General features: G+C 51.8%; 95 protein-coding genes and 6 pseudogenes. 38 read left to right on the top strand and 63 right to left on the bottom strand.

Annotation, left to right across the window (positions count from 1 at the left end):
- Positions 1-104 precede the first annotated feature (104 nt).
- The 10 genes and pseudogenes from FTE26_RS17010 (at position 105) to FTE26_RS17055 (ending at position 6,781) form a co-directional block, all read left to right on the top strand.
- Positions 105-1,349: an integrase domain-containing protein gene (locus FTE26_RS17010; protein ID WP_000101294.1), complete on the top strand. Its 1,245-nt coding sequence runs from the start codon at positions 105-107 to the stop codon at positions 1,347-1,349.
- A 253-nt stretch (positions 1,350-1,602) separates the two neighbouring features.
- Complete coding sequence (locus tag FTE26_RS17015) at positions 1,603-1,794, top strand: helix-turn-helix transcriptional regulator (RefSeq protein ID WP_001201666.1); 192 nt, start codon at positions 1,603-1,605, stop codon at positions 1,792-1,794.
- A gap of 374 nt (positions 1,795-2,168) precedes the next feature.
- Positions 2,169-2,390 (top strand): annotated as a pseudogene (locus tag FTE26_RS17020) (ash family protein); the annotation flags it as partial.
- A 50-nt stretch (positions 2,391-2,440) separates the two neighbouring features.
- Positions 2,441-2,629 carry a host cell division inhibitor Icd-like protein gene (locus tag FTE26_RS17025; RefSeq protein WP_085674647.1) on the top strand — a complete coding sequence of 63 codons (189 nt, stop codon included), beginning with the start codon at positions 2,441-2,443 and terminating at the stop codon, positions 2,627-2,629.
- Positions 2,622-2,807 carry a hypothetical protein gene (locus tag FTE26_RS17030; RefSeq protein ID WP_000919328.1) on the top strand — a complete coding sequence of 62 codons (186 nt, stop codon included), beginning with the start codon at positions 2,622-2,624 and terminating at the stop codon, positions 2,805-2,807. The genes FTE26_RS17025 and FTE26_RS17030 overlap by 8 nt, the downstream gene beginning before the upstream one ends.
- A 39-nt stretch (positions 2,808-2,846) precedes the next feature.
- On the top strand, positions 2,847-3,134 hold the full coding sequence (locus tag FTE26_RS17035; RefSeq protein WP_021543734.1) for a DUF4222 domain-containing protein: 288 nt from the start codon (positions 2,847-2,849) through the stop codon (positions 3,132-3,134).
- Positions 3,131-5,266 (top strand): DUF927 domain-containing protein, encoded by a 2,136-nt coding sequence (locus FTE26_RS17040; RefSeq protein WP_000817019.1) that lies wholly within the window; start codon positions 3,131-3,133, stop codon positions 5,264-5,266. Before FTE26_RS17035 ends, FTE26_RS17040 begins: the two co-directional genes overlap by 4 nt.
- Before the next feature lie 236 nt (positions 5,267-5,502).
- Positions 5,503-5,928, top strand: a complete 426-nt coding sequence (locus FTE26_RS17045) for a single-stranded DNA-binding protein (RefSeq protein WP_000126710.1) — start codon at positions 5,503-5,505, stop codon at positions 5,926-5,928.
- 35 nt (positions 5,929-5,963) lie between these two features.
- Positions 5,964-6,500, top strand: coding sequence for a ProQ/FINO family protein (locus FTE26_RS17050; protein ID WP_046081798.1), 537 nt, complete (start codon positions 5,964-5,966; stop codon positions 6,498-6,500).
- A gap of 2 nt (positions 6,501-6,502) precedes the next feature.
- A complete protein-coding gene (locus FTE26_RS17055; RefSeq protein WP_024169836.1) occupies positions 6,503-6,781 on the top strand; it encodes a PerC family transcriptional regulator in 279 nt (92 codons plus the stop codon).
- 1,402 nt (positions 6,782-8,183) lie between these two features.
- Here the strand turns inward: FTE26_RS17055 and yejO are convergent.
- Positions 8,184-10,775 (bottom strand): annotated as a pseudogene (gene yejO, locus FTE26_RS17060) (autotransporter YejO).
- 319 nt (positions 10,776-11,094) lie between these two features.
- Between yejO and narP the strand changes: the two are divergent.
- The gene (gene narP / locus FTE26_RS17065; protein WP_001113637.1) at positions 11,095-11,742 is read left to right on the top strand and encodes a nitrate/nitrite response regulator protein NarP; all 648 of its coding nucleotides are present in this window, start codon (positions 11,095-11,097) and stop codon (positions 11,740-11,742) included.
- A 34-nt stretch (positions 11,743-11,776) separates the two neighbouring features.
- Here narP and ccmH read toward each other — a convergent pair whose 3' ends face one another.
- Genes ccmH through napF form a run of 15 tightly spaced genes read right to left on the bottom strand, consistent with a single transcriptional unit; the run spans position 11,777 to position 23,916 of the window.
- Entirely contained in the window at positions 11,777-12,829 is a 1,053-nt protein-coding gene (ccmH, locus tag FTE26_RS17070) for a cytochrome c-type biogenesis thiol:disulfide oxidoreductase CcmH (RefSeq protein ID WP_001211566.1), read from the bottom strand.
- Positions 12,826-13,383 carry a thiol:disulfide interchange protein DsbE gene (gene dsbE / locus FTE26_RS17075; RefSeq protein WP_000824455.1) on the bottom strand — a complete coding sequence of 186 codons (558 nt, stop codon included), beginning with the start codon at positions 13,381-13,383 and terminating at the stop codon, positions 12,826-12,828. Before dsbE ends, ccmH begins: the two co-directional genes overlap by 4 nt.
- A complete protein-coding gene (ccmF, locus tag FTE26_RS17080) occupies positions 13,380-15,323 on the bottom strand; it encodes a cytochrome c-type biogenesis heme lyase CcmF (protein ID WP_000982426.1) in 1,944 nt (647 codons plus the stop codon). Before ccmF ends, dsbE begins: the two co-directional genes overlap by 4 nt.
- Positions 15,320-15,799 (bottom strand): cytochrome c maturation protein CcmE, encoded by a 480-nt coding sequence (gene ccmE, locus FTE26_RS17085; RefSeq protein ID WP_001026422.1) that lies wholly within the window; start codon positions 15,797-15,799, stop codon positions 15,320-15,322. The genes ccmF and ccmE overlap by 4 nt, the downstream gene beginning before the upstream one ends.
- Positions 15,796-16,005, bottom strand: a complete 210-nt coding sequence (ccmD, locus tag FTE26_RS17090) for a heme exporter protein CcmD (protein ID WP_000186540.1) — start codon at positions 16,003-16,005, stop codon at positions 15,796-15,798. The genes ccmE and ccmD overlap by 4 nt, the downstream gene beginning before the upstream one ends.
- Positions 16,002-16,739: a heme exporter protein CcmC gene (gene ccmC, locus FTE26_RS17095; protein ID WP_001295447.1), complete on the bottom strand. Its 738-nt coding sequence runs from the start codon at positions 16,737-16,739 to the stop codon at positions 16,002-16,004. The genes ccmD and ccmC overlap by 4 nt, the downstream gene beginning before the upstream one ends.
- 41 nt (positions 16,740-16,780) lie before the next feature.
- Entirely contained in the window at positions 16,781-17,443 is a 663-nt protein-coding gene (gene ccmB / locus FTE26_RS17100; protein WP_000971730.1) for a heme exporter protein CcmB, read from the bottom strand.
- Entirely contained in the window at positions 17,440-18,063 is a 624-nt protein-coding gene (gene ccmA / locus FTE26_RS17105) for a cytochrome c biogenesis heme-transporting ATPase CcmA (RefSeq protein WP_000525576.1), read from the bottom strand. The genes ccmB and ccmA overlap by 4 nt, the downstream gene beginning before the upstream one ends.
- A gap of 12 nt (positions 18,064-18,075) precedes the next feature.
- Positions 18,076-18,678: a cytochrome c-type protein NapC gene (napC, locus tag FTE26_RS17110; RefSeq protein WP_000528376.1), complete on the bottom strand. Its 603-nt coding sequence runs from the start codon at positions 18,676-18,678 to the stop codon at positions 18,076-18,078.
- Between the two features lie 9 nt (positions 18,679-18,687).
- Positions 18,688-19,137: a nitrate reductase cytochrome c-type subunit gene (gene napB / locus FTE26_RS17115; protein WP_000835177.1), complete on the bottom strand. Its 450-nt coding sequence runs from the start codon at positions 19,135-19,137 to the stop codon at positions 18,688-18,690.
- The gene (gene napH / locus FTE26_RS17120; protein ID WP_000013506.1) at positions 19,134-19,997 is read right to left on the bottom strand and encodes a quinol dehydrogenase ferredoxin subunit NapH; all 864 of its coding nucleotides are present in this window, start codon (positions 19,995-19,997) and stop codon (positions 19,134-19,136) included. Before napH ends, napB begins: the two co-directional genes overlap by 4 nt.
- Complete coding sequence (napG, locus tag FTE26_RS17125; RefSeq protein ID WP_000091291.1) at positions 19,984-20,679, bottom strand: ferredoxin-type protein NapG; 696 nt, start codon at positions 20,677-20,679, stop codon at positions 19,984-19,986. The genes napH and napG overlap by 14 nt, the downstream gene beginning before the upstream one ends.
- Before the next feature lie 6 nt (positions 20,680-20,685).
- Positions 20,686-23,172 carry a periplasmic nitrate reductase subunit alpha gene (napA, locus tag FTE26_RS17130; RefSeq protein WP_000778067.1) on the bottom strand — a complete coding sequence of 829 codons (2,487 nt, stop codon included), beginning with the start codon at positions 23,170-23,172 and terminating at the stop codon, positions 20,686-20,688.
- A complete protein-coding gene (napD, locus tag FTE26_RS17135; RefSeq protein WP_000557378.1) occupies positions 23,169-23,432 on the bottom strand; it encodes a chaperone NapD in 264 nt (87 codons plus the stop codon). The genes napA and napD overlap by 4 nt, the downstream gene beginning before the upstream one ends.
- The gene (gene napF / locus FTE26_RS17140; RefSeq protein ID WP_000686723.1) at positions 23,422-23,916 is read right to left on the bottom strand and encodes a ferredoxin-type protein NapF; all 495 of its coding nucleotides are present in this window, start codon (positions 23,914-23,916) and stop codon (positions 23,422-23,424) included. The genes napD and napF overlap by 11 nt, the downstream gene beginning before the upstream one ends.
- Positions 23,917-24,024: 108 nt before the next feature.
- On the opposite strand from napF, the gene yojO reads away from it, so the two are divergent.
- Entirely contained in the window at positions 24,025-24,189 is a 165-nt protein-coding gene (gene yojO / locus FTE26_RS17145; protein WP_001296837.1) for a protein YojO, read from the top strand.
- A gap of 113 nt (positions 24,190-24,302) precedes the next feature.
- Positions 24,303-24,812 carry a serine protease inhibitor ecotin gene (eco, locus tag FTE26_RS17150; RefSeq protein ID WP_000712252.1) on the top strand — a complete coding sequence of 170 codons (510 nt, stop codon included), beginning with the start codon at positions 24,303-24,305 and terminating at the stop codon, positions 24,810-24,812.
- Between the two features lie 148 nt (positions 24,813-24,960).
- On the opposite strand, the gene mqo is transcribed toward eco, so the two are convergent.
- The 6 genes from mqo to ompC all read right to left on the bottom strand — a co-directional run bounded on the left by mqo (position 24,961) and on the right by ompC (position 32,590).
- Positions 24,961-26,607, bottom strand: coding sequence for a malate dehydrogenase (quinone) (mqo, locus tag FTE26_RS17155; RefSeq protein ID WP_000758074.1), 1,647 nt, complete (start codon positions 26,605-26,607; stop codon positions 24,961-24,963).
- A gap of 217 nt (positions 26,608-26,824) precedes the next feature.
- The gene (gene yojI / locus FTE26_RS17160; RefSeq protein WP_000422188.1) at positions 26,825-28,468 is read right to left on the bottom strand and encodes a microcin J25 efflux ABC transporter YojI; all 1,644 of its coding nucleotides are present in this window, start codon (positions 28,466-28,468) and stop codon (positions 26,825-26,827) included.
- 75 nt (positions 28,469-28,543) lie between these two features.
- A complete protein-coding gene (alkB, locus tag FTE26_RS17165) occupies positions 28,544-29,194 on the bottom strand; it encodes a DNA oxidative demethylase AlkB (protein ID WP_000884942.1) in 651 nt (216 codons plus the stop codon).
- Positions 29,194-30,258: a bifunctional DNA-binding transcriptional regulator/O6-methylguanine-DNA methyltransferase Ada gene (ada, locus tag FTE26_RS17170; protein ID WP_000786385.1), complete on the bottom strand. Its 1,065-nt coding sequence runs from the start codon at positions 30,256-30,258 to the stop codon at positions 29,194-29,196. Before ada ends, alkB begins: the two co-directional genes overlap by 1 nt.
- Before the next feature lie 73 nt (positions 30,259-30,331).
- Positions 30,332-31,387: an FAD:protein FMN transferase ApbE gene (gene apbE / locus FTE26_RS17175; protein WP_000406116.1), complete on the bottom strand. Its 1,056-nt coding sequence runs from the start codon at positions 31,385-31,387 to the stop codon at positions 30,332-30,334.
- A gap of 111 nt (positions 31,388-31,498) precedes the next feature.
- Positions 31,499-32,590 carry a porin OmpC gene (gene ompC, locus FTE26_RS17180; protein ID WP_000865576.1) on the bottom strand — a complete coding sequence of 364 codons (1,092 nt, stop codon included), beginning with the start codon at positions 32,588-32,590 and terminating at the stop codon, positions 31,499-31,501.
- 738 nt (positions 32,591-33,328) lie between these two features.
- Here ompC and rcsD point away from each other — a divergent pair.
- Together rcsD and rcsB are read left to right on the top strand one after the other, a co-directional pair.
- Positions 33,329-36,001 carry a phosphotransferase RcsD gene (rcsD, locus tag FTE26_RS17185; RefSeq protein WP_001249085.1) on the top strand — a complete coding sequence of 891 codons (2,673 nt, stop codon included), beginning with the start codon at positions 33,329-33,331 and terminating at the stop codon, positions 35,999-36,001.
- A gap of 16 nt (positions 36,002-36,017) precedes the next feature.
- Entirely contained in the window at positions 36,018-36,668 is a 651-nt protein-coding gene (rcsB, locus tag FTE26_RS17190; protein WP_001061917.1) for a response regulator transcription factor RcsB, read from the top strand.
- A 199-nt stretch (positions 36,669-36,867) separates the two neighbouring features.
- Here rcsB and rcsC read toward each other — a convergent pair whose 3' ends face one another.
- From rcsC to gyrA, 7 genes are all read right to left on the bottom strand, one after another.
- Complete coding sequence (rcsC, locus tag FTE26_RS17195) at positions 36,868-39,717, bottom strand: two-component system sensor histidine kinase RcsC (protein ID WP_000876014.1); 2,850 nt, start codon at positions 39,715-39,717, stop codon at positions 36,868-36,870.
- A gap of 274 nt (positions 39,718-39,991) precedes the next feature.
- Positions 39,992-40,768, bottom strand: coding sequence for a YfaP family protein (locus FTE26_RS17200; RefSeq protein WP_001225866.1), 777 nt, complete (start codon positions 40,766-40,768; stop codon positions 39,992-39,994).
- A gap of 4 nt (positions 40,769-40,772) precedes the next feature.
- Positions 40,773-42,422, bottom strand: a complete 1,650-nt coding sequence (locus FTE26_RS17205; protein ID WP_001104535.1) for a YfaQ family protein — start codon at positions 42,420-42,422, stop codon at positions 40,773-40,775.
- Positions 42,423-46,937, bottom strand: a complete 4,515-nt coding sequence (locus FTE26_RS17210; protein ID WP_000536513.1) for an alpha-2-macroglobulin family protein — start codon at positions 46,935-46,937, stop codon at positions 42,423-42,425. It abuts the gene before it with no gap.
- 23 nt (positions 46,938-46,960) lie between these two features.
- Positions 46,961-47,584, bottom strand: coding sequence for a DUF1175 domain-containing protein (locus tag FTE26_RS17215; RefSeq protein ID WP_001298790.1), 624 nt, complete (start codon positions 47,582-47,584; stop codon positions 46,961-46,963).
- Positions 47,581-49,269 carry a DUF2138 domain-containing protein gene (locus FTE26_RS17220; protein ID WP_000012311.1) on the bottom strand — a complete coding sequence of 563 codons (1,689 nt, stop codon included), beginning with the start codon at positions 49,267-49,269 and terminating at the stop codon, positions 47,581-47,583. Before FTE26_RS17220 ends, FTE26_RS17215 begins: the two co-directional genes overlap by 4 nt.
- A 148-nt stretch (positions 49,270-49,417) precedes the next feature.
- Positions 49,418-52,045 (bottom strand): DNA topoisomerase (ATP-hydrolyzing) subunit A, encoded by a 2,628-nt coding sequence (gyrA, locus tag FTE26_RS17225; RefSeq protein WP_001281225.1) that lies wholly within the window; start codon positions 52,043-52,045, stop codon positions 49,418-49,420.
- A 146-nt stretch (positions 52,046-52,191) separates the two neighbouring features.
- Between gyrA and ubiG the strand changes: the two genes are divergently transcribed.
- Positions 52,192-52,914 carry a bifunctional 2-polyprenyl-6-hydroxyphenol methylase/3-demethylubiquinol 3-O-methyltransferase UbiG gene (ubiG, locus tag FTE26_RS17230; protein WP_000990765.1) on the top strand — a complete coding sequence of 241 codons (723 nt, stop codon included), beginning with the start codon at positions 52,192-52,194 and terminating at the stop codon, positions 52,912-52,914.
- Positions 52,915-52,974: 60 nt separating this feature from the next.
- Here the strand turns inward: ubiG and yfaL are convergent, their stop codons facing one another.
- Both yfaL and ypaB read right to left on the bottom strand, forming a co-directional pair.
- A complete protein-coding gene (yfaL, locus tag FTE26_RS17235) occupies positions 52,975-56,709 on the bottom strand; it encodes an AIDA-I family autotransporter adhesin YfaL/EhaC (protein ID WP_085674650.1) in 3,735 nt (1,244 codons plus the stop codon).
- A 424-nt stretch (positions 56,710-57,133) separates the two neighbouring features.
- Positions 57,134-57,277: a protein YpaB gene (gene ypaB, locus FTE26_RS17240; RefSeq protein WP_001300064.1), complete on the bottom strand. Its 144-nt coding sequence runs from the start codon at positions 57,275-57,277 to the stop codon at positions 57,134-57,136.
- Between the two features lie 127 nt (positions 57,278-57,404).
- On the opposite strand from ypaB, the gene nrdA reads away from it, so the two are divergent.
- The 3 genes from nrdA to yfaE all read left to right on the top strand — a co-directional run bounded on the left by nrdA (position 57,405) and on the right by yfaE (position 61,163).
- On the top strand, positions 57,405-59,690 hold the full coding sequence (gene nrdA / locus FTE26_RS17245; protein ID WP_001075177.1) for a class 1a ribonucleoside-diphosphate reductase subunit alpha: 2,286 nt from the start codon (positions 57,405-57,407) through the stop codon (positions 59,688-59,690).
- A gap of 88 nt (positions 59,691-59,778) precedes the next feature.
- Positions 59,779-60,909 (top strand): class Ia ribonucleoside-diphosphate reductase subunit beta, encoded by a 1,131-nt coding sequence (nrdB, locus tag FTE26_RS17250; RefSeq protein ID WP_000332036.1) that lies wholly within the window; start codon positions 59,779-59,781, stop codon positions 60,907-60,909.
- Positions 60,909-61,163 (top strand): ferredoxin-like diferric-tyrosyl radical cofactor maintenance protein YfaE, encoded by a 255-nt coding sequence (gene yfaE / locus FTE26_RS17255; RefSeq protein WP_000135040.1) that lies wholly within the window; start codon positions 60,909-60,911, stop codon positions 61,161-61,163. The genes nrdB and yfaE overlap by 1 nt, the downstream gene beginning before the upstream one ends.
- A 53-nt stretch (positions 61,164-61,216) precedes the next feature.
- On the opposite strand, the gene inaA is transcribed toward yfaE, so the two are convergent.
- Entirely contained in the window at positions 61,217-61,867 is a 651-nt protein-coding gene (inaA, locus tag FTE26_RS17260) for a lipopolysaccharide kinase InaA (RefSeq protein WP_000301045.1), read from the bottom strand.
- Positions 61,868-61,946: 79 nt separating this feature from the next.
- Positions 61,947-62,051, bottom strand: a pseudogene (locus FTE26_RS17265) (hypothetical protein); the annotation flags it as partial.
- On the opposite strand from FTE26_RS17265, the pseudogene FTE26_RS17270 reads away from it, so the two are divergent.
- Positions 62,049-62,288 (top strand): annotated as a pseudogene (locus FTE26_RS17270) (LysR family transcriptional regulator); the annotation flags it as partial. The pseudogenes FTE26_RS17265 and FTE26_RS17270 sit on opposite strands and share 3 nt — an antisense overlap.
- Before the next feature lie 41 nt (positions 62,289-62,329).
- Here FTE26_RS17270 and glpQ read toward each other — a convergent pair.
- Positions 62,330-63,406, bottom strand: coding sequence for a glycerophosphodiester phosphodiesterase (gene glpQ / locus FTE26_RS17275; protein WP_000768973.1), 1,077 nt, complete (start codon positions 63,404-63,406; stop codon positions 62,330-62,332).
- Positions 63,407-63,410: 4 nt separating this feature from the next.
- A complete protein-coding gene (gene glpT / locus FTE26_RS17280) occupies positions 63,411-64,769 on the bottom strand; it encodes a glycerol-3-phosphate transporter (protein WP_000948723.1) in 1,359 nt (452 codons plus the stop codon).
- Positions 64,770-65,041: 272 nt separating this feature from the next.
- Between glpT and glpA the strand changes: the two genes are divergently transcribed.
- From glpA to FTE26_RS17300, 4 genes are all read left to right on the top strand, one after another.
- Positions 65,042-66,670, top strand: coding sequence for an anaerobic glycerol-3-phosphate dehydrogenase subunit A (gene glpA / locus FTE26_RS17285; RefSeq protein ID WP_000857257.1), 1,629 nt, complete (start codon positions 65,042-65,044; stop codon positions 66,668-66,670).
- Entirely contained in the window at positions 66,660-67,919 is a 1,260-nt protein-coding gene (gene glpB, locus FTE26_RS17290) for a glycerol-3-phosphate dehydrogenase subunit GlpB (RefSeq protein ID WP_001209921.1), read from the top strand. Before glpA ends, glpB begins: the two co-directional genes overlap by 11 nt.
- Complete coding sequence (gene glpC / locus FTE26_RS17295; RefSeq protein WP_001000358.1) at positions 67,916-69,106, top strand: anaerobic glycerol-3-phosphate dehydrogenase subunit GlpC; 1,191 nt, start codon at positions 67,916-67,918, stop codon at positions 69,104-69,106. Before glpB ends, glpC begins: the two co-directional genes overlap by 4 nt.
- 193 nt (positions 69,107-69,299) lie before the next feature.
- Positions 69,300-70,202 carry an ISNCY family transposase gene (locus FTE26_RS17300; protein WP_000140553.1) on the top strand — a complete coding sequence of 301 codons (903 nt, stop codon included), beginning with the start codon at positions 69,300-69,302 and terminating at the stop codon, positions 70,200-70,202.
- Between the two features lie 40 nt (positions 70,203-70,242).
- On the opposite strand, the pseudogene FTE26_RS17305 reads toward FTE26_RS17300, so the two are convergent.
- The 3 genes and pseudogenes from FTE26_RS17305 to FTE26_RS17315 form a co-directional block, all read right to left on the bottom strand.
- Positions 70,243-70,704, bottom strand: a pseudogene (locus tag FTE26_RS17305) (aldolase/citrate lyase family protein); the annotation flags it as partial.
- 63 nt (positions 70,705-70,767) lie between these two features.
- Positions 70,768-71,970: a nicotinamide mononucleotide deamidase-related protein YfaY gene (locus FTE26_RS17310; RefSeq protein ID WP_000921642.1), complete on the bottom strand. Its 1,203-nt coding sequence runs from the start codon at positions 71,968-71,970 to the stop codon at positions 70,768-70,770.
- A 99-nt stretch (positions 71,971-72,069) separates the two neighbouring features.
- Positions 72,070-72,612 (bottom strand): YfaZ family outer membrane protein, encoded by a 543-nt coding sequence (locus FTE26_RS17315; protein ID WP_000717009.1) that lies wholly within the window; start codon positions 72,610-72,612, stop codon positions 72,070-72,072.
- A gap of 278 nt (positions 72,613-72,890) precedes the next feature.
- Between FTE26_RS17315 and nudI the strand changes: the two genes are divergently transcribed.
- Positions 72,891-73,316 (top strand): nucleoside triphosphatase NudI, encoded by a 426-nt coding sequence (gene nudI, locus FTE26_RS17320; RefSeq protein WP_001249890.1) that lies wholly within the window; start codon positions 72,891-72,893, stop codon positions 73,314-73,316.
- Between the two features lie 38 nt (positions 73,317-73,354).
- On the opposite strand, the gene ais is transcribed toward nudI, so the two are convergent.
- On the bottom strand, positions 73,355-73,957 hold the full coding sequence (gene ais / locus FTE26_RS17325) for a lipopolysaccharide core heptose(II)-phosphate phosphatase Ais (protein WP_001297077.1): 603 nt from the start codon (positions 73,955-73,957) through the stop codon (positions 73,355-73,357).
- 307 nt (positions 73,958-74,264) lie between these two features.
- Here ais and arnB point away from each other — a divergent pair, with 307 nt between their 5' ends.
- The 7 genes from arnB to arnF are packed head-to-tail and all read left to right on the top strand — an operon-like array spanning position 74,265 to position 81,615.
- Positions 74,265-75,404, top strand: a complete 1,140-nt coding sequence (gene arnB / locus FTE26_RS17330) for a UDP-4-amino-4-deoxy-L-arabinose aminotransferase (RefSeq protein WP_001342601.1) — start codon at positions 74,265-74,267, stop codon at positions 75,402-75,404.
- Positions 75,405-75,407: 3 nt separating this feature from the next.
- Positions 75,408-76,376, top strand: a complete 969-nt coding sequence (gene arnC, locus FTE26_RS17335; protein ID WP_000461657.1) for an undecaprenyl-phosphate 4-deoxy-4-formamido-L-arabinose transferase — start codon at positions 75,408-75,410, stop codon at positions 76,374-76,376.
- Entirely contained in the window at positions 76,376-78,358 is a 1,983-nt protein-coding gene (arnA, locus tag FTE26_RS17340) for a bifunctional UDP-4-amino-4-deoxy-L-arabinose formyltransferase/UDP-glucuronic acid oxidase ArnA (RefSeq protein ID WP_000860301.1), read from the top strand. Before arnC ends, arnA begins: the two co-directional genes overlap by 1 nt.
- On the top strand, positions 78,355-79,245 hold the full coding sequence (arnD, locus tag FTE26_RS17345; RefSeq protein WP_000169728.1) for a 4-deoxy-4-formamido-L-arabinose-phosphoundecaprenol deformylase: 891 nt from the start codon (positions 78,355-78,357) through the stop codon (positions 79,243-79,245). The genes arnA and arnD overlap by 4 nt, the downstream gene beginning before the upstream one ends.
- Positions 79,245-80,897 carry a lipid IV(A) 4-amino-4-deoxy-L-arabinosyltransferase gene (arnT, locus tag FTE26_RS17350; protein ID WP_272457587.1) on the top strand — a complete coding sequence of 551 codons (1,653 nt, stop codon included), beginning with the start codon at positions 79,245-79,247 and terminating at the stop codon, positions 80,895-80,897. Before arnD ends, arnT begins: the two co-directional genes overlap by 1 nt.
- Positions 80,894-81,229, top strand: a complete 336-nt coding sequence (gene arnE, locus FTE26_RS17355) for a 4-amino-4-deoxy-L-arabinose-phosphoundecaprenol flippase subunit ArnE (RefSeq protein WP_000638031.1) — start codon at positions 80,894-80,896, stop codon at positions 81,227-81,229. The genes arnT and arnE overlap by 4 nt, the downstream gene beginning before the upstream one ends.
- The gene (gene arnF / locus FTE26_RS17360) at positions 81,229-81,615 is read left to right on the top strand and encodes a 4-amino-4-deoxy-L-arabinose-phosphoundecaprenol flippase subunit ArnF (RefSeq protein ID WP_000523005.1); all 387 of its coding nucleotides are present in this window, start codon (positions 81,229-81,231) and stop codon (positions 81,613-81,615) included. Before arnE ends, arnF begins: the two co-directional genes overlap by 1 nt.
- Here arnF and pmrD read toward each other — a convergent pair.
- From pmrD to FTE26_RS17405, 9 genes are all read right to left on the bottom strand, one after another.
- Positions 81,609-81,875: a signal transduction protein PmrD gene (pmrD, locus tag FTE26_RS17365; protein WP_001297080.1), complete on the bottom strand. Its 267-nt coding sequence runs from the start codon at positions 81,873-81,875 to the stop codon at positions 81,609-81,611. The genes arnF and pmrD overlap by 7 nt on opposite strands.
- 109 nt (positions 81,876-81,984) lie before the next feature.
- Positions 81,985-83,340, bottom strand: a complete 1,356-nt coding sequence (menE, locus tag FTE26_RS17370; RefSeq protein WP_000577556.1) for an o-succinylbenzoate--CoA ligase — start codon at positions 83,338-83,340, stop codon at positions 81,985-81,987.
- Positions 83,337-84,299, bottom strand: coding sequence for an o-succinylbenzoate synthase (gene menC, locus FTE26_RS17375; protein WP_001255614.1), 963 nt, complete (start codon positions 84,297-84,299; stop codon positions 83,337-83,339). The genes menE and menC overlap by 4 nt, the downstream gene beginning before the upstream one ends.
- Positions 84,299-85,156, bottom strand: coding sequence for a 1,4-dihydroxy-2-naphthoyl-CoA synthase (gene menB, locus FTE26_RS17380; RefSeq protein WP_000640002.1), 858 nt, complete (start codon positions 85,154-85,156; stop codon positions 84,299-84,301). The genes menC and menB overlap by 1 nt, the downstream gene beginning before the upstream one ends.
- A gap of 14 nt (positions 85,157-85,170) precedes the next feature.
- On the bottom strand, positions 85,171-85,929 hold the full coding sequence (gene menH, locus FTE26_RS17385) for a 2-succinyl-6-hydroxy-2,4-cyclohexadiene-1-carboxylate synthase (protein WP_000600494.1): 759 nt from the start codon (positions 85,927-85,929) through the stop codon (positions 85,171-85,173).
- Positions 85,926-87,596, bottom strand: coding sequence for a 2-succinyl-5-enolpyruvyl-6-hydroxy-3-cyclohexene-1-carboxylic-acid synthase (gene menD / locus FTE26_RS17390; protein WP_001297082.1), 1,671 nt, complete (start codon positions 87,594-87,596; stop codon positions 85,926-85,928). The genes menH and menD overlap by 4 nt, the downstream gene beginning before the upstream one ends.
- Before the next feature lie 88 nt (positions 87,597-87,684).
- The gene (menF, locus tag FTE26_RS17395; RefSeq protein WP_001191404.1) at positions 87,685-88,980 is read right to left on the bottom strand and encodes an isochorismate synthase MenF; all 1,296 of its coding nucleotides are present in this window, start codon (positions 88,978-88,980) and stop codon (positions 87,685-87,687) included.
- A 78-nt stretch (positions 88,981-89,058) separates the two neighbouring features.
- A complete protein-coding gene (elaB, locus tag FTE26_RS17400) occupies positions 89,059-89,364 on the bottom strand; it encodes a stress response protein ElaB (protein ID WP_000070621.1) in 306 nt (101 codons plus the stop codon).
- A gap of 54 nt (positions 89,365-89,418) precedes the next feature.
- Positions 89,419-89,880: a GNAT family N-acetyltransferase gene (locus FTE26_RS17405; protein WP_000574101.1), complete on the bottom strand. Its 462-nt coding sequence runs from the start codon at positions 89,878-89,880 to the stop codon at positions 89,419-89,421.
- A 64-nt stretch (positions 89,881-89,944) separates the two neighbouring features.
- Here FTE26_RS17405 and rbn point away from each other — a divergent pair, with 64 nt between their 5' ends.
- The 4 genes and pseudogenes from rbn to FTE26_RS17425 all read left to right on the top strand — a co-directional run bounded on the left by rbn (position 89,945) and on the right by FTE26_RS17425 (position 93,894).
- Positions 89,945-90,862, top strand: coding sequence for a ribonuclease BN (gene rbn / locus FTE26_RS17410; RefSeq protein ID WP_001300687.1), 918 nt, complete (start codon positions 89,945-89,947; stop codon positions 90,860-90,862).
- 187 nt (positions 90,863-91,049) lie between these two features.
- Complete coding sequence (gene elaD, locus FTE26_RS17415) at positions 91,050-92,270, top strand: deubiquitinase ElaD (protein WP_072132563.1); 1,221 nt, start codon at positions 91,050-91,052, stop codon at positions 92,268-92,270.
- Positions 92,271-92,658: 388 nt separating this feature from the next.
- A pseudogene (locus tag FTE26_RS17420) lies at positions 92,659-93,288 on the top strand (hypothetical protein).
- 102 nt (positions 93,289-93,390) lie between these two features.
- Positions 93,391-93,894 carry a YfbM family protein gene (locus tag FTE26_RS17425; protein ID WP_000525365.1) on the top strand — a complete coding sequence of 168 codons (504 nt, stop codon included), beginning with the start codon at positions 93,391-93,393 and terminating at the stop codon, positions 93,892-93,894.
- Between the two features lie 66 nt (positions 93,895-93,960).
- Here the strand turns inward: FTE26_RS17425 and nuoN are convergent, their stop codons facing one another.
- The 14 genes from nuoN to lrhA form a co-directional block, all read right to left on the bottom strand.
- Positions 93,961-95,418 carry an NADH-quinone oxidoreductase subunit NuoN gene (gene nuoN / locus FTE26_RS17430; RefSeq protein ID WP_000156701.1) on the bottom strand — a complete coding sequence of 486 codons (1,458 nt, stop codon included), beginning with the start codon at positions 95,416-95,418 and terminating at the stop codon, positions 93,961-93,963.
- A gap of 6 nt (positions 95,419-95,424) precedes the next feature.
- Positions 95,425-96,954 (bottom strand): NADH-quinone oxidoreductase subunit M, encoded by a 1,530-nt coding sequence (gene nuoM, locus FTE26_RS17435; protein ID WP_000926441.1) that lies wholly within the window; start codon positions 96,952-96,954, stop codon positions 95,425-95,427.
- Between the two features lie 163 nt (positions 96,955-97,117).
- Positions 97,118-98,959 carry an NADH-quinone oxidoreductase subunit L gene (gene nuoL / locus FTE26_RS17440; RefSeq protein ID WP_001056622.1) on the bottom strand — a complete coding sequence of 614 codons (1,842 nt, stop codon included), beginning with the start codon at positions 98,957-98,959 and terminating at the stop codon, positions 97,118-97,120.
- A complete protein-coding gene (gene nuoK / locus FTE26_RS17445; RefSeq protein WP_000612644.1) occupies positions 98,956-99,258 on the bottom strand; it encodes an NADH-quinone oxidoreductase subunit NuoK in 303 nt (100 codons plus the stop codon). The genes nuoL and nuoK overlap by 4 nt, the downstream gene beginning before the upstream one ends.
- Positions 99,255-99,809, bottom strand: a complete 555-nt coding sequence (gene nuoJ, locus FTE26_RS17450; protein ID WP_000393511.1) for an NADH-quinone oxidoreductase subunit J — start codon at positions 99,807-99,809, stop codon at positions 99,255-99,257. Before nuoJ ends, nuoK begins: the two co-directional genes overlap by 4 nt.
- Positions 99,810-99,820: 11 nt before the next feature.
- The gene (gene nuoI, locus FTE26_RS17455; RefSeq protein ID WP_000172749.1) at positions 99,821-100,363 is read right to left on the bottom strand and encodes an NADH-quinone oxidoreductase subunit NuoI; all 543 of its coding nucleotides are present in this window, start codon (positions 100,361-100,363) and stop codon (positions 99,821-99,823) included.
- 14 nt (positions 100,364-100,377) lie between these two features.
- On the bottom strand, positions 100,378-101,355 hold the full coding sequence (nuoH, locus tag FTE26_RS17460) for an NADH-quinone oxidoreductase subunit NuoH (RefSeq protein ID WP_000118507.1): 978 nt from the start codon (positions 101,353-101,355) through the stop codon (positions 100,378-100,380).
- A complete protein-coding gene (gene nuoG, locus FTE26_RS17465) occupies positions 101,352-104,078 on the bottom strand; it encodes an NADH-quinone oxidoreductase subunit NuoG (protein WP_001297084.1) in 2,727 nt (908 codons plus the stop codon). Before nuoG ends, nuoH begins: the two co-directional genes overlap by 4 nt.
- Positions 104,079-104,130: 52 nt before the next feature.
- Positions 104,131-105,468, bottom strand: coding sequence for an NADH-quinone oxidoreductase subunit NuoF (nuoF, locus tag FTE26_RS17470; protein ID WP_000789502.1), 1,338 nt, complete (start codon positions 105,466-105,468; stop codon positions 104,131-104,133).
- Positions 105,465-105,965, bottom strand: coding sequence for an NADH-quinone oxidoreductase subunit NuoE (gene nuoE / locus FTE26_RS17475; protein ID WP_000545042.1), 501 nt, complete (start codon positions 105,963-105,965; stop codon positions 105,465-105,467). The genes nuoF and nuoE overlap by 4 nt, the downstream gene beginning before the upstream one ends.
- 2 nt (positions 105,966-105,967) lie before the next feature.
- Positions 105,968-107,770, bottom strand: coding sequence for an NADH-quinone oxidoreductase subunit C/D (gene nuoC / locus FTE26_RS17480; protein WP_000247878.1), 1,803 nt, complete (start codon positions 107,768-107,770; stop codon positions 105,968-105,970).
- A 93-nt stretch (positions 107,771-107,863) separates the two neighbouring features.
- Positions 107,864-108,526, bottom strand: a complete 663-nt coding sequence (gene nuoB / locus FTE26_RS17485; protein ID WP_000386733.1) for an NADH-quinone oxidoreductase subunit NuoB — start codon at positions 108,524-108,526, stop codon at positions 107,864-107,866.
- Positions 108,527-108,541: 15 nt separating this feature from the next.
- The gene (gene nuoA / locus FTE26_RS17490) at positions 108,542-108,985 is read right to left on the bottom strand and encodes an NADH-quinone oxidoreductase subunit NuoA (RefSeq protein WP_000062997.1); all 444 of its coding nucleotides are present in this window, start codon (positions 108,983-108,985) and stop codon (positions 108,542-108,544) included.
- Between the two features lie 630 nt (positions 108,986-109,615).
- On the bottom strand, positions 109,616-110,554 hold the full coding sequence (gene lrhA, locus FTE26_RS17495; RefSeq protein ID WP_000626991.1) for a transcriptional regulator LrhA: 939 nt from the start codon (positions 110,552-110,554) through the stop codon (positions 109,616-109,618).
- 919 nt (positions 110,555-111,473) lie between these two features.
- Between lrhA and alaA the strand changes: the two genes are divergently transcribed.
- On the top strand, positions 111,474-112,691 hold the full coding sequence (alaA, locus tag FTE26_RS17500; protein ID WP_000074527.1) for an alanine transaminase AlaA: 1,218 nt from the start codon (positions 111,474-111,476) through the stop codon (positions 112,689-112,691).
- An 83-nt stretch (positions 112,692-112,774) separates the two neighbouring features.
- Entirely contained in the window at positions 112,775-113,374 is a 600-nt protein-coding gene (yfbR, locus tag FTE26_RS17505) for a 5'-deoxynucleotidase (RefSeq protein ID WP_000813848.1), read from the top strand.
- Between the two features lie 58 nt (positions 113,375-113,432).
- On the opposite strand, the gene FTE26_RS17510 is transcribed toward yfbR, so the two are convergent.
- Positions 113,433-115,265 (bottom strand): SLC13 family permease, encoded by a 1,833-nt coding sequence (locus FTE26_RS17510; RefSeq protein ID WP_001012899.1) that lies wholly within the window; start codon positions 115,263-115,265, stop codon positions 113,433-113,435.
- Between the last annotated feature and the right edge of the window lie 78 nt (positions 115,266-115,343).

Below are 115,343 nucleotides of genomic sequence, written 5' to 3' on the forward strand. Positions count from 1 at the left end.
TGGTTTTCAGCCGTTTTTTTTAGTTATATGTTTAGTTATACGGGCTGGCGCATAGCTAAATCCGTATAACTAGAACCTGTTTTTTCCCGTGGATTCATAAACGTATGGCAAGAAAGGCGACCCCACTCACCACCACACAGATCAAAGCAGCTAAACCAGCGGAAAAAGAATACACCCTACAGGATGGCGGCGGGCTTTTTCTCGTTATTAAGCCGTCTGGTTCGAAACTATGGCGATTCAACTACTATCGACCATCGAACAAAAAACGAACAATCATTAGTTTGGGCTCGCTTGATGAAGTCTCCCTGGCTGATGCCAGAAAACGCCGTAGCGAGTACAGGACGTTAATTGCGGCAGGAACCGACCCGCAGGAATACGAACGGCAAAAACTCGAAGCAGAGGCTCGACGACAGGGCAACACGTTCGAAAATGTGGCCGCATTGTGGTACGAAATGAAAAAAAACCAGAATCTCGCCCACAATACGATCAAGGACATCTGGCGCTCGCTAGAGAAATATGTATTCCCGTATATCGGAAACACACCGATAGATACTCTCACCGCTCGCCGCTTTGTTGAGATACTCACGCCCATCAAGGCACGTGGCAACCTGGAAACACTGAAACGCGTTTTACAGCGCATCAATGAAGTGATGGATTTTGCTGCCAACAGTGGACTGATTGACATCAACACCGCCGCGAACGTTCGCAAGGCATTCCCTTCCCCCACCAAAAAGCACATGCCAACCATCCGACCGGAACAACTACCGCAGCTAATGCACGATTTATCGATCGCCAGCATAGAACGGCAAACCAGATTGCTGATTGAGTGGCAGTTGTTAACCGCAACCCGCCCAGCCGAAGCCTCCGCCGCACGGTGGGAAGAAATCAACCTTGAGGCGGCAACCTGGACGATACCAGCCGGACGCATGAAGATGCGCCGTGATCATGTGATCCCCCTTTGCGCTCAGGCGATGGCAGTGCTTGAAGCCATGAAGCCGATTAGCGCACGAAGGGAGCATGTTTTCCCAAGTCTTAAAAATCCAGTGCAATCAATGAGCAGCCAGACAGCAAACGCAGCATTACGACGAATGGGTTACGCTGGTGTGCTGGTATCTCACGGACTACGCGCAATATTCAGCACGGCGGCGAATGAAGAAGGATTTGAACCTGACGTGATCGAAGCCGCACTAGCCCACGTGGACACAAACGAAGTTAGACGGGCATACAACCGAAGCAACTACCTGGAAAAACGTAAAGTGTTAATGTGCTGGTGGGGTGATTTTGTGGAAGCAGCCGCAACCGGAACAACCATCGCCAGCGGGCACAGAGGATTACGCGGAATAAAATAAAATATTTAAAAAATTATTAGCTCCTAATTGGTATCAGTTAGGAGCTAATTTGTGTCTCATTACTTTCTCAATACTGTCTCATTTTGAGAAACATTTAAATTCTTTTTATGTTAGAAAATTAAAAAATAACCAATCACATAGCTCTTATTAAATAATTCTTGACTGTCTTTTTTATAGATTTGTATGCTTATTACATTACTTACCGTTATTTTCATTCAAAAAGCGATATTTTGCTGTCCAGAGGAGAAATAGGATGAGGGCTATTCTTTTACGACCAGAGGTAAAGGCCTTGCTACGCATTAAATCTGATTCGACCCTAACGGAGATGGTTAACAAAGGCGGGTTCCCCAAAGGATTCCGTATCGGGCTGCGTCGCATTGGCTGGTATGAAGATGAGGTACTCGCCTGGTTGAAAGAACGTGAGAGAGAAACTCGTGAAGCATAAGTGTGATTAACGCTGGCCTGATTACTATCAAGCAACAAAACAATTAAGAGAGAACATTATGAATACTGGCAAAAATGCCCAAACAGGGGCAGGTTTTCGTTCAACCATAAAAAATTATGGCTGATGTTATTATTCAGTTCAAACCGTACGAACGAATTAATTGAACTAATAGCACTTCCGTTTTAAACGGAAACGTACAATCGCATAGCTTAAACAACAAAAGAAATATGTTGCTTACGAATAAAACAAAGGCGACCGCAGAGGGTCGCCAGAAGGCATATATTAAACTTGAATGCATCGCCAACAATGCCATATTTCCGGCTGGTGAGCAATGTGATTTGTGTGGTGGGCACACCTTCAACACATCCGACCACATGAGCAAGAAAACGGGATATACTCCCTGCGCACCTCATAAAACGGGTGTCGGGATTACCACCCCGCTGGAGTTACAGGCGATACAGACGCGCCAGGCGTCTTTTTTTGTATCGGCGCACGCGCACGCCTTATCAATGGTGGGCTGTATGGGGCTGACTTCGGTCAGGCTGGTTTCCTGTAACACCAGTTGTGGTAACCCTGTACAGTCCACCGCCATCGAGCTTACCACCTCCGGCGGTGGGTATATCCCAACGTTACAGGAGGCTGCCAAATGGCTACTACCCCTACCCTCGAACATTCTCAAAACACATTTATCTGGCGCTTTGTCATCTTTAATCCGACTGATTCCCGTGTTGTTCACGTCGAGGAATCAACCGAACGAGAAGCGCGTAACTGTTGCCCGTCCGGCTGTGTTGCTGTATTCGCTGCCCGTATTCGTCAGGGGGTGAGGCATGCTTAAGCGATTTCAGATAACCGCACGCGCTGTAAATCATCAAGGCCACGTTATTGATAATCAGCAAAACGTGAACGCCACCAGCGTTAATGCAGCTATCGCAATATTGAAAGAAGAGTTAATCGGCTGTGGGTTCACGCAGGTGATGATCCGTGCCGTAATTGAAGTGGCGACAGTTCATTAATCTCATTAATACAGCTTTAACAAAAACGTAATTCGATAAATGAAAGCAAAAAATTCTGGCTTTACTGCCAGCGGTAAAACTCGTCCTGAATTCATGCACGGCGATATTTACCGCGATAAATACGGCAGCACGGTAATGATTAAGGGCGTGAGTGAACGACGCATGACCTACCGCCGTGAAGGATACGAATATGACTGCGTGATGCCTGTTTATCAGTTCCAGCGTGATTTTACGCTGGTGGATCATCGTGAAACCGTAAATCAGAACCGTGCAGCAAGATATATCCGCAAAATCCGCGAAATGCTGGTTACTGGGGGCAAGAAATGAAACGCGCACCGAACTTAAAGCACCAGCCAGCCGACAAAATGACGGAGGTTATCATTTTTGCGGGTAGTGATGCGTGGAGCCATGCGAAAGAGTGGCAGGAATGGGCAGGTAAGCATATTGCCGCCGACAATGTGCCGCCTGTCGTTCTGTCAGATGAACACCTGAAAGATATTACCGGTTATCAGATTATTGATGATAGCCGTCAGTGTGTGCGTGTTTACCGCGCAGGGCACATCACTGAACGTAGCCTTACACAGATCGTCACATTGCTGGCTGTGGCTGGCGTGAAGACCGTATACGAATATGCGGGGATAACTGACACCAGCCCGGCGGATTTATCCGACCAGTTGCCTCGCCTCAAAGACGAATACGAGCGCGGGGAAAGTCTGGTGTTGCCCTTAAAGAAAAAAATCACAGAAAGCCAGGGCGATGATGAATTAAAACCCCGCGTTGAAAGTCGCGCCGATGGTGTTTTCTGGGTAACGCCCAAAGTTGACAAACAGTCAGGCGAAATTATCCGGCCTGAGGCGTGGTTATGTTCCCCGCTTGAACTACTGGGAACGGGAACGATCGGTAAAGAGCATTACCGCGTGATGCGCTGGAAAAAATTAGCAAATCATGAAGTCATCACAATGGCGATCCCGTGCGGTGGCATTGGCGACCGTGACGGCTGGCGGCTGCTGAAAGACCACGGACTCAATGTGACAACCAACGGCAAATACAGGGCTATCCTGGCTGACTGGATGCAGTTAAACGGAAACCATGAGGAATGGCAGTTAAGCACAACAACGGGGTGGCATTTTGGCGCGTACATCATGCCGGACGGTTCAGTCATTGGTGAGTCTGAAAAACCGATCCTGTTTACCGGAAAAACGGCTGCCGTTAATGGTTATTCCGTAGCAGGAACGACAGAGGGCTGGCGCGATACAGTGGCGCGACTGGCTGGTGGTAATCCGTCCATGATGCTGGGTGTGGCGGTATCGTTATCAGCACCATTAATCGGGCTGGTGGGCGCTGACGGCTTCGGGGTACATCTTTTCGAACAATCATCGGCAGGGAAAACCACCACACAGAACATCGCATCAAGTTTATGGGGAGAGCCGGACGCGCAACGGCTGACCTGGTACGGCACAGCGTTAGGTATCGCTAACGAGGCAGAGGCGCACAACGACGGGCTGTTACCCCTGGATGAAATAGGCCAGGCCGGAAACGCGCGGGAGGTGTCCACGTCAGCCTATACGCTGTTTAACGGTTCCGGGAAATTACAGGGGGCGAAGGACGGCGGCAACCGGGAGATAAAACACTGGCGCACGGTGGCGATCAGTACCGGAGAAATGGATGTTGAAACATTCCTCAAAAGTGAGGGGATAAAAGTCAAGGCGGGGCAGCTTGTCAGGTTGCTTAACGTGCCGATGGAGAAGTCTACGCAGTTTCACGAATACAGCACAGGAAAGGCGCACGCAGACGCGTTAAAAGCCGCCTGGACAGAAAACCACGGGGCGGCGGGTCGTGAATGGGTTAAATGGCTGGCAGCCCACCAGCAGGAGGCTAAGGACACGGTAAGGGCGTGCCGTGAACGGTGGCGCAACCTAATACCGGAGAGCTACGGCGAACAGGTTCATCGCGTAGGGGAACGATTCGCCATACTGGAGGCCGCGCTTGTGCTGTCCGGTCATGTTACGGGCTGGAATGTTCAGACGTGCTGTGATGCCATTCAGCATAACTTTAATGCCTGGGTGAAGGAGTTCGGCACGGGTAACAAGGAACACAGGCAGATTATTGAACAGGCAGAGGCATTTCTTACTGCCTACGGCATGAGCAGGTTTGCGCCTGTCAATTATGACCCTGCAAGCCTGCCGATTTCAGAACTGTACGGCTACAGGGAAAGCGAGGGGCGTTACGGTGAGCCTGTTTTGTTTTACGTCCTGCCGGAGCCATTTAAATCGCATGTGGCGAAGGGATTTAACAAGGATGCCGTAGCAAGAGCCCTTCACGAAGCCGGAATGCTGAAAAAGCCAGCCAGCGGGGAAGGATGGCAAATCAGAACACCACGTCTTAAGCACATGAAGGGGGCACGACTAAGGGTGTACGGCCTTTTACTTGCACAGGATCATGATGATGAAGGTGGTTAATCTCTCGCGTGTAGGTTTAAAGACTCTTGTCCCACCTGTCCCAACCTGTGAGAAACACACATAACATACTGAATTATATTGGGTAATATCAGAAAAAGTGGGACAAGAGCGGGACAAGTTAAGGTGATTTTGGGACAAGTTAGGAGCATTTTGGGACAAGTCAGCAGGCGTTATTTTTTGCCTGGCTGGTGGACATTAAAAATCCAACCAACATTTAAAACCGGAGAGCAGACAATATGACGGCACAAATATCAGCTTACGGGCGGTTGGTGGCTGACCCGCAGTTAAAAACCACCAGCAAGGGAACACCAATGGCGCTGGTGAGTATGGCTGTTCCCCTTCCGTGCAGTCAGGCATATGACGGAACAGCGACGATGTGGTTATCCGTCCTGGCGTTTGGCAGACAGGCCGATGCACTGGCAAAACACCAGAAAGGCGAACTGGTGAGCGTGGCGGGTAACATGCAGATAAGCCAGTGGACAGACCAGAACGGGGAAATGCGGCAGGGCTGGCAGGTCATCGCAGACAGCGTAATCAGTGCGCGAACCGTGCGACCAGGAGGCAGGAAAGGACAGCAAGGGCAGGCTACTGACGCACTGAACAGAACAAAGCAGCAGACGGGCCAGCAGGATGACCCGTATGAGGACGAAATACCATTTTAACTGCCAGTGGATTCACTAACAGAGGTTAACAAATAATGACTACACTGACTATTAGCAGAAAACCGAAAGGCATTTACGGCATACCACAGAAAAAGACACAGACGACACAGCAGCTGGATAAAACCACATCAGCGCATAAAGTGATACCCGGCAATCAGAACGCACAGCAGAGCCGCAAACAGAAGCCCACAGGGGCGACACCGTGGCGGCATATGACCAAACGCCAGGGCAAAAACCGCAGGCGCGTTAACCGTCTTATTGAACTATGGCCTGAATTATTCAGCCTGGAATCACCGAAGCCGCTTAAGGTAGGAATATTTGAAGACCTGATACAGGATATTGCCGTCAGGGCGCTGGCTTTTGGGTCAGGGGCATTACGTGCGGCGCTAGCATCTTATGCTCATTCTCCGCGTTATTACCGTGCCTTAATGGCTGGTGGCGTGCGTTACGATCTGAATAGCCAGCCATGCGGCGAGGTGACACAACAGGAACAGCAGGACGCGGAAGCACGACTGATGGCACTGAAAGAGAAGCGCAAACGTAAGTCGAACAAGGAGCAAGCTGGCGTATGAGTATGATTCACGACAGCAAAGCGGAAGATCTGGAGGCTAAAGGCCTGTACCGGAGAGCGGCGGCCCGATGGGCTGAGGTCATGCAACAGGTGAACACCGATAAGGAGCGCGAACAGGCAGTAAAGCGTCGCGCGAAATGTATCCACAAGGCAGCACGTTCGCCCGTCATGCTGGATAATTTCGGGAGCTTGAGAGAGGCAGCACACCGCACACAGGCGGATATGGGGATAGAAATCGCAAAATCTGTCTGGCGGAACTACCAGACAGACAAGGTTTTATAGTGGCAGTTCTGCATTATTTTTTGTGTTATTGAGTTGTAGAGCGTTTCAGGAGTTTTTTGAATCACATGAACGTTTCGCTGGTGGATATTCTCGACAAGTTGCATCCAGGCCGACGCGTGCCAGCTCGCCGCAGTGCCTGGCATCTTCCGTACATCGTCTTTCTCGAACGGCGCGGAAACGATTTGATTGCGTTGAATCCCGTCACAGAGGATAGCGTTACGCTATCTCCTGAGAGCCTACTAGCCACAGACTGGGAGTACTGCTAAAAACAAACGCATCGAGGGTGCTGGCGTGTTGCCAGCCCCACCCCTCCGAAATGATCCCCCAAAAAGTGCAAAATGATCCCCCATCAACGAACAGAAAACAAACAAACAAAGAACAATAAATGAGCATTATTTGCAATTCTTGACAAAAGCGTCCCCTATTTATAACCCTATCAAGTTTAAAATTACATCTATAAAACAATAAGTTACAAAATCACCAACGGATCATTTCGGAAAAAACGGTTAGTGCCTTTTTCGAAAGGGGATCATTTTGTTGCTTAAACTCATATGCGGATTACATATCAATACACTAGTGATAGCCGTTCTTGAATGCCACAGAAACGCGCTGTAATCGATTCTGGCGCAATTAGCTGTGCTAGGTAATGATTTCCTATCTGGGGATGTTGCGCACGTCTGGATTGCGTTACCACCGAAGATTGTGCGCGTATGGTGGCTGTTACGGTGGCCTCCCGACAACGCAAAATTGCGGCGGCACTGTCGCTTTACCGCGCTAACACGGCTTGATTCACTCGCTCGACTTGTCCCACCTCCCCCCCCAACTTGTCCCAAAACAGCCTGGACTTGTCCCACCTTACCTAATTTATTTCTAACAAAATCAATTTGTTAGGTGCCAGTGGGACAGGCGGGACAGGTGGGACGGGTGGTTTTGTATATATATACGAAAAATTGCATTCAGGAGGGGGGGCGAAATTCCTGCAATCCATTACTTATGGAACTGTCCGCCCCGTCAAATTTTTACGCCCGCGCAATTAAAAAAATGCGTCACGCTGGTGGGCATGATGCCGATATGCTTGTCGGGTTCAGCTTTTAAGGCGGCTGTAGATGTCAGGTTATCCGTGCTTATCCACCAGCCAGCTTCATAGCGAATAGCCGGAAAATGATAACGGTTAAAGCTGTACATTTTTGCAGCAAATCATTTTAGTTATACGTTTGGATATACGATTTCAAAACTCAATTAATCTACATCTTTAAAATCATACAGTTGCAGGCTCAATTAAACTACTCTCGTGGACCAAAAATCCCAAGAAAAAATCAACCTTTACGGTTGGTTTTTTTTATATCTGCAATTAATTCGATAAACAGACCGTGACACATCACAGCCTGTTTATTTTTTGTTATCAGAACGTCCAGACCACACCCGCCTGAGTATTCCACGGCGATTCTACCCCTGCGCCATTGCCATAGCTGACTGACAAATGACCGCTTAACGTCGGGGTAAACGATGACCTTATCCCAGCCTGATAAACGCCACGGGTTCCAGCCACATCATTATTAAATTTGCCATCGTCATTAACTTTCACCTGGTTAGAATCGGCGTATTCCTGACGCACGGCGGCTTTCAGTCAGGGTTCCAGCGTCGTACCGTTTTGCAGGTCCATGTGATAGCTTACCGCCGTTCCCGCTTCAGCGCGTAATATCCGGGTATTTCCCACATCCGCGCGCATGCCGTTTGATAACGTGTAGTCCTGACCATCTGTGGTAAAGCCGGTAAAGGCCAGATAGGGTCTAACACTCCACAATCCGTCAACCCAACGGAACCCGCTCTCGACATGAGCACCCGCGCCGTTACTATTGTAATCGCCAAACGCTGTTGCCCCATTACTCATCTTGCAATGGATGGTGTTGGCAAAACGGTCAACTTTCACCACTCCATCAACATAGGCACCGTTCTGATGCTCCCAACCGGCATAAGCCCCCAGGGTATAGCTATCGACATTGCCTTTGCCGCCGCGATCAAAACCAATATCAGAATGAGAGTAACCAAAGAACAAGCCGCGAATTGTGCTGGTTTCTTCACGGGAGAAACGGCTATCGATACCGAGCGTCAGCCCGGTCAATGTTTGCTCAAAGCCAGCGCCCGCATCAGTGGTCACGTTGTTGCGGGTGTTAATTGCCGAACTCCACATCGCCGTATCGTAATTAACGCCTTTTACGCTACCAAGACGCTCACGCACGGTGTCCAGTTCTGCATCAAATACCAGCGGTTGTGCTGCCGCCATATTCAGCACATCAGTGGTTGAAGGGGTAATTTGCGCGCGATTCTCTGCCAAACTCCAGCTATGGTTGCCATTATCCAGCAAGGTATATTCATACGTACCGATATCAACAACGCCTCCGGCATTGCCCAACGTAAATGCAGCATCACCGCCGCCCGTTGTTACCAGTGTAAGGCTATCTCCTGCTGCCGGGCTGGCACCGGTGTCCGTCACGAATATTTTGAAATCACCTGTTGCCTGACCGGTGACGTTGAGCTGATCGCTCTGATGATTAGCCATATCGGTACGCATATAAAAATTGCCGTTTCCCGACAGGGTATTGGTGGTCAACGTAATGAAATTTTCCGCACTTGCCGTCACTGATGAACGAGTCACTGGCTCATCCATCATAATCACATTTGCGTCAGACATCGCAAGGTTGGCTAAGTTGAGGAGGGTGTTTTGGTTCGTCGTAGTGATATCGGCAATGATGGTCCATACGCTATTTTCGAGCGAAACGTCCGCTTTGCTGGTATCCACGGCACCATGCGTTCTAAAAGAAGCGCCCTCAGAAACCACTACCTTACCCACCAACATTGCGGGTGCATAATTTATTTGCGGCTTCATGACCTCAAGAATGCCATCATTCCCTCTGACTGAAACGTTAACCATTGTGCCAGCCCAGACGTTAGCGCGGCCATTGTTGATAACCATATTTTCAGAAATGGCTTTTGAGGAATACGTGATACTTCCATTCTGATCTGATCGACCGAGATCATATACCGCATTTGCCTGCACTTTCGTACCAGTATCCTTTCCCAGCGATTGCATAGTGGCATGCTCATCAAGGATAGTATCAATGGCCTGCGTGTCCTCCATAACAATGAGCCCGGAACCATCATCCAGTTCATAATTTTTTGACACACCATCTTTTATACTAAATTGGCCTTTACTGTTTGTACCACTCACTTCCAGCGCATTCGTTGAGACAATTAATTTTCCGCCTGCTTTTTTATCAACGCCAGTTACAGTCCCGCCATCCATAACCTCCAGTAAGCCGCCACTATCTACAGTAGTATTATAAGCGAAGTCATTTTCTTCAACTCGCAAACTTCCGCCGTTTTCCAACAGCATATTGTTAGCAATACCATTCTTGATTTCGAACTGACCGAGACGGTTTGTTCCGAATGCCTCCATGACCCGCGTGCTTGCTTTAATAGCACCGCCTGCTTTCTGATCTACCGCAATCGCTAATCCCCCCTCTTTAACCTCCAGTAATCCTCCCTTTTCGATAGCGGCAAGGACGGTAATCCCATCTTTTTCAACGATTAAGCGCCCGCCTTTAATCGTGGGATCATTCGCTGCGCCATAAACCTGTAGCACACCATTATTGAGGGTAGTCTGGTTTGCCGCGCCACCCATTTGAACAATTTGATAACCGTCATTTAATACTGAGTATTCTGCGGTACCATTCATTTCAATGTACTGATACCCTCCTTTAATTTCAGTATTACTACTTACACCAAATTCTTTTATATGCTGTTCTCCGCCAGGATTGATTTTCGTATTATTGGCGGTCCCATAAACCAGCTGGATATCTTTTTCCAGGACAACACCATCAACTGTCTCACCATACTCAACTGTTGATGCCAATGCTATGGGTGAATATAACGCTGTAGCCACCAGAACAGATATTGCGGAACGACAAAGAGAAACAGAACCAGATTGATGAATTGAGCTTTCATCCTATGAAATTAATTGCTGTTAAAAGCATTGGGTACGGAAAATACCCATAGCTCCATACCCGGAGTCAGTTTTTAAAAACTGTTTAAAGAAATGCACAAGTATTGTGATTGATTTTTTAGTTGTTTTTCTTGATGAGAAGCTGATGCAAAATTCCGTCTTTATAATGAAAATGATGCCAAAGCGAACGACAAGGTTGTAGTTTTCACTACATGTCCATACATAAAATGGGGTAACATTCACGCGCCTGGTAGCGTTACCAACGCTACGCTCAAACATAATGATTCTAATAAAACCTCAGGAGACTACTATGCCTGAAGCAACGCCTTTTCAGGTGATGATTGTGGATGATCATCCACTTATGCGACGCGGTGTTCGTCAGTTACTGGAGCTTGATCCTGGCTTTGAAGTGGTCGCCGAAGCGGGCGACGGCGCGAGCGCGATCGATCTGGCGAATAGACTGGATATCGACGTGATCTTGCTGGATCTCAATATGAAAGGTATGAGTGGCCTGGATACCCTCAATGCCTTGCGCAGGGATGGCGTTACCGCGCAAATTATTATCCTGACCGTATCCGATGCCTCCAGCGATGTCTTTGCGCTGATAGACGCAGGCGCAGACGGTTATCTGTTGAAAGACAGCGACCCGGAAGTATTGCTGGAAGCGATTCGTGCCGGAGCGAAAGGCAGCAAAGTCTTTAGCGAACGCGTCAATCAGTACTTACGTGAACGTGAAATGTTTGGCGCGGAAGAAGATCCCTTCAGCGTGCTGACGGAGCGCGAGCTGGATGTTCTGCACGAGCTGGCACAGGGGCTGTCAAATAAACAGATTGCCTCGGTATTGAATATTTCCGAGCAGACAGTAAAAGTACATATTCGCAATCTGCTGCGTAAACTCAATGTCCGCTCACGCGTGGCGGCCACCATTCTGTTCCTGCAACAACGCGGGGCACAATAAAAATAGCCCGATGGCATCACCATCGGGCCTCTTTTTATTTACTCTCCTGCAGCGACAAATGTTGCATCGCCTGCGCGATACTACGTTCAATCACCGCACGGCGAGTATCGTTGGCAGGTAAGAGTTTCAACATCATCTCCCACGCGGCAACGGCTTCGCCAAATCGCTGCTGCTCAAAGGCATTAAACGCATACATGCTTAGCACACGGATATTGCTATGGTCCGTTCTCACCAACTGGCGCAGCAGTTCGCCGCCGAGGCGGTTGTCGTTGGGATCAGATGAACGTGTCAACGCTTCAGCATAACCCAGTGCGGCATCACTGTTTTTCGGATCGAGGCGATACGCAGTAGCGTATGCATCGGTGGCGATACTGGCGTTACCCAGCGCCATGCCAACGCGGCCCAACATAATCCAGCCGTCTATATCTCCCGGATTTTTTTGCAGTTGAGTACGCATCCCCAGCGCAAGGCGCGACATCTCTTCTTCGTTGAGCGGATCGGCTTTCGGATCCAGCGCCCTGTCCAGCAACGCCGGAGCCTGTGCCGTGGCCTGCTGCCAGATTTTCACCTGTTGATAATTTCCGGTCTGGTAGTAGCTGACGCCAGCCACAATTAACGCCACCACAATGCCCGGCAAATAAGCGACATATCCGGCACGCTTACCTTCCGGCACGCTTTGTTCAGGAAACGCTTCCGGCACCACGCGTACCCGACGCCGCGAGCGGGCGTAAATGACCCAACCGCCAATGCCAATAGCCACTACTGGCAGCACCCACAGCAGCACGGTCAGCGGCGTTAACGGCGGATCGTAAGTGACGAAGTTGCCGTAACGCGCCACCATATAATCGACAATCTCTTTCTTACTTTTACCTTCCTGCATCAGTTCATACACTTTCTGGCGCAGGTCGGTGGCAATCATCGAGTTGGAATCGGCAATGCTGTTATTCTGGCATTTCGGGCAGCGCAGTTCTTCAGTGAGCTGACGGAACTGTTGTTCCTGTGCTTCATCTTTAAACTGCAACACGTCGATGGTCGCCAGCGCTGAGCCGGAGATCATCAGCATCAGCACGCCCAATAAAAACCTCATTGTGCGGCCTCCTTACTGTATTTCTCCCACAGCGGCTTGATCTCTTCTTCCCAGACGCGAGGATTGAGATCGCCCGCATGGCGATAGCGAATGATGCCGTTGCCGTCAATAAGGAACGTTTCTGGCGCGCCATAGACACCGAGATCCAGCCCTAACATGCCGTCGCCATCAAACAGGCTTAGCGCGTAAGGATTGCCCAGCTCTTTCAGCCAGCTGATTGCCTTCTGGCGATCGTCTTTATAGTTCATGCCGACCACGCGAATGCCCTGCGCTGAAAGCTGATTCAGATATTGATGTTCCGCACGGCAGGTCGGACACCAGGTCGCCCAGACGTTAAGCAGCACTGGTTTGCCCTGAGTCAGCACATCCGCCTGATAAAACTGCCCCGGATTGTCCAGTGATTCGAGACGAAACTTCGGCACAGGCTTGCCAATGAGCGCCGATTCCAGATTGGTCGGATCATCCCCTTCGACATTACGCGCCAGCTGCCACAGCAGCGCCGCGGCAATCGCCAGGAAGATAATCAACGGAATTAACAATACTTTGCGCTTCATACGGCCTCCGGCGCAGTTTTTTGCGGACTCACGCGCTTACGATAGCGAGGATCAAACAGACACAGTAGTCCGCCCAACGCCATCATCAGCCCGCCCGCCCAAATCCAGCGAACAAATGGTTTGTAGTAAAGACGCACGGCCCACGCGCCGTTTTCCAGCTCTTCACCGAGCGCGGCGTACAGGTCACGCGTGATGCCGCCGTCAATTGCCGCTTCGGTCATCATCGACCCGGCAGTGTTGTAATAACGTTTTTCCGCATACAGCACCGTTTCCGGCTTGCCATCGCGCGTTACGCCGATAGTCGCCACACCGCCACGCCAGTTCGGGCCAGTCACCTCTTTGACATCACGGAAGGTGAAGCGATATTCATGAATATCGACGCTATCGCCGGACTTCATGCGCACATCACGCTCAACGCTATAGTTCTGGCTAAAAGCAATGCCAACAATTGTCACTGCCAGCCCCAGGTGAGCCGCCACCATTCCCCAATAACTGAAGGTGGTTTTCGTGCCACGTGAAATACGCAGCGCAGCTTCCGCAATTGCCAGCACAGCAATCCAGCAGGCCATTGCCAGGCCGAGCACCGTCATCGCCACAACTTTGCTTTCGAACAGCCACGGCAGCAGCAGCGACAGCACCAGCGTTGAGATGAAGGCGATAATCAATAAATTGCGGATTTTACGTGGGCGATCGCGCCCCCAGCGCACCAGAGGACCGACACCAAGCAGCAGCGCAAACGGCACCATCAGCCAGGTAAACATGGTGTTGAAGAACGGTTCGCCAATCGAAATACTGCCCAGTCCCAGTTGCTTGTGCACCAGCGGCAGCAGCGTCCCCAGTAATACCACCAGCATCGCGGCGACCAGCAAAACGTTGTTCGCTAACAGCAGAGATTCCCGCGACCACAGCGCATTGTTTACGCGTGAGCGAACTTTGTGTCCACGCGCGGCAAACAGCAGCAGCGAACCACCAATCACCAGTACCATAAAGGCGAGGATAAACATACCGCGTGCCGGATCAGAGGCAAACGCGTGTACCGATACCAGCACGCCGGAACGCACCAGGAAAGTCCCCAGCAGACACAACGAGAAGGCACTGATTGCCAGCAGTAATGTCCACGCTTTGAAGCTGGCGCGTTGTTCAGTGACCGCCAGTGAGTGCATCAGCGCAGTCCCCACCAGCCACGGCATAAACGAGGCGTTTTCTACCGGATCCCAGAACCACCAGCCGCCCCAGCCGAGTTCGTAATAGGCCCATGCGGAACCGAGCACAATGCCGAGCGTCAAGAAGATCCACGCCGCCAGCGTCCACGGACGAGTAAAACGCGCATAAGTGCTGTCCAGACGCCCGCACAACAAAGAAGCAATGGCAAAAGCAAACGCCACCGAGAAACCCACGTACCCCATATAAAGCAGAGGCGGATGGAAGATCAGCCCCGGATCCTGTAACAGCGGGTTAAGATCGCGCCCTTCAATCGGGAAGTTCGGCAGCGTGCGTGAGAATGGGTTAGAGGTAAAGAGAATGAACAGCAAAAAGCCGACGCTGACCATCCCCATTATCGCCAGTACGCGGGCCACAATATCCAGCGGAATACGCTGACTAAAAATCGCCACCGCAAAGGTCCAGCCGCTCATCAGCAGCACCCACAGCAGGAGCGAGCCTTCATGCGCGCCCCAGGTAGCCGCCACGCGATACCACACCGGAAGCTGGGTATTGGAGTTGCTGGCAACATAGGTGACGGTAAAGTCGTTGACCACGAAAGCATTGACCAGCACCAGAAATGCGCCAGCCACAGACATAAACAGCAGCCAGGCAAACAAGCGGGAAGACGCCATCATGCGCGCATCTCCGCGCGCCACGCCCCATAGCGGATACACGGACAGCAGCAGCGCAATCCCTAACGCCAGGCACAGCAGCCCGTTTCCAATTTCCGGCATCATGATGCTGGGTCCTTATAAACACTCGCCGGGCGACGGTGGTTAGCTTCCATCGCTTTCTCAACTTCTGGCGGCGTGTAGTTTTCGTCGTGTTTCGCCAGCACTTCTTTCGCGAGGATATGATTGCCTTTTTCCAGCTCGCCCTGCACCACAACGCCCTGCCCTTCACGGAACAGATCCGGCAAAATGCCTTGGTAAGAGACATCCACTGAGCCTTCAGCATCGTAAATAGTGAAGGTCACTTTCAGCGAATTGGGATCGCGCTGCACACTACCCGGCATCACCATCCCGCCAACGCGCAGACGCTGCCCGACTTCCGGCATTTGCTGAGTTTCACGCTTGCCGTAGAGAATTTCCCCCGGCGTATAAAAGAGATCGATATTCGAGCGCAGCGCATATAGCACCAGACCGATAGTCAGCGCCAGCCCTGCCAACACGGCACAGGCAATCCACAAGCGGTTTTTACGGCGAATATTCATGCAGCCTCCTGCTGTTGCGCAGCACGTAAACGCGCCTCACGCGCCCGCTGTTGCGCCACACCACGCAGAATTGCGCGATGCTGCATCACCGAGTGCACGACCAAAACCACCAGCGGAATAACGGTCATCACCACCGCCAGCCAGACAAAAAAGGCGTAACCGCCCATTGCGAAAAATTCATTCCAGGAAGCAAATGCAGGGGTCATTTACGGCCTCTTTTCAGTATCAGTTCACTCACCCACGGACGGCGTTTTTCCATCAGCAAAATCAAATTACGCATCCGCATCAGCGTCAGCGTGGCAGACAGCAGCAGGAAGCCAAAAATCGACCAGCGCAGCGGCGAACGCATCGCCGGATCGATACTTTGCTGCATCCGCGTTGATCCCTGATGCAGGGTGTTCCACCACTCCACGGAGTAATGAATAATCGGCAGATTCACCACGCCAATCAGCACCAGGATACCTGCCGCACGGCCCGCCAGACGGCGGTCGTCGAAGGCGTGCCACAGGGCAATCACACCCACATACAAAAACAGCAGCACCAGTTCAGAAGTCAGACGTGCATCCCATACCCACCAGGTGCCCCACATCGGTTTTCCCCATGCAGAGCCGGTAACCAGGGCAATAAAGGTAAACACGGCACCAATGGGGGCCATCGCCGCCACCGCCAGGTTGGCCATTTTCATCTGCCAGACAAGGCCAATAAAAGCCGCCACCGCCATTGATGCATAAATGCCCATCGACCAGATCGCCGCAGGCACATGCAGGTAGATAATGCGGTAGCTATTTCCCTGCTGATAATCAGCCGGAGCAAAGCCGAATCCCCAGATCCAGCCGACGGTAAGCACGACCACACTGGCAATTGCCAGCCACGGTATAAACCAGCCACAGATTTGATACAGCCGTGGTGGGATCGCCAGTTGATGCAGTGTTTTCCACATAGTTTCGATACCAGACTCGAACAAAAATCAGTAATCCAGCGTTATTGAATGCTGATTCGTAACGCTGCCGCCGTCGCAAAAGGACTTAATGTCGCGGTGCCTGCCAGCAACGCGCCTAAAATTGCCAGATACCCGTCAACGGGCAAATGCATGGAAGCCGCGTCCATCGCGGCGGTGGCAAAGATGAGTAATGGGATAGTCAGCGGTAACACCAGTATGCTGAGCAGCACACCACCGCGCTTAAGTCCCACAGTCAACGCCACACCCGGTGCACCGAGAAAGCCAAGCGTAGGCGTTCCCAGCAGCAGCGTCAGCGCCATCACTTGCCAGCCATAAACATCCATTCCCAGTAGCATTGCTACCAGTGGCGAAAGGATGAGTAACGGCAGACCGGTTACCATCCAGTGCGCCATCACCTTCGCCAGCACAACGGCGGGCAAGGGTAACGGCAACAACATCAATTGTTCAAGACTGCCGTCCTGCAAATCGTCACGGAACAGTCGTTCCAGCGCCAGCAAGGATGAAAGCAGCGCAGCAACCCAGATAATGCCCGGTGCAATACGCGCCAGCAGTTGCGGCTCCGGACCGATACTGAGCGGAAAAAGGGTAATTACAATCAGGAAGAACCACAGCGGGTTGGCGATTTCGGCGCTATGGCGAAACGCTACGCGCAGCTCAAGACGGAAAATGCGCCAGAACATCATGCGGCCCCCGTTTGCGTCAGTGAAATGCGGCGAATTTTACTTTCAGCAACGTTGAGCGGCTGGTGGGTAGTCAGAATCACAATCCCCCCCTGCTCCGTATGCTGCGCCATACGCTGGGTCAGACGATCGACGCCGTTAACGTCAATCGCGGTAAAAGGCTCGTCGAGGATCCATAACGTGGCACGGGTCAGCCACAGACGCGCTAAAGCGACGCGGCGTTGTTGCCCGGCAGAAAGTTGATTTACCGGAATATCTTCGAATCCGGCAAGCCCGGCCTGCGCCAGGGCTTCCAGACATTGTGCGGCATCGCCATCGCGATGATAAAAGTGCAGATTTTCTAACGCCGTCAGCCGGGTTTTGATCCCCGGCTGATGGCCTATCCATAACAGGTTTTGATGGTAGCTGTCGCGTACCTGATGCAAGGGCTGCCCTTGCCAGAGAACCTCGCCAGCGTCAGGGCGAGACAACCCAGTCAGCAAACGGAGAAGCGTTGTCTTCCCCGCGCCGTTGCTACCGGTGATTTGTACCCACTCTCCTGCGTTCAGCGTAAATGACAAGCCACTAAATAAGGTTCGTTCATCCCGCTCACAAAGTAACTCTCTGGCTTCAAGCATACCCACGCAATAACCCTGTTAAAAACCTGGCTCGACTTCACGCATATCGGGCAGCTTGTGCGCTATCCCTTTATGGCAATCAATACAGGTTTGCCCATCTTTCACCGCCTGGTCATGCATCTTCGCGGCAACCGATTTCTGGGCGGTTGTATCCATATACTCGAAGTTGTGACAGTTACGGCACTCCTGCGAGTTATTGTCCTTCATGCGCCGCCACTCATTCTGTGCCATCGTCAGACGATGAGCTTCAAATTTCTGCGGCGTGTCAATAACGCCAAAAATTTTACCATACAGCTCTTTACTTGCTTTGAGCTTGCGTATCATCTTCGGCACAAACTCGTGCGGAACGTGACAATCCGGACAGGTCGCACGGACGCCGCTACGGTTGTTGTAGTGCACGGAATCCATGTATTCCTGATACACCGTGTTGCGCATTTCGTGGCAGCTAATGCAGAACTCTTCGGTATTGGCTTTTTCCATCCCGGTGTTAAAGCCACCCCAGAAGACGATGCCGCCAACAAAACCGATCAACAGCAGCGTCCCCAGCGCCAGACGGCTGGGGGTACGCCACCATTTCCACAGGCGCTTAATCAGACCAGGCTTACGGTCAGAATTTCCCATAATAACCTCTTATTTCCCGTAACCTTTTGATGGGGTAAAGGTATTCCCCACGATTGGCGCGGTATCGGCCTGCGGTACGTGACATTGCAGACAGAAATAACGACGCGGAGCCACTTCCGCGCCCACTTTGCCGTCGCTGTCCATAAAGTGAGTAGGACTGATACGCGGCGCGCCAGTGGTGCGATAACTTTCGACACCGTGGCACTGCAAGCAGCGGTTGGTATTGGTCGTTACCTGATAACCTTCAACGCTATGCGGGATCATTGGCGGCTGATTCACATAGTTCAGCGGCATCCGTTCCTGCTCTTTTGGCATCCGAATGGCCCCTTCCTGTGTCCCGGATACTTCCGGCGACTGGCTAAAATCGACGCCATTAGCCGCCCAAACCGCGCCGCTTACCACCAGGGCCAGCATCGCCGTCCATTGACACAGCGCTTTCTTCAGGTCATGGCTTTTCATGATTTCGCTCCCGAACTCCATCGTGTAGTTATTGTAAATACATCCTCAGAACAGACATCCACGCAGCGACCGCACGTCATGCAATCGCGGCTGGTGACCTGCACCGGGCTTTGTTCATCCAGCACCGGGGCACGTAGCACATGCGGTTCCGGGCAAACATGAAAACAATCCATACAGCGGTTACATTTCTGCCGATCGGTGGCCGCAACGGTAATCACACCTTTGCTACCCAGCACGCCATACAGCGCGCCAACCGGACAAATGTGCCCGCACCAGCCGTGTTCAACGACCAGTAGATCAAATAAAAACAGCGCGAGAATAAGCAGCGCGCCGCTGCCGAAGCCCATTACCAGGCTGCGCCCCATCAGAGATACGGGGTTGATCCATTCCCAGATGAGCGTGCCAGTTAAGGCCGATCCCAGCAGAATGACCACCAACAGCACGTAGCGAATGTGGCGAGGGATCGTCGCAGACTGATTGAGGTCAAAGCGCCTGCGTAACCAGTTCGCTAAGTCGGTAATCGGGTTCAGCGGGCAGACCCAGCTGCAAAATAATCGCTTTCCCGCCAGGGCGTAGAGCACGGTGATAATCACCGCACCGGTCAACGCCACCGTGGCAGGCAGATGACCACTGGCAAGACTTTGCAGCGTCATCAGCGGATCGGTCAGCGGAACGGTGTCGAATAACAGGCTACTGCTGTAGTTACCGTGTAAGATCCACACACCAAACCACGGACCGCTCAAAAACATCCCCAGCACGAAGAACTGACAAAGGCGACGTAACACCAGCCAACGGTGACTGCGCCACCAGCCTTTTTTCTCCAGCGCCTCGCGCCCGGCGTCACGTTTACGATTTGCCATTGTTCCCCTCCAGCCAACCGAAGCGGTAATGGTGACCTAACTCCCCTTTCGCCAGTGACAGCGGTAACACCTTGATTGCCGGTTGTTCCAGCACGCATACTTTTTCGCACTTACCGCAACCGGTACAGGCGTCGCTGTGAACCGTCGGCAGAAAGCGGGCGTGCTTACCGGTACGCGTGTTGCGCTCCAGCTCCAGGGTGATGGCCTCATCAATTTTCGGGCATTCGCGATAACAAACATCGCAGCGCAGCCCCTGAAAGTTGAGACAGTTTTCCTGGTCCACCAGTACCGCCAGCCCCATCCGCGCGTCGTCGATCGATTCAATCTCACGATCCAGCGCACCGCTTGGGCACACTTTGGCGCACGGAATGTCCTCACACATTTCGCAAGGAATATCCCGTGCGACAAAATATGGCGTGCCCGCCGACAGACCAGAGGCCAGCGTCGCCAGTTTTAAGGTGTCGTAAGGGCAAGCCTGAACACACTGACCGCAACGCACACAGGCACTGGCAAAGGCGTTCTCGTTTATGGCTCCGGGCGGGCGCAACCGCACGCCAGATGCGCGTGCGGTTTGCTGTTGTAACCCCAGCGCCACACCCACGGCAGCCAGCCCGCCTGCTGTGCGAACGACATCGCGCAGAAAGCGGCGGCGACCATTTTGAGGTTTCGCTGACCGGGACATAATGGCTTACACCTTCTCCAGTTTGACTGCGCACTTCTTGAAGTCCGTCTCTTTCGAGAGCGGATCGGTCGCATCCAGCGTCAGTTTGTTAACCAGCTGTGCGGCGTCGAAGAACGGCATGTACACCAGGCCCTGTGGCGGACGGTTACGACCGCGCGTTTCAACAATCGAGATCACTTCGCCACGGCGAGAAACCACTTTCACTTTGTCGCCACGGCGCAGATCGCGCGCTTTCGCATCCAGCGGGTGAATAAACAAGACCGCTTCCGGGAAGGCGCGGTGCAGTTCCGGCACACGGCGAGTCATACTGCCGGTGTGCCAGTGCTCCAGAACGCGTCCGGTAGAGAGCCACAGGTCGTACTCTTCATCCGGTGCTTCCGCCGCCGGTTCGAACGGCAGTGCGAAGATCACCGCTTTGCCATCCGGTTTACCGTAGAACTTATAGCCTTCGCCCGCTTTCACGTACGGGTCGTTACCTTCGCTGTAACGCCACTGTGTTTCTTTACCGTTCACCACCGGCCAGCGCAGACCGCGCGCTTTGTGGTAGTCATCGAACGGCGCGAGATCGTGACCGTGACCGCGACCAAACCATGCGTACTCTTCGAACAGCCCTTTTTGCAGATAGAAGCCCAGCTCGCGGGATTCATCGTTCAGCTGATCTTCCGCCAGTTCGGATACCGGGAATTTGCTCACTTCGGGGGTGGCATACAGAACTTCGTACAGCGTTTTGCCACGCAGTTCCGGTTTCTTCGCCAGCAGCTCTTCCGGCCATACTTCTTCAGTTTTGAAGCGGCGGGAGAACTGGACTAACTGCCAGAGATCCGATTTCGCTTCGCCTGGCGCCTGTACCTGCTGACGCCAGAACTGAGTACGGCGTTCGGCGTTACCGTAAGCGCCCTCTTTCTCTACCCACATTGCGGTCGGCAGGATCAAGTCGGCGGCCAGCGCACTGACTGTCGGATACGGATCGGAGACGATGATGAAGTTGCGCGGATCGCGCCAGCCCGGCATACGCTCTTCATTGATGTTCGGCCCGGCCTGCATGTTGTTGGTACACATGGTCCAGTAAACATTCAGCTTGCCGTCTTTCAGCGCACGGTCTTGTGCCACCGCGTGCAGACCGATTTTCGCCGGAATGGTGCCGCTCGGGATATTCCACTTCTTCTCACAGATATCACGGTGTTTCTCGTTAGTCACCACCATGTCCGCAGGCAGACGGTGAGCAAAGGTGCCCACTTCACGCGCAGTACCACACGCAGAAGGTTGCCCGGTCAGGGAGAACGGACCGCAACCCGGCTGGGAAATTTTGCCGGTCAGCAGGTGCAGGTTGTAGACCAGGTTGTTGGCCCACACACCACGGGTATGCTGGTTGAAGCCCATCGTCCAGTAGGAGATGACTTTCTTGTTCGGATCGGCATACAGCTGCGCCAGTTGTTCTAACTGGTCTTTCGGCACGCCGGTCATTTCAGCGGTTTTTTCCAGCGTATACTCAGCAACGAAGGCTTTGTAATCTTCAAAGCTCATCGGTTCGGAGGCGTCAGAACCCGGATTCTTCGCTGCTTTTTCCAGCGGATGGGTCGGACGTAAACCGTAGCCGATGTCCGTCGCCCCTTTGCGCAGGTTAACGTGCTTGCTGAAGAAGTCCTGATTTATCGCATTGTTTTGAATGATATAGTTGGCGATGTAGTTCAGGATCACCAGGTCAGATTGCGGCGTAAAGATGATGCCGTTATCCGCCAGCTCGAAGCTACGATGCTGGTAGGTAGAAAGCACCGCCACGGTGACGTTCTGGTTAGAGAGACGACGGTTAGTGATGCGTGACCAGAGGATCGGGTGCATCTCCGCCATGTTAGCGCCCCACAGCACAAACGCGTCAGCCTGCTCGATGTCGTCATAGCAGCCCATCGGCTCATCCATACCAAAGGTACGCATAAAGCCAACTACTGCCGACGCCATACAGTGACGTGCGTTCGGGTCGATGTTGTTCGAACGGAAGCCCGCTTTGAACAGCTTGGACGCGGCATAACCTTCCCAGATAGTCCACTGACCAGAACCGAACATACCGATCGATTCCGGTCCTTTTTCTTTCAGGGCGGTTTTGAATTTCTCTTCCATCACATCGAAGGCCTGATCCCAGGTGATTGGGGTAAATTCGCCTTCTTTGTCATATTTACCGTTTTTCATACGCAGCAGCGGCTGCGTCAAACGGTCTTTACCGTACATGATCTTGGGCAGGAAATAGCCCTTAATGCAGTTCAGGCCACGGTTAACCGGTGCGTCCGGGTCGCCCTGACAGGCCACCACACGCCCCTGCTGCGTTCCGACCAGAACGCCGCAACCAGTACCGCAGAAACGGCACGGCGCTTTATCCCATTTAATGGCTTCCTGCTGACCAACAACGGCGCGGGCAACGCCCGGCACGCTGAGACCGGCAGCCGCCGCAGCGGCCGCAACGGCGTTAGCTTTCATAAAGCTACGACGACTGAGTTTCATGGTGTTTCCTCACCTTGCTCTTCCTGCTGGTGATAAACCAGCGACACCGCCAGCACGCCCTCTACGTTGCGTACTGACTCAATGGTTTGGATCAGCGTTTCGCTGTCTTCTGCTTCCACCACCACAATCAACTGACCGCTCGGCGCGTCGCTGACAGCAACTTCACAGCCGGGAAAGGCGTTCAGTTGGGTGCTGATGTCTGAAATTCGTTCGCTTTTGGCCTGCACGACCAGGCTGCAAACTTGCCAGTTAGTGTGCATGGAGATACTCCGCAGTTATGGCTGATACCGGACAGCTGGCTGCACATGCTCCACATCCGTTGCAAAGTTGGCTATTAAGTTGCGGCTGGTAGATTCCGGAGAGCGTCGGGCGAAAGATAATTGCCATTGGCTCACAGCTATCCTGACAGCGGCGGCATTCAACTGACTGATACGCCAGGCACGCGTCCCCAATGGTGAACTGCAAATCCCAGGCCCTGGTGTGGCGCGGAGAAAATAGCGATTCGGGGCAAGCCTGCGCGCAGGCGTAACAGAAGCTGCACTCGTTATTTTTGAAATTAACGCTCGGATAGCCGCCCGCGCCGCGTTGCAGAATGTTGTTTTCACAAGCATTAATACAGGCGTCGCAACGGGTGCAATGGGTCAGAAAATGAGATTCATCACCGGACCAGGGTGGACGGATACCGTTACTGGCTTTGCGCCAGCGACCAGTGAGTATGCCCCGACGGGATGCATCAATCTTCACATTGACCTTCCATCATTAACGCGCTCTGAAAATTGAGAGCGACCAAATAAACCGCATAATTAATAAGCCATTTTTATAGCCGCTAAGATATTAAAGGATGTGTCAAAGATGCATACCCCGATCGGGGTAAAACCTGTAGCAGGATCAAAAGAGTGGCGGGAAGCGTGGCAAAAACGGGCTTTTGCTCACATTTCAAATGGTTATAAACATATTTATATAGCGATTAATTCACCAGAGATATTTCTGCTGGTTTGCTCCCTCATCAGAATTTAACACTAAAAGAGCAGGTAAAATTGTCTGAATGTTCTTTAAGTTATTCATAAAGCAAATTAATAAATCTGATGAATATGTTAACCTTCAGCGACATCATCGGTGAAAACCTATAAATGAAGAAGGAAAGCAAAAAAATGAAGACCATTCTACCTGCAGTATTGTTTGCCGCTTTCGCTACCACTTCCGCCTGGGCGGCAGAAAGCGTCCAGCCACTGGAAAAAATCGCGCCTTATCCACAAGCTGAAAAAGGGATGAAGCGTCAGGTGATTCAGTTAACCCCGCAAGAAGATGAATCTACCCTGAAAGTAGAACTGTTAATCGGTCAGACGCTGGAAGTCGATTGCAATTTGCATCGTCTCGGCGGGAAGCTGGAAAGCAAAACGCTGGAAGGCTGGGGCTATGATTATTATGTCTTTGATAAAGTTAGCTCGCCGGTTTCCACGATGATGGCCTGCCCGGATGGCAAGAAAGAGAAGAAATTTGTCACCGCGTATCTGGGCGATGCTGGAATGCTGCGTTACAACAGCAAGCTGCCGATCGTGGTGTATACGCCAGACAATGTAGATGTGAAGTACCGCGTCTGGAAGGCGGAAGAGAAAATTGACAACGCGGTAGTTCGCTAAAATGCTGTGAAGTGCGGCACCCCGTAGGCCGAATAAGGCGGTCACGCCGCATCCGACATCTAACGCCCGAGCCGGTGCCTGATGCGACGCTGGCGCGTCTTATCAGCATACGCCACATCCGGCATACCATGCCGGATGTGGCACATCATTACAACGCAATATCCGCCACTTCTTTTTGAACGGGTTGCGGTTTCAACTGCGGTTTTGGCGTACTATCTGCTGCCTGCGGCTTGTCGTATTTCAGCCCCAGCACTTCGCTGGTGTACTGCAACTCGCGTTCTGTTGCCGCTACATCACCGTTCAGCTTGCGTCCATAAGACGGAACGATCGCTTTCAACGTAGCCTGCCATTGCGGGCTGGAAACGCGATCGCCAAATACTTTTTCCAGCAGATCCAACATAATCGGCGCGGCGGTTGACGCCCCTGGCGATGCCCCCAGCAGCGCGGCAATGGTCCCTTGCTGGTCACTGACCACTTCAGTACCCAGACGCAGTACGCCACCTTTCTCGGCATCACGCTTGATAATCTGCACGCGCTGCCCCGCTTGCCACAAACGCCAGTCCTCTTTTTTTGCCTGCGGATAGTACTCTTTCAACGCTTCAAAACGATCCTCTTCACTCAACATCACCTGACTCACCAGATATTTCACCAGATCGAAATTATCCAGCCCGACGTGCATCATCGGCATCACGTTAGAGGTGGTGGTGGAACTCATCAGATCCCACAATGAACCGTTTTTGAGGAATTTGGTTGAGAAGGTGGCAAATGGCCCAAACAGCACTACGCGTTTACCGTCCAGAACGCGGGTATCGATATGCGGAACCGACATCGGTGGTGCGCCAACGGATGCTTTACCGTAAACCTTCGCCAGATGGTGATTAACCACGTCCGGGTTTTCCGAAACAAGGAACTGTCCGCCCACCGGGAAACCGGCGTAGTCTTTCGCTTCCGGAATCCCCGATTCCTGTAATAGCTTCAGCGCCGCACCGCCCGCGCCGATAAAGACAAATTTGGCGCGGATGTTCTGTGCAGTGCCGTTTTTCAGATCGGCAACGGTAACGGTCCAGGTGTTATCGTCATTACGCTTTAGGGCGCGGACTTCGCTGCTGAGTTGCAGCGAGAAGTTAGATTTCTTCTGCAAGGAAGCAATTAACTGGCGGGTGATCTCGCCGTAGTTCACATCGGTACCAATTTCCGTACGCGTGGCTGCCACTTTCTGTTGCGGATCGCGCCCTTCCATCACTAACGGTGCCCACTCTTTGATCTGCGCGTGATCTTCAGAGTAACGCATACCGCGAAACAGCGAGCTTTGTTGCAACGCGGCGTAACGGGCGCGCAGGAAATTAACGTTATCCTCGCCCCAGACAAAGCTCATATGCGGAACGGTATTGATAAATGAACGCGGAGTACGCAGCACGCCGCGCTCAACCTGGTGCGCCCAGAACTGGCGGGAAATCTGAAATGCTTCGTTAATGGCGACTGCTTTTTCAATACTGATGCTGCCATCGGCGTTTTGCGGGGTGTAGTTCAGTTCCATCAGTGCAGAATGCCCGGTTCCGGCGTTATTCCAGCCGTTCGAACTCTCCTGCGCGACACCCTCCAGGCGCTCCACCATGGTCATCGACCATTCAGGCTCCAGCTCGCGTAAATAGGTCCCCAACGTGGCGCTCATAATGCCGCCGCCAATCAACAGTACATCAGTTTCCTGCTCCTCGGACGCTTTCGCTTTTGCCGCCATCGAAACGGCATTAAGCCCCACGGCCATCGAGAAGAGCATGGCAGTCACTTTTTTCATCTTGTTAATGCCTTACTTTTAGTCGCTTTATTGCAGGTGAGATTTGCGCGGCATCAACGGTAACACTTAAGTAACAACATTTAAATAATGTTTATAAATTATATTCTAATTTTAGAAACATTATAATTTCGTTGATTAATTATAGGGTTATTAGAAATGAAGGGATTTTTAGCATATTGACCTGACGGCAGCAGTCCGCCAGGTCAGCGTCGTAATATTATGCCGTCCGGGCAACGGCATCACGCGAAGCGGCATCGCGCTCTTCGCCCGTCAGCTCGCTAAGTTGCCCATTGCGCATTTCCAGCAGGCGGTCGGCGTGGATAAAGTAATGATCATCATGACTGATAGCGAAAATAGTTTTACCCATCTCCTGCATCAGCGGCAGCAACACCTGATAAAACTCACGACGGAAGTGTGGATCCTGATCCGCCGCCCATTCATCCAGCAGGATAATATCGCGTTCTTCTGCCAGCGCCAGCAACAGCGCCACGCGTTTTTTCTGCCCTTTTGATAACTTCAGGTTAACAATACGCCCGTTGCTTAACTCAAGCTTATGAGCCATTTTCAGCTGCGCCAGCCACTTCTCAACCAGTTGCGGGTTAGCGGGTTTACCCTCCGGCCCCAGCAGTTGATCAAACAGCCAGACATCGGTAAACACTGCCGAAAACAGTTTGCGATAATCTTCCGGTTGTTCGCCACTGACAGGTTTGCCATCCAGCAAGATTTCGCCGCTTTGTGGCTGGTACAAGCCCGTCAGCAACATCGCCAGCGTCGATTTTCCACTACCGTTGCCACCAATCAGAAACAGCAGCTCGCCACGTTTAATGGTGAGGTTAATCGGCCCAACGGAAAACGCGTTATCCTGATAGCTAAACGTCACGTTACGCAGCTCCAGCGTTTGCCAGTTGGGAAAAGCCTGCGGGCGCGGAAACTCAGCTTTGAAAGGCGCGAGCGCGAATTTGTTCAGCTTGTTAAACGCCACCTGCGCCGTCAGCAGCGTCGGCAATGCGCCAACCGCCGAAAGCAGCGGCGTACGCAGGAATAACAGCGTCAACGAATAGGTCGCAGCAACGTTGGTATCAGCCCAACCGAGACTGTTCGCCATCCAGAACACCAGGCCGATAGCGCCCAGCATCATGATGTTTGACCAGTTCACGGCGCTAAGATGGAAGGTGTCTGCGCGGATAATATGATGGCGATACTCTTGCGCATCGGGGATGTAGAGGTTGTTAAACACATACTCGGCGCGTTCCCGGTTCAGAGTCAGCTCTTTGCGCCCTTCGAGTACGGTTTGAAAATCCGTGTACAGCTTGTCTTCGGTTTCACGCAGGGTCGCCATATGTTTGTACACCCGCGCCACCAGTACAAAACCACCCCAGATGGTGATCGCCATCCAGATAGCCGTTACCAGCAACATTTTGCCCGACAGCATCCACAGATACGCCGCGGAACCGATAGTGAGAATGATCCCCTGCACCAGTTCCGGAAGACGCACAAAAGCAATGGTGATATTGCGCACATCGCTGGTTAATCCCGCCAGCAACGAGGCGCTACCGAGTTGTTCAATGCGCTCGACGTGGGTATCCAGAATCCGCTTGATAAATTCACTACGCAGTCGGTAAACGAAGTGATGCCCCAAAGTGGTGAGCGCCAGTTGCGATCCGAGAGTGACTGCCATCAACAGCAGTAATAATCCAAGAAACTCCGGCAACACCAGCAGACTGGTATCCGCCGTTTCGATAAGGCGCTGATTGATAAAAGCAATTAAGCCAATGCCTAATGCCGCACTGGCGAGGCTTAGCGCCATCACACTGATAAATGGCCAGCGATACTGCCGCCAGACAAGTACAAGAAGTTCCATGCAGAAAACCCGGACAATGAATTACAGCCCGCAGTTTAAACATCTTCGCGCGCACAGCAATAATAATTCTTATTTTTATTCTTTTTTACCTGCCTGACGGAATGTCAGGTTGTAGCGGCAGTCGGTGGTGAGTGGATGAAACCCCGCTTTCAACGGTTGAATACCGTGATAAAACAGCCGCGATTCACCGCCCCATACCACCACATCGCCATGTTCCAACAACAAACGTTTGAGCGGATCATTACGTTTCAGGCCACCAAATTGAAAAATCGCGGGTAAGCCCAGAGAAACAGAAACAATTGGCGCGCGCAGATCCGGTTCGTCTTTATCCTGATGCAGCGACAGTTTCGCGCCAGGAGCGTAGCGGTTGATAAGACAAGCATCTGGCTGGAAATCTGGATAGCCCGCCGCCGTAGCCGCACGTTGACATAAATTATGAAAACTCTGTGGCATGGCGGGCCACGGTTTATTTGTTTGCGGATCAATGGGCGAATAGAGATAACCTTGCCGATGGCTCGTCCAGCCCAGATGCCCACAGTTGGTCATCGCCACCGACATGGTATATCCCCCGGGGGTGACCATCTGGCGAAACGGCGACTGGCTGGCAACGTTATTAATATCGCGGATCAGTTGCTCCGCAGCGTTAAAAGCAAAACGGTGCAAAATTACCGCTCCAGCCGCCAGTGGCTCTTGCCACGGTTCAGCATCGGCAAACAGATCCAACATTACCTCTCCTCATTTTCAGCTTCGCGGCGCAGCAGTTGCGCTTTACGCGACACGCCCCAGCGGTAACCGGAAAGTGTGCCATCACCACGGACCACCCGATGACAGGGTATTATGATAGCCAGCTTGTTGGCGGCACAGGCGCTGGCAACGGCCCGTACCGCTTTCGGTTTGCCGATGGCGTTAGCCAGTTGCTGATAACTGACGGTTTCACCGCAAGGTATCGTGCGCAGTGCCTGCCAGACTTGTTGCTGAAAAGCAGTGCCGCGAATGTCCAGCGGTAACGTCAGCGGCGTATCGCGTTGATTGAGGCTGGCGATCACTTCACGCACATGTTGCTGAAACATCAGATCGGCAGGCGCGTTGTCGGCAGCGGGAAACATCTGCTGCAACTCGCTGATTAGTGTCGCGTCATCATCGCCCAGTAATATCGCGCAAATCCCCCGCTCGCTTTCTGCCACCAGGCAACGCCCCAGCGCACAATCAGCCAGCGCGTAACGCACCGCCAGATTTTCGCCACCGTGACGGAATTGTTTAGCCGTCATGCCCAGCGTTTCATCGGCTTTGCGGTAGTAACTGCTGCTGTCGGGGAATCCGGCGTTAAGAATAGACGTCGTCACGCTCTCCCCTTTCGCCAGCGATTCGCGCAAACGGCGAGCGCGCCAGGCCTGTTGCCAGGCTTTAGGCGTCATTCCGGTAGTCGCTTTAAACAACCGATGCAGATGGAACGGACTCATCGCCACCTGATCGGCTAAGGCTTCCAACGTTACAGGCGTTTCCTGTTCCAGCAGTCGACACGCGTGGGTGATTTTATCCAACCGATGTTGCTGGGCATTGGCTTTATCAGGTTGGCAGCGTTTGCAGGGGCGAAATCCGGCGGCGAGTGCCTCGCAGGCATTTGCGTAGAAGGAGACATTTTCCCGCAAGGCATGTCTGGCGCGGCAAGACGGACGGCAAAAGATGCCTGTGGTGCGCACGGCGAAAACGAATTCGCTGTCGGCATTCGGGTCGCGGGCTAAGACAGATTGCCAGCGTTGATCGTCAGTTAAGCATGTGGCGTTTTTCATAATCAGCTCCCTGGTTAAGGATAGCCTTTAGTCTGCCCGGTCACCATCACGCAAAAACCAGCAATCTTGCGCTTTAATTTTTTTCGCTGACAAGGAAGCTTTTAAACTGTGGTGACATCCAGGTTTTAAAGCTATCGCCTTCTTTGGTGATCATATAAACCGCCAGCCCTTCCCGGCGAACAACCTCTTTGGCTTTCTCCGGCCCGAGTACCATCAAGCCAGTATCCCAGGCATCGGCTTCCAGCGCCGTCGGAGCAATCACCGTCACGGATACCAGATTGTGTTCGATGGGACGCCCGGTTTGCGGATCGATAACATGAGAAAGACGTTTGCCGTCCAGTTCGTAATAGTTACGGTAACTGCCAGAGGTGCTAATACCATGACCGTTGATATCCACCACAGCCTGAACCGCGTTTTCTTTATCGGTTGGTTTTTGAATCGCTACCCGCCACGGCAGGCCTTCACCGTTCATACCACGGCTGTTCAGCGCGCCGCCCACCGACACCAGATAGCGGGAAATCCCTTCCTGCTCCATCAAGCGTGCCAGGTGATCCGCCGCATAACCTTCACCGACGGTGGAGAGATCGACATATAAATCCGGTAGGTCTTTTTGCAGATATTGCTGATGCGACTGATTAATGACCGTCAGGTGCTGTAAGCCGGTTTTGGCTTTCATCGCATCGATCTGTTCCTGGCTCGGAATTTGAACCGGCTGTTGTTCCGGGCCAAAGCCCCACAGATTCACCAGCGGCCCGACGGTTATATCCATCGCACCATCGGTCCTTGCGCCAATGCGCAGCGAGGTGGTGACGATATCGGCCATCGCTTCACTTACCGGCCACGGCGATAAACTTTGCGAATCGTTAAAGCGCATCAGCGCGGAATCTTTTTTATAGGTCGAAAGCAGCTGATCGTCGGCGTCCAGCTGGGTCTGAATCTTTTCTTTAAGTTCGGCACTGCGTTTGGCGTCAATGCCCGGGATGCTGGCACGCCAGAAGGTACCCATAGTTTTGCCTTCAAGAACGGTAACTTCAGTAGCGTGGGTTTTGGCGGTTTGTGGTTTTTGATCGCAACCAACAAAGAAGAGCGCGGCAGCCAGCAGTGCCACGCGGGTAAAGCTTATTTCCATACGTGATTATCCTCATGCGAACGGTCGCAAGAGTACACCAAAAAACTGTGTTTGTACGCTGAAAACAATGAAAAAAGGGCCCGCAGGCCCTTTGTTCGATATCAATCGAGATTAGAACTGGTAAACCAGACCCAGAGCTACGATGTTATCAGTGTTGATGCCAGCGTCACGAGTGAACTGGTTGTCGTCCAGCAGGTTGATTTTGTAGTCAACATAGGTGGACATGTTTTTGTTGAAGTAGTAGGTCGCACCAACATCAACATATTTCAGGATATCTTCGTCGTCGTAGCCACGACCCAGGTTTTTACCTTTAGACTGCAGGTAAGCCAGGGACGGACGCAGACCAAAGTCGAACTGGTACTGAGCAACAGCTTCGAAGTTCTGTGCTTTGTTCGCCCAACCCAGGGAACCTACGCGAGTTGCGTTGTAGGTCTGGGTGTACTGAGCAGCCAGGTAGATGTTGTTAGCGTCGTATTTCAGACCACCAGTGTAGGTTTCAGCACGGTCGCCGTTACCGATGTACAGCGGGCTGTTCTGATCATCAGTACGTTTGGAGCTGGAAACTGCAGCACCGATACCGAAGCCTTCGTAATCATAAGTGATAGATCCGCCAACGCCGTCGCCGTTCTGACGCAGTGCTTCACGACCGTTGTTAGTCATGCCTTCGCCGCTTACGCTACCGTTTTTGCCCTGGTACTGAACAGCAAAGTTCAGGCCGTCAACCAGACCGAAGAAGTCAGTGTTACGGTAGGTCGCGAAACCGTTACCACGCTGCTGCATGAAGTTGTCAGAACCGTAAGTGTCGCCACCGAATTCTGGCAGTACGTCGGTCCAGGAAGTTACGTCGTAAACAACGCCGTAGTTACGACCGTAGTCGAAAGAACCTACATCCTGGAATTTCAGACCTGCGAATGCCACACGGGTCCAGGAGTTGTTTTCGTTTTCAGCGCTGTTGCCCTGGATCTGATATTCCCACTGGCCGTAACCGGTCAGCTGGTCAGTAACCTGAGTTTCACCTTTGAAGCCAAGACGCATGTAGGTCTGGTCGCCATCTACATCTTTGTTGTCAGAGAAATAGTGCAGGCCGTCTACTTTACCGTACAGATCTAATTTGTTGCCGTCTTTGTTGTAAACTTCAGCAGCGTTTGCTGCGCCTGCTACCAGCAGAGCTGGGACCAGGAGGGACAGTACTTTAACTTTCATGTTATTAACCCTCTGTTATATGCCTTTATTTGCTTTTTTATGCCACTGCATACTGATTAACCCTCATTAATCAGTCGGCAAGTCCATTCTCCCCAAAAATGCAGAATAATCCAACACGAATATGATACTAAAACTTTTAAGATGTTTCATTTATCGCTATAGATGTTTCAAAATGTAAATGCAAGGGAACTTTTTAAGATTATTGCGGAATGGCGAAATAAGCACCTAACATCAAGCAATAATAATTCAAGGTTAAAATCAATAACTTATTCTTAAGTATTTGACAGCACTGAATGTCAAAACAAAACCTTCACTCGCAACTAGAATAACTCCCGCTATCATCATTAACTTTATTTATTACCGTCATTCATTTCTGAATGTCTGTTTACCCCTATTTCAACCGGATGCCTCGCATTCGGTTTTTTTTACCCTTCTTTACACACTTTTCATTATTCTGTGCTACCACAGAAAAACTATAACGCTTGTTAACTATTTCACAAATAATTAACATCCGCATAATTTCCAGCAATCTTTGTTTATTTGCAATTATTTTTGTTGGGCTTTTTGTAGGTTATTTGTACAGCAAAATGGCGCTTGTACATCTATTTCCCCCAATGCAGGATGATAAATATCACGGGAGAATAGAGAATCATCAATCAGGTAAGAGTCTGGAATTTCACACTGTACCCTTTATACTGCCCTATCACTTCGCGAAGTTTTAACAGGTCATAAACACGAATGCGTCAGAAAGAGACAACGGCCACGACCCGCTTTTCACTCCTACCGGGGAGCATTACCCGCTTCTTTTTACTGTTGATCATTGTGTTACTGGTGACGATGGGTGTAATGGTACAAAGCGCCGTTAACGCCTGGCTGAAAGATAAAAGTTACCAGATTGTCGACATTACCCATGCTATCCAAAAGCGCGTCGATAACTGGCGTTACGTGACCTGGCAGATCTACGACAACATTGCCGCGACGACCTCCCCCTCCTCCGGCGAAGGTTTACAAGAGACGCGCCTGAAACAGGATGTCTACTATCTGGAGAAACCACGCCGCAAAACGGAAGCGTTAATCTTTGGCTCTCACGACAACTCAACGCTTGAGATGACTCAGCGGATGTCCACTTATCTGGATACATTGTGGGGCGCAGAAAATGTACCGTGGTCGATGTATTACCTGAATGGTCAGGATAACAGTCTGGTGCTGATCTCAACCCTACCCCTTAAAGATCTCACCTCCGGATTTAAAGAATCGACCGTCAGCGACATTGTTGATTCACGTCGTGCAGAGATGTTGCAACAGGCCAACGCCCTCGATGAACGCGAAAGCTTTTCTAACATGCGCCGCCTGGCCTGGCAGAACGGTCATTACTTTACCTTGCGTACTACCTTTAACCAGCCAGGACATCTGGCAACGGTCGTGGCTTTTGATCTGCCGATTAATGATTTGATCCCACCGGGTATGCCGCTGGACAGTTTCCGCCTTGAGCCAGACGCGACGGCAACGGGAAACAATGATAATGAGAAAGAAGGGACGGATAGCGTCAGTATCCACTTTAACAGTACGAAGATTGAAATCTCCTCGGCACTCAACTCTACCGATATGCGCCTGGTCTGGCAGGTTCCTTATGGCACCTTATTGCTGGATACGTTGCAAAACATTCTGCTGCCACTGCTGCTGAACATCGGTTTGCTGGCGCTGGCGTTATTTGGCTATACCACATTCCGCCATTTCTCCAGCCGCAGTACAGAAAGTCTACCCAGCACGGCGGTCAATAACGAATTGCGCATTTTACGGGCAATTAATGAAGAGATAGTCTCACTGCTGCCGCTCGGCCTGCTGGTTCACGATCAGGAATCGAACCGCACTGTCATAAGTAACAAAATTGCCGATCATTTGCTGCCGCATTTGAATCTGCAAAACATCACCACCATGGCGGAACAGCATCAGGGGATTATTCAGGCGACGATCAATAACGAGCTGTATGAGATCCGCATGTTCCGCAGCCAGGTCGCGCCGCGCACACAAATTTTCATTATTCGCGATCAGGATCGCGAAGTGCTGGTAAACAAGAAACTCAAGCAGGCGCAGCGTCTGTATGAGAAAAACCAGCAGGGCCGGATGACCTTTATGAAAAACATTGGCGATGCGCTGAAAGAACCTGCACAGTCCCTGGCGGAGAGCGCGGCTAAACTCAACGCCCCGGAAAGCAAACAACTGGCGAATCAGGCAGATGTGCTGGTGCGGCTGGTTGATGAAATACAGTTAGCGAACATGCTTGCGGATGATAGCTGGAAAAGTGAGACGGTGCTGTTCTCCGTGCAGGATTTAATTGATGAAGTTGTGCCTTCAGTGTTGCCTGCCATCAAGCGTAAAGGTCTGCAACTGCTGATTAACAATCATCTGAAAGCACACGATATGCGCCGCGGCGATCGCGATGCCTTACGACGTATTTTGCTGCTACTGATGCAATATGCCGTGACCTCAACGCAATTGGGAAAAATCACCCTTGAGGTTGATCAGGATGAGTCCTCTGAAGACCGCCTGACATTCCGCATTCTGGACACCGGAGAAGGCGTAAGTATTCATGAAATGGATAATTTGCACTTCCCGTTTATCAACCAGACCCAAAACGATCGCTATGGCAAGGCGGACCCGCTGGCATTCTGGCTGAGCGATCAACTGGCGCGTAAACTGGGCGGTCATTTAAACATCAAAACGCGGGATGGGCTTGGTACACGCTACTCTGTGCATATCAAAATGCTCGCCGCTGACCCGGAAGTTGAAGAGGAAGAAGAGCGTTTACTGGATGATGTCTGCGTAATGGTGGATGTTACTTCGGCAGAAATTCGGAATATTGTCACTCGCCAGTTAGAAAATTGGGGTGCAACCTGTATCACACCCGATGAAAGATTAATTAGTCAAGATTATGATATCTTTTTAACGGATAATCCGTCTAATCTTACTGCCTCTGGCTTGCTTTTAAGCGATGATGAGTCTGGCGTACGGGAAATTGGGCCTGGTCAATTGTGCGTCAACTTCAATATGAGCAACGCTATGCAGGAAGCGGTCTTACAATTAATTGAAGTGCAACTGGCGCAGGAAGAGGTGACAGAATCGCCTCTGGGCGGAGATGAAAATGCGCAACTCCATGCCAGCGGCTATTATGCGCTCTTTGTAGACACAGTACCGGATGATGTTAAGAGGCTGTATACTGAAGCAGCAACCAGTGACTTTGCTGCGTTAGCCCAAACGGCTCATCGTCTTAAAGGCGTATTTGCCATGCTAAATCTGGTACCCGGCAAGCAGTTATGTGAAACGCTGGAACATCTGATTCGTGAGAAGGATGTTCCAGGAATAGAAAAATACATCAGCGACATTGACAGTTATGTCAAGAGCTTGCTGTAGCAAGGTAGCCTATTACATGAACAATATGAACGTAATTATTGCCGATGACCATCCGATAGTCTTGTTCGGTATTCGCAAATCACTTGAGCAAATTGAGTGGGTGAATGTTGTCGGCGAATTTGAAGACTCTACAGCACTGATCAACAACCTGCCGAAACTGGATGCGCATGTGTTGATTACCGATCTCTCCATGCCTGGCGATAAGTACGGCGATGGCATTACCTTAATCAAGTACATCAAGCGCCATTTCCCAAGCCTGTCGATTATTGTTCTGACCATGAACAACAACCCGGCGATTCTTAGTGCGGTATTGGATCTGGATATCGAAGGGATCGTGCTGAAACAAGGTGCACCGACCGATCTGCCGAAAGCTCTCGCCGCGCTGCAGAAAGGGAAGAAATTTACCCCGGAAAGCGTTTCTCGCCTGTTGGAAAAAATCAGTGCTGGTGGTTACGGTGACAAGCGTCTCTCGCCAAAAGAGAGTGAAGTTCTGCGCCTGTTTGCGGAAGGCTTCCTGGTGACCGAGATCGCTAAAAAGCTGAACCGCAGTATTAAAACCATCAGTAGCCAGAAGAAATCTGCGATGATGAAGCTGGGTGTCGAGAACGATATCGCCCTGCTGAATTATCTCTCTTCTGTGACGTTAAGTCCGGCAGATAAAGACTAATCACCTGTAGGCCAGATAAGACGCGTTAGTGTCTTATCTGGCATTTGCACTGAATGCCGGATGCGGCGTAAACGCCTTATCCGGCCTACGATTCCCATTATTTCAACAGATTACATTAAAGTAGGCCAGATAAGACGCGTCAGCGTCGCATCTGGCATTTGCACTGAATGCCAGATGCGACATAAACACCTTATCCGTCCTACGATTCCCGCGATTTCCTGACCCTCTCGGCATATACCGTCAGCGTCTGTTTTATCACATCCAGCGTTACCGGCTTCGACAGGCAGCTGTCCATACCGGACTCCAGACACCGCTGCTTCTCTTCAGCCAACGCATTAGCAGTTACTCCGATTACCGGCAACGTCAGTCCCAACTGACGAATGCGTTGCGTCAAGCGGTAACCATCCATATTTGGCATGTTGACGTCGCTAAGCACGATATCAATATGATTCTTGCTAAGTACATTAAGCGCATCGACACCATCATTCGCGGTTTTACATTGATAGCCCAACGATCCCAACTGATCTGCCAGCAGACGTCGGTTAATCGGATGATCATCCACGACCAGAATCATCATATCGTCATTATCGCTGACCGCTTTGTCCGTCGACGGCAGAGCGTTAGCAGGATCGTCGCTCTCCATCTCGATCAAATAAATACGCGCCAACAATGCCGGTAGCTCATGCGGGGCAGCCACACTGTGTACCCACTCCCCTGGCGCTTTCTCCAGCGGAATACCAATATGGCGACGACAGAAGGTCACTACCGCTCTACCCTGCCATTTTTTACTCACTACCTCGTCAGTAATTAACACATCTTCGGGAGTCGGTTCCTGCCCTTCGTATGTTGTAACGACGATGCCGCTGCGCTGCAAACTGGTTTCCAGGAACTGACAGAGCGACGCATTGCGGACCGCCAGCCAGCAGCGTTTACCACTCAACCCTTCCACGCCTTTTTTCTGCGGGTACTGAGCGCCGTACAACGGAATACGCACGGTAAACTGGCTGCCCATTCCCGGTTCTGAATCTACCGAGATATCGCCGTCCATCATGCTGATCAGTTTTTCACAAATCGCCAGACCCAGACCGGTCCCCTGGAAGTTTCGCTGTACGCCCGTTCCGACCTGGAAGAAGGGATCAAACAAGCGCACCACTTCTTTCGCCGGAATCCCCACGCCGGTATCGCGAACACGGATAGAGAGATAATCGCCATCAGCGCGGACATGCAAAACTATACAGCCGGTATCGGTGAATTTTATGGCGTTACTCAACAGGTTGGAGATGACCTGCTGTAAACGCATCGGGTCGCCATTTAAGGCCACTGGCACATCCGGTTCAATAAAGCAGTACAAGCCTAACTGCTTGCGTACCACCAGCGGTAAATAGTTGGCGGTGATGTGGTTCATCACTTCACGCGGTGAAAACTCACGCGGTTCGATCTTCAACTGTTCCGATTCAATCTTCGAGAAATCGAGAATATCGCTGATAATTTTCAACAACAGGCTGGAAGAGTTGTTCATTGCCGTCACCAGCCGATCGACGCCTTTCGGTAACTCTTTGGTTTGCAACAGATCCAGGTTACCGATAATGCCATACAGCGGCGTTCGCAGCTCATGACTGACGGTGGCAAGGAACATCGATTTTGACTGGCTCGCCTGTTCCGCTGCTTGTGCCATCTCCTGCAACGACTCTTCCATCTTCACGCGCGAAGAAACATCCACCAGCACACAAATGGCCACGTTTTCATTACGATAGCGCGAATGGACGAAGCTGATTTGCAGATTGGTATTGTTGCTGGTCAGGACATCAACAAAATTGACCTGCTGCCCACAGATAATTTGCGTCAGTCGTTGGCGGTCCTCATGCGTAAGCATATTGAGATAGGTATGCGCCAGTTCGTTACTTAAAATATTGACGCCATCAGCGGTACGCAAAATGCAGATACCCACTGGCGCGGAGGCGACAATCTTGCGATTGAACTGCTCATGTTCTTCCAGTCGCAGGGCGTCGCTTTCCGCCGGAATGAAAATACGTCGCTCGTACATCCGTGCGAGAGTAAACAATGCAGCTCCGGCAAGCACATTCAGCAAAATTGCGTTAAGGATCAACATGCGAATGCGTTCCAGCACCTTATCAACCGGCACCGAATACACGATGCTTAGCGATGAGGGTGGCAGATTTTTCTTCAGCACCAGCTCCCGGAACCCTTCCGTATAGCCAAACCAGGAGCGTTCCTGCATCCAGCGAGGATCGCCCTTAATTTTACTTTCTGGTCCGGTAAGCGAAATCAGGGTATGACCATTTTCATCAAGAATGGTAACCCCCATCGGCAACGTACCCGGTAAGAAAAAGTTCTCCATCCGGATGGTCTGCTCGACACCCAAAAGCGCCTGCAACCGGTTCGCCAGATAAACTGGCGTCAACGCGTAAAAATACCCGACGCCAGGGCGCGGACCTTCGCTGATCCAGTAGAGGTTACTGCCGCTATCATCTTGTGGTGCATTTCGATATTTATTGATGCGTTCATGCAAAGCTTTCAACGCGGTATCGCGTTCCACTGGCATATCACGCAGACCGAAATTGGCCATGCAGAGGTTATCACTGCCGATTAAAAATACCCGGTTGAGATCGTAAGCCGCAGAAAAATTATCGCGCCAGTAGCGCATAAACCACGCCAATGACTCCAGAGAACCTCGCCAGGTGTTACTCATTGCGGAACAATCGGAGTCGGCAAACAGCGGTTCAAACGCAGGCACATCCGCCTGCGTTTCTCGTCCACGCGGGGAAAGCACACCGTTTTCTGCCGATAAGCGATTTTCGGCGATGTACTTCAGCTCTTTCATCACATCAGAGGTGCGTTGAATAAAGCGCTGAGCCTGATCGGAACTCAGATTAAATTCCTGACGAATTTCCGATTCTCGCTGATGTAACGCATTAACGATGTAAAAAACGGATGAAAAAGCAATCAACAGCCAGAGCACTAACGCCAATGCTCTGAACATGTAGCGCGAGGCTTTCAGGGTTGTACGAAAAGAAGCAAGGTATTTCAAAGGGGCGAAGCTCCGCCTCAGGTGACCGATGGAGTGTGGTTAAGGTAGCGGTAAAAGCGTGTTACCGCAATGTTCTGTCACCATTGCAATAATGCGTATCGCTTAGAAACCATTGCCTTAACCAGGAAAGCCGGAGTAGATGGACAGTTCTCAGTACGAAAAATAAGAAATGACCAATCTGCCGACGCTTGTTAATGGTTATATCCTGGCGTCGGCAGATCGCCCAGCAGTCTTATCTGAAAAAAGAGAGAGCCAGGTTGTGTGAAGGGATGGATCACCAGTCAAAACTTTTCACCAGCGTCAGCTCGCCAGCATTACGCATCGGTACAATAAATGTTTCCTGTTTCTCATTGACCGATCCTTCATCGGTGATCAGCGTCAGTTGGGCGGTCGTCAATTCCGTTTCGCTGCGCCCACCATAGTAGTTGATATACACCTGATAGCGCCCGTGAACTGGTGCTGGCATGGCGAAAATCTCGGGTCCGTACCCCGTCGTGACATCCATATCCAGTGCACCACTGTTTTTCAGCACGGTGTTACCGTACCAGGCGTGTTCGCCATCGGGCGTGACAACATGGAGATCGAGATCGGTATTGTCCGTATCCCACGAGAGAACTAGCCGTAAACGTGCACGAATCGTTCCTGTACCCGGCATTGAGTAAAACTGCATTTTTTGTCGGCTTTGCCCATCCGGGCTGATGACCTGCACGCTGTTGCTGCCTTCAGTGAAAATATAAGGGCGTGCAAATGAACCATCGGATTCAACTCTCTGCGGCATACTGGCACCGTTGACCACCAGCCGGCCCTGCTGAACTTTACCCGCCGCAGCATAATTCTTTATTTTGCCGCGGATCTGCGCTGAGATATTTTGATCATCTGCCATGTTGACGGACGACGCCGGGTAATTGATCGATTGTGAAAAACTGGCATCTTCGCCCTCTGCCGGATGCCAGCCAGAGAGCGGTGCGTCAATCTCGACTTCCTGCACACCTTCACTGTGAGCGACAGGCGAAAGTGCCACCAGTAACAACGGAAGAAAAATCTTTCGCATAGCATTAGTCCATTAATAATTGTCGGGTCAGCGTTTCGATATAGTTCTCATCAAGCCCGGTGGGATAACCATCAAAGGCCAGGTGCAGATACTCATGGGTTAAATCCAGCCGATCCTGAAGCGTAAAGAAGTTACGAATAAACAGCCGTTTCTGCTGCCGATCGGTATAGGGGAAACCTGAGACTAAACGACAGACCGCAAACACGTCTGGTTCGTTGTACCCCGTCTCGCCTTGTAATATACGCCGCCACTGCGGCATTTTTTTCGCCAGCCAGGCTTTCGCTTTGGGTAATAACTGGCAGGTTGAGCGTGGAGCTCCCCAGCGGCTAAGGCTGTTGTCGGGATAAGCAAACGCGAGTATCTGGTCGTAACGCTCCCCCTGCCCCGCCTGGGCCGTGGCTTGCCGCCAGGAAAGTGTCCCTTCGGTAGCGCGACTGCCATGATAATGAACCGGATCGCCTGCATAGATGAGATCCTGCGTCCAGGCGGTCATCGTTCGCGCCCCCGTGGTCGCTGGCGAAGCAGAAACACGCTGCGTGGCGCTGCTGTCGGGGATGGTCAGGCAATCGCCTTCCTGATTGGCGTTTTGCTGTAAAAAAGTGCGAATCGCCACGGTCATGGCTTTCGCTGCCTCAGGGGGCGTACTTTTCGCCTCGCGATCCAGAACTCTGGCAACGTACTCTTCACGATCGAGATGCGACTGCAATTTCAGTTTGCCCTTTTCGCTCAGTAAGGTCGTCTCACCGTGGCTGACAAACGTAATGTGGTTACCATTAGTAAACGTCACACGATAGCGCCCATTAAGTACGCCGGGTTTTACTGCCGTCGTACTCTTTTCCGCTGTGATTTTCTTCAGCGGATAGCGGGCAAACAGCTCCACCTCTACACATTGCCCACTGGCAACCTGCGTCGGCACTGGCAAAACCCGATTAAGCACCGTCGCATAACGGGTTAGTACCGTTTTGCTGGTGCCACTGCCAGTAACCCACAGCGGTGTACCATCGGTTAACCAGCCAGCAAAACCACCCTGGCGGATTTCCTGTTTATCATCGGCAAACCAGCTCCAGGTTTTCACCCGTACCCGACTACCGAGCATGGATGCGACACCGATTTTCGCCTCGTCCAGCACCACATCCAGTAAGACTTCCTGAGCTTTGTTTTGCGCAGGTAACGTCGCTAATGAATCGAGCAGCGATTTAACCGTTACCGAGGTTTCTGGCTTCAGCGTTGTAAGAGACGCTAACCACGCAGGTGCCTGACGCTGTTGCCAGTATTGCCCCCACACATCTGCGCCAATATGCAACCGCTGCGGCGCAAAATAGAGCCCACAGGAACGTACCAGCGCGGTATCGCGCGTTATGCTCTCCCCAGCCTGACAACAATAAACCTCTTCCGGGGAGTTTCCGCGACACTGGTAGGGCTGCTCCGGTTGATGGGTATCCTCCAGCCAGGCGTAAACATACAGTTTCCACAAACTCCCTAACGGCGTGGTGAGCGAGTCAGGTAATGCTGAGACTTTGGTCACGCCTGATGACGACAGCTGATACAGTTGATCGTGCTGCGCACCGCGCAGCACCAGTTGTAACGGCGTCTCCTCCGCAAGCGTTGGCAGAGTAACCAACGCCAATAGCCAGACGATTCTGCGCCAGTTCACTTATTTCACCTGCATCCCGGTCCATTCACTCCCTGCCGCAACACTTTGCTGCGCAGGTGCATAGGAACGCACATAACGAGCAGGAGGCAGAACGAATTGCCCTTTTTGCGAGAAGCGCAGCAAATGGCGGAAAGTGACCGTTCCCGTCAGTTCTTTCACCGGCACCATATAGGCCAGTTCGCCCATTTCATTACGCGCTTTTTCCAGCAATTGCCCCTGCTGTTTCGCGGCGTTGGGTTTATTGACTGAAATGCCCCATGTTGTGCGCTCAACGTCGGCTCCCGGCGGGAGCGGTACTTCCACCTGACCATAGCGCAGAACTGCATCCTGCTCGCTGGTAAGCGTAATTTCATCGAGATACAGCGCATCGCTGTCAATCTCATTGCTGGTCACCGGTTGCAGAATAAAGCTCATCTCTTCTTCACCAGGGATAAGCCGATACAACTGGCGTTCAACGGTCACCGGAATGTTACTTTGTTGAGCCATTTTTGCCGGCTCACGCCAGCGGACCTGCACATTTTGCGGCGATAATTCGTCACCAAAAGAGAGAATGTCCGGCACGCCCTGACCAACCCAACGCCAGTCTTCGCCCCCTCCAGTTAACTTATGTTTAGCCCATGCGCCCGCAGGCGCAGGCAAAACAACTGGAGGCATTGTCGCCATATATTTCGCCAGCCAGTTCATGGCCAGCGCGCGCTCAATAGTGGATTGCTCAGCGGTCAAACCACTTAAAATAGCGGCCGTCTGGGTAGCGTCACCACCGCTATTGAGCAGCACAACCGTGTGCGCCAGCGGCTGATTGCTGTTTGCCGCTTTATCCCACGCATATTGCTGAACCTGTGGCATCACCGTGGACTTCAACTGCGCTTTTTTCAGCAACGTCATGGTTAAGACGTTTGCCACCGCATCTGCCAGTGGAGATTCCGGTGTATCGAGGATCAGGCTGTCATTGATATCGCGGATGTCTTCCTCAGAGAAATCTTCATCTTTAGTTCCGCGCCGGGCGATAGCTTCATCCAACCCTTTCAACAACGTTTTGCACGGCAGATTCATCTCCTGTGCCCACGCCAGCACCAGCGCCCGATGCAATAACGGCATGTTATCTGCCTGCTCCGCGTAGCTGTCGAGCATATGCTGCCAGTATTCCGGTTGTTGCGTTACGCCGATCGCCTGGCTGGCCTGCCAGTCGGCGTACCATGCCCATGCCGTAAGGAAGGCGTCACCATTGCCATCTTCACCCCACCAGGTAAAGCGCGCTCCGGGCCCCGCCAGTTGCATCAGCCGCAGACGGTTATCCTGAATCATCTGACGAATGTCGTTAGCGGCGGCACTTTGATGATCGGCAAGCGAACGCCAGGCGAGACTGAGCGGGATCAGACGGCTACCGGTGTTGATCACGCCACCCCATGGTCCATCGACTAACGCATCAAGATTGTTGCGGAAAATCTCCTGCGGCGTTTCGCTACTTTGTAGCCGGATATTGCTAGCCTGCTCGGGCAACATCAGCGCGTTCTCGCCACCGCCGAGCATGACATTTTTCTGCTGTTCAACGGGCCAGCTGTTATCCACAAAAGACAGTTTTGTGCTAATGCTGTCCTGCACTTGCCCATTTTGTTGCAGTTCTGCGCTTAACAAGCCAGATTGCTGAATGTTCTGCGCCAGCGAAATATAATTCGCCCCTTTGTGCAGCGTCAGCGCCTGGCGCATCTCAGCGCCTGCAAATTTCGTCACCAGCGCCACCGGTTCGTTATCCTGCTGACTGAAGATAAACAGTCCTGCCGCCGGTTTGTCGCCCACGCGATACACCGTTGGCATACTCCACTTCATGTAGAGATTTTTTTCCGAACGCAGATAAGCACGCCCCTGCCCGACCAGCCCGCCGCCGTTCATCCCACGCGCGGTGATACGCCAGCGGGTTAACGAATCAGGCATCAGGAACGTGAAATACGCTTTGCCTTGTTTATCGGTTGTGAGTGACGGCATCCATGCCGCGGTATCCACCTCTTCACGCCGTGGACGTTCAAGCATTTTTACTCGCCGCTCGCTGCGGTTAGTTGCGCCAGGCGCAACCGGCTCGCTGGAGAGCGCCTGGTCGTAGCTGATAAACGACAGACTGGAGCTGGTACGCACATTGTTACGCCCCAGCGGATAGAAAAATTTGCCGATATTCGGCGCGATTTCTGGTTGCAGCGCGTAGATCATTTCATCGACCACGCCTACCGTTAGCTGCGCAGAAACAGGTTTACCTTTCAGCGACGAGGTTAATTCGACATTGACCAGTTCACCAGGCTGGTAATGGGTTTTGTCCGTTTTCACCCGGATATCAAGCTGAGGAACGGCAACTTTGATCCCGGCGTTCTGAAAACTGTACTGACCATTACGGGTATACAGCACCGAAAAAGTGATGTTAGGCGCAAAGGAATTGCTCACTGGAACCCGGGCTTCATACTGGGTATCGTTTAAACGTTGTAGCGTTAGCCAGTTTGCCGGATGCGAAAGCAGCGACTGCTGTTCCACGCGATCGCGTTCCAGCGTCAATAATGCTTCATCAATTGGCTCCGGAAAGGTAATCAGCATCTTCGCGGTTTCGCCTGGCTGGTACAGCGTTTTATCCGCCACGATATCTACCGTACCCGTATGCGCCGTGCTGCCCTTACCGCTGACGGCATAACTTAACCCAGCGAGAATTAAGCCGTCTTTATCGCGTAATGTCAGATTGTAGTTGCCAGGTTTAGCGAAATTGACGGTAAAGGATTTGCCGCCTGACGGTAGCTCTCCGCTATGGCTCGTGCGGTCTTCGAGACGCAACCATTCATACGTAACAGGAACCTGTTTTGAAGATTCCAGCGCGGCATAACGGAACACAACCGACTCGCCGCTATTACTGTATTGTGCGGCAGTACTTAATGAGTAATGCGCCAGACCGCGTTCAATGAGGATCTCTTTGGTGGTGGTGACACGATACGCCGCGCCGTCACTGGCGGAGACGGTTAACAAATAGCGGCTCGGTTTATCGGCGGCGGGGAGATTTAACGCCACATGACCGCTGGCGTCGGACACCGTTTCGCTGCCTTCCAGCGACACGGGAAAACGTCCGGCATAACGCAAATCGTTACCGACCATTGATAATTGCTGAGCGCGCAAACTTAACTGCACGCGGGCATCTTTTACCGGCTCACCATCCGGGTAAAGCAGTTGCAGTTTGCCGCTGACCGCTTCGCCAGTTTTGAACTCTTTTTTGTCGAGAGCTAAACCAATCTCGAAATGTGGCTTGATGTAGTTTGCCACGCGAAAACTGCTGCTATAGACCTGATTGCGGTAAGCAAGACGTAACTCATAACCTCCGGCTACGGCATTTTCTGGCAGGCGGAAACTTCCCTGCCCGCCATTGCGCGCATCCAGCGTGACATTGACGATTTGCAACAGACTGCCGTTGGCGTCCAGCACCGAAAGCTTCGCCGGGGCGCTGACGATGGGGGATGAATGCAACGGATCGTGGAACTCGCGGCCCATCACTTTAACATCGACACGATCGCCTGCGCGATATAGCGGGCGATCGGTAAAGATATACAAGCGGGTGTTGTAGATTTCACTTTCGTAAAAGAAGTTCTCGGAGACAAAAACGCCGCCTTCAGCATCCTTACCCAGAATGTATGAACGTTCTGGCGATATATGTTGTAACTGCAAGGTACCGCTGTCATCGGTCACACCGCGGGTCATCACGCCAAGACCGTCAGTCCACAAGATCTCTGAGCCGGGCTTCGCTTCACCCTGTTTTTTACCCGCGGTCCACACCAGAAGCTCGTTGCCTGACACTTTGCTAAGCGCCACGGTATCGGAAACAAACACCACCGTCGTCGCCCGATACCCACCAACCATCGCCTCGACGAGGTACAGTCCCGGCTCTTGTTGGCCGAGAGGAATATAAATGTTACCCGGCTGCGGCGAGATGAAATTGCTGGATGCGCCTTCCAGTTTTACCCCTTGCTGCGGCTCGACCGGTTTAGCCTGCCATAGTGGATAACGGAACTGTTCCACCAAGGGATATTTTTTCAGCGGGGAAAACTGGTTGTTCTGTACATAACGGGAAGGTTTAATAATGGCATTGCCGAGATGTAATTCGGGTAATGCCTGAGTCACATTCTGCCGTGACTGAGAAGAGAAAGTACGCTGCATTACGCGGCGAGATTTGCCGTACCAGTTATCCCACAGCCAGGTCAGCGTATTGTTCAGCCCGTCGCCCAGATATTGCGGTTGCACCACAATGCGATGCAGGTTTTTCTGCTGGCGCAAAAATGCCATCGGGTCAGGAATACGATACAGGCGAACGTCCACGCCGCCGTACTCTTCCATCTGATAGCGCCGATAATCACGCCCCGGCGCTTCCAGTCGCACTTTCGCCTCTTCACTGCTGCTAAAACTGCTGTCAGCAAGCAAAAAGAATGTTCCCCCGGCGGGCGGCGCATAGTTACTGGAAGGAAGCGAATCATCAGCATTAGCAAGCCCTGTTCCCACAAGAGACAGGGACAAGCACGCTGCTATCGCGCCAGAAAATTTAAACGATAAATGCCAATGAAATTGGGATTGGAATCGTTGGGTATCCATCGGGTGTCCTTCCATGTCATAAGTTGTTGCAGACTGACTGCGCGCATTCCGTTGTCAGTTTTCGTGGCGCTTCCGGTGTGGTAGATGACGTAACGCCCCATCCAGACCATTAAGTGCTGGGCATCGCCCTGATCGAAAAAAATCATATCGCCAGGCAGCGCCTGGTTTATGTCCTGGCCAATAAACTGGCTGTTGTACTGAATCAAATTAATCGCGGTCACGTAGGGGCCGGTTTTCCCGTTCCCCTGATTCCAGTTTTGCGCCAGTTGACGCTGTCCAGGTGTTAGCGTCATCTCTGGCGGCAAATACTGGCTAGAGAAACCGTTACTTTTTAGCCATTTACTATCGTGAACTTTCAGCGTCTCGTTCGCCGCAAATCGCACCAGGCCCGCACAATCCTGCTGATACCAGCGTGGACTTGGCCCCTGGCGGAGCTGTTCTTGTGCAATGCGTACAAACCAGGCGCGAAACAGCCCGGATTGTTCGACATTCAGCATTTCGCTATGGGCAACAACACAACACAGCCAGCAAATCAGCGCCAGCAGCCCGTGCCTCATAGCGGCTGCCAGGTTATGGGTAGCCACTGCCAGGCGGCACCGGGTTCCATCTGGGCCAGCTTCATGACATAACGCGGTTGTTGAGATAAAGCGTCCAGCTTCGGCATTAATAAAGTTTGTGCGGCGTTATAAAAAACCGGTTCGAGATTCTTCGGCAGACTGGTCAACGTTTCGTTACGCAGCAGTTTCGCCACGCCTTGTGGATTGATATAGAGCGGAACGATGCCATCAGTGGGTATTACATCCACCATTGCCGGGCGGTTTTTATTCAGTGTTTGCAGGGCGTTATTAACCAGCGTGTCATCGAGGGAGAAAAGCAGCGTTTTGTTTTGCATCGCCAGCGACACGCGGAAAAAATAATCCGACATTAATTGATCGGGTTGCGCCGCCTGCGCTTTCGGATACTGACCGTATCGGGAACTCACTTCGCGACGCCAGATTTGCGCTTCGCCCTGCTGAGTCTGGCTTATCGGCAAAACACCTTCTGGCGCTTTGCTTTCGTGCGCACCAATATTTTGCGTAAACAGTTTCCCTGGCAATTGCGCCTGTTCGGCAGTGCCATCAAACTGACCGACAAACAGCGGGGTTTGCAATTTTGAGTCTGCATACCAGCACAGCCCCGCGGCACCGTCTAACGCCCCATTCAACTTGTCGTTTTCCTGACTGATGTGCGAAAGCATCTCTTCGGCAATACCGTGTGAATACGGCACCACCACACAGAAGCTGGCCCCGGCAGGCATACTGTTCCAGACCGGCGTAAAATCGAAACTGGTATCTACGCTGGCGGATTCATCATTTAACGCCACAAAACTGTGCCAGCCGTCGTTACCCATTTCGAAGCGTACGCCAGCAAAAGAAGGCATTAACCGCTGGTAGCCAAAACCCAGCAACCTGGCGCTGACCACGATGCGCTGGCGTACTGGCGTTTTTTCAGCAGCACGCTCTTCCAGGCCAAAGCTTGCTTGCCAGCGTTTTTTGCCGCTCAACAAATCACCTGCGATCGCCGTGGCTTCGGTATCCTGCTGATCATCTTTAAACAACATATCCGTGCTGGAAAACACCAGCATCTTGTTCTGATAAGTCGCGAACATCAGGGCGTTATTGCCGTTATAGCGCAACTGATAAACAGGAACAGTTTCACTATTTATCTTGATGCTACTGATTTCCGTTTTGCTTAACTGGCTGTCGCTGGTAGCGGCAAACAACAATGGCTCCAGCAGTTTGCTTAAACCACTGCGCTGGATCAGCACCATATAATGTGAAAGATGGCCTTGTTTATCGTGCCACAGCGCTGCCTGCGCGGGCTGATCTAAGAGTGACGAAAAGAGCTTATCTTTCAGCGTGAGATCGTGTTCATAGACAATACGACGAATGCTGCCTTCAATGCCCAGACGATCGGCATGATTCTGATAATAGAAAACGAAATCTTCGCTCAGAACATCGTGGAGAAACGGAATGGTGAGGAGATCTTTGGGAAGCTGGCTCAGAGAGTCGCTGTCGAGAAAGAGGTCCGGCTCATTGAGATCGATTTGCAGATTGTTGTGCACCACCAGCGGCGACAACGTTTTTTCTGGCCCACTGCCAGCATATTGCAACGCCCAGACGCCAGCGGAAAGCAGTGCTATTGCGCCAAAACCTACAAGACCATAGAACCGCCAGCCTTTCGCCTTTTTTTCACCACTCATTGCCACATTCCTTGTGTATAGCCAGCCATTTTTTACGGGCACAGCCAAACTTTACCGTGCCCTAATACGACAAAAGCCCAGACTTTGCAGCCTGGACTTTTCAATTCAAACAAGGGAGATAGCTCCCTTTTGGCATGAAGAAGTAAAATTATTCTTCTTCTGGCTCGTCGTCAACGTCCACTTCCGGAGCGATTTCATCGTCCCCTTCCGCGGCACTGCCATCGATGGTATCCAGATCTTCCTCGTCAACCGGTTCAGCAACACGTTGCAGACCCACTACGTTTTCATCTTCCGCAGTACGGATGAGGATCACGCCCTGGGTGTTACGGCCTACGATGCTGATTTCCGAAACGCGAGTACGTACCAGCGTACCGGCATCGGTGATCATCATGATCTGGTCGCAGTCATCTACCTGTACCGCGCCAACCACTAAACCATTACGTTCAGTAACCTTAATGGAGATAACCCCTTTCGTCGCACGCGACTTGGTTGGGTATTCCGCCACTGCGGTACGTTTACCGTAACCGTTTTGCGTTGCGGTGAGGATTGCGCCATCGCCACGAGGCACGATCAGAGAGACGACTTTATCGCCTTCACCTAAGCGAATACCGCGAACACCGGTGGTGTTGCAGCCCATCGCACGGACAGAAGACTCTTTAAAGCGCACCACTTTACCTTCAGCGGAGAACAGCATTACTTCGTCTTCGCCGCTGGTCAGGTCAACGCCGATCAGCTCATCGCCGTCAACCAGTTTGATCGCCACTTTACCGGCGGTACGCAGACGGTTGAACTCGGTGAGGACAGTTTTCTTCACGGTACCGTTAGCGGTCGCCATGAAGACTTTCACGCCTTCTTCAAACTCGGTCACTGGCAGGATCGCAGTGATACGTTCGTCCTGCTCCAGCGGCAGCAGGTTGACGATCGGACGACCGCGCGCGCCACGAGTGGCTTCCGGCAACTGATAAACTTTCATCGAATAGACGCGACCACGGCTGGAGAAGCACAGAATATGGTCGTGAGTGTTCGCCACCAGCAGTCGGTCGATAAAGTCTTCTTCTTTAATACGTGCGGCAGATTTACCTTTCCCGCCACGACGCTGCGCTTCGTATTCAGAAAGCGGCTGATACTTAACGTAGCCCTGGTGAGAGAGCGTCACTACCACATCTTCCTGAGTGATCAGATCTTCCAGGTTAATGTCTGCGCTGTTGGCGGTGATTTCAGTACGACGTTTGTCACCGAACTGTTCACGAACCAGCTCCAGCTCTTCACGAATCACTTCCATCAAACGATCGGCGCTACCAAGAATACGCAACAGTTCCGCGATCTGATCCAGCAGCTCTTTGTATTCGTCGAGCAGTTTTTCGTGCTCAAGGCCGGTCAGTTTCTGCAAACGCAGATCCAGAATCGCCTGAGCTTGCTGTTCGGTCAGGTAGTACAGACCATCACGCACGCCGAACTCTGGCTCCAGCCATTCCGGACGCGCAGCATCGTCGCCAGCACGTTCGAGCATCGCGGCAACGTTGCCCAGCTGCCACGGATTAGCAACCAGCGCAGTTTTCGCTTCTGCAGGCGTCGGCGCATGACGGATCAGTTCGATGATCGGGTCGATGTTCGCCAGCGCCACGGCTAATGCTTCAAGGATATGAGCACGATCGCGAGCTTTACGCAGTTCGAAAATAGTACGACGGGTCACCACTTCACGGCGGTGACGAACAAACGCCGCGATGATGTCTTTCAAGTTCATGATCTTCGGCTGACCATGGTGCAATGCCACCATGTTGATACCGAAAGAAACCTGCAACTGGGTCTGGGAGTAGAGGTTGTTGAGCACAACTTCACCGACCGCATCGCGTTTCACTTCAATCACGATGCGCATACCGTCTTTGTCAGACTCGTCACGCAGCGCGCTGATGCCTTCCACGCGTTTTTCTTTTACCAGTTCCGCAATCTTCTCGATCAGGCGCGCTTTGTTTACCTGATACGGAATTTCGTGGACGATAATGGTTTCACGACCGGTTTTGGCGTCAACTTCCACTTCTGCGCGAGCGCGGATATACACCTTGCCGCGACCGGTACGGTAAGCTTCTTCAATACCGCGACGACCGTTAATGATTGCCGCCGTCGGGAAGTCCGGCCCCGGGATGTGTTCCATCAGCCCTTCAATGCTGATGTCTTCATCATCGATATACGCCAGACAACCGTTGATGACTTCCGTCAGGTTGTGCGGCGGGATGTTGGTTGCCATACCTACGGCGATACCGGAAGAACCGTTCACCAGCAGGTTAGGAATTTTGGTTGGCATGACGTCGGGAATTTTTTCCGTGCCGTCATAGTTATCAACGAAATCGACCGTCTCTTTTTCGAGATCGGCCATCAGTTCATGGGCAATTTTCGCCAGACGGATTTCCGTATAACGCATTGCCGCCGCAGAGTCGCCGTCGATGGAACCGAAGTTACCCTGACCGTCTACCAGCATGTAACGCAGCGAGAATGGCTGCGCCATACGGACGATCGTGTTATAAACCGCCAAGTCACCATGGGGATGGTATTTACCGATTACGTCACCAACGACACGGGCAGATTTTTTATAGGCTTTGTTCCAGTCATTGCCTAGTACGTTCATGGCGTAAAGTACGCGACGGTGTACCGGCTTCAGGCCATCTCGGACATCTGGCAGCGCACGGCCAACAATGACCGACATCGCATAATCCAGATAGGAGCTCTTCAGCTCTTCCTCAATGTTGACCGGTGTAATTTCTCTCGCAAGGTCGCTCATCTAACCGCTATCCCTCTACTGTATCCCGGATTCAAAGGTCGCAAATTATAACACAGCCGCGCAGTTTGAGGTAAACCTATACGCTTTATTCACATCCAATGCCTGATATACTCGTTTGTCTTGCCAATTACGGAGTAGAAGTGCTAATGAATGCCGAAAAATCGCCGGTAAACCATAACGTAGACCACGAAGAGATCGCTAAATTTGAAGCCGTCGCCTCCCGCTGGTGGGATCTGGAAGGTGAGTTCAAACCGCTGCACCGCATTAACCCGCTGCGTCTGGGCTATATTGCCGAGCGTGCTGGCGGTTTATTTGGCAAAAAGGTGCTCGATGTCGGTTGTGGCGGCGGCATTCTGGCCGAGAGTATGGCGCGCGAAGGCGCGACGGTGACCGGTCTGGATATGGGCTTTGAGCCATTGCAGGTGGCAAAACTGCACGCACTGGAAAGCGGCATTCAGGTGGATTACGTGCAGGAAACCGTGGAAGAGCACGCGGCAAAACATGCCGGGCAGTATGATGTGGTGACCTGCATGGAGATGCTGGAGCACGTCCCCGATCCGCAGTCAGTGGTCAGAGCCTGTGCGCAACTGGTGAAACCGGGCGGCGATGTCTTTTTCTCGACGCTTAACCGCAACGGCAAGTCATGGCTGATGGCGGTGGTTGGCGCGGAATATATTTTGCGCATGGTGCCCAAAGGCACGCATGATGTGAAGAAGTTTATTAAACCGGCAGAACTGCTTGGCTGGGTAGATCAGACAAGCCTTAAAGAGCGACATATAACCGGGCTACATTACAACCCGATCACTAATACTTTTAAACTCGGCCCCGGCGTGGATGTGAACTATATGCTGCACACGCAGAATAAATAAAATTGTTAGCCGGATAAGGTGCTCGCACCACATCCGGCTACAATGCCGGGCGCAAAGCAGCTACCATTTCACCGTCATCGACAAAAACCCTGCCGTCTGGGCAAAATCATCACTCCCTTTCTGCCACGCCACGCTGCCGCGCAGGGACACTCGCTGACTGATATTGCCCGTGACTCCCACTTTTATTTCACCCCGTCGCTTCACCGCATCGTCACTGATAGTGCTGCCATCTTCTTCAATTTCCGTCGCATGGGGATCGTGATAATAATTCAGATCTAATGTTGGTGTGACACCAACCGCGGTACGCCATTCGCTGTGTAAACCCAGCCGCGTCTGAATATCATCCCCCTGCGATTGTGACACGCGCGCATGGTTAGCGGCGGTAAAATCATCCTGCTGCACGCCCTGATAAATCACCTGCGCCTGCGGTTCAATCACCACACCACGCCCCGGTAACCACTGATACCCGGCTTCCAGCGAGGCGATAATCCCCGACGAGTGGTAATGATCTGTGCCATCGTCTTGTTCGGAAACATCATTGTTAAACCACGCGTATTGCAGCCAGCTATCCAGCCAGGCCCCCTGCTTCTGATTACCGTGCTGATACCAGCTTGAGGTCAGCCCAACGGCATAACCGTGGTTCTGGTTATCGGCGCGAGTTCCGGTCATATTCGAGCGGCTCTCGCCCTGATTATCACTGTAGCCACCAACCGCCCCAAGCATCCACTCGCCATCATCGCCCCAGCGCCCGCTAAACAGGTCACCGCTAAGCTGCACCGTAGAAGTGTCTTCATGCTGAGCCAGTTGCCCTGCCGCCGTGTAATGATAACGTCCGCCGATAACACGTAAATTCAGCGTCTGACCATTGCCACCTGCATGATCGCGTCGCTCCATCATAAACGCCTGATTTGCCGCCCGCAGATTATTGAGATAACCGCCAACTTTGGCATTCAGCACCGGCTGGTAAGCGGGGATTGGATCGGGTGTTGGGTCAGGATCGGGTGTTGGGTCAGGGTCTGGATCAGGTGGCAATGGTGGCGTTACTTCTTGCGATCGCAGATACCAGTCGTTGTTATCTTCCACCAGCGTGTAGTCATATGCTCCCATATTGACGTAGCCGCTGCCTGCCAGACTGAACTTCGCATTGTTTTGAAACTGCGTGGGATCGGCTGCGAAATCAACCACTTTAATGCCTGTCGATGTCGGCTCACCAATCCCTGTAATGGAGTTAACCACCACAGTTGTGTTGCCAGCAGTATTACCGTTCAACACCAATTGATCGCTTACCGAGTCATCGCCGTTTAATTCGCTATCGAGCAGTAGCGTACCGCCGCCGGTATAATCACCGTTTACCGTCAGCGTATCGCCAGCGACGCCATTTTGCAGGCTAACCGCACCGGACGTATTGGTCAGATTGCCATTAACCGTCACGTCGGAAAGATAGGTCAGGCTGTCAGTTTCAAGGTTGGTATTAAGCTCACCTGTCAACGTCACGCCATCGGTGGCATTCACCAGCGTCCCATCGCCGTTAAACAATGAGGCATTAAGGGCGACGGAAGTATCCTGCCCGGTCAGACGCAAAACCGTACCATCGCTGATATCGATAGTGCCGCTGGAAGTAGCATCGATAGACTGAATATCCTGATCCGCGCCAGTAACGAACGTCGCCCCATCACCGACCCACAGTGACGAAGCATAAGGAAAGATATCCGCAACATCGCCTTTCAGGGTGCCTTCTTCGACACGTACTGCCGACTGCGTTGTACCGCTGGCGGTCAGCTCCAGCGTACCCGCCCCCGTTTTAGTAAATGTGCTACCCTCATCCTGATGCTGCCCGCTGCTGTCAGCCATCAGTGCGCCCCACTGCGTGTCTACCCCCGCATCAACTGCCACTTCACCGTCGGCGCGCATTTCAATATCACGCCCATGCTCAGTCGTCGTAGAGCGAGTATCGACATTGGCAGTAATCTCCATCACGCTTTCTTGTTGCTTATCGGTAAAGATAACCTGGCGGTTATAGTGGGTATCTCCAAGCTGCGAGTTGTCGCTCACCATCAGCGTACCGGAGGCGATTTGTGTTGTGCCCAAATAACTATTATTGTTTGCCAGACTTACCTGCCCGTCGCTCGCATCGACCACCACGTAGACGCCATCTTTCCCGTCGCCGCCGATATGCAAATTGTCGCCACCTGCAAGATCTACCACATCCTGACTGCCGATAACCGTTCCGCTGCTGCCACTGACTTCAAGGCCATCATTGTATGATGTGCCGCTCTGCCAGGTGGAGAAATCAGAGAGATCGAGCACACCGCCGTTTAACACGATCGACTGCGGATCGTCCTGGAGAGCGGCGAGATCTGCCGCGTCGCCTTCCAGCGAAAGCACCGCACCATCATCAACGACTATATCGCCGGTTAGCGCCATCGACTGCGCCCCCGACAGCACGTAGCTGCCGTTTTGCGCAATGGTGAGCTGACCAGCACCTTCGATGGTGCCAGCAAAACTGCCTTGATTAACAGTAACATTGCCACCAGCATCGATATTTAAAGTGCCATTCTGAAAGCCCGTCAATGAGTGCACAAAGGTTTGTTGGGTGGAGCCAACGTTTAGCTCTGCCTGATTCTGGTACTTATCAATACTCCCTATCGTCAGACCGTAGCAGTCTTGCGGATCGTCCTGGCAATGCGTATCGCCGACATTCATCAGGGAGTTGCTGCGGCCCAGGGTAACTTCACCGTTTTCAATCTGCATCTCACCAGTAAAGTCATTGTTATCTGCATTAAGTACCAGATCGCCGGAACCTGTTTTGGTGATCAACCCGGTACCAGCAATAGAGTCAACAGCTCCGTCATTCTCTGTATTGCCAATAACCAGCGTTTTTCCGTCGGCAATATCAAAGGTAACTTCACTTAAGCCGAGATACATAAAGCCACCCGCCGCAGTGGAAGGACCATCTCCATAGCCTGCTGCGCTGTTGTTCTCATCCACTAACACGCCGCCGTTCTGGCTGTAGCTGTCATCAACAGAAATATCAATAAGATAGGGAGCCGTCGCGCTATTGGTATATATCGCCCCGCCATAACCTTCGGCAGTGTTATTTGTAAAGGCAGTGTTATTTATTATCGTATAACCTGAAGGATGCTTGCTGTCGCTATTATTATCGGTAACATCGATTGCCCCGCCATCGCCATCACTGTAACTTGTTGATGTATATGCCTGGTTGTTATCAAAAATAACATCACTTAAATAGACGTCATTATTAATGGTATAAATTGCGCCACCTTTGCCATCATTAGCGATATTATTGCGAAACATGGCGTTAGTGACACGTAAATCGACGGCACCAGTATCATTAGTACCAGAAGAATAGATTGCGCCACCATAGCCGCCTGCGACGTTACCGGAAAAAATAACATCAGTAAGATTCAGCGTTGAGTTTTCTTTAGCAAATATGGCCCCGCCGTTATTATATTCTCCTGTAACGGTGTTATTGGCAAACAGAGTCATTCCAGTTTCATTTTCTGGTAATAGTGAAAATTCCGCTCCTTGTTGCAAAAATACGGCTCCTCCGCTGGCGTTATTGGTCATATCCGAAAAAACCAGCCATTGCCCATCGGCGACACTCCAGTCCTGCGTAATGCCTGAAAGGCTTTGCCTGCTGGCGTGACAACTCGCTTTGATATCATATCCCTTGCATAAATCAATGGCCGCCGCGAAACCGTTAGCAGAGAAAAGAGATGCAATCATTGGCGGGAGTAGAGATAAATACTCCTTGCGTAGAAAGATAATCCGCATATTCATCTAACCATCATTTTATATAAGACGGCATATTTAAACGCATTATACAATATGGGTTATCTTTCTTTTGTAAATTGTCCAACCCGATGCAATGGCTATTTTGTTATTATTTGATGAATAGTATCAGTGCGTCATAATTCAAGTTAATAACCTTAAGGGATACCAGTTATATTTAAACTAAATTAAAGTAATGAATAATTTTCTTATAATATAAGGTAAATTAACAAAATGGCTTCGCATTTAACAATAACCGAATAGAAAACAACCATTTCGACATCAACAATCGCTTACATTCGTTTATATATTGACCACAACTGATACATCAGATTATGTGATGACTCGTGCTTAGATCAATTTTTGCAATCATTAGCAAAAAGATTAATAAACCATCTATATCAATTTATCCAACCTATTCTGCCGTTCAAGAAATCGCCGAACAGTTATTTTTAACAAATTTTTCTCTTCCCATTGACTTTCCCGGACACCTTGTCTGACCTAAGGTGCGCGAAAGCCACTTTTTCCTTCCTGAGTTATCCACAAAGTTATGCACTTGCAAGAGGGCCATTTTCACACTATCTTGCAGTGAATCCCAAACATACCCCCTATATATAGTGTTCTAAGCAGCTTCCCGTACTACAGGTAGTCTGCATGAAACTATTGCGGAAAGAATTCCAAAAACAGGTACGACATACATGAATCAGAATCTGCTGGTGACAAAGCGCGACGGTAGCACAGAGCGCATCAATCTCGACAAAATCCATCGCGTTCTGGATTGGGCGGCAGAAGGACTGCATAACGTTTCGATTTCCCAGGTCGAGCTGCGCTCCCACATTCAGTTTTATGACGGTATCAAGACCTCTGACATCCACGAAACCATTATCAAGGCGGCCGCAGACCTGATCTCCCGTGATGCGCCGGATTATCAGTATCTCGCCGCGCGCCTGGCGATCTTCCACCTGCGTAAAAAAGCCTACGGCCAGTTTGAGCCGCCTGCGCTGTACGACCACGTGGTGAAAATGGTCGAGATGGGCAAATACGATAATCATCTGCTGGAAGACTACACGGAAGAAGAGTTCAAGCAGATGGACACGTTTATCGATCACGACCGTGATATGACCTTCTCTTATGCTGCCGTTAAGCAGCTGGAAGGCAAATATCTGGTACAGAACCGCGTGACCGGCGAAATCTACGAAAGCGCCCAGTTCCTTTATATTCTGGTTGCCGCGTGCCTGTTCTCGAACTACCCGCGTGAAACGCGCCTGCAATATGTGAAGCGTTTTTACGACGCGGTTTCCACATTTAAAATTTCGCTGCCGACGCCAATCATGTCCGGCGTGCGTACCCCGACTCGTCAGTTCAGCTCCTGCGTACTGATCGAGTGCGGTGACAGTCTGGATTCCATCAACGCTACCTCCAGCGCGATTGTGAAATACGTTTCCCAGCGTGCCGGGATCGGCATCAACGCCGGGCGTATTCGTGCGCTGGGTAGCCCGATTCGCGGTGGTGAAGCGTTCCATACCGGCTGTATTCCGTTCTACAAACATTTCCAGACAGCGGTGAAATCCTGCTCTCAGGGCGGCGTGCGCGGCGGTGCGGCAACGCTGTTCTACCCGATGTGGCATCTGGAAGTGGAAAGCCTGCTGGTGTTGAAAAACAACCGTGGTGTGGAAGGCAACCGCGTGCGCCATATGGACTACGGGGTACAGATCAACAAACTGATGTATACCCGCCTGCTGAAAGGTGAAGATATCACCCTGTTCAGCCCGTCCGACGTACCGGGGCTGTACGACGCATTCTTCGCCGATCAGGAAGAGTTTGAACGCCTGTATACCAAATATGAGAAAGACGACAGCATCCGCAAGCAGCGTGTGAAAGCCGTTGAGCTGTTCTCGCTGATGATGCAGGAACGTGCGTCTACCGGTCGTATCTATATTCAGAACGTTGACCACTGCAATACCCATAGCCCGTTTGATCCGGCCATCGCGCCAGTGCGTCAGTCTAACCTGTGCCTGGAGATAGCCCTGCCGACCAAACCGCTGAACGACGTCAACGACGAGAACGGTGAAATCGCGCTGTGTACGCTGTCTGCTTTCAACCTGGGCGCAATTAATAGCCTGGATGAACTGGAAGAGCTAGCAATTCTGGCGGTTCGTGCACTTGACGCGCTGCTGGATTATCAGGATTACCCGATCCCGGCCGCCAAACGTGGAGCGATGGGTCGTCGTACGCTGGGTATTGGTGTGATCAACTTCGCTTACTACCTGGCGAAGCACGGTGTGCGTTACTCCGACGGCAGCGCCAACAACCTGACGCATAAAACCTTCGAAGCGATTCAGTATTACCTGCTGAAAGCGTCTAACGAGCTGGCAAAAGAGCAAGGCGCGTGCCCGTGGTTTAACGAAACCACTTACGCGAAAGGGATCCTGCCGATCGATACCTATAAGAAAGATCTGGATACCATCGCTAATGAGCCGCTGCATTACGACTGGGAAGCATTGCGTGAATCAATCAAAACGCACGGCCTGCGTAACTCCACGCTTTCTGCCCTGATGCCGTCAGAGACTTCTTCACAGATCTCTAACGCCACTAACGGTATTGAACCGCCGCGCGGTTACGTCAGCATCAAAGCGTCGAAAGACGGTATTTTGCGCCAGGTGGTGCCGGACTACGAGCACCTGCACGACGCCTATGAGCTGCTGTGGGAAATGCCGGGTAACGATGGCTACCTGCAACTGGTAGGTATCATGCAGAAATTTATCGATCAGTCGATCTCTGCTAACACCAACTACGATCCGTCACGTTTCCCGTCAGGAAAAGTGCCGATGCAGCAGTTGCTGAAAGACCTGCTCACCGCCTACAAATTCGGGGTCAAAACGCTGTATTATCAGAACACCCGTGACGGCGCTGAAGACGCGCAGGACGATCTGGTGCCGTCAATCCAGGACGATGGCTGCGAAAGCGGCGCATGTAAGATCTGATAATCCCCCAGCCTTTGCACCAAACCGTCCCCTCTCCCCTTGCGGGAGAGGGTTAGGGTGAGGGGTAATAAAACCACAGGACACACTCATGGCATATACCACCTTTTCACAGACGAAAAATGATCAGCTCAAAGAACCGATGTTCTTTGGTCAGCCGGTCAACGTGGCTCGCTACGATCAGCAAAAATATGACATCTTCGAAAAGCTGATCGAAAAGCAGCTCTCTTTCTTCTGGCGTCCGGAAGAAGTTGACGTTTCTCGCGACCGTATCGATTACCAGGCACTGCCTGAACACGAAAAACACATCTTTATCAGCAACCTGAAATATCAGACGCTGCTGGATTCCATTCAGGGCCGTAGCCCGAACGTGGCACTGCTGCCGCTGATCTCGATCCCGGAACTGGAGACCTGGGTCGAAACCTGGGCGTTCTCAGAAACGATTCATTCCCGTTCCTATACTCATATCATTCGTAATATCGTTAACGATCCGTCTGTTGTGTTTGACGATATCGTCACCAACGAGCAGATCCAGAAACGTGCGGAAGGGATCTCCAGCTATTACGATGAGCTGATCGAAATGACCAGCTACTGGCATCTGCTGGGCGAAGGTACCCACACCGTTAACGGTAAAACTGTGACCGTTAGCCTGCGCGAGCTGAAGAAAAAACTGTATCTCTGCCTGATGAGCGTTAACGCGCTGGAAGCGATTCGTTTCTACGTCAGCTTTGCTTGTTCCTTCGCATTTGCAGAACGCGAATTGATGGAAGGCAACGCCAAAATTATTCGCCTGATTGCCCGCGACGAAGCCCTGCACCTGACCGGCACCCAGCATATGCTGAATCTGCTGCGCAGCGGCGCGGACGATCCTGAGATGGCGGAAATTGCCGAAGAGTGTAAGCAGGAGTGCTATGACCTGTTTGTTCAGGCAGCTCAACAGGAGAAAGACTGGGCGGATTATCTGTTCCGCGACGGTTCGATGATTGGTCTGAATAAAGACATTCTCTGCCAGTACGTTGAATACATCACCAATATCCGTATGCAGGCAGTCGGTTTGGATCTGCCGTTCCAGACGCGCTCCAACCCGATCCCATGGATCAACACCTGGCTGGTGTCTGATAACGTGCAGGTTGCTCCGCAGGAAGTGGAAGTCAGTTCTTATCTGGTCGGGCAGATTGACGCGGAAGTGGACACCGACGATTTGAGTAACTTCCAACTCTGATGGCCCGCGTTACCCTGCGCATCACTGGCACACAACTGCTGTGCCAGGATGAACACCCTTCCCTTCTGGCGGCGCTGGAATCCCACAATGTGGCGGTTGAGTATCAGTGTCGCGAAGGTTACTGCGGCTCCTGTCGCACCCGTCTGGTTGCAGGTCAGGTTGACTGGATTGCCGAACCGTTAGCCTTTATTCAGCCGGGGGAAATTTTGCCCTGTTGTTGCCGGGCAAAAGGCGATATTGAAATCGAGATGTGAATTGGTTGTAGTGCCAGATACAACGCTTATGCGTCTTATCTGGCCTACAACGATTACATGGCGTAGTAATACGCTTTCACCTGCTCCCAGTCCGCTTTGGGGATTGGCTCCAGATATTTTTCCAGCTGGCGGAAGTCATGATTAATCGCTTTATCGCGACGCAAGCGGCGACGACTTTTCTCCAGGTCAAGAAAACCAGCTTCTGCATTACCTTCTGTTTTCACATAGATATGGCGAACATAACAACAGCCATGCTGACGATTAATGCTATGCATTTTCTTAAACGCCAGCGCCACTGCTTTCAACATGGCTTGCCGTACTTCGTCAGAATAAGGCAATACTGCATGCTGGGCATACCAGTCAGCAATGCTGATGAACCCCGCCATATCTTCAGTCACCAGCAACGCTCGCCATTCACCCTCAATTTTCACCGCTTCACCAAAAACGATCTTCGGCACGATGACACCGGCCCGTTCCAGTTCTTTAATTACCGCAACCTCACGGACAATCGTTGGTCGGCCGAACGGATAACGTACGGAATGAAACAGATGATGCGTCATGCGCTTTACATACAGCTTTTTGCCGTTGCGCTCGACGCATTGCACCCCGCTCATACCATTACGGCGATAGTTAGGCTCTTCAACCCAGTCGCCCTCTGTTGCCCACCAGTGATTAAATTCGTCGTACTTTGCTGAAACTGCCATACCCTATCGCCTGTCATTTTTATTAACGACAATGACTATAGGTGGTTACCTGAGGAAAATCTTAATGAAACGTGTCGTATTAATGAATTTCTTTTGCCACTACTAGCGTGACACCGCTTTTACCCTTCATTTGCAGCGCATAGATTCCACCAGCCACTACCACTAATAGTGCGCCCAGTAGATAAAATGTGAATTTAATCAGTAGGATACAGCGATGAAGTTTATTCGACAGGGATTAGGCATCGCCTTACAACCAGAGTTAACGCTGAAAAGCATTGCAGGTGAATTGTGTTCCGTTCCTCACGAACCAACCTTCTATCGACAGATTTCGTTGTTGGCTAAAGAAAAGCCGGTAGAAGGCAGTCCACTGTTTTTACTACAAACGTGTACGGAACAACTCGTGGTGAATGGAAAAATTTGATGTGAGACAGGATGGCGCATGAACGCCATCCTGCAGTAGCATTACTCTTTATTAAGGAATTTTACTGCCTTATCAGGGAAATCAGTAAACAGCCCATTTACACCCGCTTTGTTATACAGAGCATCATATAACTGATTCACATCAGTAGTGTATTCAGGCAGTTTATCTGACCGCACGGTATAAGGATGCACTACCAGTTTATTCTGCTGAGCATCTTGCACCATGCCAGTGAGTTTGATATTACCCGGCTGCGATGTTTCCTCAATCAACATATGGTAATCCGGCCCGATACCGTCGGCATATTCCGCCACCTGTTTCATAGCACCCGGCTTAAACATCCAGTCGTAGTTGTAATTAACCCAGCTTCCATCCGGCTGTTTCTGCTGCGTTTCATTCCAGTCGGTATAGGCAATCAGCTGTACCAGATTGAGATCCATGCCCATTTTGGGTTCCAGCTCATTCTTAATACGCTTCAGCTCATCAGCATCAAAACATTGCAAATAAACTTTGTCGTCCTTACCGGTGTAACCATATTTCTTCAGCACTTCCAGCGTTTTTGCCGCAATATCCTTCCCTTCCTGATGATGGAACCACGGCGCTTTAATTTCTGGATAGATACCGATATTTTTCCCGGTAGAGTGATTTAACCCCTGAACAAATTCAATCTCTTCTTCAAAGGTGTGCACCCGGAAGTCGGACTTACCCATTGGGAAACGCCCCGGATAAGTCTGTACTTTTTTACCGTTTTCAATATCGAAACCTTCGGTAAATTTCAGCGACTTAATTTCATCCAGCGTGAAATCTATCGCGTAGTAACGACCGTCTTTGCGCGCCCGATCCGGGAAACGATCGGCAACATCAGTAACACGATCGAGATAATGGTCATGCAGAACAACCAGATGGTCGTCTTTGGTCATCACCAAATCCTGTTCCAGATAATCCGCTCCCTGCGCATACGCCATCGCTTTTGCTGGCAGCGTATGCTCCGGCAAATATCCACTGGCACCGCGATGGGCGATGACTATTTTTTCGTTGCTGTCCGCCGCCATTGCACTGCTTCCCATGACTATAGTGCTCATCATGATCGCCATGCTAAGGTTTTTCAGCTTCAATTTCATGCCATTAGCCTCCGTTGCGTTTTTGCAGTAATTGTTCATGGCGACGTTTTTCGCCAATCATCACAACAATCAACAAGATAACCGCCAGAATGCTGCCGCCAATCATTACCATAAAGCCGCCATCCCAGCCGAAGAAGTCCACGGTGTAGCCAACAATCGCGCTCGCCGCCACCGAACCGCCCAGGTAACCAAACAGCCCGGTAAAGCCCGCTGCCGTACCTGCCGCTTTTTTCGGTGCCAGTTCCAGCGCATGCAGACCGATCAGCATCACAGGACCGTAGATCAGGAAGCCGATAACAATCATACAAATCATATCGACGGTTGGGTTACCTGCCGGGTTCATCCAGTAAACGATAGTCGCGATGGTCACCAGTGTCATAAAGAAAACGCCGGTTGCCCCACGGTTGCCACGGAAGACTTTATCCGACATCCAGCCGCACAGCAGGGTGCCCGGAATACCCGCATACTCATAGAAGAAGTAGGCCCAGGAAGATTTATCCAGCGCGAAATGTTTAACCTCTTTCAGGTAAGTCGGTGACCAGTCGAGGATGCCGTAACGCAGCAGATAAACGAACACGTTGGCGATGGCGATATACCACAGCAATTTGTTCGGCAACACGTACTGCATGAAGATCTGCTTCGCCGTCAGTTCCTGTTCCGCTTTTTCGTTATAGTCGTCCGGGTAATCATTTTTGTACTCTTCGATCGGCGGCAAACCACAAGATTGCGGGGTATCGCGCATCATCGCAAAGGCGAATAATGCCACCAGAATGGCGCAGAAAGCGGGCATATAGAGCGCCGCATGCCAGTCATTGAACCAGGCCATCCCCAGCAGGAACAGCAGCGGCGGAATACCACCACCGACGTTGTGCGCACAGTTCCACACTGACACAATGCCGCCACGTTCTTTCTGCGACCACCAGTGCACCATAGTACGACCACACGGCGGCCACCCCATCCCCTGGAACCAACCGCAGAGGAACAACAGTACAAACATCACCGCAATGCTCGACGTCGCCCATGGCACAAAGCCCATAAACAACATCACTGCCGCCGCCAGAATCAAACCTGCGGGCAGGAAAACGCGCGGATTCGAGCGATCCGATACCGAACCCATGATGAATTTCGAAAATCCATAAGCAATCGAGATCCCCGAAAGGGCAAAACCTAAATCACCGCGTGAGAATCCCTGCTCAACCAGATAAGGCATAGCAAGCGCAAAGTTCTTACGAACCAAATAGTAAGCCGCATAGCCAAAGAATATCCCCAGGAAAATTTGCCAGCGCAATCGACGATAAGTCGGATCGATCTCCGCGGCAGGTAAGCGCGCTTTGTGTGGCGCTGGTTTAAAAATACTCAACATTGATAGCCTCCGTGGCCCGTGGTCTTATTTATGATTAACAGCCTGATTCAGTGAGAGAACCTGCCGTTTCTTGAGTTGCCGCGATGTTAAGAAAACATTCATAAATTAAATGTGAATTGCCGCACACATTATTAAATAAGATTTACAAAATGTTCAAAATGACGCATGAAATCACGTTTCACTTTCGAATTATGAGCGAATATGCGCGAAATCAAACAATTCATGTTTTTACTATGGCTAAATGGTAAAAAACGAACTTCAGAGGGATAACAATGAAAACTCGCGACTCGCAATCAAGTGACGTGATTATCATTGGCGGCGGCGCAACGGGAGCCGGGATTGCCCGCGACTGTGCCCTGCGCGGGCTGCGCGTGATTTTGGTTGAGCGCCACGACATCGCAACCGGTGCCACCGGGCGTAACCACGGCCTGCTGCACAGCGGTGCGCGCTATGCGGTAACCGATGCGGAATCGGCCCGCGAATGCATTAGTGAAAACCAGATCCTGAAACGCATTGCACGTCACTGCGTTGAACCAACCAACGGCCTGTTTATCACCCTGCCGGAAGATGACCTCTCATTCCAGGCCACTTTTATTCGCGCCTGCGAAGAAGCAGGGATCAGCGCAGAAGCTATAGACCCGCAGCAAGCGCGCATTATCGAACCTGCCGTTAACCCGGCACTGATTGGCGCGGTGAAAGTTCCGGATGGCACCGTTGATCCATTTCGTCTGACCGCAGCAAACATGCTGGATGCCAAAGAACACGGTGCCGTTATCCTTACCGCTCATGAAGTCACGGGGCTGATTCGTGAAGGCGCGACGGTGTGCGGTGTTCGTGTACGTAACCATCTCACCGGCGAAACTCAGGCCCTTCATGCACCTGTCGTGGTTAATGCCGCTGGGATCTGGGGGCAACACATTGCCGAATATGCCGATCTGCGCATTCGCATGTTCCCGGCGAAAGGATCGCTGCTGATCATGGATCACCGCATTAACCAGCATGTGATCAACCGCTGCCGTAAACCTTCCGACGCCGATATTCTGGTGCCTGGCGATACCATTTCGCTGATTGGTACCACCTCTTTACGTATTGATTACAACGAGATTGACGATAATCGAGTGACGGCAGAAGAGGTTGATATTCTGCTGCGTGAAGGGGAAAAACTGGCCCCCGTGATGGCGAAAACGCGCATTTTGCGGGCCTATTCTGGCGTGCGCCCGCTGGTTGCCAGCGATGACGACCCGAGCGGACGTAACGTCAGCCGTGGCATCGTGCTGCTCGACCATGCTGAACGCGATGGTCTGGACGGATTTATCACCATCACCGGTGGCAAACTGATGACCTATCGGCTGATGGCTGAATGGGCTACCGACGCGGTATGCCGCAAACTGGGCAACACGCGCCCCTGTACGACTGCCGATCTGGCACTGCCTGGTTCACAAGAACCCGCTGAAGTTACCTTGCGTAAAGTCATCTCCCTGCCTGCCCCGCTGCGCGGTTCTGCGGTTTATCGTCATGGCGATCGCACGCCTGCCTGGCTGAGCGAAGGCCGTCTGCACCGTAGCCTGGTATGTGAGTGCGAAGCGGTAACTGCGGGTGAAGTGCAGTACGCGGTAGAAAATTTAAACGTTAATAGCCTGCTGGATTTACGCCGTCGTACCCGTGTGGGGATGGGCACCTGCCAGGGCGAACTCTGCGCCTGCCGCGCTGCCGGACTGCTGCAACGGTTTAACGTCACGACGTCCGCGCAATCTATCGAGCAACTTTCCACCTTCCTTAACGAACGCTGGAAAGGCGTGCAACCCATCGCCTGGGGAGACGCACTGCGCGAAAGCGAATTTACCCGCTGGGTTTATCAGGGACTGTGTGGTCTGGAGAAGGAGCAGAAAGATGCGCTTTGATACTGTCATTATGGGCGGCGGCCTCGCCGGATTACTCTGTGGCCTGCAACTGCAAAAACACGGCCTGCGCTGTGCCATTGTCACGCGTGGTCAAAGCGCGCTGCATTTCTCATCCGGTTCGCTGGATTTGCTGAGCCATCTGCCTGATGGTCAACCGGTGACAGACATTCACAGTGGACTGGAATCTTTGCGTCAGCAGGCACCAGCCCATCCTTACAGTCTTCTCGAACCACAACGCGTGCTCGATCTCGCTTGCCAGGCGCAGGCATTGATCGCTGAAAGCGGTGCGCAATTGCAGGGCAGCGTGGAACTGGCCCATCAGCGCGTTACCCCGCTCGGCACTTTGCGTGCAACCTGGTTAAGTTCGCCAGAAGTTCCCGTCTGGCCGCTACCCGCGAAGAAGATATGTGTAGTGGGGATAAGCGGGCTGATGGATTTCCAGGCGCATCTTGCGGCGGCTTCGTTGCGCGAACTGGATCTTTCGGTTGAAACCGCAGAAATAGAGCTGCCGGAACTGGATGTCCTGCGCAATAACGCCACCGAATTTCGCGCTGTGAATATCGCCCGTTTCCTTGATAATGAAGAAAACTGGCCGCTGTTACTTGATGCGCTTATTCCTGTCGCCAATACCTGCGAAATGATCCTGATGCCCGCCTGCTTCGGCCTGGCCGATGACAAACTGTGGCGTTGGTTGAATGAAAAACTACCTTGTTCACTGATGCTTTTGCCAACGCTGCCGCCTTCCGTGCTGGGCATTCGTCTGCAAAACCAGTTACAGCGCCAGTTTGTGCGCCAGGGTGGCGTGTGGATGCCGGGCGATGAAGTGAAAAAAGTGACCTGTAAAAATGGCGTAGTGAATGAAATCTGGACCCGCAATCACGCCGATATTCCGCTACGTCCACGTTTCGCGGTTCTCGCCAGCGGCAGTTTCTTTAGTGGCGGACTGGTAGCGGAACGTAACGGCATTCGCGAGCCGATTCTCGGCCTTGATGTGCTACAAACCGCCACGCGGGGTGAATGGTATAAGGGCGATTTTTTTGCGCCGCAACCGTGGCAGCAGTTCGGTGTAACCACTGATGAGACGCTACGCCCGTCGCAGGCAGGGCAAACCATTGAGAACCTGTTTGCCATCGGTTCGGTGCTGGGCGGATTTGATCCCATCGCCCAGGGATGCGGCGGCGGTGTTTGTGCCGTCAGTGCTTTACATGCCGCTCAACAGATTGCCCAACGCGCAGGAGGCCAACAATGAACGACACCAGCTTCGAAAACTGCATTAAGTGCACCGTCTGCACCACCGCCTGCCCGGTGAGCCGGGTGAATCCCGGTTATCCAGGGCCAAAACAAGCCGGGCCGGATGGCGAGCGTCTGCGTTTGAAAGATGGCGCACTGTATGACGAGGCGCTGAAATATTGCATCAACTGCAAACGTTGTGAAGTCGCCTGCCCGTCCGATGTGAAGATTGGCGATATTATCCAGCGCGCGCGGGCAAAATATGACACCACGCGCCCGTCGCTGCGTAATTTTGTGTTGAGTCATACCGACCTGATGGGTAGCGTTTCCACGCCGTTCGCACCAATCGTCAACACCGCTACCTCGCTGAAACCGGTGCGGCAGCTGCTTGATGCGGCGTTAAAAATCGATCATCGCCGCACGCTACCGAAATACTCCTTCGGCACGTTCCGTCGCTGGTATCGCAGCATAGCGGCTCAGCAAGCACAATATAAAGACCAGGTCGCTTTCTTTCACGGCTGCTTCGTTAACTACAACCATCCGCAGTTAGGTAAAGATTTAATTAAAGTGCTCAACGCAATGGGTACCGGTGTACAACTGCTCAGCAAAGAAAAATGCTGCGGCGTACCGCTAATCGCCAACGGCTTTACCGATAAAGCACGCAAACAGGCAATTACGAATGTAGAGTCGATCCGCGAAGCTGTGGGAGTAAAAGGCATTCCGGTGATTGCCACCTCCTCAACCTGTACATTTGCCCTGCGCGACGAATACCCGGAAGTGCTGAATGTCGACAACAAAGGCTTGCGCGATCATATCGAACTGGCAACCCGCTGGCTGTGGCGCAAGCTGGACGAAGGCAAAACGTTACCGCTGAAACCGCTGCCGCTGAAAGTGGTTTATCACACTCCGTGCCATATGGAAAAAATGGGCTGGACGCTCTACACCCTGGAGCTGTTGCGTAAAATCCCGGGGCTTGAGTTAACGGTGCTGGATTCCCAGTGCTGCGGTATTGCGGGTACTTACGGTTTCAAAAAAGAGAACTACCCCACCTCACAAGCCATCGGTGCGCCACTGTTCCGCCAGATAGAAGAGAGCGGCGCGGATCTGGTCATCACCGACTGCGAAACCTGCAAATGGCAGATTGAGATGTCCACGAGCCTTCGCTGCGAACATCCGATTACGCTACTGGCCCAGGCGCTGGCTTAACCGACCTTTTGATGCCCGGTAAGCACATTGCTTATCGGGCATTTTTGCGAGCGCGATTCCACGCACCATGTATGCGTTGCAACGCTTTGAAAATTCCTCTGAAAATGTCTCGCAAAGGCTGAAACTGACAGATGTCAAAGGCCCGGGATAGACGTAATGTCGCGTCATCATAAATATCAGGTGACGGACAACCATGACCGAATCAACAACATCCTCCCCGCATGATGCGGTGTTTAAAACCTTTATGTTCACACCCGAAACCGCAGGGGATTTTCTCGAAATACATTTACCAGAACCACTGCGCAAGCTTTGCAACCTGCAAACCTTACGCCTGGAACCCACTAGTTTTATTGAAAAAAGTTTACGCGCTTACTACTCGGATGTTTTGTGGTCCGTGGAAACCAGCGACGGTGACGGCTATATCTACTGCGTGATTGAACATCAAAGCTCTGCAGAAAAGAATATGGCTTTTCGGCTAATGCGCTATGCCACTGCCGCCATGCAGCGTCACCTGGATAAAGGCTATGACAGAGTTCCGCTGGTGGTGCCATTGCTGTTTTATCATGGCGAAACATCGCCCTACCCGTACTCACTTAACTGGCTGGATGAGTTTGACGATCCGCAACTTGCCCGGCAGTTGTACACCGAAGCTTTTCCGTTGGTGGATATCACCATCGTACCTGACGATGAGATCATGCAACATCGGCGTATAGCTCTGCTGGAACTGATTCAAAAGCATATTCGCGACCGCGATTTAATCGGCATGGTCGACAGGATCACCACGCTTTTGGTTAGAGGCTTCACTAATGACAGCCAGCTACAAACACTGTTTAATTATCTGCTGCAATGCGGCGATACCTCCCGTTTCACCCGTTTTATTGAGGAGATTGCCGAACGTTCACCACTACAAAAGGAGAGATTAATGACTATTGCTGAACGGCTACGGCAGGAAGGGCATCAAATTGGCTGGCAGGAAGGTATGCATGAACAAGCCATTAAAATTGCTTTGCGCATGCTGGAACAGGGCATTGATCGTGACCAGGTGCTCGCGGCCACCCAGCTAAGCGAAGCCGATCTGGCAGCGAATAACCACTAATTAACACAGGCCCACAGCCGATCCCCATGGGCCTTTGATATCAATAACTACCTTTTATGCGTGGCCCATTTTTGCCTGATTTAAACATCGCCAGTCGTTGATCCAGGGCATCGCTGTAGAGCATCGTGTCAACGCCAACAGCGACAAAGTTCGCTCCCCACGCCAGGCATTGCTGCGCCATATCAGGAGCCACAGCCAGAAAACCAGCCGCTTTACCCGCAGCACGGATCCGCCGAATACTGGTTTCAATAATTCGCTGCACTTCCGGGTGCCCTGCGTTATCCGGGTAGCCCAACGACGCAGAAAGATCCGCAGGTCCAATAAACACGCCATCAATCCCTTCGACGTCGAGGATTTCGTCCAGGTTATCCAGTGCCGTTTTACTTTCCACCTGCACCAACAGACAAAGTGAATCGTTAACTTGCGCCATGTAATTCTCAATGCGTCCCCAGCGCGCAGCCCGTGCCACACTGGCCCCAACACCACGCTCACCGTAGGGAGGGTTGGACAAGTTTTGCCGGAGGGGGAATGTGCCGGTGCAGTAAACCGGCACAGAGTGGCGGAATCAGACAGATAAGGTCATGGACTCAATAACCTCAATCCAGCCATGCTCACTGGCGATATCCTGGCCGTTTAACCAACGGCGCAGCATATTCAGTGCCATCATTGCGCACACTTCCTGACGGATAGCCAGGCTGTAGCGTGTAGTGCTGAAACGCACACGCAGAGCGAAAGTGCCGTCTGGCGTGGCTAGCGCAAAGTTGAGATGCTCGTTCTCGAAACCCGAAACAGCCAGTGCCAGCCCGGCAAAATGGTTGGCCCGCCGTTCTGTAATCCAGTGCGCAGTTTGCGCCAGGGTTTCTTCCTGTGAAGGAACCACTTCACACGCCAGCAATGGAGCACCTGCGCGAGAAAGTTGCAAAGCCAATAAACCGCCGGTGAATTGCTCGCTCAACGTCAGGCTGAACTGGCGGTTTTGCAATTCGCGACTGATCTGCGCGGGCAGTCCTTCGGTGCCTTCGAAAATCACGCTCTGTCCGGCAACACGTTTAACGTCCAGCCACAGTTTTTCCATCGCCTGTTGCTCGCTTGCCGGTCCGGTGAGTTTCAGTTCGATAATCGGCATTGAAGAGCGATAGCCCATTGTTACGCCCGGCGGCAGTTGTAGAGTGTCCAGGCTTTGTGCCAGATCGCTTTCCGAACGACCAAAGGTAGTTAAACGCAGACAAACCGGCGGCTGTGGTAAAGAAAAACGCTCGCGCAGACGCGGCAGGATTTCGTGCTCGACCATCACCTTAAATTCTGACGGTACGCCGGGAGTAAAGAACATCAGGCAACGATTAAGCTGCACGGCAAAACCACAGGCGGTGCCTACCGGGTTATTGATAAATTCAGCACTGGCAGGCAGCTCCGCTTGTTTACGGTTGCTCGGTGCCATTACTCGTCCACGTTCGTGGAAATAGCGTTCCATCTCTTTGAGCCAGGCTTCATGCAGCACCATGCCTTCACCTTTTGCTGTCGCAGCGGCGAGTGCGCTTAAATCATCGCTGGTCGGTCCCAGCCCGCCGTTAACGATCAGCACATCGGCGTGCTGACTACGTTCGCGAAGAATGGTGACTAAGTCATCAAGGTTATCCCCCACCGTATTGCGGCGAGATAATGGCAGCCCCTGATGAAAGAAAAAATCGGCCAGCCAGGCAGCGTTAGTGTCAACGATTTGCCCGTGTAACACTTCATCCCCGGTGGATAGCATTTCCACTTTTAACATGGTTATCTCCTGCTTTTGTTATCGAATCACTATAACGCAAAGGGAGATAAGGCGTAGTAATAAACTGAATGGCGCGACAGAATGCCGCGCCGGAAGGGATCAGAAACTGGCGTTAACCCCAACATACGGGCCGTCAGCCACGGCGTTGTCGCGGTTACCGTCTTTACCCGACAGATTCAGGTAGCGATAACCCGCCTCAATACTGACTGGACGCATAATGGTGTAACGCGCGCCAGCATTCGCTTCCTCATAACTTTGAATACCGCTGGAGAGCGAATCCGGAGAGTAGTAATACTCGCCAAACAAACGGAAGCTGTTGCCAATTTTCCACTGCAAACCACCTCCTACCGCTGCGGCATAACCTTCATCGCCGTAATTCGGGTTGGTGTAAACGCCTTTTCCGCCAACGGTCGCCATTAACGGCCCGAGAGGCAGATTCAACCCCAGCCCCACGCCCGCGACGTCACCGTCGTCGTCGTTATGTGTCCAGTTACCGCTTAAAGCCAGGCCCGTCGATTCAGTCCCAAAACCGACACCAATATTGGTGTATTCTTTACCCGCCTGGCCGCTGATGCTCATTGCATTGACCGATGCAGAAACCAACAGCATTCCGGCCAGACCTGCTAGCGCAATTTTTTTCATTATCCCCTTTCCCACAAGCAATTAATCAAAATTCCCAAAGCTGCGGGATTGTACTGCCTGGCACAGAGGATTCAATGAGCGAAAAAAGGGATCTAGTCACTTATTGTAACTAAATACTTCTTAAATAATTAAACGCCGAAAAAATAAACACACTTTACCGATACACACAAAAATAATAATAAGTGCAGTTATCATTGCAAAAGAGATTACTGTCACTTTCACATATTTCTGAGTTACCGTATTCTCATGGTTTCTTTTTATTTATAAGGAATACCCCTATGCGACAACGGACTATTGTATGCCCTTTGATTCAAAATGATGGTGCTTATTTGCTGTGTAAAATGGCCGACGATCGCGGCGTTTTCCCCGGTCAATGGGCGCTTTCGGGTGGCGGCGTGGAGTCTGGCGAACGAATTGAAGAGGCACTACGCCGCGAAATTCGCGAAGAACTGGGAGAACAGCTGCTTTTGACAGAAATCACGCCGTGGACCTTCAGCGATGATATTCGCACCAAGACGTATGCAGATGGTCGCAAGGAAGAGATTTATATGATTTACCTGATTTTTGACTGCGTTTCTGCCAACCGAGAAGTGAAAATAAACGAAGAGTTTCAGGACTACGCGTGGGTAAAACCTGAAGATCTGGTGCATTATGATTTAAATGTTACCACCCGAAAAACGTTACGTTTGAAAGGTCTTCTTTAACAATGATGACAGCCATCACTGGCTGTCAGATTGAAAATTTAGTGGTTAACGAATTCCCCATCCAGATAAACTTTGCCTTTTTCCACATGCATGACTAAACCATCCAGATAATCAGGTTTAAATGTCGCATCACGCTTATTTTTAGCAATATATGTCAGGCAATGATTATGGGTGAAAATAACGATATTTTTATCAGGCGCTTTGCTTTGTAAGTCCTTAATTGCACTATAAATCTCATTACCGCACTGAAGAAGTCGTTTATCTACCGTCAGCTTTTTACCCGCGGAAAACCAGGTCGCCGACTGAATGGTCCGGACGGTATTACTGGAATAAAGATCGAAATCAGGGATGTCAGCGCTAAAAGCGTTGCCCAGTTCACGGGCATCCTGGGTACCTTTAACCGTAATACCTGTTTTATCTGACAAGCATTGATTGGTTGAACGATCGCAACGTTCAGCATGGCGAAACAAAACGACAACCGGGTGCTGCTGTGCCAGTCTGGCCAATGTTTTATTGTCGATACGTGGCAAACCATTGCTACTCCAGGCGGCATGAGTACCCAGTCCGGCAATTGCAGCGAGCGCCAGTAAAATGATGAAATATTTTTTTGACTTCAATGATGAGCGGCAAAAAGCTAACACGTAAACTCCACCTATAGACAAGCGCAACCAGACAATTACCGTAAAATTGAGCGACATTTCTGGCGATAATTAGCAGTTGGTGTAATATTAAAAATCCTACGATGTCGGCAAAATGCCTCAAAATTTTGCCAAATGCAAAGCCTAAATAAGAAAAAATATAAAAATTTCAATATTTACGTCTAATATTAGTTTCTTAAGGTTAAGTTAATATTCTATCCTTAAAATTTCGCTCCAAATGGCAAAATATACACAACACTCTTTATAGCAAATATAAGTGGACAGGTATTCAATGGCGGAAGGAAAAGCAATGTCAGAATTTTTGCCTTTTTCGCGACCAGCAATGGGCGTGGAGGAACTCGCTGCAGTTAAAGAGGTTCTCGAATCCGGTTGGCTCACAACCGGTCCGAAGAATCAGGCGCTTGAGCAAGCCTTTTGCCAGTTGACGGGAAATCAGCATGCCATCGCGGTCAGTTCAGCCACCGCCGGAATGCATATCACGCTAATGGCGTTGGAAATTGGCAAGGGCGATGAAGTGATTACGCCTTCCCTGACCTGGGTTTCAACCCTCAATATGATTTCCTTGTTGGGTGCAACGCCGGTAATGGTGGATGTCGACCGCGATACGCTGATGGTCACGCCTGAAGCGATCGAGTCAGCCATAACGCCACGCACTAAAGCCATCATTCCGGTGCATTATGCCGGTGCGCCAGCAGATATTGACGCCATTCGCGCCATTGGCGAACGTTACGGCATCGCAGTTATCGAAGATGCTGCCCATGCCGTCGGTACGTATTACAAAGGGCGACATATTGGCGCAAAAGGTACCGCTATTTTTTCATTTCATGCCATTAAAAATATTACCTGTGCGGAAGGTGGCCTGATTGTAACTGATAATGAAAACCTTGCCCGCCAGCTACGGATGCTGAAATTTCACGGTCTGGGTGTCGATGCCTATGACAGACAAACCTGGGGCCGTGCACCGCAGGCTGAAGTCTTAACACCGGGCTATAAGTACAATCTGACCGATATTAACGCCGCAATTGCCCTGACACAGTTAGCAAAATTAGAGCACCTCAACACCCGTCGGCGCGAAATTGCCCAGCAATATCAGCAAGCACTGGCAGCTCTCCCCTTTCAGCCATTAAGCCTTCCCGCCTGGCCGCACGTTCACGCCTGGCATCTGTTTATTATTCGTGTCGATGAACAACGTTGTGGTATCAGTCGCGATGCGTTGATGGAAGCGTTAAAAGAAAGAGGCATTGGTACCGGGTTACATTTCCGCGCCGCTCACACACAAAAATATTATCGCGAGCGTTTTCCCACGCTGTCGTTACCGAATACCGAATGGAATAGCGAACGCATCTGTTCTTTGCCGCTGTTCCCGGATATGACTACCGCCGATGCCGACCGTGTCATCACAGCCCTTCAGCAACTCGCAGGACAATAAGCCATGTTTGAAATCCACCCTGTTAAGAAAGTCTCGGTGGTTATTCCCGTTTATAACGAGCAGGAAAGCTTACCGGAATTAATCAGGCGCACCACCACAGCCTGTGAATCGTTGGGGAAAGAGTATGAGATCCTGCTGATTGATGACGGCAGTAGCGATAATTCCGCGCATATGCTGGTCGAAGCCTCACAAGCGGAGAACAGCCATATTGTGTCTATTTTGCTTAACCGCAATTACGGGCAACATTCAGCGATTATGGCGGGATTCAGTCACGTTACCGGCGACTTAATTATTACCCTTGATGCCGATCTCCAGAATCCGCCAGAAGAAATCCCCCGCCTGGTGGCAAAAGCCGATGAAGGTTACGACGTGGTAGGGACTGTACGCCAGAACCGCCAGGACAGCTGGTTTCGTAAAACAGCTTCGAAGATGATTAACCGGCTTATTCAGCGCACCACCGGCAAAGCGATGGGTGACTACGGTTGTATGCTGCGCGCCTATCGCCGTCATATTGTCGATGCGATGTTGCACTGCCATGAACGTAGCACCTTTATCCCGATTCTGGCGAATATCTTCGCCCGCCGTGCCATTGAAATTCCAGTACATCATGCCGAGCGTGAGTTTGGTGAATCCAAATACAGTTTTATGCGCCTGATTAATTTGATGTACGACCTGGTGACCTGCCTTACCACAACGCCGCTACGTATGCTGAGTCTGCTCGGCAGCATTATTGCGATTGGAGGTTTTAGCATTGCGGTGCTGCTGGTGATTTTACGCCTGACCTTCGGACCACAATGGGCGGCAGAAGGCGTCTTTATGCTATTTGCCGTGCTGTTTACTTTTATTGGCGCTCAGTTTATCGGCATGGGATTACTCGGTGAATATATCGGCAGGATCTACACCGATGTCCGCGCCCGCCCCCGCTATTTTGTTCAGCAAGTTATCCGTCCATCCAGCAAGGAAAATGAATAATGAAAACCGTCGTTTTTGCCTACCACGATATGGGATGCCTCGGTATTGAAGCTCTGCTGGCTGCCGGTTACGAAATTAGCGCCATTTTTACCCATACCGATAATCCCGGTGAAAAAGCCTTTTATGGTTCGGTGGCTCGTCTGGCAGCGGAAAGAGGCATTCCGGTTTATGCGACGGATGACGTTAATCATCCGCTGTGGGTGGAACGCATTGCCCAACTGTCGCCAGATGTGATTTTCTCTTTTTATTATCGCCATCTTATTTGCGACGAAATTTTGCAGCTCGCTCCCGCAGGTGCATTTAATCTGCATGGTTCGCTGTTACCAAAATATCGTGGTCGCGCGCCGCTGAACTGGGTGCTGGTCAACGGTGAAACGGAAACTGGCGTTACATTGCACCGAATGGTGAAACGTGCCGATGCCGGGGCCATTGTGGCGCAACTGCGCATTGCCATTGCGCCAGACGATATCGCTATTACGCTGCATCATAAATTGTGCCATGCCGCGCGCCAGCTACTGGAACAGACATTACCCGCCATTAAACACGGTAATATTCTGGAAATCGCCCAGCGCGAAAACGAAGCCACCTGTTTTGGTCGCAGAACGCCGGATGACAGTTTCCTTGAATGGCATAAACCGGCATCCGTACTGCACAACATGGTACGTGCCGTTGCCGATCCGTGGCCGGGTGCCTTCAGCTATGTTGGCAATCAGAAATTCACCGTCTGGTCGTCGCGTGTTCATCCTCATGCCAGCAAAGCACAGCCGGGGAGCGTGATTTCTGTTGCGCCACTGCTGATTGCCTGTGGCGATGGCGCGCTGGAAATCGTCACCGGACAGGCGGGCGACGGCATTACTATGCAGGGCTCGCAATTAGCGCAGACGCTGGGCCTGGTGCAAGGTTCACGCTTGAATAGCCAGCCTGCCTGCACCGCCCGACGCCGTACCCGGGTACTCATCCTCGGGGTGAATGGCTTTATTGGCAACCATCTGACAGAACGCCTGCTGCGCGAAGATCATTATGAAGTTTACGGTCTGGATATTGGCAGCGATGCGATAAGCCGTTTTCTGAATCATCCGCATTTTCACTTTGTTGAAGGCGATATCAGTATTCATTCCGAATGGATTGAGTATCATGTCAAAAAATGTGATGTCGTCTTGCCGCTGGTGGCGATAGCCACGCCGATTGAATATACCCGCAACCCGCTGCGCGTATTTGAACTCGATTTTGAAGAGAATCTGCGCATTATCCGCTACTGCGTGAAGTACCGTAAGCGAATCATCTTCCCGTCAACTTCAGAAGTTTATGGGATGTGTAGCGATAAATACTTCGATGAGGACCATTCTAATTTAATCGTCGGCCCGGTGAATAAACCACGCTGGATTTATTCGGTGTCAAAACAATTACTTGATCGGGTTATCTGGGCCTATGGCGAAAAAGAGGGTTTACAGTTCACCCTCTTCCGCCCGTTTAACTGGATGGGACCACGACTGGATAACCTTAATGCAGCGCGAATTGGCAGCTCCCGCGCTATTACGCAACTCATTCTCAATCTGGTAGAAGGTTCACCGATTAAGCTGATTGATGGCGGAAAACAAAAACGCTGCTTTACTGATATTCGCGATGGTATCGAGGCGTTATACCGCATTATCGAAAATGCGGGAAATCGCTGCGACGGTGAAATTATCAACATTGGCAATCCTGAGAACGAAGCGAGCATTGAGGAACTGGGCGAGATGCTGCTGGCGAGCTTCGAAAAACATCCGCTGCGCCATCATTTCCCACCGTTTGCGGGCTTTCGCGTTGTCGAAAGTAGCAGCTACTACGGCAAAGGATATCAGGACGTAGAGCATCGTAAACCGAGCATCCGCAATGCCCACCGCTGCCTGGACTGGGAGCCGAAAATTGATATGCAGGAAACCATCGACGAAACGCTGGATTTCTTCCTGCGCACCGTTGATCTTACGGATAAACCATCATGACCAAAGTAGGCTTACGCATTGATGTCGATACCTTTCGTGGCACCCGTGAAGGCGTGCCGCGTCTGCTGGAAATCTTGAGTAAGCATAATATTCAGGCCAGCATTTTTTTCAGCGTCGGCCCGGACAATATGGGCCGCCATCTCTGGCGACTGGTGAAGCCACAGTTTTTGTGGAAGATGCTGCGCTCAAATGCGGCATCGCTTTATGGCTGGGATATTTTACTGGCAGGTACGGCCTGGCCAGGTAAAGAGATTGGTCATGCCAATGCCGATATCATTCGTGAAGCGGCTAAACATCACGAAGTCGGCCTGCACGCCTGGGATCACCATGCCTGGCAAGCCCGTAGCGGTAACTGGGATCGGCAAACAATGATCGACGATATTGCACGCGGTCTTCGCACTCTGGAAGAGATTATCGGTCAACCGGTAACCTGTTCTGCCGCTGCGGGCTGGCGTGCCGACCAGAAGGTGATCGAAGCAAAAGAAGCGTTCCATTTGCGCTACAACAGCGATTGTCGTGGGGCCATGCCGTTCCGTCCATTGCTCGAATCAGGAAACCCTGGCACTGCGCAAATTCCGGTGACCTTACCCACCTGGGATGAAGTGATTGGTCGGGATGTGAAAGCAGAAGATTTTAACGGTTGGTTACTCAACCGCATCCTGCGAGATAAAGGCACGCCGGTTTATACCATTCATGCAGAAGTTGAAGGCTGCGCTTATCAGCATAATTTTGTGGATCTCCTCAAACGCGCAGCTCAGGAAGGCGTGACATTTTGCCCTTTAAGCGAACTGTTATCAGAGACGTTGCCGCTCGGACAAGTTGTTCGCGGAAATATTGCCGGACGTGAAGGCTGGCTGGGTTGCCAACAAATTGCGGGTAGTCGCTGATGAAATCGGTACGTTACCTTATCGGCCTCTTCGCGTTTATTGCCTGCTATTACCTGTTACCGATCAGCACGCGTCTGCTCTGGCAACCCGATGAAACGCGTTATGCGGAAATCAGTCGAGAAATGCTGGCATCCGGCGACTGGATTGTGCCCCATCTGTTAGGGCTACGTTATTTCGAAAAACCCATTGCCGGATACTGGATTAACAGCATTGGGCAATGGCTATTTGGCGCGAATAACTTTGGTGTGCGGGCAGGCGTTATCTTTGCGACCCTGTTAACTGCCGCGCTGGTGACCTGGTTTACTCTGCGCTTATGGCGCGATAAACGTCTGGCTCTACTCGCCACAGTAATTTATCTCTCATTGTTTATTGTCTATGCCATCGGCACTTATGCCGTGCTCGATCCGTTTATTGCATTCTGGCTGGTGGCGGGAATGTGCAGCTTCTGGCTGGCAATGCAGGCACAGACGTGGAAAGGCAAAAGCGCAGGATTTTTACTGCTGGGAATCACCTGCGGCATGGGGGTGATGACCAAAGGTTTTCTCGCCCTTGCCGTGCCGGTATTAAGCGTGCTGCCATGGGTAGCGACGCAAAAACGCTGGAAAGATCTCTTTATTTACGGCTGGCTGGCGGTTATCAGTTGCGTACTGACGGTTCTCCCTTGGGGACTGGCGATATCGCAGCGGGAGCCTGACTTCTGGCACTATTTTTTCTGGGTTGAGCATATTCAACGCTTTGCACTGGATGATGCCCAACATAGAGCTCCGTTCTGGTACTACGTGCCGGTCATCATTGCCGGTAGCCTGCCGTGGCTGGGATTACTCCCCGGTGCACTGTACACAGGCTGGAAAAACCGCAAGCATTCCGCAACCGTCTATTTGTTGAGCTGGACGATAATGCCGCTGCTGTTTTTCTCCGTCGCTAAAGGTAAATTGCCCACCTATATTCTTTCCTGCTTTGCATCTCTGGCAATGCTGATGGCGCATTACGCTTTGCTGGCAGCAAAAAATAATCCTCTGGCGCTGCGGATTAATGGCTGGATTAACATCGCTTTTGGCGTCACTGGCATTATTGCCACATTTGTGGTCTCCCCGTGGGGACCAATGAACACGCCGGTGTGGCAAACCTTCGAGAGCTATAAAGTCTTTTGTGCCTGGTCGATTTTTTCGCTATGGGCATTTTTCGGCTGGTACACCTTAACAAACGTCGAAAAGACCTGGCCTTTTGCCGCGCTTTGCCCGCTGGGGCTGGCGTTGCTGGTAGGATTTTCAATTCCTGACAGAGTTATGGAAGGAAAACATCCGCAATTTTTTGTCGAGATGACACAAGAATCACTTCAGCCAAGCCGCTATATTCTTACTGATAGCGTCGGTGTTGCCGCAGGTCTGGCATGGAGCCTGGAACGCGATGACATCATCATGTATCGCCAGACAGGTGAGTTGAAATACGGCCTTAATTATCCGGATGCGAAAGGGAGATTTGTCAGCGGTGATGAGTTCGCAAACTGGCTTAATCAACATCGTCAGGAGGGGATTATTACTCTCGTGCTTTCGGTTGACCGCGATGAAGATATCAACAGTCTCGCCATTCCGCCCGCAGATGCCATCGATCGTCAGGAGCGTCTGGTGCTGATTCAGTATCGTCCCAAATGATCTGGCTAACATTAGTCTTTGCCAGCTTGCTTAGCGTTGCCGGGCAGTTGTGTCAGAAACAGGCAACCTGCTTTGTGGCGATAAACAAACGGCGCAAACATATCGTGCTGTGGCTGGGACTGGCGCTGGCTTGTCTTGGTCTTGCCATGGTGCTCTGGCTGCTGGTCTTGCAGAACGTACCGGTAGGCATTGCCTACCCGATGTTAAGTCTGAATTTTGTCTGGGTGACGCTGGCTGCAGTAAAACTGTGGCACGAACCGGTATCGCCGCGTCACTGGTGTGGGGTGGCGTTCATTATTGGTGGCATTGTGATCCTCGGGAGTACGGTGTAATGGGCCTGATATGGGGATTATTCAGCGTCATTATTGCCTCAGTTGCGCAATTAAGTCTGGGTTTTGCGGCAAGTCATCTGCCGCCGATGACGCACTTATGGGATTTTATCGCGGCTCTGTTAGCTTTTGGCCTGGATGCCCGGATACTGTTACTCGGGCTGCTGGGTTATCTGCTTTCCGTTTTTTGTTGGTATAAAACGCTACATAAACTTGCGCTAAGCAAAGCCTATGCCTTGCTCAGTATGAGTTATGTGCTGGTATGGATTGCTTCAATGGTACTTCCCGGCTGGGAAGGGACTTTTTCGCTGAAAGCACTACTGGGAGTAGCCTGTATTATGAGCGGGTTGATGCTGATTTTCCTGCCCACGACAAAACAACGTTACTGAGTTTTCCCTGCCGCTGTACACTGCCGTTCCCACTCATCGGGGCTATAACTGCTTGCCGAGAGGACTTTCACCGTATGCAGCTTTTCACGATTAATACAATAAAGCGCATTCTGCAAAGGCGAGAGTAAATCCCCCACTTTCACGGCGAAGTCACTCTTCACTTCGGCGATCATTTTTATCGCGCCGCCAGCATCGCAGAGCATAAGTACATGTCTGTTATCTTGTTTATTGCAGCACGATTTTTTGACCAGCCATTCCATTGCATTATCCTGTTTGCTAAGAGTTTTCACATCAATTTACAGATTAACAGATAAACTCTTTATCAACGGCAATGGAATGGCAGAAATGAGAAGTGAAACGGAGGGTTAATTATTGCTGACGTTGCACCCACTCTTTTAGCGCCTGACGTGAAATTTTAATACCGCCGTTTTTAAGCTCCGGCGGTAAAGTCAGCCAGCGCACCGGTTGTTGAAAACGAGCCAGCTTATCTTTCACCCATTCGCCAAGATCAACGGTTTGCTGGTCATACTCCACCACCGCTACCGGCCGATGACCAAACTCCTTGTCGGCAACGGGAACGATAAACACCTGCAAAACCGCAGGATGTGCAGCAATAACACGCTCGACTTCTTCCGGCTGAATACCCTCACCGCCACTGAAGAACAGATTGTCTAAACGTCCGACAATGGTCAGCTTGCCATTATGCATCTCACCGCGATCGCGCGTAGCGTACCAGCCTTCGTCATTAACCAGTGAAACCAGTTGCCCGTTACGCCAGTAACCTTCTGCCATACTGGCAGCCCGCAGCCACACTTCATTATTAACGATTTTCACTTCCCGACCCGGCAGCGGCGAACCAACGTCTGCCAGGCCGTCGGCTTCTTTCGCACACACCGTGGAGGCAAACTCGGTCAGACCATAGCCGCAAAAGCAACGAATCCCCTGCTCGCGCGCCTGTTCCGTCAACTCGACCGGGATAGCCGCGCCGCCAAGTAACACCGCTTTCAGGGAAACGGAACTGCGGTTAACCAGCAAACGCCAGAGTTGTGTTGGCACCAGTGAAGCGTGAGTACAGCCTGCCAGCATTTGCTCCAATGGCTGTTTATCACGCACCGTCATCCGCGCACCAGCGTATAACCAGCGCCACATAATTCCCTGACCGGAGACGTGAAACAGCGGTAAAGAGAGCAACCAGTCATCGTGATCGCCAAACGGAATCAACGATAACACCCCTTCGGCACTGGCAAGATGGGCCTGATAAGTATGGACAGCGGCTTTCGGCAACCCGGTAGAACCCGAGGTCAACGTCATTGAGCACAGACGCGTCGGCTGCCACGTAGCGGCATGTGCGCCTTCAACCCGCTGAATGTGCAGCGACGTTAACGCCGGAAACGTGTTTTCCCCATCCGGCACCAGCGCAAATTGCAGCGTCAGATTGGGCAGCAATTCTTCAAGCAACGGTTGCGGCAGCTGAGGGTTCACGGGCAACACCCGCGCCCCGCATTGCAGTAACGCCAGCCAGGCGAGCAGCGTTTGCGGCGTATTCCACGCCCGCAACATCACGCCGCTGCCCTCAACAACGCCCTGCGCCGCAAAGCCTGAGGCTAATTCATCGACGCGAGCACAAAGCTCGCGCCAGTTAAGTTGCTCGTCATTAAGACGTAAGGCGATGGCTTCTCCCCGCACTTGCCGCCAGTGACGCCACGGCCAGTCAGAGAAGATCATAACAACCGCTCCAGTGCATCAACTTCCACGACAGGCAGCGTGCTACCCGGCCAGCGACGTACCTGCTGCGCCTGCATCAGATCCAGCGTGTCCAGCCCTGGAATGGTGTCCGGCGTTAACCAGGCGGCAATCCGCGCCAGTTGCGTTAAGCCTAAGCTCGATTCAATGGAAGAACTGATCACCGCCGTCAGCCCCAGCGCGTGCGCCGCCTGTACCTGCTCGCGTACTTTCTCCAGACTGCCCGTGAGCGTGGGTTTGATAACTACCGCGCGCACGCCCTCTTCAGCCACAAAGGCAAAATCCGGCTCGCGCAGGCTTTCATCCCAGGCAATGGCAATGCCGGTTTCACGGGCAAACGCTCGCGAATCATCGCGGGTTTTGCACGGCTCTTCGAGAAACGCGATGCGGTGGCGATAATCCGTGTTAACATATTTGGCAAACTGCTGGCCTTTCAGCGGTGTCCAGGCGCGATTTGCGTCAAGACGCAAATGCAGATCCGGAATTGCCTCCAGCAACAGATTAACCACCATGCCGTCGCGCACGGCTTCGTACAATCCCACTTTGACCTTCGCCACTTTCTCGCCTGGCATATCAGCAAGTTTGAGGATCAGATCGTCAGGATCGCCATTACACAGTGGTGCCGCACGGTAATTGGCCGCCTGCGGGAGCGTATCTGCCAGCTCCGCCAATGCACAGCTTACGCCAAAGGCAACGGAAGGCATCTGCGGTAGCTCGCAATCGCCTGCCAGCCAGTTATTTACCCAGGCAAGCAGCACGCTTTGCGCCTCTTCCCAGGTTTCCTGGCTGAAGCCCGGCAGTGGGGAGATCTCCCCCCACCCTTCGCGCTCGCCCTCACGCAGGCAAACGTACAGCCCGTCGCGGGTTTTTAACCGCCTGTCGCGCAGAACCACCCCCGCGTCCATGGGGATCTGCCAGCGGTATACCTGCGCGCTACGCATTACGGATTCCGTTTAAATTTGCTGAAATCAGGCTGACGTTTCTGGTTGAAAGCGTTGCGACCTTCCTGACCTTCTTCCGTCATGTAGAACAGCATGGTGGCGTTGCCCGCCAGCTCTTGCAGCCCCGCCTGCCCGTCACAGTCGGCGTTCAGCGCAGCTTTCAGGCAGCGCAGCGCCATCGGGCTGTTTTGCAGCATTTCGCGGCACCAACGGACGGTTTCTTTTTCCAGATCCGCCAGCGGTACCACGGTGTTGACAAGGCCCATATCCAGCGCCTGTTTTGCGTCGTACTGACGGCACAGGAACCAGATTTCTCGCGCTTTTTTCTGCCCGACGATACGAGCCATGTAGGAAGCGCCCCAGCCGCCGTCGAAGGAACCGACTTTCGGGCCAGTCTGACCGAAGATGGCATTATCTGCCGCGATAGTCAGGTCGCACATCATGTGCAGAACGTGACCGCCGCCGATGGAGTAGCCAGCCACCATCGCGACAACCGGTTTCGGACAGGTACGGATCTGACGCTGGAAGTCCAGCACGTTCAGGTGATGTACGCCGGAATCATCTTTATAGCCGCCGTAATCGCCACGCACTTTCTGGTCACCGCCGGAGCAGAACGCTTTATCGCCTGCGCCAGTCAGAATGATCACGCCGACGTTGTCGTCATAACGCGCATCTGCCAGTGCCTGGATCATCTCTTTTACCGTCAGAGGACGGAAGGCATTGCGCACCTGCGGACGATTAATGGTGATTTTTGCGATACCGTCGGTGGATTTTTCATAACGAATGTCCTCAAAGCCTTCGGAGCAGTCGTGCCATTCAACCGGTGCGTAAAGCATTGCTTCATCAGGATAAATCATATTGTGTCCTTTAGTCAGAAACGCAAGATCTGCGCCAGACTTGCGATTACGCCAGCGGGATTTTCCCGATGCGCGTTATGTCCGGCGCGAGGAATGACATGGCAGTCGGCAGCCAGTTCCGCCGCCAGGGCGCGGAATTTGCTGTCACGTTCACCACATAAATAATAAAACGCAAATGTGCGGGCGCTAAGGTTAGCACGTAAATCAGGCTGGACGGCGAGAGAAGTCGCCTCCAGCATGGCGGCAAGGGTTGCGCCATTATTGTTGCTGCGCAGCACCACCAGCTCCCGGCGTTGATCGTCATTGAGCGAGGCAAAAACAGGCTGTTGATACCAGTCGGCAAATACCGCCGTTAACGGTTCTGTGCAAAAACGCTGCGCCCATTGGCGATCGGAACGCTGACGTTCCGCACGTTGTTCAGCATTTTGCAGCCCCGGATGCCCGCCTTCGACAATAACTCCACAAAGCCCCGCCAGCCCCTGGCAAGCCGCCATCATCGCCACCCGTCCGCCAAGCGAGTACCCCACCAGCCAGAAGTCAAGTATGTTGTAACTAACCAAGGTTTTACGCAGTAAGTCGGTGACATCATCAAATCCATCGACGCTAATCGCCGCCGAACCACCATGACCTGGGAGATCAACATACAACCGTGAGTAGTCGGCAAACGCCTCGCCCACTTCTTGCCATTCGTGGCAATCGCCGGAAAAACCGTGCAAAAACACCAGCCAGGGTAAACCTGGTTTTCCGTGTTTTGCCTGCGCGTGCAGGATCATAAATGGCTTACCTGCGCCAGAAGTTGCTGGAGCGTTTGCGCACCATCGGTGTCGTTAACCACCATTTCAATCACCGTGGTGGTTGGCGTGCGCCAGGCGTCGGCAAATGCCGTTTCAAGTTCCTGCCAGTTTTGCGGACGATGATATTTCAGCTCGAACATCGCGGCGGCGTGCTCAAAATGGACGTTTTGCGGCATCAGATAGAAACGCTCACGCTCGCTTTGCGGCGTTGGCAACAGCGAGAAAATTTGCCCGCCGTTGTTGTTCACCACAATTAATACCAGCGGCGCAGAAACCTGACGCAATAACGCCAGCGCGTTGAGATCGTAAAGTGCGGAGAGATCGCCCACAATCGCCAGCGTCGGTTTGCCGCTTGCCCGCTGAACGCCTGCGGCGGTCGAAAGCAGTCCGTCGATACCGCTGGCCCCTCGGTTGCTGTACACCGGGTAACCTGCCGGAAGTTGCGAAAGCGCATCAATCAGACGTACCACCAGGCTGTTACCAACAAACAATTGCCCCTGTTCAGGCAGATAGTCGCAGATGCGATGCGCCAGTTGCGCTTCGCCAAACGCATCACGGCGGGCAATAACCGCCTGCATTGCCTGTTCCGCCAGGCGCGGGATTTCAACGCACCAGGGCTGGCGTTTTTCTGCCGGATGCAGCTCCAGCCAGTCGGCAATATTGGCAATTAAGCGACGTCCGCGATGGTGTGCCGGATCAAGTCGCCCTTCAATGTCATCAACAATCCAGTACTCTTCTGGTTCACAGCTTGCCTGCCATTGCAGGAGCCGTTTGCCCGTCAGGCTGCTTCCCAGTTGCACCACAATTTGCGCCTGCTGCAGCTCGCTGGTCGCTTTGGCATTGCCTAACCAAAGATCGGCACACGGCAGCGGCTGCCCGGTTTGTGACAGCACATCGCCAATCAGCGGCCAGCCAAGAGTTTGCGCCCACAGGGCAACTTTTTTGCCCTCTTCCGCACTCATGCGCCCGGCAACCACCACGCCGCGCTTTTGTCGCCAGAAGAACCAGTCGCGCTGTTTTTCACTTTCCAGACGAGGCGCTTCACGCAGCCACGGTTTGTCGTCCTGCCACCAGTCACCCAGACGCTGTTGCCAGCTAAGCCCGGTATCGTCCATTTCGCCATACAGCGGTTCAGCAAACGGGCAGTTGATATGGACTCCCCCCGCATGAAGCGTACCGAGAGCGTGGTCGATGGTAGAAACCAGCCAACGTGCGGGGATATCCCGGGTCGGGCGCGGCAATGAAATACTGTGCGTGGGGTGAGAGGCGAACATTCCCGGCTGGCGAATTGCCTGATTCGCGCCGCAGTCAATTAGCTCCGGCGGGCGATCGGCGGTTAACAGGATCAGTTTTTCTCCGGTTAACCCAGCTTCAATCAGTGCCGGATAGAGATTTGCTACCGCCGTGCCGGAGGTCACAATCACCGCCACCGGCTGCTTGCTGACTTTCGCCAGCCCCAGCGCCAGATGTCCCAGTCCACGCTCATCGAAATGGGTGTGGTGAATGAATGTGGAATTCTCCGCCGCCGCTAACGTTAACGGTGTAGAACGCGAGCCAGGGGCGATACAGATGTGTCTGACGCCGTGACGCGTTAATGCTTCCAGAATGACCGCCGCCCAGCGTCGGTTAAATGCGCTTACTGACATGAGTTTGTCCGGTATCAATATTGCGGCTAAGTATAAGGAGCTACAAAAATAGATTATTGATATGAATCGGTAATGATGCGACTCATTACTATTCCATCTGTAATAAAGTACGCAGCCCTGCCGCTTTGTTGTCGATTTCCTGCCACTCTTGCTCGGGGTCGGAACCACGGACAATGCCCGCGCCAGCATATAATCGCACGACATTGCCGCTAATTTTTGCTGAGCGCAGGGAAACGCAGAATTCGCTTTGTTGTAATGAGAGATAGCCCGCAGAACCGGCGTACCATTCTCGGGTGAACGGTTCGTGACGGGCGATAAACTGTCGCGCCAGATCGCGCGGTAAGCCAGCAACTGCTGCCGTTGGCTGCAACTGATGTAAACAGATCACATCATCCGCTTTGTTGAGTGAAGTCCAGATACAGCGGCGAAGATGCTGCACTTTACGCAGACGCAGTACCTGCGGCGGTAAAACATCCAGCGTCTGGGTATCGGCCTGTAATCGTTGGCAGATATCTTCCACCACCAGCATGTTCTCGCGCTGGTTTTTATCATCCGCCATCAGCCACTCTCCTAACTGCTGCGCCTGCTTATCATCAGGATTATTTGCTACTGTTCCCGCCAGCGCTTCAGTACGCAGCGCTTTGTCACGCCGCCGCCATAACCGTTCCGGTGAAGAGCCAAGAAAAGCATTTTCGCCATCAAAGGCCATGTAAAAATGGTAGCAATTCAGATTCAGTCGACGACTGGCAGCCATCATCGCCGCCGCGTTGACCGGACTTGCGAAATACAGGTCAGTTGCCCGAGCGAGCACCACTTTGTCGAGCTCACCTTCGGCGATGGTTTTCGTTGCCAGTTCGATTAATTGCGTCCAGCCCGTTTTGTCCGGCCAGTGTTGTTCTCGCGTGGTGGTTAAATGTAACCCAGGCAAGGGCTTGATACTCACCAGTGTGGCGATAAATTCTTTTGCCTGAATCGCATCGTGCTGAAGGGAGCTTTCGCTGAATAGCGTCAGCCGCAGCGTGGCTTTACCGCCACAGCGTCGCCATTCCAGGCGGGGTAAAAGTAAATTGCCCTGCGACGGGTCAAAAGCATTCAGCCCCCAAATGCGTAAGTCGGCGTGTTCCGGGTGCTGGCGAAGAAAACGTTGTGCCTGGTCCAACGACGTAAAACGGGTAATCGCGCCCAGGACGGCAGCTTCTTCATCACCATTACGTTGTTGCCAGTAGAATTGCGGGTACGTTTGCTGACTGGCCAGCCAGCTCAAGGCATCAAAAGCGTCTTTGAGAGGGAAAGGAATATCGATAACCCGAATGCCGGGTGTCGCCGGAATCTCTTGCGACAAATGGCGCAGTAGATTTTCCAGCGCCGTAGTAAGTGATTGCACGCGGACCTCTCCCTGTTAAAAGCCTCACATTATACGGGGTACTACAAAAAAAATGCAGTACCCCGGTGTAGGGAGGTTTTAACGGCGTGCCAGCAACAGTCCTAGTACCAGCCCAACGGCCGCGCCCACACCAATTCCTTGCCAGGGTTTTTCGTGGACGTAGTCATCAGCACGATAAACTGCCTGCTTCGCCCGATAGTAATAACTGTCTGAAGCCTGGCTAACCCGTTTTTTCACATCATCCAGCGCTTTTTCTGCACGCGCTTTCAGCTCAACATATTTCTGATCGGCGGGATCGCCAGAGGAGCGGAGCACCTCTTCCAGTGTTTCACTAAGCAGCGTCAGGTCGTCATCGATACGTGTATCACCAAACTGATTAGACATTCTCGTTCTCCATTTGCGTAAAACCTGTCACTAACTATAGACAAGGGTTGTTGATTACGCCTGAATTACCTCGCGTGCCATCCCAATGTGTGGGATACCATCTTCTTCATAGACCTCCGTCACAGGGATAAAACCGAAACTCTGGTAGAAGTTTTGCAGATGCGCCTGCGCCCCGAGGTAAACAGGCTTATCAGGCCAGTGATGCGTACATGTTTCGAGTGTTTTACTCATCAGCTGCTGCCCCACTTTTTCGCCACGCAACGCTTCACTGACAATCACCCGACCTATAACGACCGGCTCAAGATCATCATCACTTTTCAGAATCCTCGCATATGCCACCAGTTCATCATTTTTCCAACCGAGAATATGGCGATTATCCCCCGTCAAATCATCACCATCGATATCCTGATAAGGGCAATTCTGCTCGACAACAAACACCGCGCAACGCAGTTGTAATAAGGCATAAAGCTGGGAAACCGATAATTTAGAGTGATGCAGATCTTGCCATTCAATCATAATGCTCTCCTTTTAGATGTATGCCTTATACTAGCCGGAATATTTTTTGAAACGTGATGAACTCATGGAATTAATTTTTTTAGGTACTTCGGCCGGTGTGCCAACCCGCACGCGCAATGTCACGGCAATATTGCTTAACCTGCAACATCCGACCCAGAGCGGTCTTTGGTTGTTTGACTGCGGTGAAGGCACCCAGCATCAGCTACTGCATACAGCCTTTAACCCTGGAAAACTGGACAAGATTTTTATCAGTCACCTTCATGGCGATCATCTTTTTGGTTTACCCGGCTTGCTGTGCAGTCGTTCTATGTCAGGCATTATCCAACCCTTAACGATTTATGGTCCGCAAGGTATCCGTGAATTTGTGGAAACCGCGCTGCGGATTAGCGGCTCATGGACCGATTATCCGCTGGAAATTGTCGAAATTGGCGCTGGCGAAATTCTCGATGATGGCCTGCGCAAAGTAACCGCTTATCCGCTGGAACACCCACTGGAATGTTATGGCTATCGTATTGAAGAACATGATAAACCGGGTGCATTAAATGCCCAGGCATTAAAAGCTGCTGGCGTGCCGCCTGGTCCACTGTTTCAGGAATTAAAAGCGGGCAAAACAATCACGCTGGAAGATGGAAGGCAGATTAACGGCGCAGATTACTTAGCTGCTCCAGTGCCAGGTAAAGCGCTCGCTATTTTCGGCGATACCGGCCCCTGCGATGCCGCACTTGACCTGGCTAAAGGTGTCGATGTCATGGTGCACGAAGCGACGCTGGATATAACCATGGAAGCCAAAGCCAATAGTCGCGGCCATAGCTCTACACGCCAGGCTGCGACACTAGCCCGTGAGGCTGGAGTCGGTAAGCTAATCATTACCCACGTCAGCTCGCGCTATGATGACAAAGGTTGTCAGCACCTGTTACGTGAATGCAGGTCAATTTTCCCGGCGACTGAACTAGCGAATGATTTCACCGTGTTTAACGTTTAACTCTGCTTATTATTAAAAACAGGGCGAAACTTGCCCTGTTATCGCAACCCGCGCTACATATATCCACCCACACGGGCATATTGAGCGATTTTTGATATTTATTCATCTCCTTACGCACTATATTCAGAGCAATAAGTTGCCTCTTTTTATCTTCATTCAGCACAACCTTTGCAACTAAAAGGAGCCCATGATGGTTACAGTTGTCAGCAATTATTGTCAATTATCTCAAACCCAACTCAGTCAGACATTTGCAGAAAAATTTACTGTGACCGAGGAATTACTGCAGTCTTTAAAAAAAACAGCGTTATCCGGAGATGAAGAAAGTATTGAGTTACTGCATAATATTGCGTTAGGTTATGATGAATTTGGAAAAAAAGCTGAAGATATTCTTTACCATATTGTTAGAAACCCAACAAATGAGACCCTATCGATTATCCGACTTATTAAAAATGCCTGTTTAAAATTATATAATTTGGCACATACCGCAACCAACTCCCACCTTAAACCAACTGGTCCGGATACTTCAGATGTTCTCCTGTTCAAAAAGCTATTCTCCCCTTCGAAATTAATGACAATTATCGGTGATGAAATTCCTCTTATATCTGAAAAACAGTCGCTTTCAAAGGTGCTTTTAAATGATGAGAATAATGAACTGAGTGATGATACAAACTTCTGGGATAAAAATCGTCAATTAACCACAGATGAAATAGCTTGCTATCTTCAGAAGATCGCCGCTAATGCAAAAAATACTCAAGTCAATTATCCTACTGGTCTCTACGTCCCCTACTCCACCAGAACTCACCTGGAAGACGCTCTCAATGAAAATATTAAGAGCGATCCATCATGGCCGAATGAAGTCCAGTTATTCCCCATAAATACTGGCGGACACTGGATATTAGTTTCGCTACAGAAAATAGTAAATAAAAAAAATAATAAACTACAAATAAAATGCGTCATATTCAACTCATTGCGTGCACTAGGCCATGATAAAGAAAATTCACTTACGCGTGTCATTAATAGTTTTAATTCTGAACTCATGGGAGAAATGTCGAATAATAATATAAAAGTTCATTTAAATGAACCAGAGATAATATTTTTACATGCCGATCTTCAGCAATACTTAAGCCAAAGTTGCGGTGCGTTTGTGTGCATGGCAGCCCAGGAAGTGATTGAACAAAGGGAAAGCAATTCTGACAGCGCCCCCTATACGTTATTAAAAAACTATGCTGACAGATTTAAAAAATATTCAGCAGAAGAGCAGTACGAAATTGATTTTCAACATCGACTGGTAAACAGAAATTGTTATTTAGATAAATATGGCGATGCACGAATCAATGCTTCTTATACACAATTAGAAATAAAACACTCACAACCCAAAAATAGAGCATCCGGCAAAAGAGTGAGTTAACATCATTGTTAATCAATTCGACCAGTCAGCAAATATGCTGACTGGTCGAACATAGTTTGCTAAACAGTCATCACTGACTGATGTCAGTCACACCATCCGCCAGTTCAATCTTCGGGTATTTCCAGCGTATCTCGGCACGCGATTGCTGGTCTGTTGATGTAGTGGATTGTTGTTGCTGACTTTTCTTACCCTCAGAGTTCTGCCCCCTGTCAACTCAATCTGCCAATAAATAACATAATTATATTTTTCCTTATATGAATTCCTTTTTAAAATAGCGAAGCCACTGTAAAAGATACTTTTTGTATAGATCTAACAACCGTAATAAAACAAACACTCATAACTCATTATAAATAATGATAAAATAACGTCTTTTATTGATAATTTATATATGAAAAAAAATCCTTTTGTTATATTATTTCTGATTTCACTCCCTCTGATTATTTTTACCAACCCTGGGTCACTGCATTATCGCCAACGCCCCGACACGTCAGTCCTGAGCAATTAGAAAAAACAGTTCGTTATCTTACACAAACTGTGCATCCACGTAATGCCGACAATATTGATAATCTGAATAGGTCCGTAGAGTATATAAAAGAGTTCTTTGTCAGTAGCGGTGCCAGAGTTACCGCGCAGGGCGTCCCCGATTGGCTATTACGACTCTGCGCCTGGTAGCCAGGATTACCCTTACCCGCAATGTCCTGGCTTTATCCCGATCGGGGGGACTTTATTGCCTGGTCGGCAGAATACAGGATATCAACGCCGTTCGTCAGGTAAAAACGGCATTGTTATCATCCCGGGATTTATCTGTTTATTCTATGAATGCCCCATGGTTTATTCCCGGTATTGATTTCTCTGACCACCTGAATTATTGGCAACACGATATTCCCGCCGTAATGATTACTGACACCGCTTTTTATCGTAATAAACAATACCACTTGCCCGGTGATACAGCAGACAGATTGAATTATCAGAAAATGGCTCAGATGGTGTTATAACCTTGTTACACAACAGTAAATAATAAAAATTTCTCGAGGCGGGTCCAGAAACAGCGACATGTACATTTTATTTTCCCTCGTCTGTTTTAAGATGCGAAACATAAAATTCAATGGAGGAAAAATAAATGGGAATGATTGGTTATTTTGCAGAAATTGACTCAGAAAAGATTAACCAACTGCTTGAGTCTACTGAAAAACCTTTGATGGATAATATACATGACACGCTTTCAGGATTACGCCGACTGGATATTGATAAACGCTGGGATTTTTTACACTTTGGGCTGACAGGCACCTCTGCTTTTGATCCCGCGAAGAATGATCCGCTGAGTCGTGCCGTGCTTGGTGAACACAGCCTCGAAGATGGCATAGATGGCTTCCTGGGATTGACCTGGAATCAGGAATTAGCCGCGACAATCGACCGACTGGAATCACTGGATCGAAGTGAGCTGCGTAAACAGTTTTCCATTAAGCGACTCAATGAAATGGAGATTTATCCGGGAGTGACCTTTTCAGAAGAGTTAGAGGGGCAACTCTTTGCCTCGATCATGCTTGATATGGAAAAGCTGATTAGCGCGTATCGACGTATGCTGCGACAAGGGAATCATGCGCTGACGGTTATTGTTGGGTGATGGTGTCAGAGCGCCAAAAAAAACCGCCGAACATGTCGGCGGCTTTCTGACTTACAAACTAACAGATTACATCAGCGGCATTGCTAACCGCACAATACTAATCAGCGGTTGTGGCCATACACCCAGCACCAGTACCAACAGTGCAGAAATCAGCACCACGATACCGCCCGCGCTGTACTGCCAGTTTGACGGTGCATCGCGACCCGGTTGTTCCGGTGCGTGCAGGTACAGGCTCACCGCCACGCGCAGGTAGTAGTAGAGGCCGATTGCCGAACCGACAACCACGGCACCCACCAGCCACCACAAGTGTGCCTGGACACCGACCGCCAGCACGTAGAACTTACCGATAAAGCCCAGCGTCATCGGGATACCGGCCAGAGACAGCATCATCACCGTCATCACTGCCGCGAGGATCGGACGATGCCAGAACAGACCGCGGTAAGAGAACAGGGAATCAGCATCCGGGCCACGATACGGGCTGGACATCAGGCTGACCACGCCGAACGCGCCGAGGCTGCTGAACAGATAACCGGCCAGATAAACCCCTACCGCTTCCATCGACATCTCGCCGGTTTGCAGCGCAATCAGCGCTACCAGCAGATAGCCGAGGTGAGAGATAGATGAGTAACCGAGCAGACGTTTGATATTGGTCTGGCTCAGCGCCATCAGGTTACCGAAGATGATGGAGGCAAAGGCGATAATCGCCAGCACCACGCGAATCGCTTCGCTGTCACCCACCGGTGCGTAGAGGAACAGACGCATCACCACACCGAAGATAGCGATTTTGCTCGCCGTCGCCAGGAAAGTGGAAACCGGCGCAGGCGCGCCCTGGTATACGTCTGGCGTCCACAGGTGGAACGGCACCAGAGAGAGTTTGAAGCCGAGGCCAACAATCATCAGGCCGAAACCTGCCAGCAACAGCGGCTCGTTGAGCATACCGTCGCCAAGGTTTTTACCCAACGCGACAAACGACAGGTCGCCAGACTGCGCATACACCAGCGCCATACCAAACAGCAGGAAAGAAGACGCTGCGGCAGAAAGGATGGTGTATTTGATACTGGCTTCCAGTGAACGTTTCTGGCGGAAAGCGTAACCGACCAGGCCAAACAGCGGCAAAGAGATCAGTTCGATACCGAGGAACAGAGACGCCAGATGGTTGGCATTCGCCAGCAGGATCCCGCCCAGCGCGGCAATTAACACCAACAGGTAGAACTCATCCTTGTTGTCGTTATAGCCTTCAAGCCACGGGTAGGCGAAAGTACAGGTGGCGAGGCTCGCCAACAATACCAGCCCGGTGTAAAGCATGGCGAAACCATCAACGCGCATCAGCGGCGTAACGTCCATAGCGCCCGCCTGGCCAACAAACCAGAGCGAAACCAGCGCCGCGTTAAGCCCAATAACCGAGAGCGTAGCGTTGAGGAAATGATTGCGTCGCCACGCAATGGAGAGCATCACAACCACCACCGTCAAGCCGACGATCAGCAACGGTAGCAGTGCGATCAGGTTTTGTGGAGTTATTGTCATGGCGATTTACGGCCTTGTAGTAGTAACGGAATTAACAAACCACTGCTGGATATTGCCAATCGCGGAGTGCGAGGTATCCAGAATCGGCTGCGGATAGAAGCCCAGCAGTACCAGCAGCACCACCAGCAACAGGATCATAAACAGCTCACGCAGCGACATCCCTGGCAGTTCCTGGCTGGCAATCTGGCTTTTCGCTTTACCGAAGTAAGCGCGATGTAACATCGCCAGCGAATAAACAGATGCAAAGACCAGCCCAAAGGTAGAGATAACGGTAATCACCGGGACAACCTGGAAGCTGCCGAACAGAATCATAAATTCGCCGACGAAGTTACCGGTGCCAGGCATCCCAAGCGTTGCCACCGCAAAGAACAGCGACAGTGCTGGCAGCCATTTCATCTTGCTCCACAGACCGCCCATCATGCGCATGTCGCGGGTATGGATACGTTCATAAAGCTGACCACAAAGAATAAACAGACCCGCCGCCGACAAACCGTGCGCAATCATCTGGATTACCGCGCCCTGGTAGGCCAACTGGCTGCCGGTGTAGATAGCAATCAGCACGAAGCCCATGTGGGAAACCGAGGTGTAGGCGATCAGACGTTTGATATCGGTCTGGGCGAAGGCCATCCACGCACCGTAGAAGATGCCGATAACACCCAGCCACATAGCAATTGGCGCGAACTCTGCCGACGCGTTCGGGAACAGCGGCAGGGAGAAACGCAGCAAACCGTAAGCGGCAGTTTTCAGCAAGATCCCCGCGAGGTCAACGGAACCGGCGGTCGGAGCCTGGGAGTGCGCATCCGGCAGCCAGCCATGCAGCGGAACCACCGGCATTTTGACTGCGAAGGCGATGAAGAAGCCCAGCATTAACAGGTATTCCACACCACTGGACATTGGCGTATTCAGCAGCTCTTCATAGTTGAAGGTCCAGACGCCGGTCGCATTGTAGTGAACAAAAACCAGCGCCAGGATGGCAATCAACATCACCAGGCCACTCGCCTGGGTGTAAATGAAGAACTTGGTTGCCGCCGTGATACGCGTTTTACCGTCAGAGGCTTTATGCCCCCACAGTGCGATCAGGAAGTACATCGGCACCAGCATCATTTCCCAGAAGAAGAAGAACAGGAACATGTCGATGGCAAGGAACACGCCGATAACGCCGCCCAGGATCCACATCAGGTTGAGGTGGAAGAAGCCCTGATATTTTTCGATCTCTTTCCACGAACAGAGTACCGCCAGCACACCGAGCAGACCGGTCAGCACGACCATCAGCAGCGACAGACCGTCAATGGCGAGATGAATAGAGATACCAAAACGCGGGATCCACGGCATGTCGAATTCAGACTGCCACTGCGGAATTCCGGCGGATTGCGTCAGTGAATAACCGCCCTGCAACCACAGTTGCAGCGACAGCGCCAGCGTCAATCCCATGGTGATCAGCGCGATCCAGCGCGGCACCTTGACGCCAAAGCGTTCGGTCTGCCAGCACAGGAAGCCGCCAATAAAGGGAATTAATATTAGCCAGGGTAGTAACATGGCGATCTTTATTCCTTGTAAAAGTCCCGTCAGGACCGGATTTTCAACGAATTCTCACGACAGAAAATTCTCTTCGGACTGGGGGTAGTGTCGGATGCGCCGCGAAGGCAGCTTATCCGACCTACGTTCTTATATGCCCAGGGGCAATCCCACAATCCTTAACTCAACGCAGTACCATCAACAGTGCCAGCACCACGACCGCACCGATGCTCATGGATGCCACATACCAGCGCAGATAACCGTTCTCGCTTAACAGCAGACCTTTACCTGCAAAGCGGGAAAGAACCGCCGGGATGTTCATCATTGAGTTCAGCGGATCGCGTTTCAGCAACCAGGCAATACCCAGGAACGGCTTGACGAACACTTTGTCGTACAGCCAGTCAAAGCCCCAGGCGTTGTACCACCAGGTACTCAGCAGGCGGCCCGGCGCACTGTTGGCGATGGAGGTCACCAGAGTACGTTTACCCAGCCACAGCCAGGCTGCCAGCAGAATGCCGACCACCGCGACCACGCCAGAGGTAATTTCCAGGGTCAACATGCTGCCGTGCGCCAGTTCCGTCGTTTGCGGAAGCACGCCCTGCAGCGGCGGTACAATCAGTGCGCCAACGAAGGTGGAAAGGATCAGCAGCACAATCAGCGGCAGGCTGTGAGTTACCCCTTTCACGGCGTGAGCGTGAATTTGTTCTTTTCCGTGGAAGACGATGAAAATCATACGGAAGGTGTAGAGCGAGGTCATAAACGCACCGACCAGACCTGCCACCATCAGATTGATATGACCATTCGCCATCGCACCCGCGAGGATCTCATCCTTACTGAAGAAGCCCGCAGTGACCAGCGGCAGTGCCGACAGTGCTGCGCCGCCCACCAGGAAGCAGAGATAAACCAGCGGAATAGATTTACGCAGACCGCCCATCTTGAAGATGTTCTGTTCGTGATGGCAGGCCAGAATGACGGAACCGGATGCCAGGAACAGCAGCGCTTTAAAGAACGCGTGAGTCATCAAGTGGAAAATCGCCGCATCCCATGCCTGCACGCCAAGCGCGAGGAACATGTAGCCAATCTGGCTCATGGTAGAGTAAGCGAGAACACGTTTGATGTCGGTCTGTACCAGCGCGGCAAAACCGGCCAGCAGCAGCGTAACCGCCCCGACAATACCCACCAGATGCAGAACTTCCGGCGTCATCAGGAACAGGCCGTGGGTACGGGCGATCAGGTAGACACCCGCGGTTACCATCGTTGCGGCGTGGATCAGCGCGGAGACAGGCGTCGGGCCCGCCATCGCGTCAGCAAGCCATGTCTGCAACGGCAACTGCGCAGATTTACCGACCGCACCGCCCAGCAGCATCAGCGTCGCCCACATCAGCATGTTATTGCCGTCAGCAAAGTGCGCTGGTGCCAGTTCCACCATTTCGCGGAAGTTCAGGGTGCCCAGTTCGTTGTAAAGAATGAACAGTGCGAAAGCGAGGAAAACGTCACCCACACGGGTCACGACGAACGCTTTCATTGCCGCTGCGCCATTCTTCGGATCGGTGTAATAGAAACCGATCAGCAGATAGGAGCACAGGCCCACGCCTTCCCAGCCGAGGTACATCAGCAGCAGGTTATCGGCGAGAACCAGAACTACCATGCTGGCGATGAACAGGTTGGTGTAGGCGAAGAAGCGAGAGTAGCCCTCTTCACCGCGCATGTACCAGGAGGCGTACATGTGAATAAGGAAACCCACACCAGTGACCACCGAGAGCATGGTCAGCGACAGGCCGTCCAGCACCAGGTTAAAACCGATGTTAAAGTCGCCTACCGACATCCACGTCCACAGCGGCTGGCTGTATGCCTGCTCGCCGTTAGCGAAGAAATCAACGCCGATAAAGGCGGTTACCAGCGCCGCCAGGCCCACAGAGCCAACGCCGACGATCGCCGAAACGTTTTCAGACCAGCGCCCACGGGAGAACGCCAGCAGGACGAAGCCAATCAATGGCAAAATAATGGTTAAGGCAAGCATGTTCATCCGCGCATCTCACTTACTGAATCGATGTTCAGGTTCTGGCGACGACGGTGAAGTTGCAGCAGCAGCGCAAGGCCGATACTCGCTTCTGCCGCCGCGAGGCTGATGGCGAGAATGTACATCACCTGACCGTCGGTCTGACCCCAGTAGCTTCCGGCGACCACAAAGGCCAGCGCGGAGGCGTTAATCATGATTTCCAGACCAATCAGCATAAACAGCAGATTGCGACGGATAACCAGACCGGTTAAGCCAAGAACGAATAAGATTGCCGCGAGGATCAGTCCATGTTGTAAGGGGATCATGCGTGCTCCTCCGTTTTTCTTTTCGCGCTGTCGTCTTTACGATTGCTCAGCACTTCACCCGCACGCTCTTCACGACCGACGTGGAAGGCCACAACCAGACCCGCGAGCAGCAGCATAGAAGCCAGTTCCACCGCCAGTACGTAAGGCCCGAACAGCGTAATACCCACTGCTTTAGCACTGATTGGCGTACCGTCGATACCCTGATCATTAACACCAAGGATGGCGTAAACAATCACCACCAGCATGATGGCCGACAAAATTGCCGGACCAATCCACACCTGCGGTTTCAGCCACTGGCGTTCCTGTTCGATTTCTGAACCGCCCAGGTTGAGCATCATCACCACGAACACGAACAGCACCATAATGGCACCCGCGTAGACGATAATTTCCAGCGCACCGGCGAAGTAAGCGCCCAGTGAGAAGAACACCCCGGAAATCGCCAGCAGCGAAATAATCAGGTACAGCAGTGCGTGTACCGGATTGGTATGGGTGATCACTCGCAAGGTCGCAAGTATGGCTATCAGGCCACAGATATAAAAAGCGAACTCCATTGCCCCTCTCCTTACGGTAACAGGCTCTTGACGTCGATAGGCTTGGCTTCGTTCTCTGCTTCGCCCTTATCTTTGCCGTCGATTGCCATACCTGCCATCCGGTAGAAGTTATATTCCGGGTATTTGCCCGGACCGGAGATCAGCAGATCCTCTTTTTCGTAAACCAGATCCTGGCGCTTGTATTCCCCCATTTCGAAATCCGGGGTTAACTGAATCGCCGTGGTCGGACAGGCTTCTTCGCACAGACCACAGAAAATGCAGCGTGAGAAGTTGATGCGGAAAAATTCCGGGTACCAGCGACCGTCTTTGGTTTCTGCTTTTTGCAGCGAGATACAGCCGACCGGGCAGGCTACCGCGCAGAGGTTACAGGCTACGCAACGCTCTTCGCCGTCCGGGTCGCGGGTCAGAACGATACGACCACGATAACGGGGCGGCAGATAGACCGGCTCTTCCGGGTACATTCGCGTTTCGCGTTTGGCGAACGCGTGCAGGCCGATCATCCAGATACTACGAACCTGGGTGCCGAAACCTACTAACAATTCTTTTAAGGTCATGGTCTTATTGCCCCTTATTGCGCCTGCCAGAGAATGACAGCCGCCGTTACCAGCAAGTTGATCAGCGTCAGCGGCAGGCAGATTTTCCAGCCGAAGGACATTACCTGGTCATAACGCGGACGCGGTAACGACGCACGAATCAAAATGAACATCATCATAAAGAACGCGGTTTTCAGCGCGAACCAGATGAATGGCGGTAACAACGGGCCTTGCCAGCCACCGAAGAACAGCGTCACCATCAATGCAGAGATGGTCACAATCCCGATGTACTCACCCACGAAGAACAGACCGAACTTCATACCGGAATATTCAATGTGGTAACCATCCGCCAGTTCCTGCTCGGCTTCCGGCTGGTCAAACGGGTGACGGTGACATACCGCCACGCCCGCGATGGCAAAGGTAATAAAACCAAAGAATTGCGGGATAACGTTCCACACATGCGCCTGGCTGTTGACGATGTCGGTCATGTTGAATGAACCGGCCTGCGCCACCACGCCCATCAGGGAAAGCCCGAGGAACACTTCGTAGCTCAGGGTCTGCGCAGAAGCACGCATCGCACCCAGCAACGAGTATTTGTTGTTACTTGACCAGCCCGCAAACAGCACCGCGTAAACCGCCAGACCTGCCATCATCAGGAAGAACAAAATCCCGATGTTCAGGTCGGCAACCACCCAACCCGGACTGACTGGCACAATCGCAAAGGCCAGCAGCAGCGAGGTAAAGGCAATCATCGGTGCCAGGGTAAAGATGACGCGATCCGAGAATTTCGGGATCCAGTCTTCTTTAAAGAACATTTTGATCATGTCCGCAACCAGCTGGAGCGAACCGCCCCAGCCAACACGGTTAGGTCCGTAACGGTTCTGGAACAGACCCAGCAGGCGACGTTCGCCAAAGCTCATGAATGCCCCGCAGGTGACAACCACCAGCAGGATCACCACCGCTTTGAGGATGGTCAGCAGGATCTCAATCAGTTCCGGTGATATCCAACTCATTGTTGTGCCTCCTTGAGATCCTCAAGATGCGCGCCAGCCAGCACCGGAGCAATACCGGACATACCCATCGGCAAGCCCACCTGCCCTGCCGTCAGCCCTTCAGCGATTTCAACCGGCAGCGTGACCGTGTTGCCATCGTAACTAAAGGAGACGTGTGTACCTGCGTTCACACCTAACTTCGCGGCATCCGCTGGGTTGAGTTTGATGTACGGCTGCGGCATACGGCTCTGGAAGACCGGAGCACGCTGTGACAATTCATCGCTGCCAAACAGGTGGTAATACGGCGCGATACGCCATTTCCCGTCCTGCGGCTGGAAGCGTGCCGGTACGCTGGTGAAGTAATCCAGACCATTTTCGCTGGTTTCAAACAGACGCACGCCCGGATCGCCAAAGCGCAGTTTGCCGCCCACTTCGTCCTGGAATTTGTTCCACGCCTGCGGGGAGTTCCAGCCCGGCGCCCAGGCAAACGGCACTTGCGAACGGTGCGCAGTCGGCTGGTTGTTACCTTCCATCGAGAAGGTGAACATGGTGTCAATATCCTGCGGCTGACGCGGCTCATGAACGCTGATATTGGCGCGCATGGCGGTACGACCGCTGTAACGGTGCGGTTCACGGGCCAGTTTCTGCCCACGAATACGGAATGTCGCATCCGGCGCAGCATCTTTGATACCTGCCAGTTCCGGGATTTTCGCCACAACAGCGTCAATCACATGGTCGAGCTGCGTCCAGTCCACTTCACGGCTCAGCAGGGTGCTGTGCAGCGAGTGTAACCAGCGCCAGCTTTCCAGCATGACAGTTTTGCTGTCGTAATAAGCAGGATCGTAAACCTGGAAGAAACGTTGGGCGCGGCCTTCGTTGTTGATCACCGTACCGTCGCTTTCAGCAAAGCTGGCAGCAGAAAGTACCAGATGGGCGTTTTCCATAATCGCTGTGCGTTGATGATCAACCACCATCACCAGCGGCGCTTTAGCCAGCGCAGCATTCACGCGGGTAGCGGAAGCGTGACGATGCAGATCGTTTTCCAGCACCACCACCGCGTCGGCGCGTCCGGTTTCCAGTTCGGTCAACGCTTCTTCAAGCGAACCGCCACCCATAATGCCCAGCCCCATGCTGTTGACGGAACGGGCAATCATGGTGATACCAACGTCAGCGCCGCGACCTTTCAGGGCTTTCGCGACGTTAGCCGCAGCCTGAATCACCTCTATGCTACCGGCGTTCGTCCCGGAGATAATCAACGGTTTCTTCGCACCTGCCAGTGCCTGCACGATGACGTCGATTTTGCTTTGCAGCTCAGGTTCGATACCGTCAACCGCTGGCGCAGAGTTATCCAGCGCATGGGCGATGGCAAAACCTAAACGCGCCTGATCTTCAACCGGTGCGCGGTAAGTCCACGCCGCGATATCATCCAGACGGGTGTCATCAACGTTGGTAACAAACAGCGGATGCTTCGCACGTTGACCGATGTTGAGGATTGCCGCAATCTGCCAGTCAGCCACTTTCTGTGCTGCCGCCATTTCGCGCGCTTTACCTTTCACAGCCTGACGCACTGCCAGCGCGACGCGCGCGCCGGTCTGGGTAACGTCTTCGCCCAGCACCAGTACCGCATCGTAAGATTCGATTTCGCGCAGAGCCGGAGTATAAATGCCGCCTTCACGCAGCACTTTCAGCGCCAGTTGCAGACGTTCCTGCTCACCGTGAGCGATACCGGTGTAGAAGTTTTCTTCGCCCACCAGTTCACGCAGCGCAAAGTTGCTTTCCACGCTGGCACGCGGAGAACCAATACCGATCACTTTCTTCGACTGACGCAGAATATCTGCCGCGCCCTGCATTGCCTGTTCGGCGTTGAGGGTAATGAAATCATCGCCACGACGCTGTACTGGTTGACGCGGACGATCTTTCAGGTTGACGTAACCGTAACCGAAACGACCACGGTCGCAGAGGAAGTAGTGGTTTACCGTACCGTTGTAACGGTTTTCGATACGACGCAGTTCGCCGTAACGTTCACCGGGGCTGATGTTACAGCCGATGGAACATTGCTGGCAGATGCTCGGCGCAAACTGCATATCCCATTTACGGTTGTAACGCTCGGAGTGCGTTTTGTCGGTAAATACGCCGGTCGGGCAAATTTCGACCAGGTTACCGGAAAATTCGCTTTCCAGCGTGCCGTCTTCCGGGCGACCGAAGTAGACGTTGTCGTGCGCACCGTAAACGCCCAGATCCGTACCGTCAGCGTAATCTTTGTAGTAACGCACGCAGCGGTAGCAGGCGATGCAGCGGTTCATTTCGTGAGAGATGAATGGCCCCAAATCCTGATTACGGTGGGTACGTTTGGTGAAACGGTAGCGACGGAAGCTGTGTCCGGTCATCACGGTCATATCCTGAAGATGGCAGTTACCGCCTTCTTCACATACCGGACAGTCGTGCGGGTGGTTGGTCATTAACCACTCGACCACACTTTCACGGAACTGTTTCGCTTCTTCGTCGTCAATGGAAATAAAGGTGCCATCGGAAGCCGGTGTCATACAGGACATCACCAGGCGACCACGCGTGTCTTCCGCGTTTTGGTATTGCTTCACCGCACACTGGCGGCAAGCACCGACGCTTCCCAGCGCCGGATGCCAGCAAAAGTAAGGAATATCAAGGCCCAGAGACAGACAAGCTTCCAGCAGGTTGTCCGCTCCGTTGACCTCGTATTCTTTGCCGTCTACATGAATTGTAGCCATTAGCATGCTTCCAGTTTTCTCGGTCAGGGACCGAGCGTTAATCGAAATTCGGTTACCAGCGCTCTTTCAGCAGGTTCGGCTGAATCCCATTAATCAAATGGGTATTGCTGAACGGCTGTTTGATTCCCGCCTCAAATTCTTCGCGGAAATATTTGATGGCGCTCTGTAACGGCTCCACTGCACCAGGTGCGTGGGCACAGAAAGTTTTACCCGGGCCTAAGAATCGACACAGTTGCTCAAGTGTTTCGATATCGCCCGGCTGACCTTCACCACGCTCCAGCGCACGCAGAATTTTCACGCTCCACGGCAGACCGTCGCGGCACGGCGTACACCAGCCGCAGGACTCACGGGCGAAAAACTCTTCCAGGTTACGCACCAGCGACACCATGTTGATCTCATGGTCAACCGCCATCGCCAGCGCCGTACCCAGACGGCTTCCCGCTTTACCGATACTTTCGAATTCCATCGGCAGGTCAAGGTGCGCTTCGGTCAGGAAGTCGGTGCCCGCGCCGCCTGGCTGCCAGGCTTTGAATTTCAGACCGTCACGCATACCACCGGCGTAATCTTCGAGGATCTCGCGCGCGGTAGTACCAAACGGCAGTTCCCACAGTCCCGGATTTTTCACCCGACCGGAGAAGCCCATCAGCTTGGTGCCAGCATCTTTACTTTTCGAGATGTTCTGATACCACTCCACGCCGTTAGCGAGGATCGCCGGAACGTTACACAGGGTTTCGACGTTGTTGACACAGGTCGGTTTGCCCCATACGCCGGAGGTTGCCGGGAAGGGGGGTTTCGAGCGTGGGTTAGCACGACGCCCTTCCAGGGAGTTGATTAACGCTGTTTCTTCCCCGCAGATGTAGCGCCCTGCCCCGGTATGGACGAACAGTTCGAAGTCGAAACCTGTTCCCATAATGTTTTTGCCAAGCAAGCCCGCTTCAGTGGCTTCGGCAATGGCGCGGCGCAGATTTACTGCCGCTTCGATATATTCGCCACGCAGGAAGATGTAGCCACGGTAAGCTTTCAGCGCAAACGCGGAGATGAGCATACCTTCCACCAGCAGGTGCGGCAGTTGCTCCATCAGCAGGCGGTCTTTATAGGTGCCTGGCTCCATTTCATCGGCGTTACACAGCAGGTAACGGATGTTCATGGATTCGTCTTTCGGCATCAGGCTCCATTTCAGGCCGGTAGAAAAGCCCGCGCCACCGCGCCCTTTCAGACCAGCGTCTTTTACCTGATTAACGATTTCGTCCGGAGACAGCCCGGTCAGCGCCTTACGCGCGCCTTCGTAACCGTTTTTGCTGCGATATTCGTCCAGCCACACTGGCTGTTTGTCATCGCGCAGACGCCAGGTCAGCGGATGCGTTTCGGGAGTACGGATAATGTTTTTCATTTATACCGCTCCAGCAGTTCAGGGATCGCTTCCGGGGTCAGATGCGCGTGAGTATCCTCATCGATCATCATGTTTGGCCCTTTATCACAGTTCCCCAGGCAGCAAGTTGGCAGCAGCGTAAAGCGACCGTCAAATGTCGTTTGCCCTGGTTTGATGTTTAGCTTTTTCTCGAGCGCCGCCTGAATACCCTGGTAACCGTTGATATGACAGACCACGCTGTCGCAATAACGGATCACATGGCGACCAACCGGCTGGCGGAAGATCTGACTGTAGAACGTTGCCACACCTTCGACGTCGCTTGCCGGAATACCCAGCACATCGGCGATCGCGTGGATCGCACCATCCGGCACCCAGCCACGCTGCTTCTGAACGATTTTCAGCGCTTCAATGGACGCCGCACGCGGGTCTTCGTAGTGGTGCATCTCGTGCTCAATCGCTTCACGCTCTGCCGCACTCAGCTCAAAAGCCTCGGTTTGTGGTTGTTGATTCTCGTGCATAATTAGCGGTCCACATCTGACATAACAAAATCGATACTGCCCAGATAAACAATCAGGTCAGACACCAGGCTGCCGCGGATCGCCGCCGGAATTTGCTGCAAATGCGCATAACTCGGCGTGCGGATACGAGTGCGATAACTCATGGTGCTACCGTCGCTGGTCAGGTAGTAACTGTTGATCCCCTTGGTCGCCTCAATCATCTGGAAAGATTCATTGGCAGGCATCACCGGCCCCCACGACACTTGCAGGAAGTGGGTGATCAGGGTTTCGATATGTTGCAGCGTGCGCTCTTTCGGCGGCGGCGTGGTCAGCGGGTGATCCGCTTTGAACGGGCCTTCCGGCATGTTGTTGAGGCACTGCTCAAGAATGCGCAGACTCTGGCGCAGCTCTTCCACTTTCAGCATTACGCGGGTGTAGCAGTCAGAAACACCACCACCAACCGGGATTTCAAAGTCGAAGTTTTCATAGCCAGAATAAGGACGCGCCTTACGCACGTCGAAGTCGATCCCGGTAGCACGCAGGCCCGCGCCAGTGGTGCCCCACTCCAGCGCCTCTTTCGCGCCATAGGCGGCAACGCCCTGGGAACGACCTTTCAGAATGGTATTTTGCAGCGCCGCTTTCTCGTAAGACGCCAGACGTTTCGGCATCCAGTCGAGGAACTCACGCAGCAGGCGATCCCAGCCGCGCGGCAGGTCGTGCGCTACGCCGCCAATACGGAACCACGCCGGGTGCATACGGAAACCCGTGATCGCTTCCACCAGATCGTAAATTTTCTGACGATCGGTAAAGGCGAAGAACACGGGCGTCATTGCGCCGACGTCCTGAATAAAGGTCGAGATGTACAGCAGGTGGCTGTTGATACGGAACAGTTCGGAGAGCATAACGCGAATGACGTTAACGCGATCCGGCACGGTGATCCCGGCCAGTTTCTCTACCGCCAGCACGTAAGGCATTTCGTTAACGCAGCCGCCGAGGTATTCAATACGGTCGGTATACGGAATGTAGCTGTGCCAGGACTGGCGCTCGCCCATTTTCTCCGCACCACGGTGGTGGTAGCCGATGTCTGGTACGCAGTCGACAATCTCTTCGCCGTCGAGTTGTAAAACGATACGGAAAGCCCCGTGCGCCGACGGGTGGTTCGGACCGAGGTTGAGGAACATGAAGTCCTCGTTTTCGGTGCCGCGCTTCATCCCCCACTCTTCCGGTTTGAAGGTCAGGGCTTCCATCTCCAGATCCTGTTTGGCTTTGGTCAGCTCAAACGGCGAGAATTCGGTAGCGCGCGCCGGGTAATCTTTACGCAGCGGGTGACCTTTCCAGGTTTGCGGCATCATGATGCGGCGCAGGTTCGGGTGACCGTCGAAAGTAATGCCAAACAGATCCCAGGTTTCACGCTCATACCAGTTAGCGTTCGGGAACAGTTTGGTGAAGGTCGGTACGTGCAGGTCGTTTTCTGCCAGCGCCACCTTCAGCATGATGTCGCGGTTACGATCGATAGAAATCAGATGGTAGAAAACGGAAAAATCCGCGGCAGGTAACCCTTCGCGGTGTGTGCGCAGACGTTCGTCCATGCCGTGTAAGTCAAACAGCATGACGTAAGGTTTCGGCAGTTTCTTTAAGAAATCGCCAACTTCCAGTAATTGTTCACGCTTGATCCACACAACGGGAACCCCGGTGCGAGTCGCCTGAACAGTAAAGGCATCCGGCCCAAAACGGTTGCGCAGTTCGCCAATTACCGGATCATCAAGATGATCGCGGGTCTGCCAGGCGGGTTCTTGCGCGGTTAAGTCGGTCATATTGTTCACCATTGCAAATGGTCCGTGGTGACTGTCGGCGCAGTAAGCTTCGCGAAATAGATTTAGGAATAAGCGAAGAAAAATCCCTTTGCCGACAGGCGCAAATTAAATCTCGTCAGGTGTACGCAGGTTGGTTACGGCAATACGTTCACCGCGCTTGCGTTCGCGCTCTGATTGCATATTGGCGCGATAAACGCCCTGATCGCCAACCACCCAGGAGAGCGGACGACGTTCTTTGCCGATAGATTCCTGCAACAGCATCAGTGCCTGCATGTACGCTTCAGGACGCGGCGGGCAGCCCGGGATATACACATCAACCGGGATGAATTTATCGACGCCCTGCACAACGGAATAAATATCGTACATACCACCAGAGTTGGCACAGGCACCCATTGAGATAACCCATTTTGGTTCCAGCATCTGGTCATACAGACGCTGAATAACCGGTGCCATTTTGGTAAAGCAGGTTCCTGCAACCACCATCAGGTCAGCCTGACGCGGCGAAGCACGCAATACTTCTGCGCCAAAACGCGCCACGTCATGCACCGCGGTAAACGAAGTCACCATCTCAACGTAACAGCAGGAAAGACCGAAGTTATACGGCCAAATTGAGTTTTTACGACCCCAGTTAACCATGTCATTGAGCTTGCCCATAAACACGTTTTTGTTAACTTCTTGCTCCAGAGGGTCGGTTACGATCTCCTGCTTTTGCAGGGGGTAACGGTCGTTCTCACCGTTGGGATCTATGCGGGTGAGCGTATAATCCATCTTAATGCCTCGCGGTTAGCGTTGACGATTAGCGATACTGTTCGTTTCCGGGTTCATACGCTCGCGGCGTGAACGCGCGGGCGTCCAGTCCAGCGCGCCAATACGCACCAGATAAACCAGACCTGCCAGTAACACAAAAATAAAAATTGCAGCTTCCACAAAGCCTACCCAGCCGCTTTCGCGGATAGAGGTTGACCATGCGAACAGATACAGCGCTTCAACGTCGAAGATAACGAAGAACATGGCCACCAGATAAAACTTGGCGGACAGGCGTAAGCGGGCGGAGCCGACCGAGTCGATACCGGATTCAAACGGCACGTTTTTCGACCTCGCGCGTGCGCGACCGCCTAAAAACCAACCGCCTACCAGCATCAGGCAACACAGGCCAATGGCAACGATAAGAAAGATAGCGAATGCCCAGTGATGAGCGATGACTTCAGTGGATGTTGACATACTCATTGCTTACTCATCAAAAGTAGCGCCAGATTCACTGCTCTTCACGGCAGATGGACGCCACATCGATTCATGGGGAGGAATAAAAAAAACCTTACAATCACTGTAGAAATTCTTTTATACAGCTAATTGATGTGGTCTTTTACTCCTTTCTATAACCTTTTGTCAACTTTAACAAAAGTTTCTTCACATTAGTTTACATAATATCAACACCATTAGCATTTAATGCCCTTTCACCCCAGATCCTTGACGACTCCAGGATAATTAGATGTTGTTGAATCGTGTCCGTTGTGAAGCAATGGAAAAAATACGGGTCTATTTTGACAGGAATTTGTGTCGATTCCTCCCCCCAAAAGAGAGTATTTTCTTGATCTGTGACACGCTTTTGTCATTCCATAACAAAAACGCAGCAACAAATTTACGTATTTTTTAACATCATTGTAGCAGGTGATTTTTTTCAGGCGATTATTTGTGCGTTCGGGACGTGAATCTCTGGTGATTGAAAAATGAACAGTTTTGTACGTTCTGTACTATGCGAGGAAGGATTTTTACTAAAAAAAAGCCGCTGGGGTTTAAAACACCCCCAGCGGCTCGTTTTTTACACTATTGTCTCAGGAATTATCTATCGTCCGTCGATTACTCGATATCCCTTTCAATCAACAATGAATCATCCCCTTCCGGAGCAGACATTGGGCTGTATTGCCACGGATTATGGTAGCTCTCCATCGCCTGATAGATCACCTGGGCCAGCTCATTATTACTGGACGGGTCATAGCACAGCAAATATTCGGTATCAGGTAGCGGCGGTAAGCCATCTACTCCACTCAGCACACGCAGGTCCGGGCTCATCATCTCAACCGGCCTTGCCGTCACGCCAAGACCGGCTTTCACTGCCGCACGAACGGCCGGAAGCGTCGAGGCGACATAAGCCAGTCGCCATGGAATATCTGCTTTATTAAGCGTCGCCAGCACCATATCGCGAAACGGACTTGGATCATCCAGCAATACAAGAGGGATCGGCTCGCCTTTTTGCAATACGTATTCCGCTGCGCAGTACCAGTGTGTTGGCGAGGTTCGCAGGTTCAATGCCTTAAACGCTGAAGGACGATGGGTGGTTACCATCAAATCCACTTCCTGGGATTCCAGCATTTCTGCCATATAGGCATTACGTTTAACGCGGACATCCAGCGCTAATTTCGGATAAACCGAACTCACGCGATTTAACAGGAAAGGTAAGATCGTATCGGCAGATTCATCTGAAGCACCGATAGTTAACACGCCCTGAAGATTACTGAACATTAATGATGAGCAGGCCTCATCATTAAAACGCAGGATTTTCCTGGCGTAACCAAGAAGTTGAATGCCATGTTCAGTTAACAGTTTGTTGCGACCGTGACGAGCGAACAGTTCTTTCCCAACGAGTTGTTCCAGACGCTGCATTTGCTGACTTACGGCGGACTGAGTACGACACACAGCGGCAGCTGCGGCAGCAAAAGTGTTCAGATCGGCAACAGCAACAAATGTTCTCAGCAGATCGAGGTCGAGGTTAATTATCGGACGATTTGCAGTTATCATATATTATCACTTACTGGCGGCTCATACTGAGCTGGTTAATGCTGTGCACACACAAACAAGCAATTCCATTTGTAATGTGCCTCCCTGGCAGTTTCATCCGGAACCCGGACGAAAGTAAAAATGCATATGAGTTGCACTAAAAAAGCGACTCACATTGTTCCGTTATAATGCCTGAAGTAGATCACAGAATATATCTTCAGGGATCGCATATCTATTAAGTTACTCACTCTTTTCTATTTATGACATGCGCGTGTTTGTATAAATGTAAATGTGAGTCCTTGTTCCACTCTCGTGCAGCATCGCTGGTCATACGCGAACACGTACAAACAGCAATGGTGAGGCGGCATCAAGAGCAGGGATCCGTCATTTATGCGAGCATTTTACCCCAAAAACCTTTTATTTATAAGGGTCATTGCGAATTATCTGATGCAAAGTTATGTTATGTTAGGCAAAGTAATCTTCTATTATTAATAAGCACATCAAAACCTTTTTGAATATTAAATAATAATTAATTAGCATCATCCTCATTCATTAATTCCGCTTAACAATAGTTTCACACCTTGCCCCCATTACGACACCTCGGAAATCATCACGCTGTTAAACTCTCCGTAATGCGGAAATATCATCATCGCGTTTCATTAGTGAATTCTTAAATGAGGCATTTTCACACAATTATCTTACAGATAAAAAAACCAGACTTACAATTAAGAATCAGAACAATTCACTATATAACATTGCATGTAAAGCATATACACCTCATTATTTTGTCATTATTAAGTTATTAACAGCACAATCGAGCCTTCCCCTCTGGCAAAATCTTATTCTGCAGACCTTCAAAACACCGTCCTGGGGGAGTACATTGTTCTAAGCTGACTTCCACGGCAGGGAGTGGCGATAACAGCAAAAAAGGTCAAGATTCATGTCCCCCATTGAAAAATCCAGCAAATTAGAGAATGTCTGTTATGACATCCGTGGTCCGGTGCTGAAAGAAGCAAAACGCCTGGAAGAAGAAGGTAACAAGGTACTGAAACTGAACATCGGCAACCCAGCCCCGTTCGGTTTTGACGCGCCAGATGAAATCCTCGTTGACGTGATACGCAACCTGCCTACCGCTCAAGGGTATTGCGATTCCAAAGGTCTTTACTCCGCGCGTAAAGCCATCATGCAGCACTACCAGGCTCGTGGCATGCGTGATGTTACCGTGGAAGATATTTACATCGGCAATGGTGTATCGGAGCTTATCGTTCAGGCAATGCAGGCATTGCTGAACAGCGGGGACGAAATGTTGGTTCCTGCACCAGATTACCCACTATGGACCGCGGCGGTTTCGCTTTCCAGCGGTAAAGCGGTGCATTATCTTTGCGATGAATCCTCTGACTGGTTCCCAGACCTCGATGATATTCGCGCTAAAATTACGCCTCGTACGCGTGGGATCGTTATTATCAACCCAAATAACCCAACCGGCGCGGTATATTCCAAAGAGCTTTTAATGGAGATTGTGGAGATTGCACGTCAGCATAATCTCATTATCTTCGCCGATGAAATTTATGACAAAATTCTTTACGACGACGCTGAGCATCACTCAATTGCGCCGCTGGCACCTGACCTGCTGACCATTACCTTTAACGGACTGTCGAAAACGTACCGCGTTGCAGGCTTCCGTCAGGGGTGGATGGTGTTGAACGGGCCGAAAAAACACGCCAAAGGCTACATCGAAGGTCTGGAAATGCTGGCTTCAATGCGCCTGTGTGCTAACGTTCCTGCGCAACACGCCATTCAGACCGCGCTGGGTGGTTATCAGAGCATCAGTGAATTTATTACCCCTGGCGGTCGTCTTTATGAGCAGCGTAACCGCGCGTGGGAACTGATCAACGATATTCCGGGCGTTTCCTGCGTGAAACCTCGTGGTGCGCTGTATATGTTCCCGAAAATCGACGCCAAACGCTTTAACATTCACGACGATCAGAAAATGGTGCTGGATTTCCTGTTGCAGGAAAAAGTTCTGTTGGTGCAAGGGACGGCATTCAACTGGCCGTGGCCGGATCACTTCCGCATTGTCACGCTACCGCGTGTCGATGATATCGAGCTGTCTTTGAGCAAGTTCGCGCGTTTCCTTTCTGGTTATCATCAGCTGTAATCTTAATTTCACTGCCGGAGATTGCATCCGGCAGCGTTATCCCGCCACAATGACCTGATGATGTCATCATACGTAAGGTCACTATGAAACAGAGCCATTTTTTTGCCCATCTCTCCCGCCTGAAACTCATTAACCGCTGGCCGCTAATGCGCAACGTGCTGACGGAAAATGTGTCCGAACACAGTTTGCAGGTAGCGATGGTCGCCCATGCGCTGGCAGCTATCAAAAATCGAAAATTTGGCGGTAATGTCAACGCCGAACGTATCGCTTTACTGGCGATGTACCACGATGCCTCAGAAGTGCTCACCGGCGATCTCCCTACTCCGGTGAAATACTTCAATTCGCAAATCGCTCAGGAGTACAAGGCTATTGAAAAAATCGCTCAGCAAAAACTGGTCGATATGGTTCCGGAAGAGCTGCGGGATATCTTTGCGCCGTTAATTGACGAGCATGCATATAGCGATGAAGAAAAATCGCTGGTGAAACAGGCAGATGCACTGTGTGCATATCTGAAATGTCTGGAAGAACTCGCGGCCGGAAATAATGAATTCTTGCTGGCAAAAACGCGACTGGAAGCGACGCTTGAATCGCGTCGCAGCCAGGAGATGGACTACTTCATGGAAGTATTTGTTCCCAGCTTCCATCTTTCGCTCGATGAGATTAGCCAGGATTCACCGCTGTAAGCAGCCGGAGTCTGCGTCGCATCAGGCAATAAGCGCCGGATGCGACATCAGGCTCTTGTCAAAACGGAAACAGCATCGGGATCATCACCACACAAACCGCCATCACAATAATGGTGAACGGTACCCCCAACTTCACAAAGTCACTGAAGCTGTAATTTCCCGGACCTAAAACCAGTGTGTTAACAGGTGAAGAAACCGGTGTCATAAAGGCGGCGGATGCTGCCATCGCCACGACCATCGCGAATGGATAAGGCGACACCCCCATCGTTTTGGCAGCAGCCAGCGCAATCGGAGCCATCAACACCGCCGTCGCGGTATTAGAGATAAATAGCCCAATAACCGCCGACAAGACAAACAAACAACCCAGCATCATATGTGGCCCGTAACCACCGCCAATGTCCATCAGCCCTTTCACCGCCAGCGCGACACCTCCCGTTTTCTGTAATGCCACAGCAAACGGCATCATCCCAACGATCAAAATAATGCTCGGCCAGTGAATGGATTTATAGGCGCTTTCAGCATCTATACAGCGGAATTTCCCCATCAGCAGGCAGGCGATGATAGCGGCAACAGGATTAGGAATTTCATCTGTCAGCATTAACGCCACCATTAGCACCAGACAGAAAATGGCATGGGGTGCCTGGCTGTGCGCGGGCGATGCTTCACTCACCTCTTCCGGTAAGTTCAGCGCTACGAAGTCGCGGCCCTGTTTGGCCAGCATACCGATCAGTTTCCAGTTACCCACAACCAGGATGATATCGCCCAGCAGCAGAGGCTCATCCGCCAGCGAACCTTCCAGCGCCACGCCATTGCGCTTTAGCCCCACCACATTCAGTCCGTAGCGGGTACGAAAACCAATTTCGCGCACCGATTTACCAATCAGTTCTGACTCAGGAATTAATGAAATCTCTGCCATGCCCACATCAAGGGCCTGGTCAGAAAAATACTCGCCGCGCAGTACCATCGGCTCCAGCAATTGCTCACTACAAAATTGCCGGAGATCGACATCAGCCGCAGACATATCAATAAGCAAAACGTCACGCGCGCGAAATTCAGAAACCCCATTAACGTTCACGATAACGCGACGAAAACGCCGCCAGCGTTCAACACCGATGACGTTAGCGCCATAACGCTCACGTAATTTGAGATCATCCAGCCGTTGACCAATCATTGGCGATCCGGGGCGAATAGCCAGACGTCGCGCACGCCCGGTCAGTCGATATTCACGGATAAGATCGCGAAAGGTTCGACGCGTCCAGCCTTCGCGCTGCGGGGTCTGGGTATCCCCTTTCAGCATGAAACGCATCACTAACATATACAAAATACCCAGCACCAGCACGACCAGGCCAATAGGTGTTACGCTAAAGAAACTGAAGCCGTGATAGCCTTCACGCAGCAATTCACTGTTGACTACCAGGTTCGGCGGCGTCGCCACCAGCGTCATCATGCCGCTTATCAGCCCGGCAAAACTCAACGGCATCATCAGACGTGACGGCGAAGTTTGCATACGCATGGCAACGCTTAACACCACGGGAATAAAGATAGCGACAACGCCGGTTGAACTCATAAACGCGCCAAGCCCCGCGACGGTCAGCATCAACAAAACCAACATTTTGATTTCACTGTTGCCCGCAACTTTGACCAGCCATGTTCCCATTACGGTGGCAACACCGGTACGGACCAAACCATCGCCAATAATAAACAAGGCGGCAATCAGGACAACGTTAGGATCAGAAAAGCCGGAAAATACTTCGGGGACTGTCAGCGTTCCGCTTAATGCAAACGCGACAATAACAAACAAAGCGACCGCATCCATACGCACTCTGCCCGTCGCAAACAAGACAATGGCAACGGCCAGTAATGAAAGAACCCAAATCAATTCACCGTTCACAACTTATCCTTGTTAATTGAGGGAGATGTCTTGATTCTGCCATAAAAAAGCCCCGACGAGACGGGGCTAAATCATGAT

Source organism: Escherichia sp. S10b (assembly GCF_028421345.1).
Lineage (GTDB): Bacteria > Pseudomonadota > Gammaproteobacteria > Enterobacterales > Enterobacteriaceae > ECMA0423.

Excerpts from the sequence above, each read along its gene's own strand:
- FTE26_RS17010 (WP_000101294.1), top strand. The coding sequence starts at position 105 with ATGGCAAGAAAGGCGACCCCACTCACCACCACACAGATCAAAGCAGCT.
- FTE26_RS17015 (WP_001201666.1), top strand. The coding sequence starts at position 1,603 with ATGAGGGCTATTCTTTTACGACCAGAGGTAAAGGCCTTGCTACGCATT.
- FTE26_RS17025 (WP_085674647.1), top strand. The coding sequence starts at position 2,441 with ATGGCTACTACCCCTACCCTCGAACATTCTCAAAACACATTTATCTGG.
- FTE26_RS17030 (WP_000919328.1), top strand. The coding sequence starts at position 2,622 with ATGCTTAAGCGATTTCAGATAACCGCACGCGCTGTAAATCATCAAGGC.
- FTE26_RS17035 (WP_021543734.1), top strand. The coding sequence starts at position 2,847 with ATGAAAGCAAAAAATTCTGGCTTTACTGCCAGCGGTAAAACTCGTCCT.
- FTE26_RS17040 (WP_000817019.1), top strand. The coding sequence starts at position 3,131 with ATGAAACGCGCACCGAACTTAAAGCACCAGCCAGCCGACAAAATGACG.
- FTE26_RS17045 (WP_000126710.1), top strand. The coding sequence starts at position 5,503 with ATGACGGCACAAATATCAGCTTACGGGCGGTTGGTGGCTGACCCGCAG.
- FTE26_RS17050 (WP_046081798.1), top strand. The coding sequence starts at position 5,964 with ATGACTACACTGACTATTAGCAGAAAACCGAAAGGCATTTACGGCATA.
- FTE26_RS17055 (WP_024169836.1), top strand. The coding sequence starts at position 6,503 with ATGATTCACGACAGCAAAGCGGAAGATCTGGAGGCTAAAGGCCTGTAC.
- narP (WP_001113637.1), top strand. The coding sequence starts at position 11,095 with ATGCCTGAAGCAACGCCTTTTCAGGTGATGATTGTGGATGATCATCCA.
- ccmH (WP_001211566.1), bottom strand. The coding sequence starts at position 12,829 with ATGAGGTTTTTATTGGGCGTGCTGATGCTGATGATCTCCGGCTCAGCG.
- dsbE (WP_000824455.1), bottom strand. The coding sequence starts at position 13,383 with ATGAAGCGCAAAGTATTGTTAATTCCGTTGATTATCTTCCTGGCGATT.
- ccmF (WP_000982426.1), bottom strand. The coding sequence starts at position 15,323 with ATGATGCCGGAAATTGGAAACGGGCTGCTGTGCCTGGCGTTAGGGATT.
- ccmE (WP_001026422.1), bottom strand. The coding sequence starts at position 15,799 with ATGAATATTCGCCGTAAAAACCGCTTGTGGATTGCCTGTGCCGTGTTG.
- ccmD (WP_000186540.1), bottom strand. The coding sequence starts at position 16,005 with ATGACCCCTGCATTTGCTTCCTGGAATGAATTTTTCGCAATGGGCGGT.
- ccmC (WP_001295447.1), bottom strand. The coding sequence starts at position 16,739 with ATGTGGAAAACACTGCATCAACTGGCGATCCCACCACGGCTGTATCAA.
- ccmB (WP_000971730.1), bottom strand. The coding sequence starts at position 17,443 with ATGATGTTCTGGCGCATTTTCCGTCTTGAGCTGCGCGTAGCGTTTCGC.
- napC (WP_000528376.1), bottom strand. The coding sequence starts at position 18,678 with ATGGGAAATTCTGACCGTAAGCCTGGTCTGATTAAGCGCCTGTGGAAA.
- napB (WP_000835177.1), bottom strand. The coding sequence starts at position 19,137 with ATGAAAAGCCATGACCTGAAGAAAGCGCTGTGTCAATGGACGGCGATG.
- napH (WP_000013506.1), bottom strand. The coding sequence starts at position 19,997 with ATGGCAAATCGTAAACGTGACGCCGGGCGCGAGGCGCTGGAGAAAAAA.
- napG (WP_000091291.1), bottom strand. The coding sequence starts at position 20,679 with ATGTCCCGGTCAGCGAAACCTCAAAATGGTCGCCGCCGCTTTCTGCGC.
- napA (WP_000778067.1), bottom strand. The coding sequence starts at position 23,172 with ATGAAACTCAGTCGTCGTAGCTTTATGAAAGCTAACGCCGTTGCGGCC.
- napD (WP_000557378.1), bottom strand. The coding sequence starts at position 23,432 with ATGCACACTAACTGGCAAGTTTGCAGCCTGGTCGTGCAGGCCAAAAGC.
- yojO (WP_001296837.1), top strand. The coding sequence starts at position 24,025 with ATGCATACCCCGATCGGGGTAAAACCTGTAGCAGGATCAAAAGAGTGG.
- eco (WP_000712252.1), top strand. The coding sequence starts at position 24,303 with ATGAAGAAGGAAAGCAAAAAAATGAAGACCATTCTACCTGCAGTATTG.
- mqo (WP_000758074.1), bottom strand. The coding sequence starts at position 26,607 with ATGAAAAAAGTGACTGCCATGCTCTTCTCGATGGCCGTGGGGCTTAAT.
- yojI (WP_000422188.1), bottom strand. The coding sequence starts at position 28,468 with ATGGAACTTCTTGTACTTGTCTGGCGGCAGTATCGCTGGCCATTTATC.
- alkB (WP_000884942.1), bottom strand. The coding sequence starts at position 29,194 with ATGTTGGATCTGTTTGCCGATGCTGAACCGTGGCAAGAGCCACTGGCG.
- ada (WP_000786385.1), bottom strand. The coding sequence starts at position 30,258 with ATGAAAAACGCCACATGCTTAACTGACGATCAACGCTGGCAATCTGTC.
- apbE (WP_000406116.1), bottom strand. The coding sequence starts at position 31,387 with ATGGAAATAAGCTTTACCCGCGTGGCACTGCTGGCTGCCGCGCTCTTC.
- ompC (WP_000865576.1), bottom strand. The coding sequence starts at position 32,590 with ATGAAAGTTAAAGTACTGTCCCTCCTGGTCCCAGCTCTGCTGGTAGCA.
- rcsD (WP_001249085.1), top strand. The coding sequence starts at position 33,329 with ATGCGTCAGAAAGAGACAACGGCCACGACCCGCTTTTCACTCCTACCG.
- rcsB (WP_001061917.1), top strand. The coding sequence starts at position 36,018 with ATGAACAATATGAACGTAATTATTGCCGATGACCATCCGATAGTCTTG.
- FTE26_RS17200 (WP_001225866.1), bottom strand. The coding sequence starts at position 40,768 with ATGCGAAAGATTTTTCTTCCGTTGTTACTGGTGGCACTTTCGCCTGTC.
- FTE26_RS17215 (WP_001298790.1), bottom strand. The coding sequence starts at position 47,584 with ATGAGGCACGGGCTGCTGGCGCTGATTTGCTGGCTGTGTTGTGTTGTT.
- FTE26_RS17220 (WP_000012311.1), bottom strand. The coding sequence starts at position 49,269 with ATGAGTGGTGAAAAAAAGGCGAAAGGCTGGCGGTTCTATGGTCTTGTA.
- gyrA (WP_001281225.1), bottom strand. The coding sequence starts at position 52,045 with ATGAGCGACCTTGCGAGAGAAATTACACCGGTCAACATTGAGGAAGAG.
- ubiG (WP_000990765.1), top strand. The coding sequence starts at position 52,192 with ATGAATGCCGAAAAATCGCCGGTAAACCATAACGTAGACCACGAAGAG.
- yfaL (WP_085674650.1), bottom strand. The coding sequence starts at position 56,709 with ATGCGGATTATCTTTCTACGCAAGGAGTATTTATCTCTACTCCCGCCA.
- ypaB (WP_001300064.1), bottom strand. The coding sequence starts at position 57,277 with ATGGCCCTCTTGCAAGTGCATAACTTTGTGGATAACTCAGGAAGGAAA.
- nrdA (WP_001075177.1), top strand. The coding sequence starts at position 57,405 with ATGAATCAGAATCTGCTGGTGACAAAGCGCGACGGTAGCACAGAGCGC.
- nrdB (WP_000332036.1), top strand. The coding sequence starts at position 59,779 with ATGGCATATACCACCTTTTCACAGACGAAAAATGATCAGCTCAAAGAA.
- yfaE (WP_000135040.1), top strand. The coding sequence starts at position 60,909 with ATGGCCCGCGTTACCCTGCGCATCACTGGCACACAACTGCTGTGCCAG.
- inaA (WP_000301045.1), bottom strand. The coding sequence starts at position 61,867 with ATGGCAGTTTCAGCAAAGTACGACGAATTTAATCACTGGTGGGCAACA.
- glpQ (WP_000768973.1), bottom strand. The coding sequence starts at position 63,406 with ATGAAATTGAAGCTGAAAAACCTTAGCATGGCGATCATGATGAGCACT.
- glpT (WP_000948723.1), bottom strand. The coding sequence starts at position 64,769 with ATGTTGAGTATTTTTAAACCAGCGCCACACAAAGCGCGCTTACCTGCC.
- glpA (WP_000857257.1), top strand. The coding sequence starts at position 65,042 with ATGAAAACTCGCGACTCGCAATCAAGTGACGTGATTATCATTGGCGGC.
- glpB (WP_001209921.1), top strand. The coding sequence starts at position 66,660 with ATGCGCTTTGATACTGTCATTATGGGCGGCGGCCTCGCCGGATTACTC.
- glpC (WP_001000358.1), top strand. The coding sequence starts at position 67,916 with ATGAACGACACCAGCTTCGAAAACTGCATTAAGTGCACCGTCTGCACC.
- FTE26_RS17300 (WP_000140553.1), top strand. The coding sequence starts at position 69,300 with ATGACCGAATCAACAACATCCTCCCCGCATGATGCGGTGTTTAAAACC.
- FTE26_RS17310 (WP_000921642.1), bottom strand. The coding sequence starts at position 71,970 with ATGTTAAAAGTGGAAATGCTATCCACCGGGGATGAAGTGTTACACGGG.
- FTE26_RS17315 (WP_000717009.1), bottom strand. The coding sequence starts at position 72,612 with ATGAAAAAAATTGCGCTAGCAGGTCTGGCCGGAATGCTGTTGGTTTCT.
- nudI (WP_001249890.1), top strand. The coding sequence starts at position 72,891 with ATGCGACAACGGACTATTGTATGCCCTTTGATTCAAAATGATGGTGCT.
- arnB (WP_001342601.1), top strand. The coding sequence starts at position 74,265 with ATGTCAGAATTTTTGCCTTTTTCGCGACCAGCAATGGGCGTGGAGGAA.
- arnC (WP_000461657.1), top strand. The coding sequence starts at position 75,408 with ATGTTTGAAATCCACCCTGTTAAGAAAGTCTCGGTGGTTATTCCCGTT.
- arnA (WP_000860301.1), top strand. The coding sequence starts at position 76,376 with ATGAAAACCGTCGTTTTTGCCTACCACGATATGGGATGCCTCGGTATT.
- arnD (WP_000169728.1), top strand. The coding sequence starts at position 78,355 with ATGACCAAAGTAGGCTTACGCATTGATGTCGATACCTTTCGTGGCACC.
- arnT (WP_272457587.1), top strand. The coding sequence starts at position 79,245 with ATGAAATCGGTACGTTACCTTATCGGCCTCTTCGCGTTTATTGCCTGC.
- arnE (WP_000638031.1), top strand. The coding sequence starts at position 80,894 with ATGATCTGGCTAACATTAGTCTTTGCCAGCTTGCTTAGCGTTGCCGGG.
- arnF (WP_000523005.1), top strand. The coding sequence starts at position 81,229 with ATGGGCCTGATATGGGGATTATTCAGCGTCATTATTGCCTCAGTTGCG.
- pmrD (WP_001297080.1), bottom strand. The coding sequence starts at position 81,875 with ATGGAATGGCTGGTCAAAAAATCGTGCTGCAATAAACAAGATAACAGA.
- menE (WP_000577556.1), bottom strand. The coding sequence starts at position 83,340 with ATGATCTTCTCTGACTGGCCGTGGCGTCACTGGCGGCAAGTGCGGGGA.
- menC (WP_001255614.1), bottom strand. The coding sequence starts at position 84,299 with ATGCGTAGCGCGCAGGTATACCGCTGGCAGATCCCCATGGACGCGGGG.
- menB (WP_000640002.1), bottom strand. The coding sequence starts at position 85,156 with ATGATTTATCCTGATGAAGCAATGCTTTACGCACCGGTTGAATGGCAC.
- menH (WP_000600494.1), bottom strand. The coding sequence starts at position 85,929 with ATGATCCTGCACGCGCAGGCAAAACACGGAAAACCAGGTTTACCCTGG.
- menD (WP_001297082.1), bottom strand. The coding sequence starts at position 87,596 with ATGTCAGTAAGCGCATTTAACCGACGCTGGGCGGCGGTCATTCTGGAA.
- elaB (WP_000070621.1), bottom strand. The coding sequence starts at position 89,364 with ATGTCTAATCAGTTTGGTGATACACGTATCGATGACGACCTGACGCTG.
- FTE26_RS17405 (WP_000574101.1), bottom strand. The coding sequence starts at position 89,880 with ATGATTGAATGGCAAGATCTGCATCACTCTAAATTATCGGTTTCCCAG.
- rbn (WP_001300687.1), top strand. The coding sequence starts at position 89,945 with ATGGAATTAATTTTTTTAGGTACTTCGGCCGGTGTGCCAACCCGCACG.
- elaD (WP_072132563.1), top strand. The coding sequence starts at position 91,050 with ATGATGGTTACAGTTGTCAGCAATTATTGTCAATTATCTCAAACCCAA.
- FTE26_RS17425 (WP_000525365.1), top strand. The coding sequence starts at position 93,391 with ATGGGAATGATTGGTTATTTTGCAGAAATTGACTCAGAAAAGATTAAC.
- nuoN (WP_000156701.1), bottom strand. The coding sequence starts at position 95,418 with ATGACAATAACTCCACAAAACCTGATCGCACTGCTACCGTTGCTGATC.
- nuoM (WP_000926441.1), bottom strand. The coding sequence starts at position 96,954 with ATGTTACTACCCTGGCTAATATTAATTCCCTTTATTGGCGGCTTCCTG.
- nuoL (WP_001056622.1), bottom strand. The coding sequence starts at position 98,959 with ATGAACATGCTTGCCTTAACCATTATTTTGCCATTGATTGGCTTCGTC.
- nuoK (WP_000612644.1), bottom strand. The coding sequence starts at position 99,258 with ATGATCCCCTTACAACATGGACTGATCCTCGCGGCAATCTTATTCGTT.
- nuoJ (WP_000393511.1), bottom strand. The coding sequence starts at position 99,809 with ATGGAGTTCGCTTTTTATATCTGTGGCCTGATAGCCATACTTGCGACC.
- nuoI (WP_000172749.1), bottom strand. The coding sequence starts at position 100,363 with ATGACCTTAAAAGAATTGTTAGTAGGTTTCGGCACCCAGGTTCGTAGT.
- nuoH (WP_000118507.1), bottom strand. The coding sequence starts at position 101,355 with ATGAGTTGGATATCACCGGAACTGATTGAGATCCTGCTGACCATCCTC.
- nuoG (WP_001297084.1), bottom strand. The coding sequence starts at position 104,078 with ATGGCTACAATTCATGTAGACGGCAAAGAATACGAGGTCAACGGAGCG.
- nuoF (WP_000789502.1), bottom strand. The coding sequence starts at position 105,468 with ATGAAAAACATTATCCGTACTCCCGAAACGCATCCGCTGACCTGGCGT.
- nuoE (WP_000545042.1), bottom strand. The coding sequence starts at position 105,965 with ATGCACGAGAATCAACAACCACAAACCGAGGCTTTTGAGCTGAGTGCG.
- nuoC (WP_000247878.1), bottom strand. The coding sequence starts at position 107,770 with ATGGTGAACAATATGACCGACTTAACCGCGCAAGAACCCGCCTGGCAG.
- nuoB (WP_000386733.1), bottom strand. The coding sequence starts at position 108,526 with ATGGATTATACGCTCACCCGCATAGATCCCAACGGTGAGAACGACCGT.
- nuoA (WP_000062997.1), bottom strand. The coding sequence starts at position 108,985 with ATGAGTATGTCAACATCCACTGAAGTCATCGCTCATCACTGGGCATTC.
- lrhA (WP_000626991.1), bottom strand. The coding sequence starts at position 110,554 with ATGATAACTGCAAATCGTCCGATAATTAACCTCGACCTCGATCTGCTG.
- alaA (WP_000074527.1), top strand. The coding sequence starts at position 111,474 with ATGTCCCCCATTGAAAAATCCAGCAAATTAGAGAATGTCTGTTATGAC.
- yfbR (WP_000813848.1), top strand. The coding sequence starts at position 112,775 with ATGAAACAGAGCCATTTTTTTGCCCATCTCTCCCGCCTGAAACTCATT.